The sequence below is a fragment of the Stenotrophomonas sp. CASM106 genome, from assembly GCF_049384825.1.
GTDB classification, from domain to species: domain Bacteria; phylum Pseudomonadota; class Gammaproteobacteria; order Xanthomonadales; family Xanthomonadaceae; genus Stenotrophomonas; species Stenotrophomonas muris.
Genome location: NZ_JBMRFS010000002.1, coordinates 1 through 113,235, shown reverse-complemented (window position 1 = coordinate 113,235; position 113,235 = coordinate 1). Strand labels below are relative to the sequence as shown.

The 113,235-nt window shown below is 65.8% G+C and carries 101 protein-coding genes, 2 tRNA genes, 1 other RNA gene and 4 pseudogenes (1 of these 108 only partly in view); 51 read left to right on the top strand and 57 right to left on the bottom strand.

Features of this window, described 5'->3' with window-relative positions:
• On the bottom strand, window positions 1–411 hold the 5' portion of the coding sequence (locus VG556_RS04235; RefSeq protein WP_014646224.1) for a YqgE/AlgH family protein. The gene continues 156 nt to the left of window position 1, outside the view; 411 of the gene's 567 nt are visible here — the first part of the coding sequence; it begins with the start codon at window positions 409–411; its stop codon lies off the left edge, out of view.
• A gap of 91 nt (window positions 412–502) precedes the next feature.
• On the opposite strand from VG556_RS04235, the gene VG556_RS04230 reads away from it, so the two are divergent.
• On the top strand, window positions 503–2,290 hold the full coding sequence (locus VG556_RS04230) for a DUF4153 domain-containing protein (RefSeq protein WP_100449565.1): 1,788 nt from the start codon (window positions 503–505) through the stop codon (window positions 2,288–2,290).
• Window positions 2,287–2,832 carry a DNA-3-methyladenine glycosylase I gene (locus VG556_RS04225; protein WP_069117534.1) on the top strand — a complete coding sequence of 182 codons (546 nt, stop codon included), beginning with the start codon at window positions 2,287–2,289 and terminating at the stop codon, window positions 2,830–2,832. Before VG556_RS04230 ends, VG556_RS04225 begins: the two co-directional genes overlap by 4 nt.
• 60 nt (window positions 2,833–2,892) lie before the next feature.
• On the opposite strand, the gene VG556_RS04220 is transcribed toward VG556_RS04225, so the two are convergent.
• From VG556_RS04220 to VG556_RS04210, 3 genes are all read right to left on the bottom strand, one after another.
• Window positions 2,893–3,600 (bottom strand): YitT family protein, encoded by a 708-nt coding sequence (locus tag VG556_RS04220; RefSeq protein ID WP_014036228.1) that lies wholly within the window; start codon window positions 3,598–3,600, stop codon window positions 2,893–2,895.
• 92 nt (window positions 3,601–3,692) lie between these two features.
• Window positions 3,693–4,142, bottom strand: a complete 450-nt coding sequence (locus VG556_RS04215; protein WP_032958497.1) for a GNAT family N-acetyltransferase — start codon at window positions 4,140–4,142, stop codon at window positions 3,693–3,695.
• Between the two features lie 95 nt (window positions 4,143–4,237).
• Window positions 4,238–4,450, bottom strand: coding sequence for a DUF4287 domain-containing protein (locus VG556_RS04210; RefSeq protein WP_100449564.1), 213 nt, complete (start codon window positions 4,448–4,450; stop codon window positions 4,238–4,240).
• A 298-nt stretch (window positions 4,451–4,748) separates the two neighbouring features.
• Between VG556_RS04210 and VG556_RS04205 the strand changes: the two genes are divergently transcribed.
• Window positions 4,749–5,645, top strand: a complete 897-nt coding sequence (locus tag VG556_RS04205) for a LysR family transcriptional regulator (RefSeq protein ID WP_049405028.1) — start codon at window positions 4,749–4,751, stop codon at window positions 5,643–5,645.
• 59 nt (window positions 5,646–5,704) lie between these two features.
• Here VG556_RS04205 and VG556_RS04200 read toward each other — a convergent pair whose 3' ends face one another.
• The 3 genes from VG556_RS04200 to VG556_RS04190 form a co-directional block, all read right to left on the bottom strand.
• Window positions 5,705–6,688, bottom strand: coding sequence for an aldo/keto reductase (locus VG556_RS04200; protein ID WP_049405029.1), 984 nt, complete (start codon window positions 6,686–6,688; stop codon window positions 5,705–5,707).
• Between the two features lie 121 nt (window positions 6,689–6,809).
• Complete coding sequence (locus VG556_RS04195) at window positions 6,810–7,973, bottom strand: PilT/PilU family type 4a pilus ATPase (RefSeq protein WP_042358565.1); 1,164 nt, start codon at window positions 7,971–7,973, stop codon at window positions 6,810–6,812.
• A gap of 78 nt (window positions 7,974–8,051) precedes the next feature.
• Entirely contained in the window at window positions 8,052–9,089 is a 1,038-nt protein-coding gene (locus VG556_RS04190; protein ID WP_004147099.1) for a type IV pilus twitching motility protein PilT, read from the bottom strand.
• 87 nt (window positions 9,090–9,176) lie between these two features.
• Between VG556_RS04190 and VG556_RS04185 the strand changes: the two genes are divergently transcribed.
• Together VG556_RS04185 and proC are read left to right on the top strand one after the other, a co-directional pair.
• Window positions 9,177–9,854 carry a YggS family pyridoxal phosphate-dependent enzyme gene (locus VG556_RS04185; protein WP_049405036.1) on the top strand — a complete coding sequence of 226 codons (678 nt, stop codon included), beginning with the start codon at window positions 9,177–9,179 and terminating at the stop codon, window positions 9,852–9,854.
• Between the two features lie 18 nt (window positions 9,855–9,872).
• Window positions 9,873–10,694 (top strand): pyrroline-5-carboxylate reductase, encoded by an 822-nt coding sequence (gene proC, locus VG556_RS04180; protein ID WP_049405039.1) that lies wholly within the window; start codon window positions 9,873–9,875, stop codon window positions 10,692–10,694.
• 59 nt (window positions 10,695–10,753) lie between these two features.
• On the opposite strand, the gene VG556_RS04175 is transcribed toward proC, so the two are convergent.
• A complete protein-coding gene (locus VG556_RS04175; protein WP_032958506.1) occupies window positions 10,754–11,629 on the bottom strand; it encodes a LysR family transcriptional regulator in 876 nt (291 codons plus the stop codon).
• A 71-nt stretch (window positions 11,630–11,700) separates the two neighbouring features.
• Here VG556_RS04175 and VG556_RS04170 point away from each other — a divergent pair.
• Window positions 11,701–12,330: pseudogene (locus VG556_RS04170) on the top strand (short chain dehydrogenase); the annotation flags it as partial.
• A 72-nt stretch (window positions 12,331–12,402) separates the two neighbouring features.
• On the opposite strand, the gene soxR reads toward VG556_RS04170, so the two are convergent.
• Complete coding sequence (soxR, locus tag VG556_RS04165; protein ID WP_021202603.1) at window positions 12,403–12,837, bottom strand: redox-sensitive transcriptional activator SoxR; 435 nt, start codon at window positions 12,835–12,837, stop codon at window positions 12,403–12,405.
• 29 nt (window positions 12,838–12,866) lie between these two features.
• Here soxR and VG556_RS04160 point away from each other — a divergent pair, with 29 nt between their 5' ends.
• Window positions 12,867–14,288, top strand: a complete 1,422-nt coding sequence (locus VG556_RS04160; protein WP_100449562.1) for an MFS transporter — start codon at window positions 12,867–12,869, stop codon at window positions 14,286–14,288.
• Between the two features lie 87 nt (window positions 14,289–14,375).
• On the opposite strand, the gene VG556_RS04155 is transcribed toward VG556_RS04160, so the two are convergent.
• Window positions 14,376–16,397: an esterase/lipase family protein gene (locus tag VG556_RS04155; RefSeq protein WP_014646211.1), complete on the bottom strand. Its 2,022-nt coding sequence runs from the start codon at window positions 16,395–16,397 to the stop codon at window positions 14,376–14,378.
• On the bottom strand, window positions 16,397–17,371 hold the full coding sequence (locus VG556_RS04150; RefSeq protein ID WP_014646210.1) for a DUF4105 domain-containing protein: 975 nt from the start codon (window positions 17,369–17,371) through the stop codon (window positions 16,397–16,399). The genes VG556_RS04155 and VG556_RS04150 overlap by 1 nt, the downstream gene beginning before the upstream one ends.
• Window positions 17,372–17,542: 171 nt before the next feature.
• Here VG556_RS04150 and VG556_RS04145 point away from each other — a divergent pair, with 171 nt between their 5' ends.
• Window positions 17,543–17,947, top strand: a complete 405-nt coding sequence (locus tag VG556_RS04145; RefSeq protein ID WP_014646209.1) for a GFA family protein — start codon at window positions 17,543–17,545, stop codon at window positions 17,945–17,947.
• Window positions 17,948–18,225: 278 nt separating this feature from the next.
• Here the strand turns inward: VG556_RS04145 and VG556_RS04140 are convergent, their stop codons facing one another.
• Window positions 18,226–19,743 (bottom strand): MFS transporter, encoded by a 1,518-nt coding sequence (locus VG556_RS04140; RefSeq protein WP_100449637.1) that lies wholly within the window; start codon window positions 19,741–19,743, stop codon window positions 18,226–18,228.
• Between the two features lie 106 nt (window positions 19,744–19,849).
• Between VG556_RS04140 and VG556_RS04135 the strand changes: the two genes are divergently transcribed.
• On the top strand, window positions 19,850–20,773 hold the full coding sequence (locus tag VG556_RS04135; RefSeq protein WP_049441005.1) for a LysR substrate-binding domain-containing protein: 924 nt from the start codon (window positions 19,850–19,852) through the stop codon (window positions 20,771–20,773).
• 49 nt (window positions 20,774–20,822) lie between these two features.
• Here VG556_RS04135 and VG556_RS04130 read toward each other — a convergent pair whose 3' ends face one another.
• Window positions 20,823–21,686, bottom strand: coding sequence for a DMT family transporter (locus tag VG556_RS04130; RefSeq protein ID WP_032958514.1), 864 nt, complete (start codon window positions 21,684–21,686; stop codon window positions 20,823–20,825).
• Window positions 21,687–21,819: 133 nt separating this feature from the next.
• Here VG556_RS04130 and VG556_RS04125 point away from each other — a divergent pair, with 133 nt between their 5' ends.
• Complete coding sequence (locus VG556_RS04125) at window positions 21,820–23,199, top strand: PLP-dependent aminotransferase family protein (protein ID WP_069117551.1); 1,380 nt, start codon at window positions 21,820–21,822, stop codon at window positions 23,197–23,199.
• Here VG556_RS04125 and VG556_RS04120 read toward each other — a convergent pair.
• On the bottom strand, window positions 23,138–24,082 hold the full coding sequence (locus VG556_RS04120; RefSeq protein WP_100449561.1) for a LysR substrate-binding domain-containing protein: 945 nt from the start codon (window positions 24,080–24,082) through the stop codon (window positions 23,138–23,140). The two genes, VG556_RS04125 and VG556_RS04120, sit on opposite strands and share 62 nt — an antisense overlap.
• 115 nt (window positions 24,083–24,197) lie before the next feature.
• On the opposite strand from VG556_RS04120, the gene VG556_RS04115 reads away from it, so the two are divergent.
• Entirely contained in the window at window positions 24,198–24,896 is a 699-nt protein-coding gene (locus VG556_RS04115) for a glutathione S-transferase family protein (RefSeq protein WP_100449560.1), read from the top strand.
• A gap of 87 nt (window positions 24,897–24,983) precedes the next feature.
• On the top strand, window positions 24,984–25,658 hold the full coding sequence (locus tag VG556_RS04110) for a class I SAM-dependent methyltransferase (RefSeq protein ID WP_100449559.1): 675 nt from the start codon (window positions 24,984–24,986) through the stop codon (window positions 25,656–25,658).
• 3 nt (window positions 25,659–25,661) lie between these two features.
• Here VG556_RS04110 and smqnr read toward each other — a convergent pair whose 3' ends face one another.
• From smqnr to VG556_RS04065, 9 genes are all read right to left on the bottom strand, one after another.
• Window positions 25,662–26,309, bottom strand: a complete 648-nt coding sequence (gene smqnr / locus VG556_RS04105) for a SmQnr family pentapeptide repeat protein (protein ID WP_100449558.1) — start codon at window positions 26,307–26,309, stop codon at window positions 25,662–25,664.
• A 37-nt stretch (window positions 26,310–26,346) separates the two neighbouring features.
• Window positions 26,347–27,549 carry a vWA domain-containing protein gene (locus VG556_RS04100; RefSeq protein WP_049405055.1) on the bottom strand — a complete coding sequence of 401 codons (1,203 nt, stop codon included), beginning with the start codon at window positions 27,547–27,549 and terminating at the stop codon, window positions 26,347–26,349.
• Entirely contained in the window at window positions 27,546–29,840 is a 2,295-nt protein-coding gene (locus VG556_RS04095; RefSeq protein ID WP_049419215.1) for a DUF5682 family protein, read from the bottom strand. Before VG556_RS04095 ends, VG556_RS04100 begins: the two co-directional genes overlap by 4 nt.
• A gap of 14 nt (window positions 29,841–29,854) precedes the next feature.
• A complete protein-coding gene (locus VG556_RS04090) occupies window positions 29,855–30,937 on the bottom strand; it encodes an ATP-binding protein (protein ID WP_049405058.1) in 1,083 nt (360 codons plus the stop codon).
• 26 nt (window positions 30,938–30,963) lie between these two features.
• The gene (locus tag VG556_RS04085; protein WP_100449557.1) at window positions 30,964–32,490 is read right to left on the bottom strand and encodes a DUF5691 domain-containing protein; all 1,527 of its coding nucleotides are present in this window, start codon (window positions 32,488–32,490) and stop codon (window positions 30,964–30,966) included.
• On the bottom strand, window positions 32,487–33,824 hold the full coding sequence (locus VG556_RS04080) for an SWIM zinc finger family protein (protein ID WP_049405062.1): 1,338 nt from the start codon (window positions 33,822–33,824) through the stop codon (window positions 32,487–32,489). The genes VG556_RS04085 and VG556_RS04080 overlap by 4 nt, the downstream gene beginning before the upstream one ends.
• Window positions 33,825–33,928: 104 nt before the next feature.
• Entirely contained in the window at window positions 33,929–35,443 is a 1,515-nt protein-coding gene (locus VG556_RS04075; RefSeq protein WP_100449556.1) for a PepSY domain-containing protein, read from the bottom strand.
• A gap of 9 nt (window positions 35,444–35,452) precedes the next feature.
• Window positions 35,453–37,591 (bottom strand): TonB-dependent receptor, encoded by a 2,139-nt coding sequence (locus tag VG556_RS04070; RefSeq protein WP_162292846.1) that lies wholly within the window; start codon window positions 37,589–37,591, stop codon window positions 35,453–35,455.
• A 129-nt stretch (window positions 37,592–37,720) separates the two neighbouring features.
• Complete coding sequence (locus VG556_RS04065; RefSeq protein ID WP_099475986.1) at window positions 37,721–38,116, bottom strand: DUF2946 family protein; 396 nt, start codon at window positions 38,114–38,116, stop codon at window positions 37,721–37,723.
• Between the two features lie 243 nt (window positions 38,117–38,359).
• Here VG556_RS04065 and VG556_RS04060 point away from each other — a divergent pair, with 243 nt between their 5' ends.
• Window positions 38,360–38,941 (top strand): hypothetical protein, encoded by a 582-nt coding sequence (locus VG556_RS04060; RefSeq protein WP_100449555.1) that lies wholly within the window; start codon window positions 38,360–38,362, stop codon window positions 38,939–38,941.
• A 32-nt stretch (window positions 38,942–38,973) separates the two neighbouring features.
• Complete coding sequence (locus VG556_RS04055; RefSeq protein ID WP_100449554.1) at window positions 38,974–40,071, top strand: XVIPCD domain-containing protein; 1,098 nt, start codon at window positions 38,974–38,976, stop codon at window positions 40,069–40,071.
• 34 nt (window positions 40,072–40,105) lie between these two features.
• Here the strand turns inward: VG556_RS04055 and VG556_RS04050 are convergent, their stop codons facing one another.
• Entirely contained in the window at window positions 40,106–40,486 is a 381-nt protein-coding gene (locus VG556_RS04050; protein ID WP_005415517.1) for a tautomerase family protein, read from the bottom strand.
• Window positions 40,487–41,052: 566 nt separating this feature from the next.
• Between VG556_RS04050 and VG556_RS04045 the strand changes: the two genes are divergently transcribed.
• Window positions 41,053–41,460, top strand: coding sequence for a hypothetical protein (locus VG556_RS04045; protein ID WP_049404897.1), 408 nt, complete (start codon window positions 41,053–41,055; stop codon window positions 41,458–41,460).
• 52 nt (window positions 41,461–41,512) lie between these two features.
• On the top strand, window positions 41,513–42,076 hold the full coding sequence (locus VG556_RS04040; RefSeq protein WP_049404896.1) for a hypothetical protein: 564 nt from the start codon (window positions 41,513–41,515) through the stop codon (window positions 42,074–42,076).
• An 85-nt stretch (window positions 42,077–42,161) separates the two neighbouring features.
• Here VG556_RS04040 and VG556_RS04035 read toward each other — a convergent pair.
• From VG556_RS04035 to VG556_RS03970, 14 genes are all read right to left on the bottom strand, one after another.
• Window positions 42,162–42,236 (bottom strand) — tRNA-Val (locus tag VG556_RS04035).
• Window positions 42,237–42,353: 117 nt separating this feature from the next.
• The gene (locus VG556_RS04030) at window positions 42,354–42,707 is read right to left on the bottom strand and encodes a PilZ domain-containing protein (RefSeq protein ID WP_005412452.1); all 354 of its coding nucleotides are present in this window, start codon (window positions 42,705–42,707) and stop codon (window positions 42,354–42,356) included.
• Window positions 42,704–43,660 carry a DNA polymerase III subunit delta' gene (locus tag VG556_RS04025; RefSeq protein WP_100449553.1) on the bottom strand — a complete coding sequence of 319 codons (957 nt, stop codon included), beginning with the start codon at window positions 43,658–43,660 and terminating at the stop codon, window positions 42,704–42,706. The genes VG556_RS04030 and VG556_RS04025 overlap by 4 nt, the downstream gene beginning before the upstream one ends.
• Window positions 43,657–44,322 (bottom strand): dTMP kinase, encoded by a 666-nt coding sequence (gene tmk / locus VG556_RS04020; RefSeq protein ID WP_032958538.1) that lies wholly within the window; start codon window positions 44,320–44,322, stop codon window positions 43,657–43,659. Before tmk ends, VG556_RS04025 begins: the two co-directional genes overlap by 4 nt.
• Window positions 44,319–45,380, bottom strand: coding sequence for an endolytic transglycosylase MltG (gene mltG, locus VG556_RS04015; protein ID WP_014646191.1), 1,062 nt, complete (start codon window positions 45,378–45,380; stop codon window positions 44,319–44,321). Before mltG ends, tmk begins: the two co-directional genes overlap by 4 nt.
• Before the next feature lie 192 nt (window positions 45,381–45,572).
• Complete coding sequence (locus VG556_RS04010; RefSeq protein WP_100449552.1) at window positions 45,573–46,937, bottom strand: aminodeoxychorismate synthase component I; 1,365 nt, start codon at window positions 46,935–46,937, stop codon at window positions 45,573–45,575.
• A gap of 92 nt (window positions 46,938–47,029) precedes the next feature.
• Window positions 47,030–48,292: a beta-ketoacyl-ACP synthase II gene (gene fabF / locus VG556_RS04005; RefSeq protein ID WP_010483818.1), complete on the bottom strand. Its 1,263-nt coding sequence runs from the start codon at window positions 48,290–48,292 to the stop codon at window positions 47,030–47,032.
• Between the two features lie 143 nt (window positions 48,293–48,435).
• Entirely contained in the window at window positions 48,436–48,675 is a 240-nt protein-coding gene (gene acpP / locus VG556_RS04000; protein WP_005415509.1) for an acyl carrier protein, read from the bottom strand.
• Between the two features lie 152 nt (window positions 48,676–48,827).
• Window positions 48,828–49,571 carry a 3-oxoacyl-ACP reductase FabG gene (fabG, locus tag VG556_RS03995; RefSeq protein WP_005408312.1) on the bottom strand — a complete coding sequence of 248 codons (744 nt, stop codon included), beginning with the start codon at window positions 49,569–49,571 and terminating at the stop codon, window positions 48,828–48,830.
• Window positions 49,572–49,653: 82 nt separating this feature from the next.
• Window positions 49,654–50,598, bottom strand: a complete 945-nt coding sequence (fabD, locus tag VG556_RS03990; RefSeq protein ID WP_032958546.1) for an ACP S-malonyltransferase — start codon at window positions 50,596–50,598, stop codon at window positions 49,654–49,656.
• Window positions 50,599–50,757: 159 nt separating this feature from the next.
• The gene (locus VG556_RS03985; RefSeq protein ID WP_046429200.1) at window positions 50,758–51,540 is read right to left on the bottom strand and encodes a serine/threonine protein phosphatase; all 783 of its coding nucleotides are present in this window, start codon (window positions 51,538–51,540) and stop codon (window positions 50,758–50,760) included.
• Window positions 51,541–51,617: 77 nt separating this feature from the next.
• Window positions 51,618–52,595, bottom strand: coding sequence for a beta-ketoacyl-ACP synthase III (locus VG556_RS03980; RefSeq protein ID WP_014646186.1), 978 nt, complete (start codon window positions 52,593–52,595; stop codon window positions 51,618–51,620).
• Window positions 52,596–52,686: 91 nt separating this feature from the next.
• The gene (gene rpmF / locus VG556_RS03975; protein WP_004154640.1) at window positions 52,687–52,881 is read right to left on the bottom strand and encodes a 50S ribosomal protein L32; all 195 of its coding nucleotides are present in this window, start codon (window positions 52,879–52,881) and stop codon (window positions 52,687–52,689) included.
• Between the two features lie 107 nt (window positions 52,882–52,988).
• The gene (locus tag VG556_RS03970) at window positions 52,989–53,498 is read right to left on the bottom strand and encodes a YceD family protein (protein WP_049404889.1); all 510 of its coding nucleotides are present in this window, start codon (window positions 53,496–53,498) and stop codon (window positions 52,989–52,991) included.
• A 113-nt stretch (window positions 53,499–53,611) separates the two neighbouring features.
• On the opposite strand from VG556_RS03970, the gene VG556_RS03965 reads away from it, so the two are divergent.
• Window positions 53,612–54,181 (top strand): Maf family protein, encoded by a 570-nt coding sequence (locus tag VG556_RS03965; protein ID WP_046429198.1) that lies wholly within the window; start codon window positions 53,612–53,614, stop codon window positions 54,179–54,181.
• Window positions 54,182–54,283: 102 nt separating this feature from the next.
• On the opposite strand, the gene VG556_RS03960 is transcribed toward VG556_RS03965, so the two are convergent.
• Window positions 54,284–56,119 carry a glycosyltransferase family 39 protein gene (locus VG556_RS03960; protein ID WP_100449551.1) on the bottom strand — a complete coding sequence of 612 codons (1,836 nt, stop codon included), beginning with the start codon at window positions 56,117–56,119 and terminating at the stop codon, window positions 54,284–54,286.
• A gap of 42 nt (window positions 56,120–56,161) precedes the next feature.
• On the opposite strand from VG556_RS03960, the gene VG556_RS03955 reads away from it, so the two are divergent.
• Genes VG556_RS03955 through VG556_RS03940 form a run of 4 tightly spaced genes read left to right on the top strand, consistent with a single transcriptional unit; the run spans window position 56,162 to window position 60,528 of the window.
• A complete protein-coding gene (locus VG556_RS03955; protein ID WP_032958559.1) occupies window positions 56,162–57,115 on the top strand; it encodes an AAA family ATPase in 954 nt (317 codons plus the stop codon).
• A 23-nt stretch (window positions 57,116–57,138) separates the two neighbouring features.
• Window positions 57,139–58,062 carry a DUF58 domain-containing protein gene (locus VG556_RS03950; RefSeq protein WP_162292847.1) on the top strand — a complete coding sequence of 308 codons (924 nt, stop codon included), beginning with the start codon at window positions 57,139–57,141 and terminating at the stop codon, window positions 58,060–58,062.
• Complete coding sequence (locus VG556_RS03945) at window positions 58,055–60,004, top strand: transglutaminase TgpA family protein (protein ID WP_100449549.1); 1,950 nt, start codon at window positions 58,055–58,057, stop codon at window positions 60,002–60,004. The genes VG556_RS03950 and VG556_RS03945 overlap by 8 nt, the downstream gene beginning before the upstream one ends.
• Window positions 60,001–60,528: a Slp family lipoprotein gene (locus tag VG556_RS03940; RefSeq protein WP_014036182.1), complete on the top strand. Its 528-nt coding sequence runs from the start codon at window positions 60,001–60,003 to the stop codon at window positions 60,526–60,528. Before VG556_RS03945 ends, VG556_RS03940 begins: the two co-directional genes overlap by 4 nt.
• Window positions 60,529–60,631: 103 nt before the next feature.
• Here VG556_RS03940 and VG556_RS03935 read toward each other — a convergent pair whose 3' ends face one another.
• The 4 genes from VG556_RS03935 to dnaX all read right to left on the bottom strand — a co-directional run bounded on the left by VG556_RS03935 (window position 60,632) and on the right by dnaX (window position 64,134).
• Complete coding sequence (locus tag VG556_RS03935) at window positions 60,632–60,991, bottom strand: histidine triad nucleotide-binding protein (protein WP_014646179.1); 360 nt, start codon at window positions 60,989–60,991, stop codon at window positions 60,632–60,634.
• Between the two features lie 67 nt (window positions 60,992–61,058).
• Window positions 61,059–61,658 (bottom strand): recombination mediator RecR, encoded by a 600-nt coding sequence (gene recR / locus VG556_RS03930; RefSeq protein WP_014646178.1) that lies wholly within the window; start codon window positions 61,656–61,658, stop codon window positions 61,059–61,061.
• Between the two features lie 82 nt (window positions 61,659–61,740).
• Window positions 61,741–62,061, bottom strand: a complete 321-nt coding sequence (locus tag VG556_RS03925) for a YbaB/EbfC family nucleoid-associated protein (protein WP_005408298.1) — start codon at window positions 62,059–62,061, stop codon at window positions 61,741–61,743.
• 6 nt (window positions 62,062–62,067) lie between these two features.
• Entirely contained in the window at window positions 62,068–64,134 is a 2,067-nt protein-coding gene (gene dnaX, locus VG556_RS03920; RefSeq protein WP_046429188.1) for a DNA polymerase III subunit gamma/tau, read from the bottom strand.
• A 143-nt stretch (window positions 64,135–64,277) separates the two neighbouring features.
• Between dnaX and VG556_RS03915 the strand changes: the two genes are divergently transcribed.
• From VG556_RS03915 to VG556_RS03900, 4 genes are all read left to right on the top strand, one after another.
• Window positions 64,278–64,370, top strand: a tRNA-Ser gene (locus tag VG556_RS03915).
• Between the two features lie 84 nt (window positions 64,371–64,454).
• Window positions 64,455–65,957, top strand: coding sequence for a site-specific integrase (locus tag VG556_RS03910; protein WP_100449548.1), 1,503 nt, complete (start codon window positions 64,455–64,457; stop codon window positions 65,955–65,957).
• Between the two features lie 29 nt (window positions 65,958–65,986).
• Window positions 65,987–67,615, top strand: a complete 1,629-nt coding sequence (locus tag VG556_RS03905; RefSeq protein WP_100449547.1) for a restriction endonuclease — start codon at window positions 65,987–65,989, stop codon at window positions 67,613–67,615.
• Between the two features lie 10 nt (window positions 67,616–67,625).
• The gene (locus VG556_RS03900) at window positions 67,626–68,417 is read left to right on the top strand and encodes an NYN domain-containing protein (protein WP_070490115.1); all 792 of its coding nucleotides are present in this window, start codon (window positions 67,626–67,628) and stop codon (window positions 68,415–68,417) included.
• Window positions 68,418–68,928: 511 nt separating this feature from the next.
• Here the strand turns inward: VG556_RS03900 and mobQ are convergent.
• The 4 genes from mobQ to VG556_RS03880 all read right to left on the bottom strand — a co-directional run bounded on the left by mobQ (window position 68,929) and on the right by VG556_RS03880 (window position 73,793).
• Window positions 68,929–70,470, bottom strand: coding sequence for a MobQ family relaxase (mobQ, locus tag VG556_RS03895; RefSeq protein ID WP_100449546.1), 1,542 nt, complete (start codon window positions 70,468–70,470; stop codon window positions 68,929–68,931).
• Between the two features lie 278 nt (window positions 70,471–70,748).
• Complete coding sequence (locus VG556_RS03890; RefSeq protein WP_100449545.1) at window positions 70,749–71,249, bottom strand: type III toxin-antitoxin system ToxN/AbiQ family toxin; 501 nt, start codon at window positions 71,247–71,249, stop codon at window positions 70,749–70,751.
• A 741-nt stretch (window positions 71,250–71,990) separates the two neighbouring features.
• Complete coding sequence (locus tag VG556_RS03885; RefSeq protein WP_238381417.1) at window positions 71,991–73,064, bottom strand: Shedu anti-phage system protein SduA domain-containing protein; 1,074 nt, start codon at window positions 73,062–73,064, stop codon at window positions 71,991–71,993.
• Window positions 73,065–73,100: 36 nt separating this feature from the next.
• Window positions 73,101–73,793 (bottom strand): hypothetical protein, encoded by a 693-nt coding sequence (locus tag VG556_RS03880; protein WP_100449544.1) that lies wholly within the window; start codon window positions 73,791–73,793, stop codon window positions 73,101–73,103.
• Between the two features lie 368 nt (window positions 73,794–74,161).
• Between VG556_RS03880 and VG556_RS03875 the strand changes: the two are divergent.
• The 3 genes and pseudogenes from VG556_RS03875 to VG556_RS03865 all read left to right on the top strand — a co-directional run.
• Window positions 74,162–75,552 (top strand): annotated as a pseudogene (locus tag VG556_RS03875) (site-specific integrase).
• Window positions 75,553–75,654: 102 nt separating this feature from the next.
• Entirely contained in the window at window positions 75,655–77,145 is a 1,491-nt protein-coding gene (locus VG556_RS03870) for a hypothetical protein (RefSeq protein ID WP_232092440.1), read from the top strand.
• An 8-nt stretch (window positions 77,146–77,153) separates the two neighbouring features.
• Window positions 77,154–77,434: pseudogene (locus VG556_RS03865) on the top strand (arsenical-resistance protein); the annotation flags it as partial.
• On the opposite strand, the gene VG556_RS03860 reads toward VG556_RS03865, so the two are convergent.
• From VG556_RS03860 to VG556_RS03850, 3 genes are all read right to left on the bottom strand, one after another.
• Window positions 77,431–78,441, bottom strand: a complete 1,011-nt coding sequence (locus VG556_RS03860) for a DUF3800 domain-containing protein (protein ID WP_100449543.1) — start codon at window positions 78,439–78,441, stop codon at window positions 77,431–77,433. The pseudogene VG556_RS03865 and the gene VG556_RS03860 overlap by 4 nt on opposite strands.
• Before the next feature lie 117 nt (window positions 78,442–78,558).
• Window positions 78,559–79,230 carry a hypothetical protein gene (locus VG556_RS03855; protein ID WP_232092439.1) on the bottom strand — a complete coding sequence of 224 codons (672 nt, stop codon included), beginning with the start codon at window positions 79,228–79,230 and terminating at the stop codon, window positions 78,559–78,561.
• Between the two features lie 377 nt (window positions 79,231–79,607).
• A complete protein-coding gene (locus VG556_RS03850) occupies window positions 79,608–79,922 on the bottom strand; it encodes a helix-turn-helix domain-containing protein (RefSeq protein ID WP_100449542.1) in 315 nt (104 codons plus the stop codon).
• 130 nt (window positions 79,923–80,052) lie between these two features.
• Here VG556_RS03850 and VG556_RS03845 point away from each other — a divergent pair, with 130 nt between their 5' ends.
• From VG556_RS03845 to VG556_RS03820, 6 genes and pseudogenes are all read left to right on the top strand, one after another.
• Window positions 80,053–80,805 carry a hypothetical protein gene (locus VG556_RS03845; protein ID WP_100449541.1) on the top strand — a complete coding sequence of 251 codons (753 nt, stop codon included), beginning with the start codon at window positions 80,053–80,055 and terminating at the stop codon, window positions 80,803–80,805.
• A gap of 29 nt (window positions 80,806–80,834) precedes the next feature.
• Window positions 80,835–81,155 (top strand): hypothetical protein, encoded by a 321-nt coding sequence (locus VG556_RS03840; protein WP_100449540.1) that lies wholly within the window; start codon window positions 80,835–80,837, stop codon window positions 81,153–81,155.
• Between the two features lie 7 nt (window positions 81,156–81,162).
• Window positions 81,163–81,300 (top strand): hypothetical protein, encoded by a 138-nt coding sequence (locus tag VG556_RS03835; protein WP_157806034.1) that lies wholly within the window; start codon window positions 81,163–81,165, stop codon window positions 81,298–81,300.
• 336 nt (window positions 81,301–81,636) lie between these two features.
• Window positions 81,637–81,879: pseudogene (locus VG556_RS03830) on the top strand (hypothetical protein).
• Window positions 81,880–82,057: 178 nt separating this feature from the next.
• Window positions 82,058–82,522: a hypothetical protein gene (locus VG556_RS03825; protein ID WP_100449538.1), complete on the top strand. Its 465-nt coding sequence runs from the start codon at window positions 82,058–82,060 to the stop codon at window positions 82,520–82,522.
• A gap of 969 nt (window positions 82,523–83,491) precedes the next feature.
• Complete coding sequence (locus VG556_RS03820) at window positions 83,492–83,821, top strand: hypothetical protein (protein ID WP_126411778.1); 330 nt, start codon at window positions 83,492–83,494, stop codon at window positions 83,819–83,821.
• A gap of 152 nt (window positions 83,822–83,973) precedes the next feature.
• Here the strand turns inward: VG556_RS03820 and VG556_RS03815 are convergent, their stop codons facing one another.
• Window positions 83,974–84,183, bottom strand: coding sequence for a hypothetical protein (locus tag VG556_RS03815; RefSeq protein ID WP_238381416.1), 210 nt, complete (start codon window positions 84,181–84,183; stop codon window positions 83,974–83,976).
• On the opposite strand from VG556_RS03815, the gene VG556_RS03810 reads away from it, so the two are divergent.
• The 15 genes from VG556_RS03810 (at window position 84,157) to VG556_RS03740 (ending at window position 97,240) form a co-directional block, all read left to right on the top strand.
• Window positions 84,157–84,873: an OmpA family protein gene (locus tag VG556_RS03810; protein ID WP_230374590.1), complete on the top strand. Its 717-nt coding sequence runs from the start codon at window positions 84,157–84,159 to the stop codon at window positions 84,871–84,873. The two genes, VG556_RS03815 and VG556_RS03810, sit on opposite strands and share 27 nt — an antisense overlap.
• Window positions 84,874–85,413: 540 nt before the next feature.
• Window positions 85,414–85,686 (top strand): hypothetical protein, encoded by a 273-nt coding sequence (locus VG556_RS03805; protein ID WP_014036176.1) that lies wholly within the window; start codon window positions 85,414–85,416, stop codon window positions 85,684–85,686.
• A 112-nt stretch (window positions 85,687–85,798) separates the two neighbouring features.
• Window positions 85,799–87,328 carry a pilus assembly protein TadG-related protein gene (locus VG556_RS03800; protein WP_321210539.1) on the top strand — a complete coding sequence of 510 codons (1,530 nt, stop codon included), beginning with the start codon at window positions 85,799–85,801 and terminating at the stop codon, window positions 87,326–87,328.
• Window positions 87,325–88,110: a hypothetical protein gene (locus tag VG556_RS03795; protein ID WP_014646173.1), complete on the top strand. Its 786-nt coding sequence runs from the start codon at window positions 87,325–87,327 to the stop codon at window positions 88,108–88,110. The genes VG556_RS03800 and VG556_RS03795 overlap by 4 nt, the downstream gene beginning before the upstream one ends.
• 15 nt (window positions 88,111–88,125) lie before the next feature.
• Window positions 88,126–88,941 (top strand): TadE/TadG family type IV pilus assembly protein, encoded by an 816-nt coding sequence (locus VG556_RS03790; RefSeq protein WP_100449535.1) that lies wholly within the window; start codon window positions 88,126–88,128, stop codon window positions 88,939–88,941.
• Window positions 88,925–89,593, top strand: coding sequence for a hypothetical protein (locus VG556_RS03785; protein WP_014646172.1), 669 nt, complete (start codon window positions 88,925–88,927; stop codon window positions 89,591–89,593). The genes VG556_RS03790 and VG556_RS03785 overlap by 17 nt, the downstream gene beginning before the upstream one ends.
• A gap of 10 nt (window positions 89,594–89,603) precedes the next feature.
• Complete coding sequence (locus tag VG556_RS03780) at window positions 89,604–89,789, top strand: hypothetical protein (protein ID WP_014646171.1); 186 nt, start codon at window positions 89,604–89,606, stop codon at window positions 89,787–89,789.
• Window positions 89,786–90,580 (top strand): Flp pilus assembly protein CpaB, encoded by a 795-nt coding sequence (gene cpaB, locus VG556_RS03775; RefSeq protein ID WP_014036170.1) that lies wholly within the window; start codon window positions 89,786–89,788, stop codon window positions 90,578–90,580. The genes VG556_RS03780 and cpaB overlap by 4 nt, the downstream gene beginning before the upstream one ends.
• On the top strand, window positions 90,567–92,063 hold the full coding sequence (locus tag VG556_RS03770) for a type II and III secretion system protein family protein (protein ID WP_014646170.1): 1,497 nt from the start codon (window positions 90,567–90,569) through the stop codon (window positions 92,061–92,063). Before cpaB ends, VG556_RS03770 begins: the two co-directional genes overlap by 14 nt.
• A gap of 13 nt (window positions 92,064–92,076) precedes the next feature.
• Window positions 92,077–93,801, top strand: a complete 1,725-nt coding sequence (locus VG556_RS03765) for an ATPase, T2SS/T4P/T4SS family (RefSeq protein WP_014646169.1) — start codon at window positions 92,077–92,079, stop codon at window positions 93,799–93,801.
• A complete protein-coding gene (locus VG556_RS03760; RefSeq protein WP_014646168.1) occupies window positions 93,794–94,648 on the top strand; it encodes a type II secretion system F family protein in 855 nt (284 codons plus the stop codon). Before VG556_RS03765 ends, VG556_RS03760 begins: the two co-directional genes overlap by 8 nt.
• The gene (locus tag VG556_RS03755) at window positions 94,645–95,535 is read left to right on the top strand and encodes a type II secretion system F family protein (protein WP_100449534.1); all 891 of its coding nucleotides are present in this window, start codon (window positions 94,645–94,647) and stop codon (window positions 95,533–95,535) included. Before VG556_RS03760 ends, VG556_RS03755 begins: the two co-directional genes overlap by 4 nt.
• A gap of 10 nt (window positions 95,536–95,545) precedes the next feature.
• The gene (locus VG556_RS03750; RefSeq protein ID WP_032958206.1) at window positions 95,546–95,929 is read left to right on the top strand and encodes a DUF192 domain-containing protein; all 384 of its coding nucleotides are present in this window, start codon (window positions 95,546–95,548) and stop codon (window positions 95,927–95,929) included.
• Complete coding sequence (locus tag VG556_RS03745; protein WP_032958205.1) at window positions 95,926–96,612, top strand: TadE/TadG family type IV pilus assembly protein; 687 nt, start codon at window positions 95,926–95,928, stop codon at window positions 96,610–96,612. Before VG556_RS03750 ends, VG556_RS03745 begins: the two co-directional genes overlap by 4 nt.
• Window positions 96,587–97,240 (top strand): hypothetical protein, encoded by a 654-nt coding sequence (locus VG556_RS03740; protein ID WP_238381415.1) that lies wholly within the window; start codon window positions 96,587–96,589, stop codon window positions 97,238–97,240. The genes VG556_RS03745 and VG556_RS03740 overlap by 26 nt, the downstream gene beginning before the upstream one ends.
• Before the next feature lie 99 nt (window positions 97,241–97,339).
• Here VG556_RS03740 and VG556_RS03735 read toward each other — a convergent pair whose 3' ends face one another.
• Together VG556_RS03735 and VG556_RS03730 are read right to left on the bottom strand one after the other, a co-directional pair.
• Window positions 97,340–108,232, bottom strand: a complete 10,893-nt coding sequence (locus VG556_RS03735) for an autotransporter-associated beta strand repeat-containing protein (protein WP_100449532.1) — start codon at window positions 108,230–108,232, stop codon at window positions 97,340–97,342.
• Between the two features lie 359 nt (window positions 108,233–108,591).
• A complete protein-coding gene (locus VG556_RS03730) occupies window positions 108,592–108,909 on the bottom strand; it encodes a DMT family transporter (RefSeq protein ID WP_005415486.1) in 318 nt (105 codons plus the stop codon).
• Window positions 108,910–109,210: 301 nt separating this feature from the next.
• Here VG556_RS03730 and ffs point away from each other — a divergent pair.
• Window positions 109,211–109,307, top strand: an RNA gene (gene ffs, locus VG556_RS03725) — signal recognition particle sRNA small type.
• 90 nt (window positions 109,308–109,397) lie between these two features.
• On the opposite strand, the gene VG556_RS03720 is transcribed toward ffs, so the two are convergent.
• The 3 genes from VG556_RS03720 to VG556_RS03710 are packed head-to-tail and all read right to left on the bottom strand — an operon-like array spanning window position 109,398 to window position 111,300.
• Window positions 109,398–109,787: a DUF4440 domain-containing protein gene (locus VG556_RS03720; protein ID WP_049405685.1), complete on the bottom strand. Its 390-nt coding sequence runs from the start codon at window positions 109,785–109,787 to the stop codon at window positions 109,398–109,400.
• Entirely contained in the window at window positions 109,784–110,551 is a 768-nt protein-coding gene (locus VG556_RS03715) for an MBL fold metallo-hydrolase (RefSeq protein WP_032958196.1), read from the bottom strand. Before VG556_RS03715 ends, VG556_RS03720 begins: the two co-directional genes overlap by 4 nt.
• Window positions 110,551–111,300, bottom strand: coding sequence for a 3-deoxy-D-manno-octulosonic acid kinase (locus tag VG556_RS03710; RefSeq protein WP_032958195.1), 750 nt, complete (start codon window positions 111,298–111,300; stop codon window positions 110,551–110,553). Before VG556_RS03710 ends, VG556_RS03715 begins: the two co-directional genes overlap by 1 nt.
• 20 nt (window positions 111,301–111,320) lie before the next feature.
• Here VG556_RS03710 and VG556_RS03705 point away from each other — a divergent pair, with 20 nt between their 5' ends.
• Window positions 111,321–112,367 (top strand): glycosyltransferase family 9 protein, encoded by a 1,047-nt coding sequence (locus VG556_RS03705; RefSeq protein ID WP_053495269.1) that lies wholly within the window; start codon window positions 111,321–111,323, stop codon window positions 112,365–112,367.
• An 18-nt stretch (window positions 112,368–112,385) separates the two neighbouring features.
• On the opposite strand, the gene VG556_RS03700 is transcribed toward VG556_RS03705, so the two are convergent.
• The gene (locus tag VG556_RS03700) at window positions 112,386–112,790 is read right to left on the bottom strand and encodes a DUF6165 family protein (protein ID WP_014646159.1); all 405 of its coding nucleotides are present in this window, start codon (window positions 112,788–112,790) and stop codon (window positions 112,386–112,388) included.
• Window positions 112,791–113,235: the final 445 nt, after the last annotated feature.

Below are 113,235 nucleotides of genomic sequence, written 5' to 3'. Positions count from 1 at the left end.
CCCTGCGCCCCAACCGGCACACCCGAGGGTGACCACGGCATTGGCCGGGCCTTCGCCACGCGCCATCGCTTCAAGGATGTCGCGCGAAGTGGTCAGGTACAGGCCGTCACCCACGATCAGGCTGGAATCCCACGCCCGCGCGTCGTCATGGATGACGAAGCCGCGCTCGGGATGCACCGGGCCGCCGTTGAGCACCATGCGCGCCTGCAGGTCGCCGTCACCGGTGGTGATGTCCATCTGTGCAAGCACTTCACCCAGCGTGTACTCGGAAGGCTGGTTGACCAGCACGCCCATCGCCCCGTTCTCGTCGTGCTGGCAGATCAGCGCGACGCTGCGGGCAAAGGTCGCGTCGAGCAGCGACGGCAGCGCGACGAGGAGGTGATCGGCGAGGGAGGTCGGCGTTACAGGCATGGTCCCATTCTACCTGCTGGGGGCGGGATGGTCGCGCAAAGGCGGCGAACCGCGATGGGCTAGGATGGTGCTTTGCCATGGAAGGTCATCGATGCAGTCTTCATCGCCCCTGACCCTGCCGGCACGCGGCGCCATCGTCCTGATTGCCCTGCTGCAGGGTCTGATGCTGTATGCCGCGCAGGAACTGTCCGATGCGTGGCCGTTCCGCGATATCGGCTGGCGCTACTGCTGGTACGCCTGGGTGCTGGCCATTCCCAGCGCGGTGGCGCTGAGCCTGGTCGAGCTGGGCCAGCGCCGCCTGTGGCTGCAGGCCGTGCTCGGCTCGGCGGTGGTGCTGGCGCTGGCCGCCTGGATCGGCTGGAACCTCACTGGCGAGACCGCGCTGGAGTCGAGCGCGCTGCAGTTTCCACTGACCCTGGGCATCGCCGTGGCGGTGTTCGTGGCCCTGCCCTGGTGGCAGTTCCAGCTGCAGCACGGGCATTGGCGCGCCAGCTACCCCGAGCTGTTCGAGCGCGCCTGGCAGAACGGTTTGACCCTCGCCCTGGCGGCGCTGTTCACCGGGCTGACCTGGCTGCTGCTGTGGCTGTGGGCGGCGCTGTTCCAGCTGCTGGAGGTCACCGTCTTCCGCGACCTGTTCCGACAGGATGCCTTCATTGCGCTGGCTACCGGCAGCCTGGCCGGGTTCGGCGTGCTGATCGGGCGCACCCAGCACCGCGCGATCCAGATCACCCGCCAGGTGCTGTTCGCGATCTGCCGCGGACTGCTGCCGCTGCTCTCGTTCATCGCCGTATTGTTCGTGCTGAGCCTGCCGCTTACCGGGCTGGAACCGCTGTGGAAGACCCGCTCGGCCGCCAGCCTGCTGCTGGTGCTGTCGCTGTTGCTGGTGACGTTCACCAATGCGGTCTACCAGCAGGGGGACGACACCGCGCCCTACCCCGTCGTGCTGCGCCGTCTGGTTGAAGCCAGCCTGCTGGCGCTGCCGGTCTACGCCGCACTGGCGCTGTACGCACTGGGGCTGCGCGTGGTGCAGTACGGCTGGACCGTGGACCGGTTCTGGGCGGTACTCGTCGCAGTGGCCGTGGCCGGCTATGCCGTGGGCTACGCGCTGGCGGTGCTGCGCCGGCAGCGCCGCTGGTTGCAGATGCTGGAGCCGGTCAACCGCTGGATGTGCTGGGCGGTGCTGGCACTGGCATTGCTGGGCAACTCGCCGCTGCTGGACCCGGTGCGGCTGACCCTGTCCAGCCAGCTGGCGCGCCTGCGTGCGGACCCGCCCGCGATCACCAGCAGTGACGTCAACGTGCTGCGCTTCGATCTTGGCCACCGCGGCGTGCGGGCGCTGCGCGAGCTGCAGCGTGATCCAGCCATCACCGCCGATGCCAACGCACCACAGGTGATCGCGGCCGCGCTGGCACGTACCTCGCGCTGGGATGACGGCCAGCGCCTCGACAAGGGGCCGCAGGACGTCGTCGCCCTGCAGCGTGCGTTGAAGCTGGCCAAGGGATCCAGCTCGCCACCGGACGACTGGTGGCAGGCACTGGCCACGCGCGCGATCGATGGCGAATCCTGCGCCCAGAGCGAGCGCGACTGCCTGATCGTGCATCGCGATCTGGATGGCGACGGGAACACCGACGTGCTGCTGTGCGAGCTGTACACCATCCGTGGGCCGGACTGCGTGCTGTACGCACGTGGCAGGGACACCCACTGGCGCCGGGCCGGTTCGCTGTTCGGCACCGCCAGCGGCCAGGCCGAGGCGATCAACCAGGCGCTGCGTGATGGCAAACTCACTCTTGAACCGCCGCGCTGGCCGATGCTGTCCATTGGTGGGCGCCCCGCAGTGGCCATCGATCCCGAACCCGAATCCAGCGAGTCTTCCCCATGAGCGGCTACTGCCTCATCGCCCCGGGCCATCCGGTGCACGACTACTACCACGCCAACGAGTACGGCTTCCCGCAGCGTGACGAGGGCGAACTGTTCGAGCGGCTGGTGCTGGAAATCAACCAGGCCGGGCTGAGCTGGGAGACGATCCTGAAAAAGCGCGAGGGCTTCCGCGCGGCCTATGACGGCTTCGATGTCGACCGCGTGGCGGCCTATGCCGAGCAGGACATCGAGCGCCTGCTATCGGACGCGGGCATCATCCGCAACCGGCTGAAGGTACTGGCCGCCATCCACAACGCGCAGGTGATCCAGCAGCTGCGGGCCAGTCATGGCAGCTTCGCGGCGTGGCTGGATGCGCATCACCCGCGCAGCAAGGCCGACTGGGTGAAGCTGTTCAAGAAGACCTTCCGCTTCACCGGTGGCGAGATCACCGGCGAGTTCCTGATGAGCCTGGGCTACCTGCCCGGCGCGCACGCCGAGGATTGCCCGGTGCATGCGCGGCTGCTGAAGCTGTCGCCGCCGTGGTTGCAGGCCGCCGCCCGCTGAGGGATCTCCGCGCGTGGATGCCGGTAGTGCCGGCCGCTGGCCGGCAACCCCGTTGAACGGTCACACGCCCATGTAACGGCCGGGGCGGTGGTTGAACATCAGCACCAGGCTGAGCACCACCGCGCCGATGGCCGAGTACAGCACCTTCGATGGCGACAGCACGAAGAACGCGGCTACCATCAGGCAGGCGTCGTAGGACATCTGCACCTTGCCGGCGCTCCAGCCTCGGGTGCGCTGCAGGTACACCGCCAGGATGCCGATGCCGCCAAGGCTGGCGCGGTGGCGGATGAAGAACAGGATGCCGAGGCCGGACAAGGCACCACCGACGATCGCCGAATACAGCGGGTTGATGTGCGAGAAGTCGATCCAGCGCGGCAGCAGGTCGGTCAGCACGCCACAGGCGGTGACCGCGGCGAAGGTCTTCAGGGTGAATTCCCAGCCCATGCGCCGCAGCGCCACCCAGTAGAACGGCAGGTTGACCAGCACGAACACCAGGCCGAAGTTCCAGCCCATCGCGTAGTGCAGCAGGAAGGCCATGCCCGCCATGCCGCCGATCATCAGCCCGCCCTTGGCGAAGATGGCCAGGCCCAGCGAGGCCACCATCGTGGCCAGCACCATGCCCTGCACGTCCTCGGCGATCGAGTGACGCAGCGCTTTTTCGTCGGCGGTGGTGCCAGCACTGTCGGGCGGCGGGGTCAGCGGACCGGCGGTGACCAGGTGGCCGTCAGCGTCGTCGCACGGCGCGGGGCCATGGGAAGGAAGGGACATGCGGTGGGGGAACAGCAGGTGGGGAGCGGTATTAGACACGATCTGCATGACAGTTGCAGATGAAATCGTTCAGTCAGATTCGCCCATTCAGGTTATCCCGGGACCGCTACAGGCAGCACGGCCAGCATGTCCTCTCCGTCGTCGTCCATCCCGGTCTCGACGAACCCGAAGCTGCCGTAGAAGGCGCCGGCCACCGGATTGCGCGGGTTGTAGCAGATCTCGATCTCGGCCAGACCGGGCGTGGCCCGGATCTGCGCCAGCGCGAGTTCCAGCGCGCGTCGACCGATGCCACGGCCCTGCCAGTGTTGATCGACCATGAAGCGCCAGATCGACATCCGCTGCGGCGTCTCCGGCACCCACATGAAGAACCCGACCAGCTCGCCATCGGCCTGGATGGCGCGGGTCTGGTAGCCGGGATGAAACGCCGCCTGCACCAGCGACCAGGTATTGCTGGCCACGAAGCCCTGCTGCGCATCGCTGACGTCGAGGTCGCACACCGCTTCGTAGTTGTCGGGGGTGATCGCTTCCAGCGTGACCTGCATGCGGGCGTCCTGCCTGGGGATGGACGCCCAGTCTGCCCGCCCCTGCATCCGGTGGAGCAAGGCCGCCGACAACCGTTCAGCGCGGGGTTGCCTGCTCAGCCCTTGCCGGCCAGATGGTGAGCCACCAGTGCGTTGGCATGGCCATGGCCCAAGCCATGTTCACTCTTCAGGAAGCTGACCAGTTCCATGTGTTTCAGGCCCTTCTTCCCGGCCAGCAACCCGAACCAGTGCGCCACCGGCTGCCCGTAGATCTTCTCGATGGAGGGGAAATACGAGGCCGGGCCTTGCGGCTTGGTGTCAGTGCTCATGTGCAGCTCCCGTTGAAGTCATTCATTCGACGAACCACAGACGCAGAAATCGACACACCCAAACGTCCGACCCCGCCTCGCCCGACAGGCCGCAGCCAACTGTCGAAGGCGGGGTGGGTCCGGTTGAGGGGGTGTAAGCGGCATGGATGCCGCGACCAAGCCCCCATGGATGGGTTTACGGCGTCCCCCTCAACCGGGCCCACCCCGCCATCTCACGGATAGCCAGTTTTTGAAGTTGACGTGGCCGTTGACGTTGCTTCGGCAGGTGCCGGGCGCAGCCCGGCCGTATCATTCCAGCATGCCCCGCGAAAACCTCAACGACCTGCAGGCCTTCGTCCACGTTGCCCGCGAGGGCAGCTTCACCAAGGCGGCCGCCCAGCTGGGCGTGTCCCAGTCCGCGCTCAGCCATGCCATGCGCGGCCTGGAACAGCGCCTGGGCGTGCGCCTGCTGACCCGTACCACCCGCAGCGTATCGACCACCGAAGCCGGTGCCCGCCTGCTCGACACCCTGGGCCCACGCCTGGCCGAGATCGAGGACGGGCTGGCCGCACTGGCCGAGTACCGCGAACGCCCGGCCGGCACCATCCGCATCAATGCCACCGGCCATGCCGCCGAGTACATCGCTTGGCCGCGGCTGGCGCCGTTGTTGCAGCGTTATCCGGACCTGAAGGTGGAACTGACCACCGACTACGGCCTGGCCGACATCGTCGCCGAGCGCTACGACATCGGCATCCGCCTCGGCGAGCGCCTGGCGCGCGACATGGTCGCGGTGCCGATCAGCCCGCCGCTGCGCATGCGCGTGGTCGGTGCACCCAGCTACTTCCGCCAGCACGTGGTGCCGCAGCATCCGGACGACCTGGCCAAGCACAACTGCGTGACCCTGCGCCTGCCTACGCATGGGGGACTGATGCCGTGGGATTTCGGCCAGGATGGCAACGAACTGAGTGTGCGCGTTGGCGGGCAATGGACGTTCAACACCATGGGCATGACCCGCGCCGCTGCGCTGGCCGGCAGCGGACTGGCCTGGCTGCCGGAAGACCAGGTGCAGCCGATGCTGGACGATGGCCGCCTGCAGTCGGTGCTGGACGACTGGTGCCCGCACTTCGATGGCTACTACGCGTACTACCCGTCGCGCCGCCACGTCACCGTGGCGATGCGCACGGTGCTTGATGCGCTGCGCGGGCCGCTGGGGTGAGGGGCAAGGCGTGCGGACCAACGGTGCGCACCCACCAACGGTCCGCACCCAGCAGGTGATCAGCCCTTGGCCTGGGCGGCGCGCTGCGCGTTGTAGCGCTCGCCGACGATCGACACTTCGTCCAGCGCCTGTGCGATGCGTTGCAGCTCCTCCGGCGCCAGCTGCAGGTCGGCCGCGCCCAGGTTTTCTTCCAGGCGATGGATCTTGGTGGTGCCTGGGATCGGCACGATCCACGGCGCCTGTGCCAGCAGCCAGGCCAGCGCCACCTGCGCCGGCGTCGCGCCCCGTGCTGCGGCAATCGTACTGATGCGATCCACCAGCGCCTGGTTGGCGCGGCGCGCCTCCACTTCGAAACGCGGAACGCTGTTGCGGAAATCGTTGGCATCGAAGGTGGTGTCGGCGTTGATCGTGCCGGTGAGGAAGCCGCGGCCAAGCGGGCTGAATGGCACGAAGCCGATGCCCAGCTCCTGCAGCGTCGGCAACAACTCGCGCTCCGGTTCGCGCCACCACAGCGAGTACTCACTCTGCACGGCGGCAACCGGCTGCACCGCATGCGCGCGGCGCACGGTGGCAGCGCTCGCCTCGGACAGCCCGAAGTGGCCGACCTTGCCTTCGGCGATCAGGTCGCGCACGGTGCCAGCCACATCCTCGATCGGCACGTTCGGGTCGACGCGGTGCTGGTAGAACAGGTCGATATGGTCGGTGCGCAGGCGCTTGAGGCTGGCTTCGGCAACGGCACGGATATTCTCGGGACGGCTGTCCAGGCCGTCATCGGTGCGCGCGCCCTTGAATCCGAACTTGGTGGCAATCACCAGCCTGTCGCGGTAGGGCGCCAGCGCGCGGCCGAGCAGGTCTTCGTTGGTGTACGGACCATACACCTCGGCGGTGTCGAAGAAGGTCACACCGCGCTCGACGGCGGCCTGCAGCAGGGCGATGCCCTGGCCCTGCTCCACCGGCTGACCGTAGGCATGGGTCAGGCCCATGCAGCCCAGGCCGAGGGCGGAAACCTTCAGGCCACTGCGGCCCAGTTCGCGTGTCTGCATCGTCGTGCTCCAGAGGGGGAGTGATGACGATACGCCTGTCGTGGCGCTGGATTGAGCCAGCCCGGCCGCAGTCGGTCATGACCGGAATTCATCAATCCAGCCACGACCGATGCCGGCCAGGTCAACGGATCTCGGAGATCTCCACGCCGTCCAGCCCCTGCGACAGGGTACGTGCGTCGCCGCCCTGGCTGAGCTTGATGCGCAGGCGCACCTCGTTCTGCGAATCGGCGTAGCGCAGCGCGTCCTCGTAGCTGATCTCGCCGGCCTGGTACAGCTCGAACAGGCTCTGGTCGAAGGTCTTCATGCCCAGCTGGACCGAGTCCTTCATCACTTCCTTCAGCTTGTGGATCTCGCCGTCGCGGATGTAGTCCTGCACCAGCGGCGTGCCCAGCAGGATCTCCATCGCCACCTTGCGCGAGCGGCCATCGGGCGATGGCACCAGCTGTTGCGCGACCACGCCCTTGAGATTCAGCGACAGGTCCATCAGCAGCTGGTTGCGGCGGTCTTCCGGGAAGAAGTTGACGATGCGGTCCATCGCCTGGTTGGCGTTGTTCGCATGCAGGGTGCATAGCACCAGGTGGCCGGTTTCGGCGAACGCGATGGCGTGATCCATGCCTTCGCGGGTACGCACCTCGCCGATCATGATCACGTCCGGCGCCTGGCGCAGGGTGTTCTTCAGCGCGGCTTCCCAGCTGTCGGTATCGATGCCGACTTCGCGCTGGGTGATGATGCAGCCCTCGTGCTTGTGCACGAACTCGATCGGGTCTTCGATGGTGATGATGTGGCCGGTCGAGTTCTGGTTGCGGTAACCGATCATCGCTGCCAGCGAGGTCGATTTACCGGTACCGGTGGCGCCGACGAACAGGATGATGCCGCGCTTGGTCATCGCCAGCGTCTTGATGATCGGCGGCAGGCTCAGTTCTTCCACGGTCGGAATGCGCGTCTCGATGCGACGCAGCACCATGCCGACCTGGTTGCGCTGGTAGAAGCAGCTGACGCGGAAGCGGCCGACGCCGGACAGGCCGATGGCGAAGTTGCATTCGTGCGTCTTCTCGAATTCCTCGCGCTGCGCCGGGGTCATCACGTTGAGGACCAGGTCGCGGCTCTGCTGCGGCGTGAGCGGGGTCTGGGTGATCGGCGAGATCTTGCCGTTGACCTTCATCGCCGGCGGCATGCCGGCCGTGATGAACAGGTCCGAGGCGCGCTGGTGCGCCATCAGCTTGAGGAACGAAGTGAAATCGATGGTGGTCGCGGTGCTGTTCACGGCGGGCTCCCAAGAGGGCATGTACCAGGAAACGGTCGGTGGAGGAAACGGCACGGAGACGGCGCCGCACTGGTGCACGCCGCCCGTGGTTGTCCCGCCTTACTCGAACAGGCGCTTGTCCTTGGCGTACTCGCGGGCCTGGTTGCGGGTGATCAGGCTGCGCTTGACCAGGTCCTGCAGGTGCTGGTCCAGGGTCATCATGCCGTACTGCTGGCCGGTCTGGATGGCCGAGTACATCTGCGCCACCTTGTCTTCGCGGATCAGGTTGCGGATGGCCGGGGTGCCGACCATGATTTCCCACGCTGCGGTACGACCGCCGCCAACCTTCTTCAGCAGCGCCTGCGAGATCACCGCACGCAGCGACTCGGACAGCATCGAACGCACCATCGGCTTTTCGCCGGCCGGGAACACGTCGATGATGCGGTCGATGGTCTTGGCCGCCGAGCTGGTGTGCAGGGTGCCGAACACCAGGTGGCCGGTTTCCGCGGCGGTCAGCGCCAGGCGAATGGTTTCCAGGTCGCGAAGTTCGCCGACCAGGATGATGTCCGGGTCCTCGCGCAGTGCCGAGCGCAGCGCTTCGTTGAAACCATGCGTATCGCGGTGCACTTCGCGCTGGTTGATCAGGCACTTCTGCGAGGTGTGCACGAATTCGATCGGATCCTCGACGGTGAGGATGTGGCCGTATTCGTTCTTGTTGATGTAGTCGATCATCGCCGCCAGCGTGGTCGACTTGCCCGAACCGGTCGGGCCGGTCACCAGGATCAGGCCCTGCGGCTGCTGGATCACCTCGCGGAACAGCGGCGGGCAGGCCAGGTCCTCGAGGGTGAGCACCTCGGACGGAATGGTACGGAACACCGCACCGGCGCCACGGTTCTGGTTGAACGCGTTCACACGGAAGCGCGCCAGCGACGGAATCTCGAAGGAGAAGTCCACTTCGAGGAATTCCTCGTAATCGCGGCGCTGCTTGTCGGACATGATGTCGTACACCAGCGCATGGACCTGCTTGTGGTCCAGGGCCGGGATGTTGATCCGGCGAACGTCGCCGTCCACGCGGATCATCGGCGGCAGGCCTGCGGACAGGTGCAGGTCGGACGCTTTGTTCTTTACGGAAAACGCCAGCAGTTCGGCGATATCCATGAGCGGCTACTCCCCAATAACGGCTTCGACTGGAAGGATCTTTCCCCGGGCGGCAGTATAGCCTCCTGATTCAACGGAACGCGTTACGTGGCCACTCCCTTGCCCCAGATCCTGAGCAACCTGCATGCCGCCGCCGAGGCGGCCGGCCGGCCTGATCCGCGCCTGCTGGCGGTTTCCAAGACCCAACCGGCCGAGGCCGTGGCCGCGCTGGCCGCGCAGGGCCAGCAGGCCTTCGGCGAGAACTATGTGCAGGAAGCGCTGGCGAAGATGCAGGCGCTGCAGCACCTGGCGCTGGAGTGGCACCTGATCGGGCACCTGCAGTCGAACAAGGCCGAGGCCGTGGCCAGCCATTTCGACTGGGTGCAGAGCGTGGACCGGCCCAAGCTGGTGACGGCGCTGGCGCGCCATCGCCCGGCCGCGCGCGGCCCGCTGAACGTGCTGATCCAGGTCAACATCGACGACGAATCCAGCAAGCACGGCTGTGGGCCGGAGGACGTCGAGGCATTGGCCGCCGCGATTGCCGCTGAGCCCCGCCTGCGCCTGCGTGGCCTGATGGCGATTCCCGCGCCATGGCCCGAGGCCGAGCGTCGCCGCGATGCATTCGTGCGCATGCGCACACTTTTCCAGTCGCTGGCCGCCCGGCACGCGCAGGTCGACACGCTGTCGATGGGCATGAGCAGCGACTACGCCGACGCCATCGCCGAGGGCGCCACCCTGGTGCGCATCGGCACCGCCCTGTTCGGCGCGCGCCCGCGCCCGGCCTGATCTTGCAAGGAGAGTTCCATGGCAGCTGATTCCATCACCTTCATCGGCGGCGGCAACATGGCGCGCAGCCTGATCGCCGGCCTGATCCGCCAGGGCATGCCGGCCGCGCACATCCATGTGGCCGAACCAGTGGCCGCCCTGCGCGAGTCGCTGGCTGCCGACTTCGGCGTGCAGGTGCACGACAACGCAATCGATGCGGCCGCGCAGGGCGGCACCTGGCTGCTGGCGGTGAAGCCACAGGTGCTGCGCGAGGTCTGCCAGTCGCTGCAGGCACTGGCCCAGGCAAGCCGGCCACTGGTGGTGTCGATCGCCGCCGGCATCACCAGCGCGCAGCTGGAACGCTGGCTGGGCGGCAACCTGCCGGTGGTGCGTGCAATGCCCAACACGCCGGCCCTGCTCGGCGCCGGCGTGACCGGCCTGTATGCCACGCCGTCGGTGGATGCACAGCAGCGCTCGCAGGCCGAACAGGTATTGGCCAGTGCCGGCCGTACCGTGTGGATCGAGCGCGAGGCGCTGATGGATTCGGTCACTGCCGTGTCCGGCAGCGGGCCGGCCTACGTGTTCCTGCTGGCCGAAGCGATGGAAGCGGCGGGCATTGCCCAGGGCCTGCCGGCCGACGCCGCGCGCACGCTGGTGGTGCAGACCCTGCTGGGCGCCTCGCGCATGCTCGATGAAGCCGGCGAAAGCCCGGCCGAGCTTCGCCGCCGTGTGACCTCGCCGAACGGCACCACCCAGGCCGCGATCGAGAGCTTCCAGGCCGGAGGTTTCGAAGTGCTGGTGGACAACGCGCTGCGTGCTGCGCAGGTGCGCGGGCAGGAATTGTCTGCGGCGAATGATTGATCCCGATGTGTGCCGACCAACGGTCGGCACCTACCATCATCCACGCATGGCGTGGATGCTCATTGCCCCAATGTGGTCATGACGAAATCGACGAAGCACTGCAGCCGCGGGCGCGGCCGTCGATCCGGCAGGTAGATCAGATGCATCGGTCGCGGTTCGGGCAGGTAGTCGCGCAGCAGCGGCTTCAACCGCCCGGCCGCGATCTCGCCGGCCAGCAGCGCGGTGGGCTGCAACACCAACCCGGCCCCGGCCACGGCGGCTTCGCGCAGCGCGAACCCGTCGTTGCAGGTCAGCCGCGCCTCCCAATCCACCTGTTCACCGTTGGCCAACTGCCAGCCATGGCCACCACGCCAGGCAAGATGGCTCAGGCAATCATGCCCCTGCAGGTCCGCCGGCGTGCGTGGCGTGCCGCGCCTGCGCAGGTAAGACGGCGCCGCGCACAGGCTCATCGCATACGGCGGCAGCGGCCGCGCCACCACCTCCTGCGATGGCAACGGCCCGACCCGGATCGCCACGTCGAAGCCGTCCTCGATCAGGTCCACACGGCGGTTGCTCAGATCCAGTTCGATGTTCAACTGCGGCTGCGCGCGCAGCAGGCCGGCCAGCTGCGGCGCCAGCACGCAGCTGCCCCAGGTGGTCGGCGCACTGACCCGCAGCAGGCCACGCGGCTGTACCTGCAGACCGGCCACATCGGCCTCGGCCTGCTGCACCTGCTCCAGCACTTGCCGGCAGCCGGCCAGATAGGCGCTGCCGGCTTCGGTCAGGCGCTGGCGGCGGGTGTTCCGTTGCAGCAGCGCGGTACCCAGATGCGCCTCCAGCTGCTGGATGTACTTGCCCACCATCACCGCCGAGACCTGCAGCTGTTCGGCGGCGCCGGCGAAGCTGCCACGCTCGGCCACGGCAACGAAAGCCTGCATGCATCGAAGGGTATCCATTACTAATCCTTAGTTAGGAATCTGCGAATCATACGCCGCTTACCTAACCCCATTGTGAGGGCGCAGACTGCGCTCACTCCCTTACGCAAGGAACGGCCATGAAGATCCTCCTCGTTGGTGCCAGCGGCACCCTCGGCCAGGCAGTCGCCCGCCAGCTCGGCCAACAGCATCAGATTCTCGCCGCCGGCCGCAGCAGCGGCGAACTGCGCGTGGACCTGACCGATGACGCCAGCGTCGCCGAACTGTTCGCACGTACCGGCCCGGTCGATGCGGTGATTTCCACCGCCGGCAAGCTGCACTTCGGCCCGCTGCAGCAGATGACGCCGGCGCAGTTCAACCTCGGCCTGCAGGACAAATTGCTGGGCCAGGTGAGGCTGGCACTGGCCGCGCAGCATCATCTCAACAGCGGCGGCTCGATCACCCTGACCAGCGGCATCGTCAGCGCACAACCGATCCGCGACGGCGTCAACGCCACCTCGGTGAATGCCGCACTGGAAGGCTTCGTGCGCGCAGCCGCACTGGAGCTGCTGCCGCGCGGCCTGCGCATCAACGTGGTCAGCCCGAACGTACTGATCGAATCGATGGCCGCCTACGGCCCCTACTTCCCGGGCTTCGAGGCGGTAAGCGCACAGCGCGCGGCACTGGCCTTCCAGCGCGCGGTGGAAGGCATCCAGAGCGGCGAGACGATCACGGTCTGGTAAGAAAAAGGGGACGGAGGGGATTAAGTCGCAAGTGCACAAACGACATAATCCCCTCCGTCCCCTTTTTGTCGCTCACTCCCAGCGCATCGGGCCGTCGCCGCGTTCGCCGAGGACGTCGCCGGGATTGGCCAGGCGGCAATGCTGCAGCGACAGGCAGCCACAACCGATGCAGCCGGTCAGTTCGTCGCGCAGCAGCTGCAGCATGTGGATGCGCTCTTCCAGCTCGGTGCGCCAGCGCGCGGACAACCTGGCCCAATCCGCTTTGGTCGGTGCGCGGCCGTCAGGCAGGCTTTCGAAGGCACGGCCGACTGCTTCCAGCGGCATGCCCACCCGCTGCGCCACGCGGATCACCGCCAACCGGCGCAGCACGTCCCGACTGTAACGCCGTTGGTTGCCCGAGGTGCGCAGGCTGCTGATCAGCCCCTTGCGCTCGTAGAAATGCAGTGCGGAAACGGCCACGCCACTGCGCTGGGAGACCTCGCCAACGCTGAGTTCCTGGGATGCCATTGCTTGACCTCAACTACAGTTGAGGTGGCATGCTGCTACCTTCGCCGCCCGTTGACAAGCGCGGCCTGCACCTGACCCGTATGACCCCGACCCTCTCTCCCGCCGACACCCACCTGCCGGCTGACAGCTCGATCCTGTCCGCGCGCTACCGCGCCACGACCATCGGCATGGTCGCACTGGTCGCGCTGCACGCGTTCGAAGCACTGGCCGTCGCGGCCGCGATGCCCACCGTGGCCGAAGCACTCGATGGACTGCGCCTGTACGCGCTGGCCTTTGGCGGCACCCTGGCCACCAGTGTAATCGGCATGACCCTGGCCGGGCGCTGGGCCGATCGCCACGGCCCCGCGCGGCCACTCTGGTACGGCCTGGGCTGCTTCGTGCTGGGCCTGCTGCTGGCCGGCTTTGCGACGCGCATGGGCATGCTGGTGGCCGGGCGCCTGATGCAGGGCCTGGGCGCGGGCGCGATTTCGGTCTCGCTGTACGTGATGGTCGGCCGCAGCTACCCCGAACACCTGCGGCCGAAGGTGTTCGCGGCGTTCTCCGCAGGCTGGGTGGTGCCCTCGATGGTCGGCCCGGCGTTGAGTGGCCTGATGGTGCAGCACCTGGGCTGGCGCTGGGTATTCCTGGCAGTGCCACTGCTGGCGATACCGGCCGCACTGCTGCTGCGCCCGGCACTGGCGCGCATGCAACCTCCCGTTGCGGTCTGCAACGATGGCGAACGCAGCAACGTGGTGCGCTGGGCCTCTGGCGCCTCACTGGCCGCACTACTGCTCTACGTCGGCGGCCAGCAACAGGGCATGGCCGCCCTGCTCTGCATCGGCGTGGCGATGCTGGCGCTGCTGTTCTGCGTGCATCGGCTGCTGCCGGCCGGAACCCTGATCCTGCGCCGCGGCCTGCCCAGCGTGATCGCGTTGCGCGGCATTGCTGCAGCGGCGTTCTTCGCCTGCGAGGCCTATCTGCCCCTGCTGCTGCAGCGCGAACGCGGGCTCTCGCCCAGCTGGGCAGGCGCCGTGCTCAGCCTCGGTGCGCTGGGCTGGTTCGCCGGTTCATGGCTGCAGGGCCACCAGCAGCGTGGCTGGTCACGCCAGCAGTTGCTGCGCGTTGGCACGGTGATGATGACGGTCGGCATCGCCGCAACGCTGTCGGTGCTGTTCAACCCGATGCCGCTGCCGGTCGCGCTGGTCGGCTGGGCCGTGACCGGCTTCGGCATGGGCATGATCTACGCCAGCCTGTCGGTGCTGACCCTGTCGCTGTCAGCACCGCATGAGCAGGGTGCCAATACCTCGGCGCTGCAGCTGAGCGAGGCGTTGTCGGTGACCACCGCGCTGGCGGCCTCCGGTGCACTGTTCGCCCTGTTCGTGGACAGTGCGCCGCACACCGGTTACCTGCTGTGCCTGGCCATCACCTTCGGCCTGGCGGTGATGGCCGCAGTGATCGCGCGGCGGGTGTAGCGCCGCCGGATTCCGGTAGTGCCGGCCGCTGGCCGGCAACCTCCGCGCACGCGGGAATCCCATGATGGCGACGGCCAGAGGCCGGCATTACCGTGTACCGGCCCCCACATCATCGATATCCCGATGCAGGATGCGGCGCACTTCCAGCACGGCCTGCGGGGTCTCCTGCACGCTGTGGCCGGAAATGATCACCTTCTCCGACAGCGCGCCCGGCAGATGCGCGCTCCAGTACGGCACCAGCCCGTCATCGGACTTCTCCACCGGCAGCTCCGGCTTGCGCTGGGCGATGATCGAGTGGTACTTCAGGCCCGCTTCGATCGGCAGCTGTGCGGCGGCCTTCACGAACGGATCGCTGGCCTTGAGGTTGTCGATGCTGTTGGGAATCTTCGGCTTGGCGGTGCCGTCGACCTGCTGCTCGGCCTGTGCCAGCGCCATGAACACGTCCTCGAACTTGCCGAGAATGGTCAGCGGCAGGCGTACCAGGCGCCCGATCAGCCGCCCGACCTTGTTGCCTGCGATATCCGTGCCCTGGTGCGGCGCGGCGATGAAGATCGCGCGTTCCACGTTCGGCTGCGCCTTGAAATGCAGCAGTGGCCCCAGCTTGGCCTGCACCCGCTTCAGCCGCTCGCCCTTCAGGTCATAGTTGGCCAGCAGGTCATCCCACAGCACATCACCCGAGTCGCTCACCAGCAGCCGCGCGAGCACGCCGCCCATGCTGTGGCCGATATAGACCATGTCCTTCGATGCGCGTGTGCTGCCGTTGGGGTCGAAGTGCTTGAGCGTGTCATTGAACGCGTTGGCGATCTCGTAGCGGTTCAGCGCGATCGGTGCATTGGTCGGGTAGTAGACCTGCCACACCTGGAACTGCTGGCGCAGCTCGGGGTCGCCCATGATCTCGTTGGCCAGGTTCACCCAGGCTTCCGGGCTGCTGGCCAGGCCGTGCAGCATGAAGATGATGCGGCGGTTCGGGTCCCAGGGCTGCATCAGGTAGATGTGCGGTTCGCCGATGCCCTCACTCATGCCGAACAGGGTGCGCAGTGACTGCCGGGCAAAGCCACTCTGCGCCAGCCACAGGCCGTAGGCAGCGGTGAAATTGCCGGCCAGCGGCACCTGTTCGCCGTGCAGGGTGATGCGTTCGGTGGCCTCCGGCGAATAGGCGTCCAGTTCAACCCGGCGCGTGCGCATCACGTCTTCCAGGCTGCTGCCTTCGAAACGCAGCAGCGCGGTGACGTTGATCGAGGACATCTCGCTGAATTCTGGCACCGAATCGTCATGCCGATGGCGGCGGCCACGGCGCTCGTCGTCGGCATCATCCGCCGCTGTTTCCGCCTTCGGCCCATCGCCCGCGATCACCGGCGCGACCAGCTTGGGCGGGTCCATCACCATCACCAGCTCGGCACCGAAGCCATCGCGGCGATAGGTGCTGCGCAGGCCGACGAAGCTGACCGTGCCGGCCGGCACCAACTGCGCCGGAATGCTCTTCAGGTTCAACTGCTGGTAGTTGGAGGCCAGCGACCAGCTGCCGACCGAGATCGGCTTCGTATAGTCCTCGCCGGCCAGTGCCGCTGCACGCGCGCGCACGAACAGCACCACCGCCGCCTTCTCGGCGGCGTAGTTGTAGTAGTCGCGCACCTGCGTCTGCCGGTCCTCGAAGGCGCGGTCGGACGGCGAGCGGCCGCTGTAGAACAGGTAGGCATAGGCATAGCGCGCGGCTTCCAGCCAGGCATCCAGCGCCGCATCGCTCATCGGCGGATCGCCAGCGGCGGTCTTCTTCGGCGTCAGCGCCAGCGCGGCCTTCACCCACAGTTCGGACAGCGCCGACAGCCGCTGCTCGACGTTGAGGTCATCGGTCATCAACAACGTGCTGCGGCAGACCAGGAAGTCCTTCTCGCACTGCGACTCATCCAGGCCCGCCGCACTGAGCGTCTCGCGCGCGGCCGGGCTGAGCTTGCCGGTGTTGAGCACATCGGCGCGCTTGTTCACCAGCGAATCGCTGGACTTCACCTGCTTGACAGTCACCATCGCGCAGCCGCTGCTGCCCAGCAGCAGGAAGGCGGCGAACAACACCGGCAGCGCGCGCTGCCAGCGGATCAGGAAGAGTCGGGTCATTACTGCGGGTCCTGCTCGGTGCCGGGCACGCCCTGGCGGATCACGGTGGAGAAGTGGTCGCCGCTGCCCAGGTCCAGCGCACGCTGGGTGATGCGGCCCTTGTCATGCAGTTCGGCATACGGCACGCCCGGCGTGAGCGCGCCGACCTCCTGTGCGTATTCGGCCAGGTAGCCGGACAGCAGCAGGCGGTAGTCCAGCGGCAGGCGCGGCGCGATGTGGCGGGCCAGATCGAAGACGATGGTGGTGCAGTTGCTGGTGAGCGTGTTGTAGAAGCCCGGCTTCGCATCCAGTTCGCGCGCCTGCGCGATGTACGCGGCGAACAGTTGCTTCAGTTGCGCCTGGTCCATGCCGTGCAGGCGGTACAGGTAGACATCCTCGCCACGCGCGTTGGTGCGGGTGCGGATGATGTCGGTCTCCTCCGCGGCCACCAGGGTCATCTCGAATTTGCGGAAGAAGCCGCCCAGCGCCGAGAACGATTCGCCGCGTTCCTTGCGGATCTCCAGCGAGAACACCACGTGGCGCCCATCCTCGAAACCGAACGAGATCAGGGTGTGGGCGATCGCCGGGCCCATCCAGTACGACAGCACCAGATCGGCCGAGCGGAGTTGGTCCAGGTCGTACGCGCGGCGCACCCAGTGCGCGTCGTAGTCGGTCTCGCTGCGCCAGGTGAAATCACGCACGTTGTCGAGCACCACGTGGCGCCCGTCGAAGGACACCACGTGCAGGCGCTGGGCCACGTCATCGGCCCAGACGCGGTCCTGGCGCGGGGTGAGCAGCAGCCACCACAGGCCGGCCAGCGCCAGCGACGCGCCGAACGCCATGCCCAGGCGACGATGGCCACGGCCACGCGCGACCTGCCACGACGCCCACAGCGCAACCAGCAGCCACAGCACCGCAATGCCATTGGCCAGCCAGCCCGGCCCCGGCATCTGATAGGCCAGCAGCCCGGTCACCCACAACGCTGCCAGCGCCATGGCACTTCCTGTCATCCAACGTCCTGCGGCTCTCACTGGCATCCTGTCGCGGTCCCGAAGCCGCATAGTTAGCCACAAGCGGGTTCACCGTGGCATCTACGGCCCGTTCAGGGACCGCGGCGCACCGTCTGCGGCGGTCCATGCGGCCAGGTTCACCTCACAGGAGCAACGATGGGCATCACTTCCGTGGCCGGCGTTCCGGTCCAACCCCAGCACCGCGCCACCTGCCACTGCGGCACGGTCGAGCTGTTGCTGGACCTCCCGGACGGCATCGTCGACCCGCGCCGCTGCGACTGCTCGATGTGCCGGCGCCGGGGTGCCATCGCCGCCAGCGTCCCCCGCCAGGGCCTGCAGGTGGTGCGCGGGCAGCATCACCTGCAGAAGTACCAGTTCAACACCCATGTGGCCGAGCACTACTTCTGCGGGGTGTGCGGCATCTACACCCATCACCGGCGCCGCTCCAACCCCGACCAGTACGGCTACAACGTGGCCTGCCTGGAGGGCATCGACCCGTTCGCGCTGGGGGTGATCCCGGTCAGCGATGGGGTCAACCACCCATCAGACCGCACCGGCTAGTGGCGCGTGCGCCGCGGTGGCGTGGCCACCTTCTGCCAGGGCGCCATGCCGCTGCGCCCGGCCCGCGCCGGGCGTTTCAGCCAGGGCCGGCGTGACGGTGCCTGTGGCGCGTCCTCGACCGGGGGAGGAAGGGGTCGACGGCTGGGCCAGAGATGGTCGAGCAGCCACATGGCGGGTCTCCGTGGGGGACGGGGACGATCAACACTAGGCCCGGGTGGGCATAGGCGGCGTGAGCGGGACACGACAGCGGGATGACGGCGGAGGCGGCGATGAGCCTGCTACACCATGTCCCCGACCAAGGCACCTGTGCGTTTCCGCAGCAACAGGCGCAACACGGCGGCACAGGCGGCGGTCAGCAGCGCCAGTACACGCAGCAGTGTCGCCAGCGCCTCACTACTGGCGTGCTGCAGCTGCATGCGGCTCATCGTCGGTAGCAGTGCCTGCGCCTGTTCCCGCGCCCCCGTGGCCAGATAGGCACCGGCACGCACCAGCGATGCCGGCGACGCGCCCTGCAGCTGATGGCCGATCAGCAGCGCAAGCAAGGCAGTGACTGCGGCCAACGCGATGCCTTCGCCGGCCACCCGCACGGTTCCGAATATGCCTGCGGCCATGCCGGCACGTTGCACCGGTACCACGCTCACCGACAGTCCATCCATCAGCCCCCACGGCAAAGCCGTGCCTGCGCCGACCAGCATCAGCAGCGGCACCCACTGCGCGGGCGACGGGTGCGACGCCTGCCGCGACAACAGGTACAGGCCGGCGGCGCACACCAGCAGACCCAGCGTGCACAACCGCGCACTTCCTACGCGGTCCGCCCAACGCGCGGCCAGCATCGGCAGGACCAGCATCGGCGCGGACAGCGCCAGCATCTGCAGTCCCACCAGCGTCGCGCTCTGGCCATGCACGCCCAGCAGTTGCAGAGGTAACGCGACCAGCAGCACCACGTAGCCGAAGCAGGTCGCCACCGGCAGCAGCTGGACACCGAGGAACGCCGGTTGTGAGAACAGTGAGAGGTCCAGCAACGGTGAGGGGTGCCGCCGTTCGATGAAGACGAACACCCCGCCCAACAGCAGCGTCACCAGCAGCGCCAGCCGCACGCGCGCGGCATGCAGGCCGAACTCGCCCAGCCACAGCAGCGCCAGGGTCAACGTCGCCAGCGTCAGGCTGAAACTCAGCATGCCGCCGATATCCAGTGGTCGGCGCTCGCCATGACTTTCAGGCAACGCGCGTGCCCCCAGGCCGAAGGCCACCAACGTGAGCACACCGCCCGCGGCGAACACGCTGCGCCATCCCAATGTCTGCAGCAGCAGGCCCGCGAGCAGGGGCCCCAGCGCCAGCCCCATGCCGAACGTGGTGCCCAGCAGGGCGAAGACACGGGCACGCGCCGGCCCCTGCCAGGCCTGTGCCAGCAGCGCCGTGCCGGATGCCAGCGCCGCCGCCGCGGCAACGCCCTGCAACCCGCGCGCCAGATCCAGCCATAGCAGCGTGCGAGCAAGGCAGACGGCGGCGGTGGCGGTGGTGAAGCCCGCCGTGCCCAGCAGGAACAGCCGCCGACGGCCATATCGATCGGCCAAGCCGCCCGCAGCGAGCAACAGACTGCCGAAGGTGAGCATGAAGGCGTTGGTCACCCAGGCCAGCGCGGTGGGCGATGCCGCCGCGGAACGGGCCAGCGCCGGCACCGCGACTGCACCGGCAGAGAAGGACAACGGCAACGCCAGCGCGGCCAGGCAGACCGCAAGCAGCGCCCAGCGCTGCTGCGCGCGGACAGGTACAGGGAGCATCGAATCCGGGGCCATGCGGGCCTCCATCCATCAGGGGCATTGATGATGGACAGGCCGCTATTCCAGAAAAACAGGCTCGGTGGATGTTGATTGCGGCGAGATGTTCCGCAATCATCCAAGCATGGACTCCATCTCCGCCCTGCTCGCCTTCGTCCGCACCGCGGAGTCAGGCAGCATTGTCGGTGCCGCCCGCGTACTCGGCCTGTCAGCCTCGGCCGTCGGCAAGCGCATCGCCCGGCTTGAACAGGAACTCGGCACGCGCCTGTTCCAGCGCACCACCCGCCGCGTGCATCTCACCGACGAAGGCGAACTGCTGCTGCAACGCTGCCGACGTGCGCTGGATGAGCTTTCCGAAGCGCAGGCGGACCTGGCGCAGCGACAGCACGCCCCCAGCGGACTGCTGCGCATCGGCCTGCCCACCATCGGCTACCGCTTCCTGCTGCCGGTGCTGCCCGGCTTCCAGCAACGCTATCCGCAGGTGCAGCTGGAACTGGACTTCAACGACCGCATCGTCGATGTGGTCAGCGAAGGCCTGGATGCGGTGATACGCAGTGGCGAACTGGCCGATTCCAGCCTGACCGCACGGCGGCTGGGTGGTTTTCGTTTCATCCTCTGTGCGGCGCCGGGCTATCTGCAGATGCATGGAACGCCCGGCGATGTGGGCGACCTGCGCATACATACCGCGCTGCGCTTCCGTTACCCCACCACCGGAAAGCTGCATCCGTGGCAGCTGCCCGGCATCGAAGGCGACGCCGGGGCGCGCCTTCCCACGGCGATGACCTGCAACAACATGGAGGCCGTGCTGGCCGCTGCGATCGGATGCATGGGCCTGGCCTGGATGCCTGACTTCCTCGCCGCTGACGCGCTGGCCGATGGCCGCCTGCAACAGGTGCTGCCCACACTGCCCACGCACCAGGGGCAGTTCTCGCTGCTGTGGCCCGGCGGGCGCCATCCCAGTGCACGCCTGCGGGTGTTCATCGACTATGCCGTTGCGCACCTTTTCCGCAGCACCCCGGAAAAGGGGACGGAGGGGATTAAGTCGTAATTGGCCCTGCTGTGCCTGAAACGACTTAATCCCCTCCGTCCCCTTTTTCCTAGCGGCTGAAGCGGCGCGCGCCGGCGACGCAGATCACCGCGACCAGAGTCACCAGCACCATGCTGAGGCTGACCGATTCGTGCAGCAGCAGCGCGGCCAGGGCCAGGCCGAAGAACGGCTGCAGCAGCTGCAGCTGGCCGACGGCAGCGATGCCGCCCTGGGCCAGCCCGCGGTACCAGAACAGGAAGCCGATCAGCATGCTGAACACTGCCACGTAGCCCAGTGCCCACCACGCCGAGGCACCGACCGCGGTGAACGAGGCCGGGCGCATCAGCACCGTCAGCGGCAGCATCACCGGCAACGCCAGCAGCAGTGCCCAGCTGATCACCTGCCAGCCGCCCAGATGACGGGCGAGCCGACCACCTTCCGCGTAGCCCAGCCCGCACACCACGATCGCCGCCAGCATCAGCAGGTCGGCCTGCAACGAGGCTTCGATTCCGTTGCGCGCGGCATAGCCGACCACGCAGGCACTGCCCAGCAACGAGAACAGCCAGAACGCCGGGCGCGGCCGATCGCCACCGCGCAGCACGCCGAACACCGCTGTACTCAACGGCAGCAGGCCAAGGAACACGATGGTGTGCGCCGACGACGCGTGACGCAGCGCGAGCGCGGTCAGCAGCGGGAAGCCGACCACAACACCGAGGCTGACCACCACCAGCCCCGGCAGGTCGCCGCGCCGCGGCCATGGCTGGCGCAGCAGAAGCAGCAGCCCCAGACCGAGCACCGCGGCGATGGTGGCGCGTGCGGCGGTGACGAACCCGGCATCCAGCTGCAGCACCGCCAGGCGGGTGGCCGGCAATGAGCCGGCGAAGATCACCACACCGATGAAGCCATTGATCCAACCACTCGCCGACCGTTCCACGCCTGTACTCCTGAAGGTGCCGGACGATGCCCGGCTGCACCTGTATGGAAGCATCCGGCGCGGAACGACCCCAGCTACAATCCAGTACAGCCGCAAGTAACTGTACTGCCCACACTTCCACTACGGTTCCACCATGCCGCGCCCGCTCACCCGCATCGAATCGGTCATCCAGACCGTCCGCACCCGCATCAGTGCACGGGTGGATGGCCCCGGCTCCCGCCTGCCTTCGGTACGTGCGCAGGCGGCGACCATGGGGGTTTCAGTCTCCACCGTGGTCGAGGCCTACGAGCGCCTGGCGGCCGAAGGCCTGATCAGTGCGCGCGCAGGCTCGGGCTTCTACGTCAGTGGCCCGGCCGCACCGCTGGCGCTGGCTGAAATGGAGCCGCGGCTGGATCGCGCGGTGGATCCGCTGTGGGTGTCACGGCAATCGCTGGAAACGCCCGCGGGCGATCTCAAGCCAGGGTGCGGCTGGATGCCCAGTGACTGGCTGTATCACGATGGCGTGCGCCGCGGCCTGCGCCGGCTGGCGCGTGCCGATGCCATGCAACTGGTGGACTACGCCGGCCCGCTCGGGCTGCCCGCGTTGCGCCAGCTGCTGCAAAGGCGAAGCGCCACGCTTGGCATCGATGCACCGATGGAGCAGATCCTGCTGACCGAATCCGGTACGCACGCGGTCGATCTGCTCTGCCGTTTCCTGCTCAAGCCCGGCGACTGCGTGCTGGTCGATGACCCGAGCTACTTCAATTACCACGCGCTGCTCAAGGCGCACCAGGTGCAGGCCATCGGCGTGCCGTACACGCACAGCGGCCCGGACCTGGAGGCGTTCGCGCAAGCCCTGCAGGCGCATTCGCCGCGGCTGTACATCACCAATTCCGGCCTGCACAACCCGACCGGCGCGGTGCTTTCGGCCAACACCGCGCACCGCCTGCTGGGCCTGGCCGAACGCAGCGAGTTGATCATCGTCGAGGACGACATCTTCGCCGACTTCGAACTGCAGCCGGCACCGCGGCTGGCCGCGCTCGATGGACTGTCACGGGTGATCCACGTCGGCAGTTTCTCCAAGACGCTGTCGGCAGCCTCGCGCTGCGGCTACATCGCTGCACGCCATGACTGGATAGAAGCATTGACCGACCTGAAGCTGGCGACCAGCTTTGGCGGCGGCCATCTGGCCGCGCAGTTGATGCACATCGCGCTGACCGACAGCGGTTACCGCCGCCACATGCAGTCGATACGTTCGCGCCTGGCCGATGCACGCCGGCACACACTGCGGAAACTGCAGGCGCTGGGCATCACGCCGTGGCTGCAGCCGGAAGCCGGCCTGTTCCTGTGGTGCCAGCTGCCCGACGGCCGCGACGCCGCCGCACTGGCGCGGCAATGCCTGCGCGAGGGCATCGTGCTGGCGCCGGGCAACGCGTTCAGCCAGTCGCAGCGCGCGGCCGACTATCTGCGCTTCAACGTCTCGCAGTGCCAGGACCCGAGGATCTGGCAGGTGCTGGCGCGGGCGTTGCGTTGAGCTGGTAATGCGCGACCAGCGCATCCACCACCACGCGGACGCCCGGCAACTGTCCACGACGATGCGGCAGCAGCACGCTGGTGGTCACTTCGCCGGCATGCCACGCCGGCAGGACCTGCTGCAGGCGGCCGGCCGCAATCGCTGCGGCACACAGGCTGTGCGGCAACACAGTGATGCCAAGACCCGCTTCGGCCGCCGAGACCAGAAGCTGCGACTCATTGCCGACCAGCGCCACCTGCGGTTCCACCTGCACGGTGCGCGCATCGGTGCCGTGCAGTGTCCAGCGCGTTGCGTGGCGCGCCGTCAGCAGGCCGGCATGCGCGCGTAGTTGCTCGGGCGTGTCCACTGCCGGCGCGGCTGCCAGATAGCCAGGGGACGCCACCAGCACGATGCGCTCGCTACCCAGCGAGCGCTGCACCAAACCGGAATCCGGCAGCGGACCGAAGTGGCTGCGCAAGGCAATGTCGATGCCTTCCTGCGCCAGGTCGACGAAACGATCACTCACTTCAACTTCGATGCGCAGCCGCGGATAGCGGCGGGCCAACGCGGGCAGGCACACTGCGAGCTCGCCCTGCACCACCGGAATCGAAGCGCTGATGCGCACGGTGCCACTCGGTTCGGCCTGGCGGTCACGGACAATGGCCTCGGCGGACTTCACCTCGGACAACGCCGCGCGTGCGCGATCGAAGAACGCCTGGCCGACTTCGGTCAGCGCGAAGCGCCGCGAACTGCGTTGCAGCAGCCGTACCCCGAGGTGTTCTTCCAGCAGCGCCACGCGCTTGCTCAACGTCGAGCGGGGCAGGCCCAGATGGCGTCCGCCTGCTGCAAAACCGCCCTGCTCCACTGCGGCCACGAACAGGGCCAGATCGTTGAGGTTGAGCATGCACAACGTCCACAGGTATGAACTTCAGGATGCCATTCGAACAGCTTCCGGGGCAATGTCCACGCAGGCACGCTTTCCTCACCCGCCGCATCGCGGCTTGAACCGGAAACTTGCCATGACCCCGATTCTCTTCTACGGCGTGCCCTCGGGCTGCTCGTTCGGCTCCATCGTCGCGCTGGAATGGCTGCGCCAGCCGTATCACCTGTGCCGTATCGACATGCCCGGCCAGGTGCAGGGCGAAGACTATCGCCGCCTCAATCCACTGGGCGAGACCCCCACTCTGTGCACCGCGCAGGGCGAACTGCTCAGCGAGAGCCTGGCCATCCTCAACCACCTGGCCGCCAAGGGCGTTGCGCAGGGGCTGGGCTTCGCACAGGGCACCTCCGGCTTCGACCGCCTCAACCACCGGCTGGCCTATCTCAACACCAGCTTCTTCGGTGCCTACGCCCCGCTCTGGCACGCGCTGGAACACGCCGAGGGCGATGACGGCAAGGCGCTGCGTGCCTATGGCACCACCAAGGTGCGCCAGGCCCATCAGGCGCTGGAGCAGATGCTCATCACAGGCCCGTGGCTGCTGGGCGAGCAGCGCAGCTTCGCCGACGCCTACTTCGCCGGCATCGCGCGCTGGAACGACTACCACCAGGTGGTCGATCGCCGCGAGTTCCCCAGGGTGCAGCAGCTGTTCGAGCGCTTGCAGGACGACGCCGGCGTGCAGTTCGCCCACGCCATCGAAGCACAGCGGCCGGCTACCAACAGCGGCGGCTTCCTCGGCGACGTGCGGCTGGAAGACGTGCTTGAGGCCGCGGCGGCCTGAGTCCTGCCCTGCCTGTGCGGCAGCGGCGCGCAATGCCCCTTGCGCGCCGCGCTACAGTGATATGTCCTCCGCCGCAGGAATCCGCGCATGTCTTCGTTCTCCGATCCGCAGGCCGTTGCCCGCTATGCCGAGGGCCCGCTGCGCCAGGTGCCGGGCTTCCTCGCGTTGCAGCAGATGAGTCGCCTGCTGCTGGCCGAACACGTTCCTGCGCAGGGCCGCGTGCTGGTGCTGGGCGCCGGTGGCGGGCTGGAGCTGAAGGCATTTGCCGAGGCGCAGCCGGGCTGGCAGCTGCTGGGCGTGGACCCGGCTGCACCGATGCTGGCCCTGGCCGAACAGACACTGGGCCCGCTGATGTCGCGCGTGCAGTTGCTGGAAGGCTACATCGACGATGCCCCCGACGTGCGCTTCGATGGTGCCAGCTGCCTGATGACCCTGCACTTCCTCGACGCCGCGCAGCGCCTGCACACGCTGCGCGAGCTGCACAGGCGCCTGCAGCCCGGCGCGCCGCTGGTGGTGGCCCACCACAGCGTGCCGCAGGATCCGGCCGGCAAGCTGCGCTGGTTGCAGCGCTACGCCGCGTTCGCCGAAGCCTCCGGCGTTGCCCACGCCGATGCACAGCGCGCGATCGACGCCATTGCCGAGCGGCTGCCGCTGCTGGCCCCCGAACAGGAGGTCGCCCTGCTGCAGGAGGCCGGCTTCGACGATGTGGAGCTGTTCTATGCGGGCTTCAGCTTCAAGGGCTGGGTGGCGTACGCCGGCTGATGCCTACGGCACCACCGTGATGCCGATGCGCTGCATCAACAGCGCCACCTGCTGGACATCCAGCGTGGCGCCACGCAGGTTGGTGCTGCGCAGGTCCAGCTCGCCCAGATCGGAATTGGTCAGGTCGCAGTCGGTGAAGTTGGCGCTGTTCCAGTCGATTCCCTCGAACTGGCCACCGGACAGGTCCGAGCCGGCAAAGCTGGCGCCGCTGACGTTTGCACCGTCCCAGCGGTTCTCCCACAGTTCGCATTTCTCCAGCGTGACCCGCGAGAAATTGGCATAGCGCAGGTTCGACTTCTTGATGAAGGCGCTGCAGAACCAGCTGCGCGTGGTGATCTGGTTCATGAAGCTGGCGTTGCTGAAATCCGCACCCTGCGCGCGGCACTCGCTGATCTCCAGGCCCAGCGCCTTGATGAAGTTGAAGTGGCACATGCTGATGTCGCAGCTGCGGAAGCTGGCCTCCTTCAATGTGGCGCCATTGAAGCGGCAGCCGCTGCGGCTGTCGGCATCGTAGAAGCTGCAGTTGATGAACTCGGTGGCGGTCAGGTCGGCACCGGAAAAATCGCACTCATGGAACTGCTGGTCGACCACTTTCTGGCCGGTGTACTGGTCGCCGGCAATACGCAGGCGGTGATGGACAGCGGGGGTCATGCGATGGAATCCAATCGGGTTCGGTCATTGCGCCGCGTCAGCGGCCACGGGTCGCCAGCAGGCCATTGGCGCCGGCCCACTGGTTGATGTCATCGCGTCGGATGGCAGCGGCCATCAGGCCGGGGAACGCATCGGGCGTGCAGGCGAACGAGGGTACGCCCAACGCGGCCAGCTTGCCTGCCAGCTGCTGGTCGTAGGACGGCGTACCTTCATCGCTCAGCGCCAGCAGCACGATGAACTGCACGCCCGACTCCACCAGCTCGTGCGCACGCGCCAGCAGCTTGTCCTCCACTCCACCTTCGTAAAGATCGGAAATCAGCACGAGGATCGCGCCATGTGGTTCGCGGATAAGCCCCTGGCAATAGCTCACCGCGCGATGGATGTCGGTGCCGCCGCCGAGCTGCACGCCAAACAGCAGATCGACCGGGTCATCCAGCTGCTCGCTCATGTCCACCACTTCGGTGTCGAACACCACCAGCCGCGTGGACACTGCCGGCAGCGAGGCCATCACCGCACCGAAGATGCTCGAATACACCACCGAAGCCGCCATCGAGCCGCTCTGGTCGATGCACAGCAGCACCTCGCGCTGCGGCTTGCGCGCCTTGCGCCCATAACCCACCAGTTCCTGTGGCACCACCGTGCGCAGTTCCGGCTGCCAGTGCCGCAGGTTACTGCGGATGGTGCGGTGCCAATCGATCTCGGCCAGGCGCGGCCGGCGGTTGCGGCGGGCACGGTCCAATGCACCGGTCACCGCCGAACGCATGGGCTCTTCCAGCCGCCGCAGCAGGTCGTCGACCACCGCGCGCACCACCATGCGCGCGGTGTCCTTGGTCTCCGCCGGGATGACCTGGCCCAGGCCGATCAGGTTGGCCACCAGGTGCACGTCCGGCTGCACCTGCTCCAGCATTTCCTTCTCCAGCAGCATCTGGGTCAGGTTGAGCCGCTGCAGGGCATCGCGCTGCATCACCTGCACCACCGAGGAAGGGAAGTAGCGGCGGATGTCGCCCAGCCAGCGCGCCACGTTCGGCGCCGATCCACCGCGCCCGCCGCGCCGGTTGAGGCCGCCCTGGCCCTCCGGTTCGTATAGCGCGGAGAGCGCCTGGTCGATGCCCTGCAGGGGCTTGGGCAGTGCGCCGCAGCTGCCATCGGCCTGCTGGCCCAGGATCAGCCGCCAGCGCTGTTCGCGCGTGGTGGGCAGCTGGCCCACTGTGTCATTGGACAGGTCGTCTGGCGTGCTCATCCGGCAATCCCCAACAGTTCGCGCAGCATCGGCAGCGCGCGCTCGGCGCGTGCCAGGTTCCAGTCCGGGGCTTCGCTGGCCACCGCCTTCGTCACAGTGGCCCGCGCAACCCGGGTGCCCAGGTCGCGGCGGTCAGCCGCCTCGAACGCGGCAAAGGTGCGCCGCACCAGCGGCAGCACGCGCACCAGCTGGGTTTCATCCAGGCTCACCACCCAGTCATCGATCATCCGCCACACCGCATCGTCATGCAGCAGCACGGTGGCGTTGCGGTTGAGAAAGCCATCCAGCCACTGCGCGGCCTGCAGCGGCTCGGCACCCGGCGAGAGTTGCTGCTGCAACTGGGTGTGCACGGTGCCGGCGTCCAGCGCGCCAGTATCGAACAGCAGGCGCAGGCTGACACCACGCAGCAGTGCCGTGCTGGCCTGCGACAGCGCGACCCGGCGCAGCGCCTGCCGCCACGCATCGCGGCCGTCGGCATCGTCGCGCAGGCTGATCGCCCGCTCGGCAGCCAGCACGACCTCGCGGGCCGCTTCCGCGCGTGCTTCGTCCAGTCCGGTCAGCGCCAGCGACAGGCCGATCACCGCGCGTTCCAGCATGCTGTCAAACAGGTGCGCGACCTGCACGCCCTCGGTCTGCCGCACGTTGCCATAGCGATGGATGTTGGCCAGCGGCGGCAGCGCGCCAAGCAGGGCCAGCGGATCGGCATCGGTGGCCGCGCGCGCTTCCAGTTCGGCCGCAATGGCCTGCACGGCCTGCGGCAGATCGGCCAGCAGCACCTGGTCGACCAGCTCGGACAACGCCGGCAGGTCAGCCGCTGCGCGTGCCTGGCTGACCGCCAGGTTCGACGCCGCATCCACCAGCGTCTGTCCATGGCGGCTGGCTTCCACCAGCGCCACCAGGAAATGCGGCTGCCAGGCCAGCTGCCAGAGTTCGTGGAAGGTGCCACGTGCAGCGTGGCCGGAGCGCGCCAACCGGCCCCATTCAATGCCCAGTAGGCGCAGGCGGTGCAGCAGGTGGCTGCGGGCCAGATCGTTGTCCTTGCGCAGGTCCAGGTCGAGGGTCTTTTCCAGTGCCTCGGGCTTCAGCCGCAGGCGCTTCTGCTGCGCTTCCAGGTCACGCTGCAGCGGTACCACCGGCACGCCGTCAGGCACCTGGCCCAGCGCATTGCCAATCAGCAGCTGCTCGCGGATCAACTGCATCGGCGCATCGTCGCCATTGCAGATGATGCTGCGGCTGGCCTCGCCGATCTCCTCAAGGCCAGGCGCCGGGCGCCCGCGCAGGGCCGCCAGGGTATCGGCCAGGCGTGTCGCCTCGATCAGATGCGCGGACGAACAGTCCAGGCCGTGTTCGCGCAGCAGGCGGCCCACCCGCGCATACCAGCCCACCGCACGCTGGCCATGCACCCCGGCATTGCGCCACAGGTGGTCGTACCAGCCCGGTGCATCGACACCGGCGCCGTAGCCGCTGCCTGCGCTCAGGTGGCGGTAGGTCCACGGCACCCACGTGCTCTGCGTTTTGCGCCGGCTCTGGCCCTTCAGCAGGCGGTTGTCGGCAGCCGCACTGTTGGCGCGCAGCGCCGCCGGCTGCAGCGCCGGCACGTGCCACGCGCCGCAGACCACGGCCACGCGGCTGAAGTTCTTGCTTGCCGCGCGCAGTGCCGTGCGCATGTGCGCCTCGCGCATCGCTTCCTGCTCGCCGCGGCGGCCGGGATAATCCAGGGTGTGTTCGCGCAGCGCGGTCATCGCTTCGGCAATCGCCTCGAACAGCCCCTGGCCATCGCCGCGTTCCTCCACCATGTGGTTCCACCAGGCCTCGCCATCGGCGTGGCCGGCGACCCGTGCCAGCCAGTCCAGCGGATCGGCCGGGCGCTCCTCGGCGGCCTCTTCGGCGGCGGCCTCAGCAGCATCGTCTGCCTCGGCATCCTCGGCATCCTCGTCCTGCGGCGGCGCCGGCCGCGCCTGCTCCAGCCACTCCAGCGACAACGCCGGTGGCACGTCCATGAAGCGCACCTCGACCGCATTGCGCGCGGCCCATTGCAGGGCCTGCCATTCCGGCGAGTACAGCGCGTACGGATGGAACACCGCCAGCTGCGGGTCGTCCACGCTGTAGGACAGCAGGGCCACGGGGGGCTGCATGGCCGCATCCAGCACGTGCGGCAACAGGTCCTCGGTACCGGCCGGACCCTCGATCAGCACGCAGTCCGGCTGCAACGCGTCCAGCGCGGCCAGCAGGCTGCGCGCGCAGCCCGGGCCGTGGTGACGGATGCCGAACAGGGAAGTCCCTTCACTCATCGGCGCGGGCCTGCTCAGGCGTGTTCGCGGAAGGCGCGGTACAGATCCTTCCACTCACTGCGTTCCTTCACCACCGTCTCCAGGTATTCCTTCCACACCAGCGCGTCCTGCACCGGGTCCTTGACGATGGCGCCGATCATGCCAGCGGCCATGTCCGCCGGGCGCAGCACGCCATCGCCGAAGTGGCCGGCCAGCGCCATGCCATTGTTGATGACCGAGATGGCCTCGGCGGTGGACAGCGTAGCGGTCGGGCTCTTCAGCTTCGACTTGCCATCCTCGGTGACGCCGTTGCGCAGCTCGCGGAAGATACGCACCACGCGCGCCACTTCCTGCAGCGCCGGCGGCTCGGCCGGCAGGTCCAGCGCCGTACCCAGTTCACCCACGCGCTTGAGCACGATGGCCACTTCGTCTTCCTCGCTGGACGGCACCGGCAGGATGACCGTGTTGAAGCGGCGCTTGAGTGCGCTCGACAGCTCGTTGACGCCCTTGTCGCGGTTGTTGGCCGTGGCGATCACGCTGAAGCCGCGCACGGCCTGCACTTCGCTGCCCAGCTCGGGCACCGGCAGGGTCTTTTCCGAAAGCACGGTGATCAGCGCATCCTGCACGTCGGCAGGAATGCGGGTGAGTTCCTCGATGCGGGCGATCTTGCCCAGGCGCATCGCGTTCATCATCGGGCTGGGCACCAGGGCCTTTTCGCTGGGGCCGTTGGCCAGCAGCTGCGCATAGTTCCAGCCGTAGCGGATCTGCTCTTCGCTGGTGCCAGCGGTGCCCTGCACCAGCAGGGTCGAATCACCGCTGATGGCCGCAGTCATGTGCTCGGACACCCAGGATTTGGCCGTGCCCGGCACGCCGAACAGCAGCAGCGCGCGGTCGGTGGCGATGGTGGCCACGGCGATTTCCATCAGCCGGCGGTCACCGATGTACTTGGGGCTGACCACGAAGCCGTTGTCCAGCGTGCCACCCACCAGATAGGTGACGACCGCCCACGGCGACATCGTCCAGTTGGCCGGGCGCTGGCGGTTGTCCTGGCGGCGCAGCTCCTCCAGTTCCTCGGCGTATTGGTGTTCGGCGTGCTGGCGCAGGACGGCAGTGGTCATGGTGGCTCCGTGTGTAAGGGGTTCGATCAGAAGGGGGAATACAGGGCCTGGCGCAGGGCCAGCAGCGCACGCGCCTGTTGCGCGCAGTGCAGCATCGCGTCGGTGGCCGTGGCCGGCGGCTCGGCGATCTGCACGCCGGCCAGCGTGGACGGATGCAGCACCGCCAGCAGTTCCAGCAGGCGGTCGCGCAGCAGGTAGTCGTAGCGCAGGCGTTCATCGCCGAACAGTGCGCCCACGCTGGGGGCCAGCGCCTGCGAATAGGCCGCACTCAACGACTGCGCCGCGCCGGTGCTGTCCAGCACATCATCGAGCAGGCCCTGTGCGATCAGGTCCTGCAGCTTGGCCGGCCAGTACCGCTCGCGCTGCGCCGCAGGCAGCAACGCCAGCAGCTCGCTCTTGCGCGCATGGGTTTCCTTCAGCGCGACCAGCGCTTCCACCCACTCCGGTTCGCTGGCATCCACGCGCTCCAGCCACGCGCGCAGCAACGCCTGGTACCAGTCGCCCTCGCGCGCCCAGGCCACGACCTCGGCGGCCGGCTTTTCCAGCGTCCGGCACCACCAGGCCAGCGGCAGCTGGCGCGCCAGCTGGTACAGCCACCAGGCCCGCTCGCCCAGCACTTCGCCGTTGGGCCGCTTGCCGTCGATCGCCGCTTCGGCCCAGCCCGGGTCAAGCGTGGCCGGCGCCTCCAGCGTCCACGCCAGGCGACGCAGCAGGCCGCTGCGCGACTGCTGCAGCAACGCCGCCATCTGCACCTGCAGGTATGCCGCGTGCGCCGAGTCGGGCAGTCGCGCCAGCATCGGCCCGGCCAGCGCGCGCACCTCGCGGCTGCGGTCCTTCAACAAGGCCTGCAACAGCGGCGCATCGTCCGCGCCCAGGCCCGCCTGCAGCGCGGCCACGAACGCGGCACGCTCGCGTGCGGGCAGTTCCTTCAGGCTGTCCTGCAACCGCGTACGCGCCGCCGCTACATCCTCCAGGCGCTGCTGCTGGAACACGGCCAGGCGTGCCTCGCTGCTGCCCTCTTTCCAGACCTGCTCGACCTCCTCCGCGCTGGCCTGCGCTTCCAGCGGTGCAGACGCATAGCGCCACTCCGGATTGCAGGCCGCCAGCCAGTAACCGCGCACCCCCAGCACCGCACGCAGCGCCTCGCGCAGCACGGCCAGGCGCGCGCCTGCCTCCAGCGCCTGTGGCAGCACCGCCACCGGCAGGTGCCGGCCGTGTGCGGCCAGCTGCGCGCAGGCCTGCAGCCGCAGCCGCTTGCCCCAAGGCGAGAACTGGCCGGGCTGGAACACCGTGGCCAGCAACGCAACCCACGGGTGGTCGGCCGCCAACTGCAGTGGGTCATCCGCCACTGGTGGCGGCACGCTCACCGCTGCGGCCGTGCGCACGGCGGCGCGCTCGCAGGCGGCGAGCACGCCCACTTGGCGGCTGTAGGCCAATGCCGGTTCGTCCGCATCGGCCACCGCCTGCAGCAGCACATCCAGCGCGCCACCCACGGCAATCACCTGCGGGCGGTCAATGCCCAGCAACGCCGGCTTCAACCAGGCCTGGTTCATGCGGCACTCCTTTCCCAGCGCTCGTCGCGCGCATTCCATGCCGACAGTGGCAACAGCACCTGGCCGTCCCACTCACCCATCACGCACACCGGATGACCACCGGCAAACGCCATCAACGCCCACGCCTGCAGGCCCGGCAGCTGCAGCGGCAGCGCGCCTTCGGCATGCTGCAGCCAGCACTGCGTGCCGTCATGGGCGATGTGGACGTCCTGCAGGCGCATCGGCACCTGCGGCAACCAGGGGTTGCGCGCGTACGCCTGCGAGGCCGCGTCGAAGGTATCGGTGCGGGGCGTGGTGGTTTCAGCGCGGGCCGCTTCGAATTCGCTCACCAAAGCGCGCAGCGGCACACTGCCGGCATGGAAATGCAGCCGCGCCGCATGCACGCTGCCAGTGCGCCATTGTTCCTGCCAGCCGCGACCGCCGTGGCTGAAATCCTGCACCAGCGCACTGCGCCCGCTGTCCAGCCCATGCAGCCAGACGCGGCGCTCGACCAGGTTGCCCGGCTGTTCCAGCAGCCATTGCCCCTGCACGTGCCAGCGGTCGTGCACCGCCTCGCCATCGCGCTGCACCGCCTCGCGGTCTACCGGCCAGCCCAGCGCGGCGCGCAGGTCGGCCAGTCGCGCCGGTTCGTACTGCGCACGGCGTGCCACGGCCTGGGTCAGCAGCTGCAGCAGCCCCAGCCGCGCGCCCAGTTCGCCCAGGCCAGCCAGGCCCGGTATGCCCTCGCCCAGCGCAGCCTCCAGCTGGCTGGCCAGCCCCGGCGCCTGCGCATCAATCATGCGCGCGACCATGGTCTGGCCCTGCGCGTGGAAATCGGCGGGCAGGTTGGCCAGGCCCTGGCGGAACTGATCGGCAATCCAGCGCTGCAGCTCGGCTGCACCGGCTTCGATGCGGCCCCAGCGCACCTGCTCGCGCTTGGCGGTAGCCGCAGCCTGCGCCTGCGGGTCCGGGGGCGGCGCAACAGCGGCCGCCTCCACGGCAGCCTCCTTGCGCGCGGCGCGGTCGCGGCGTCCGTTCAGCCATTCGTCCACCCACGCCGGTCGCGCCTGTGGCACGCAGCGCGGGTTGCCGGCGGCATACAACAGCAGCAGGGCCAGCCCGTGCTTGCAGGGAAATTTGCGGCTGGGGCAGGAACACCGGCTGACCAGCGCGGCCAGGTCCACCTGGGTCTGGTAGGGCTTGGAACCGCTGCCCTGGCATTCGCCCCACAGCGCCTCGTCATCGGCACCCAGCAGGCCCCATTTGCCATCGATGGCCAGGCCGCCGCCGGCCTTGGCCGACGCCGCATCCGGCGCAAGCGCGAGTACCTGCTCGCGCGTGAGTCGTACTTCCATATGCGTACCCACTTCAGATCGACCCATCATAGCGAAGGCGGATGACAATGACTGTGGCAACGATCATCACGCACGGGCGTATCACCACGCGAGACCGGCCGCCATCATCCCCTTCGCTGGCGCGGCCGGCCGAATTTCATCCGCAGGCGACGGTAGCCGATCACCACGCCAGTCGCGCACAGCCCCGTACCCGCGACGCTCAGCAGCAACAGCACGCCCAGCCGCGTGTTCTCCTGCCGTAGCATGCCCGGCAGGTCCCAGCTGTGCAGGAAGTAGAACAGCCAGCGGCCGACGCGTTCGCGATGGCCCAGGATCAGCAACGGATCGCCGGTGGCCAGATCGATGTACACCCGCGTGGCGTGTTCATCGCCGAAGTCGGCCACCGCCACCGGGAAGCGCCGCACCGCCGCACCGTTCATCGCCTCAGGCGCGCGGGGATAGAACCAGGCATCCGGTGTATGCAGGATCGTGAATGCACGCAGCGGTGCGGTGCCCAAGACCGGTGCACGCTGCTGCAGCCACGCCACCGGCAGTTGCTTCGCAAGCTGCAGCTGCCCATCTACGCGCGAGACGATGCGCGTACCGCCCTGCCCGTCCAGCAGCACCGCAAACAGCTGGCCATCGATACGCCGCCACTGGATCTCCACCGGCGCAAACCCCGCCCGTGCCGCGGAGGCCAGCAACGCCTGCGGCTGGGCCAGCGCATCATCCAGCGCCACCACCGCACCGCGATAACGCTCGGCATTCGTCGCATCCGCCGGGCTGCTGAACACCTGCAGCGGATTCATCGACATCAGGCCGCTGAAAATCCAGGTGAACACGAAGGCCGCAGCACACAATCCGATCAGATGGTGCCAGCGCATCCACGGCTCGACGTACGGCGTCTTCGCACCGGAACGATAATGCCCACGGAAACGCCAGCGCCATACGCCCACCACGATGCCGCTGATCGCCGCCACCGTGCACAGTGCGGACAGCACGATCACCCCCCACGTCCACACCGGGTCGACCGACTGCATGCGCAGGAAGTACAGCCAGTGCAGCCAGGCGCCCACATAGTTCCAGCGCTGCTGCGCATGCGGGGCGTCCAGCACCACCTCACCGGTATGCGAGGACACATACAGGTCGCCCGGCTGAGCGCCGCCCACCTCCACCCGATACAGCGGCCGATGCGCGTCCAGTGCACGCGAATGCGTCCAACGATCCTCATTCACGCGCATTGCACCCACGAAGGCCTGGCCGCCCGCGAACTGCGCGGCGGATGCTTCAGCGCGCTGTGCCGACACCGGCAGCAGGGCCTGGCCGGTCACGGCAGACCAGGCCCCCACGTTGCTGCCACTGCGCACCACATACGCCGCCTCGCCACGCAGCGTGGTCAACGCCACAGCCTCCGGCTCGGCCTGCACGGCAGCCGGCAGTACCGACAGCCCCTGCAGGTCGCGGGCCTCACCCAGCACCGGCAACGCCGCCAGCCGCTCACCGGGTGTCAGCTTCGGGTAACCAATGAACAGCATCACCATGCCGCTGACGAACCACAGCAGCATCAGCAGGCATCCGCCGATGCCCAGCCAGCGATGCACCAGGTAGGTCCAGCGCTTGGCGGTGGAACGCAACGTCATTCCGCGCCCTCAGAAGCGATGGTCGACGGTGAATTCGACGCGCCGGTCCGCACCCAGCAGCCACTGCGTGCTGGTGTAGTACGCGGTGGCGTAGTACGCCTTGTCGAACACGTTGAACAACCGCGCGGACAGTTGAGTGCGCGGTGCCGCCTGCCAGGTCAGTGCCAGGTCGGTGGTGCTGTAGCCGGGCAGTTCCAGCGTATTGGCGTTGTCGGCGTAGCGCTTGCCGACGTAGCGAACGCCACCCGCCGCACTCCAGTCCGGTGCGAACTGCCAGCCCAGCCACACACTGGCCAGGCGCTCGGCTACGTTCGGCGGCACGTTGCCATCACGCGATACCAGCACCGCCGGCGAACCCGTGGTTTCCAGGAAGTCCTCGAATTCGGCCTTCAGCACCGTCGCGTTGGCATCGAGCGACCAGCGCGGCGCGAAGTTCCAGTTCAACGACGCCTCGATACCGCGCGAGGTCTGCGCGCCCACCTGCACCCGGCGATCCGGCACCAGCGGATCGCGGCTGAGCAGCCCGGTCTTGCGGATGCGATACGCCGCCAGCGTCCACTCGCCACCGTCGAAGGCCTGCTTCAGGCCCACCTCGATCTGCCGGCCCTTGGCCAGGTCAAAGGCGCCGTTGGCCGGGCTGATCATCAGCAGGCCACTGACCGGGTCCGCCGCCTGCGAATACTGCGCATACAGGCTCAGCGTCGGCTGCAGCGCGAGTACCGTACCCGCACGCCAGCCTGTGCTGCTGTAGGTCTTCGAGAACGCGTTCTGGCCGCTGATCAGATCGGTGCGATCAATGCGCGCGCGGTCGTGGCGCAGGCCACCCAGCACCGACCAGCGCTCGCTCAGCGCCAGCCGGTCTTCCACGAACAGCGCGTACTGCTCGGCACGGTTGCGGTAGCGCGGCAGGTTCGGCGCGTCGCTGGCGAACTGGCCCGGGACAGGATCGAACGGATCGACCGGGCCCGAGCTGCCGGCATAGCTGTTGTTGGTGTGCTTGAAGTGCGCGCGGTTGGCGTCCAGGCCCACCACGAAGTTGTTCTGCAGGCCACCCGCCGTTCCCTGCACACGCAGCGTCGAGGTCAGTCCGGTCTGGTCCTGGTTGTGGGTGATCTCGGTATTGCCCGAGCGATCGATCAAGCCGGTAGCGCGGTTGTAGACATAGGCCTCGGCATTGCGCCAATCACGCTGGCTGTCGATCTGGTAGACGCGGGTTCGCCATTCCACGTTCGCGTTCGGTGTCCACAGCGCGTCGAGCTGGGTCCAGCGGTCGCGGAAGCGGATCTCGCTGTCGTCCACGTTGTAGTTGCGGTGGCGCAGCGCCTCCAGCTGGCGGCCCTCGACCAGCGGCGTGCCGAAGTAGCGCATGGGTTGCTGGTAGCCCTGCGCATGGGTGAGCATCAGCTGCAGGTCCGCACGTGGCTGCCACAGCAACGCACCGGAGAATGTCGCGTCGCTGTTGCGTCCACGATCAACCCAGCCACCGCTGTAGTTGCCGCTCACATCAACCCGATAGGCCAGCTCAGGCGTCAGCGCGCCACCACTGCCGAAGCCCAGCCGCGCGGTGTCCTCGCTGCCCACGGTCATGCTGATCTGGTTCTCGATGGCGCCGCGCGTGGGCTTCTTCGGCACGATGTTGATCACGCCGCCGATCGCCCCGTCGCCATGGATCACCGAGGCCGGGCCGCGCAGCACTTCGATGCGCTCGATCGACCAGGTATCGAACGGGAACGTGATGCCCACGCCGCCGTACTGGCGCAGCCCATCGTACAGCCGCATCACCGAGGCACCGTCGGTGAAGCCGCGGCTGGACAGCGCACTCAGGCCATTGCCCGGGTGCGGCACGGCACTGATCGCACCCGCTCGGCTGATCGCATCGTTGAGGTTGCTGTCGCCGCGCTGCTCCAGCTGCTCGCGCGAAATGACCGTCAGGCTGGCCGGTGTCTGCAACACGCTCAGGCCCAACGCAGAGCCGGCGCTGGCGGTGGAAGACAGTTCACCGCTGCGGGTATCGACCACGCGTACGGTCTCCAGCGTGGTCGGGGGTGCCGCGCCGGCGGCAAGCAGGGGCGCGGCATGCAAGAGCAGCGAGCACAGGACAGGCAGCGTCGCCCGGCGCAGGCGCGCGGGGTTGGGGTTCGTTTTCATTTTTTCACGGCATGCAAGGCCACCCCGCAATGGCAGGGCAGCAATCAGAAAGGGACAGACACGCGCGTGCGGGCACCGGCCGTGGCCGGCAACCTCATGGAAGAACGTTCAATGCAGCGCGCGTGCGGCTCAGACGGCCATCAAGGCCGGCGGCCCACGCGCTCCCAATGTGCCGCTGATCCGTTGCGGCAACGCCTGCACCGCACCGCGCAGTGCGCGGCACACCTGTGCCATCGGCGCCAACAGCAGCACGGCCGCCACCAGCAGGGTGATCAGCCGTGCAGCGATCAGGCAGTAATCGCAGTCCACGCCCATCTCATGATCGGCGTGTGGATCGGCGGGCGGCTTCTTCGTGGCCTCGCCGTGCGGCATCGCCATCGCGTGATGGTCGTGGTGCCCTTCCATCGCGTGCTGCGCATGCTCTGCGTGCATTGCGTGGTCCATGGCTGCCACCGGCGCAGCGGCAGCCACGTGACCGTGCGCCAGCCAGCGGCTCACCAGCGGGGCGAGCAGCACCAGCAGCATGGCAAGCCATGCCAGGGCCTGGAACCGACGATGGAGAGCAGAACGGCGCACGCCGCCATTCTACGGGGCCATGGCCAACCTTGGACCCCGTTCAGGGTTTGCCCCCTGCGACACGGTGACGCAGTCCCTGTTGGCTGCGACGTGTGAACGCGCCGCGTGACGCTCCCGGGCTCCCCGTGCTTGCAGGCCCGTATCGCGAACGTTAGGGTTCAGAGGCCACGGCAAGGAGCCAGAGGAACCTGCATGACCATCCCCATCAAGCCCCGCCTGCGCATCGGCCTGCTTGGTCTGTCCGGGCTGCTGCTTGTCTCCTGCGCCGACAACGGGCCGCCCCCACCGCCAGAGCCGCTGGAACTCTCACAGCCCATCGCCGTGGACGCGCCCGGCCAGCAGGTGCAGTTCGAGTTCGAAACCACGGCGCGCAATTTTGCCAGCTACCGCACTTATGCGGTGGAACTGGAGCTGCAGCGGCGAAGTCCAGCTACAACGGGCACGCCCGATATAGCAAGTATCAACATCCCATTCGAAGTATCCCTGCAGCGTCGGGAAGGCACTACCTGGCAGGAGATTGCAACACAGGACAGCTATCAGGCACGCGCGCGCAACGGTGTTGAGCCGCTCCCCTCGTGGCACCACTCTGAGAGCTGGCGCTATGCCTCGCTCGCATCAGGCAGCGACGGCAGCTACCTCCTGAACGTGACAGCGCTGCCGCTGGAGCTCGACAGCAGATACCGGCTGCAGATTCAAACGGTCCATGCCATATCAGGACTGCAAGACTATTCGGCAAGGCTAGTCGTGCACGCCTCGCGTCCTGCAGGGAAGTGACACCATTCATTCGAAGGAACGAAGGAGTTTCCATGAACAAGCCCCGCTACAGCCTGGACATTGTCATTGCCGCACCCGGCACCCCACTGCTCGATCCCGATTCGGGAAAGCAGCAGCTGACGCCCGATGGCACTCCTGATACTTCCGGGCCTGGCCACATGTTCTATGTTCTGCACGCTCCAGGTAAAGCGGCGCAGAGTTTCGGCTTCGCACCCGTCGAGCATGGCAGCATGAATGGTCCCGGGCGCATCGTCAGAGACGACGTGAAAGTCTATAAGGACCCCGCCCATGTCCGTACCATCGAAATCACCGAAGCCCAGTACAACAAGCTCAAGGCGTTCGGCGACGATCCAGTGGCGCACGGCTTCAGCAAGCACTACGCCGACGTGCGCCACAACTGCGTGGACTTCACCTGGGACGCATTGAATCATGCCGGCATCCAGCGCAAGCACAGCCTGGACGTGAACAGCATCGGCGGCCCCGTCGGCCAATTGCTGCCAGACGTCCGCATTCCGCTGGGCGTCCAGTCACAGGGCAAGGACGGTTATCGCCCCCTGCGCAACATCCATGGCGTGGACAGCATTGAACCGCCCTTCCCCAACAGCGAACTCAACCGCACGACCACCCATCCCCTGCCCGAGCGCAGCTTGAAGCAGCGTCTGCTCAGCGAAACCGATGGTATTGATGGCCCCTTGGGCGAGCGTCTGGCTGCGGACGCGCGCGCACCGGGGCACAGCCTTCATGCCTTGGACCAGAAAGTGCGTACCGCACTCGCCCAGGCCGGCGAACAGCAGGGACTGCCCCCCGGACAGGAGCACGAACGACTGGCCGGCCATCTGACCCACGCGGCGGTGCAGGCCGGCTTCAGCGAAAAGGACACGCTGCAGGTGGCATTCAGTTCAAACAGCATCGCCGAGGCACCCGGCTACGTATTCCTGCATCGCAGCGGCGACACCGCCTCGCCGGACCCTGCCGCCAATCGCCAGCGCCTGTCCCTGCTCGATACGCAGCAGGGCGACGCGGACACGCTGTATCAGCAGGCCAACGTGCAGCAGCAATCCCGCGACGCAAGCCGGCTGGCGCAGGACGAGCAACAGGCACAACAGCAGGCGTCGCCGCGCATGGCCTGACCAAACCGCGTCAGGCGCAGGCACCGTTCCCGCATCAACTCACGTACTGCGCCTGACCGTTCCCGAACGACCAGTTCTCCTTCTTCACCTCCACCAGGTTGATGAACACATCCTCGCGGCGGATGCCCACCGCCGCATGCAGTCCATCGGCGATGCCGGCGTACAGCGCCTTCTTCTGCTCCAGCGTGCGCCCTTCGTTCCAGGTGATCTGGATGCAGATGAAGTCGTCGGTGCGATCCACGCCCAAGTAGCCGGGGTCGTAGATCAATGTGCCCGGCGCGTGTTCCTGGAAGATCTGGAAGCGGTCGTTTTCCGGCACACCCACCGCGCGCATGGCCTGGTAGATGGTTTCGCCGACGCGTTGCAGGTAGTCGGCGGATTTACCTTTGCGAAGATCGATGCGGGCGAGCGGCATGGCGGCACTCCAGAGTGGATGGGCACGGCAACGGGCTGAGACTACGCCTGCCCGGGGCGGCGGGACAGCGCAGGGATGGAACCGTCTGGCTCCATGCGTGGCATGGTCCCGCCTCCGCCGCGCGGGGTGACGCGATTGCCGTGGTGGCTCCGCTGTGGAGTCGTCTCGTGCACGGTCGGCAGGTGCGGCGATGTGCGCCATCAGTGATGGGCCGCACTACTCGCGGGTGCTGGACGACACACATCGGAAAACGTCTGACCTGCCTAGGGACAGTTGAGAATTTTCCTTACAGACCGATGTGATTGCCCGGCTTGAAGATCGCCGCGCCGAGGCAAAGAGCCTTGGCCGGGATTGGCGTCTCGAATAAACGAACAAGCTACTGGAAGTTGCGATCTTGATCGCAGCAAAGAGAATGCACCCACTGCCTTCCATGGCGGGCGGTGCGTGGGGATCGGAAGATCCGCCAGGCTTTTTCTCCCAGTGAGCTTTCGTGCCTTGGTACGCCAACCCGCACCGTCCGCCACCTTCGCTTCGGAAGGTGGCTTCACGCCAGTGAGGGTTTCGCCATGACCAACTGCACCGCCATCCATCCCCGCCTGCACGCCTTGATCGGCGACATCGCCGCCGACGTGCCCGGGGACCTCGCACGCGAGATCGAGTGCGCCCTGAACGAACAGAACCTTCCGGCGCAGTCGGCCACGTTCTTCGCCCGTCTCAATGCGATCAACCATGCCGACGGTGATGACGGACAGCCGTGCATCAGCCTCACCCTCGGCGCCAGCAATCACGCTTCGTTGCGCCGCTCGCTATCCGGGCTCGGCGCATTGCTCGATCTGCTGCAGGCCGCCAACCATGCGCGCAACGAAGGCGGCCCGGACGAACAGTTGGGCGCCTTCCATACCGACGGACTGATCGTGGCCGCACGACAGTTGGTGCGCGAGGCACATCATTGCCTCTCCAGCGGCGATGCCTGACCGGCCCGGATGTGCTCCCGCTACAATCCCGCAGGGAGCGCAGGAGACAGCGATGGACGCCGAACACCTGGAGTACTTCAAGGCCGCACTGGAAGGCCGCGCAAGCGTGGGCTGGAACGTCTGGTTCGCCGCCAACCAGCAGGCGCTGGCACAACAACTGAGCCGCCCTGCACTGCTGCGCTTGAAGTTCAGCACACTGGATGAAGCCGAACGCCTGCTCGCCAAGGCCGGCATCGTGCCCCGCAGCACGGCGGGCAAGCGCTACGAAATGTACTGCGCGCAGTTCTCGCCGGACGTGGTGGACGCGAACGGTCGCCCGCTACCGGCGATCTGGCGCGCGGCGCACGGCGGTGCCATCGGCCTGCTTGCCGAGGGTGAGCAGGAGGCCGGCCAGGCGAAGCTGCTCGCGGAGTTCCGCCGCGTCCGCAAGCGCGGGCTGCAACAGGCCCACGAATGGTTGGCCGATCTGTGCTTTGAAGGCGAGATGGAACTGACCAGCGGCAATGCCGAGGTGGGCCGTAGTCTGCTGGCGGTGGTGGCGCAGGCCGGCAGCGGACACGACCTGCTGGATGCCACGGCGATGATCGCGCGCGAGCTGCTGGAGCGGCACGGCTGAAAGGGTATGCGCTTCCGGCTGATCCTGCTGGATCGCAGGCAACAAAAAAGCCCCCATTGCTGGAGGCTTTTTTCGTTCTGCAACATGGTGGGCGGTACAGGGATCGAACCTGTGACCCTTGCCGTGTGAAGGCAATGCTCTACCGCTGAGCTAACCGCCCGGTGTGTTGCTGAGCCGCTCATTATAGGGGCTTTTCAGAGGCCGTCAACAGTTTTTCACAGTCGTGTTCACGGGCATTTCGGGGCACGCAGCCGGGCATGACCCGACGCTACCGGAATCACATCGTATGGGTCGGTTTGTCCGAACCGGTCAGCCCGGCCAGCAGGGTCTCGATCTTGTGGCGCACGCCCTCGCCTTCGGCACCGTCGGCCAGCTGCACGCCGATGCCGGCGGTGCGGTTGCCCTGCGCGCCGGCCGGGGTCACCCAGATCACCTTGCCGGCCACCGGCAGGCGCTCGCTGGAATCGGGCAGCGTCAGCAGCAGGAACACCTCGTCGCCCAGGAAGTAGCGCTTGGGCGTGGGCACGAAGATGCCGCCATTCTTCACGAACGGCATGTACGCGCTGTACAGCGCGGCTTTGTCCTTCACAGCCAAGGACAGGATGCCCTGGCGGGCGTTGCTGGCACTCATCGATTTCCCCTTGCGGCAGGCCGCTCGTTCACCTTGTTCCAGGCCAGCAGCAACTCGACCACCGCAAGGTCTGCACGCACCGTGGTGCGCAGCAGGTCGCGGGTGCGGTTGGCCGCATCGAACCAGGCTGCAAGCTTGTGCAATCGCTCCGGCGTGGTCAAGGCATCGGTGCTGGCCTGGGCCAGCGCCAGGTCGGCAGCGAAGCGCAGGCGCAGCGCCGCGTTGTCATCGGCGCACCACTTCTGCGCCAGCTCCACCGCGCCGGTCTTGCCGGCGGCCAGCTGTTCCAGCTCGCGGCCTACTTCACGGCGCAGGCTCAGACCGTCTTCGCGCAGCCAGTTGTCGGCCTGGCCGGGGTGGCCGCGCGCCGCGTCCAGCGCTTCGCGCGCCGATGCTTCGCTGTGGCCCTGCTGCTGCAGCCAAGCCAGTGCTTCGTGCTGCGGCGGCAGCTTGAATTCCAGGCGCTGGCAACGGCTGCGGATGGTCTGCGGCAGGCGTGCCGGGTCGCTGCTGATCAACCACAGGTAGCGGCCGGGCTGCGGCTCTTCCAGTGTCTTCAGCAGCGCATTGGCCGCCGAGCGGTTGATCGCATCGGCCGGGTCGACGATCACCACCTGCGCCACGCCGTACTGCGGGGTCAGCGCCAGCTTTTCGGTGATCTCGCGCACCTGCTCGATGACGATCTCGGTACGCAGCTTGTCGCCGCTCTTGTTCGGAATGAAGCTGACCAGCTGCAGGTCCGGATGGGTGCCGGCGGCGATCAGCTGGCGCGTACGCGTGGCGTGCGTTGCATCACCCTGCGCCAGCACGTGGTCGGCCAGCGCCAGCGCCACCTCGCGCTTGCCCAGCCCGGCCGGGCCGCAGATCAGCAGGCCATGACCGAGGCGACCGGCGTCGAGCGCAGCCACGGTCTGGTCGAACGCGCGCTGCTGCCACGGCGAAAACGTGCTCATGCGCCCTCCCCTTCCTGCAGCCAACGCTCGACATGTGCAACCACATCGGCGGCCACGCGTTCCTGCACCTGGCCGGCGTCGATCAGCGCGAAGCGCTGCGGGTCCTGCTGTGCGCGGCTGCGGAACACGGCGCGCACGCGCTGGAAGAAATCGTCCTGCTCGCTCTCGATGCGGTCCGGCCACAGGTCGCGGCCATTGGCACGGGCGCGGCCCACGGCCACGTCCACATCCAGCAGCAGGGTCAGGCCCGGCAGCAGGCCGACCGCGCGGCGCTCCAGGTCGGCAATCCACTGCGGGTCCAAGCCACGGCCACCGCCCTGGTAGGCGTAGCTGGAATCGGTGAAGCGGTCGCTCAGCACGTAGGCACCGCGCTGCAGCGCCGGCCGGATCACCTGGCGCACATGCTGCGCGCGCGCGGCGAACACCAGCAGCAGCTCGGCTTCGGCGCTGAGCGGTTCGGCGGCGATCTCGGCATCGGGCTTCAGCACCAGGCCGCGGATGCGCTCGGCCAGCGGCGTACCGCCCGGCTCGCGGGTCAGTACCACCTCGTGGCCGTGGCGGCGCAGGCAGTCACGGATGGCATTGATGGCGGTGGTCTTGCCTGCGCCCTCGCCGCCTTCCAGGCTGACGAAACGCGGGTGGCGAAGCAGCGCGGGACTCATTGCGCCGGGGTCTCCTGGGTACGTTGCTGGCGCAGCTGCTGCAGGTAGCGGGCTACGGCGGCGTTGTGCTGGTCCAGGCTGGGCGAGAACACGTGCGCGCCGCTGCCGTCGCCCACGGCGACGAAGTACAGCGCATCACCGGCGGCCGGCTGCGCCGCGGCCATCAGCGCGTCGCGACTGGGCATGGCGATCGGGGTCGGGGTCAGGCCGGCACGGGTATAGGTGTTGTACGGCGTATCGGTGGTCAGGTCGCGGCGGCGGATGTTGCCGTCATACGCGGCACCGATGCCGTAGATCACGGTCGGGTCGGTCTGCAGGCGCATGCCGATCTTCAGGCGGCGCATGAACACGCCGGCGATCTGCGGGCGCTCGCTGGCCAGCGCGGTTTCCTTCTCGATGATCGACGCCAGCGTCAGCAGTTCGTAGGGCGTGTTGATCGGCAGGTCCGGCGCGCGGCTTTCCCAGGCTTCGTCCAGCGCCTTTTCCATTGCGGCGTGGGCGCGCTTGAGCACGTCCAGATCACTGTCGCCACGCTGGTAAACGTAGGTCTCCGGCAGGAAGCGGCCTTCCGGGTGCTGGCCACCGAAGCCAAGGCGCTGCATCAACGCGGCGTCATCCAGGTTGTCGGTGGTGTGCAGCAGCGGCTCGGCGCGCTTGAGCGCGGCACGCAGCTGGCGGATGTTCCAGCCCTCGACAATGGTGACGCGGTGCTGCAGCACCTTGCCGGCGCGCATGCGCAGCAGCAGCTCGCGCGGGGTCAGCTCGCCACCGAGCGCGTACTCGCCCACCTTCAGCTTGCCGGCCGCATCGAGCTGGCGCGCCAGCAGTTGCCACTGGGTGTCCTGGCCCTCGTCCACGCCGGCGTCGCGCAGCTTGCGCAGCACGCTGTTCATGCCATCGCCGCTGGCGATGACCACGCTCTCGGCGGTCGGGGTGATCGGGGCGTCGGCGAAGCGGGTCTGCTGGTAGAAGAACCACGCGCCCGCGCCGGCCACGACGGCGGCCAGCACCACCACCAGCGTTACCACGAACAGACACCCGCGCTTGGCTCCCGCCATGGACTACCTCTGAACTCGATTCCGTCGTGCAGGATACCGTGCCGGTGGATTGGGGTCATGACCGGGGTGGCGCCTGCGTGCCGGCCAACGGTCGATCAGTAGATCCACGCCATGCGTGGATGAACGCCCGGCGGCATGACTGCGGGGGTCAGAGCCCTCGCGCGGTGCGCAAGGGATCCGACCCCGACCGGATCAGCCCTGCTGGCCGAGCGCGCGCAGCAGGCCGCGGGCCTTGGCGCGGGTCTCGTCCAGTTCCTTGTCCGGGTCCGAATCGACCACGATGCCGGCGCCGGTGCGGAAGCTGACCTGGTGGCCATCCACTTCGGCGGTGCGGATCAGGATGTTCAGGTCCAGGTCGCCATCGCGGTTCAGCCAGCCGAACGCGCCGGTGTAGGCACCACGCGGCACCTGCTCCAGCTCGCTGATGATCTGCATGCAGCGCACCTTGGGGCAGCCGGTGATGGTGCCGCCCGGGAACGTGGCGGCGATCACCTCGCCCGGGGTCACATCGGGGCGCAGGTGGCCGCTGACGTTGCTGACGATGTGGTGCACATGCGCGTAGCTCTCCACCGTCATCAGCTCATCGACCACCACGGTGCCGGGCAGGCAGATGCGGCCCAGGTCATTGCGCTCCAGGTCGATCAGCATCACGTGCTCGGCACGCTCCTTGGGGTGGCCGACCAGCTCCTGGATGCGTGCGGCATCATCGTCCCCCTCGAAGCGCGGACGCGTACCGGCAATCGGACGGGTCTGCGCGTGGCCGGCATGCACCGACACCAGCCGCTCCGGCGAGGAACTGACCACATGGCGGCCGTGGGCGCTGAACAGGCCGGCGAACGGTGCCGGATTGGCACGGCGCAGCTGCGCGTACAGCGCCTGCGGGCTGACCGGCGCGGCAAACTGCGCGCTCCAGCGCCGCGACAGGTTCACCTGGAACACATCGCCGGCACGCAGGTACTCGATCACCCGGCGCACACCGTCGGTGAAGCGCTGCGGCGCATCCTCGCCCACCGCCTGCGGCGGCTGCCAGCCCTGCCCGGCTTCGGGCAGCGCGGCCGAGGCCAGTGCCACCAGCGCATCCAGCAACGCCTGCTCGCCGGCCTCGGCGATGACGAAGCTGGCATCGTTGTGGTGGTCGTGCAGCACCGCGGCCGGGCAGCGCAGCGCCAGCGCGGTCGGGCGGCCATCCTCGCGTGCGCGCGCCGGCAGCACCGGTTCGATCTGGCTGGCCACTTCGTAATCGAGCATCAACGCCCAGCCGCCGCGGAACGGCAGGCTGTGGCTGCCGTCATGCGGCAGGCGTTCGCGCTGCCAGGCACGGTCCAGCACCTGCAGGAAGCTGCCGGCGTGCACCGCGTCGTGCTGGTCGCGCACCTGGCCATCCGCATCCAGTCGCAGGCGATCGCCCTGCGCGGCCAGCAGCAGGCTCCAGCGGCCCTGCGCGGTGCCCGAGGCAGTGGATTCCATCAGCAGCGGAAAGCGCGCCGGGTCATGCTGCTGCAGGGCCAGCAGATCGATCGGGTGCGGCAGCGGGTGGATCAGCGGTGCGTGGGTCATGGCGGCCAGTTCGGGGGTTCAGATGCACGGAAGCCGCCTTGCGGCGGCTCCGTAGAACGCGGCGTCGAGCATGGCCCGACGCTACAACTCGGTCAGACGCGCTTGAAGACCAGCGTGCCGTTGGTGCCGCCGAAGCCGAAACCATTGGACATCACCACGTCGACCTTGGCCTGGCGTGCTTCGTTGGGCACGTAGTCCAGGTCGCAGCCTTCGCCCGGCTGCTGCAGGTTGATGGTCGGCGGGATGACGTTGTCCTGCAGTGCCATCACCGAGAAGATCGCTTCCACGCCGCCGGCAGCACCCAGCAGGTGGCCGGTCATCGACTTGGTGGAGCTGACCATCATCTTGTAGGCGTGGTCGCCGAAGGCGGTCTTCATCGCCATCGTCTCGCCCAGGTCGCCCAGCGGCGTGGAGGTGCCGTGCGCGTTGAGGTAGCCCACCTGTTCCGGGGTCACGCCCGCGTCCTTCATGGCCATGGCCATGCAGCGCGCGGCGCCTTCGCCGTTCTCGCTCGGTGCGGTCATGTGGTACGCGTCGGAGCTGGCGCCGAAGCCGGCCAGTTCACAGTAGATCTTCGCGCCACGCGCCTTGGCGTGCTCGTACTCTTCCAGGATCAGGATGCCGGCGCCGTCGCCCAGCACGAAGCCGTCACGGTCCTTGTCCCACGGGCGCGAGGCCTGTTCCGGGGCATCGTTGCGGGTGCTCATGGCCTTCATCGCGCAGAAGCCGCCCAGCGCGGTCGGCGACGAGCCACGCTCGGCACCGCCAACCACCATCACGTCGGCGTCGCCGTACTGGATCATGCGCATCGCGGTACCGATCGAATGGTTCGAGGTCGCGCAGGCCGACACCGCCGAGAACGACGGGCCCTTCAGGCCGGTGATGATGCTCAGCTGGCCCGGCAGCATGTTGATGATGGTCTTGGGCACGTAGAAGGGCGAGATCTTCTTGCCCTCGTGGAACTCGATGGTCTGCTCTTCGATACCGAGCAGGCCGCCGATGCCGGCGCCGACGATGGCGCCGATGCGCTCGGCATTGGCGTCGGTGATCTCCAGGCCCGAGTCGTGCAGGGCCATGAACGAGGCACCGAGGCCGTAATGGATGAACGGGTCCATCTTCTTGGCATCCTTGCCGCTGACCCGGAACTTGCCGAACAGTTCATTGTCGGCGGTGATGTCGAATCCCTTGACCTCACCGGCAATCTTGGTGGTGAACCGATCCAGATAGGCATCAGAAACGTTGGTCAGCGGACCGATGCCCGAACGACCGTGGGTGATGCCTTCCCAGCTGCTGGCCAGATCATTGCCCAACGGCGAGACGATACCCAGGCCGGTTACGACGACGCGACGCTTCATTGCTGATTCTCCTGGCCCGGCTGATTTCAACGGGCAACGCGGTTTGCTTCGGTGTGATGCTCAAACACACGGGGCCGCAACTGCGGCCCCATGGGGTGCGGTGCGCGGCGAGCGTGGGCCCGCGCGCGCACTGCCGTCTGACATCAGGCCTTGACGTGGGCCTTGATGTAGTCGATGGCGGCCTGCACGGTGCTGATCTTCTCGGCTTCTTCGTCCGGGATCTCGCACTCGAATTCTTCTTCCAGGGCCATCACCAGCTCGACGGTGTCCAGCGAGTCAGCGCCCAGGTCATCGACGAACGATGCGCTGTTGGTGACTTCTTCTTCCTTGACGCCAAGCTGTTCGACGACGATTTTCTTGACGCGTTCTTCGATGGTGCTCATGGGATCTCGCTCCAGATGGAGTTGTGGTTCAAAAGTGGTCGCCATCAAAGGCGATGGCCGTGGGATAGTGTAGTGGAAACCGGCGCGGCCTTGCATTGCAGCAAAAACCTCCGCAGATCAACCACTTGCGGCGCAATCCCTGCGCCCCTTGCTTACGGCATGTACATGCCGCCGTTCACATGGAGGGTTTCGCCGGTGATGTAACCGGCAGCCGGGCTGGCCAGGAAGGCCACCGCATGGGCGATGTCTTCCGGCGACCCCAGGCGTTCGAGGGCGATGTCGTTGATCAGCGCGGTGCGCGCTTCTTCCGGCAACGCCTTGGTCATGTCGGTGTCGATGAAGCCAGGTGCGACAACATTGACGGTGACGCCGCGCGAACCGATTTCCTTGGCCAGCGACTTGCTGAAGCCGATGATGCCCGCCTTGGCCGCGGCGTAGTTGGCCTGGCCGGCATTGCCGGTCACGCCCACCACCGATGCGATGTTGATGATGCGGCCCTTGCGCGCCTTCATCATGCCGCGCATCACCGCCTTGCTGGTGCGGAACACGCTGGTCAGGTTGGTGTCGATGATCGACGCCCAGTCCTCGTCCTTCATGCGCATGAGCAGGTTGTCGCGGGTGATGCCGGCATTGTTGACCAGGATCGAGATCGGGCCGAATTCCTTGGCGATGCCATCGAGCACGCTGTCCAGCGCGGCGGCATCGGTGACGTTCAGCGCGCGGCCGTGACCACCGTGGGCGGCCAGGCGTTCGCCGATCGCGGCAGCGCCGGATTCGGTGGTGGCGGTACCGATGACGGTGGCGCCCTGGGCGGCCAGCAGATCGGCGATGGCGGCACCGATGCCACGGCTGGCGCCGGTGACCAGTGCGATTTCACCCTGCAGGGGCTTGCTCATGATGTTTTCCTCAGGCTGGGGCGACCGCCGCACCCGTGCCGCTTGCCGCGGCCACCGGTACGGTCGGCAGGAACAGGGGGGATCAGGCCGACCATGCCTCGCGGGCGGCTTCGAAGTCGCCCGGCGTGGCCAGCGAACGGCCGTCGATGGCCTTGTCGATGCGCTTGACCAGGCCGGTCAGCACCTTGCCCGGGCCGCACTCGGCGATCCGGGTGACGCCACGGGCAGCCAGCGCCTGCACGCACCCGGTCCACTGTACCGGCTGGTACAGCTGCTGGACCAGCGCGGTGCGGATCGCGTCGATGCCGCTGTGCACCTGGGCGTCGACGTTCTGCACCACCGGCAGCTGCGGCGCGTGCCAGGACAGGCCGGCCATCACTTCGGCCAGGCGGTTGGCGGCTTCGCGCATGAGCGGGGTGTGCGAGGGCACGCTGACGGCCAGCTTGACCGCCTTGCGCACGCCCTTCTCGGCCAGCAGCGCCAGCGCACGGTCGACCGCGTCGGCGTCGCCACCGATCACGATCTGGCCCGGCGAATTGAAGTTGGCCGGCACCACCACCTGGCTGCCTGCCGCTTCGGCGCAGACGTCCAGCACTAGCTGGTCTTCAGCGCCGAGCACGGCGGCCATGGCGCCGACACCGGCCGGTGCGGCTTCCTGCATCAGCTGGCCGCGCAGGCGCACCAGGTGCGCACCGTCATGCAGGCTCAGTGCGCCTGCGGCAACCAGGGCGGTGTACTCGCCCAGGCTGTGGCCGGCCAATACCGACGGGCGCGGACCGCCCACGGCGTTCCAGGCGCGCCACACGCCGATGCTCGCGGCCAGCAGGGCCGGCTGGGTGTATTCGGTACGGTTGAGCATTTCCTCCGGGCCGCCCTGGGACAGCGCCCACAGGTCGACGCCGGCACCATCGGATGCCTCGGTGAAGGCTTCACGCACCTGTGGGTGCAGTTCGGCCAGCTCGGCCACCATGCCCACAGACTGCGAGCCCTGGCCGGGGAAGACAAAAGCGAGGGTGGATACGGTCACGCGGTCATCCGCTTGTTGCAATCGAAGCGGCCCATGATAAGGGGGAACATGCCGTGTCGTCTGTACGTGCGCGTATGCACGCGTATGGTGAATGGCCGGGCAAGCGCAACGGGGTCAGATCCCTTTTCCTGCGGAAAAGGGATCTGACCCCTATCAGCCTCAGCAGAACAGCTGCAGGACGTCCAGGTCGCCGTCGGCGAGGAAATCCACGCACAGGCCCACCAGCATCAACACGCCGGCGGTGCTGGCGCCGTGGGCGATGAAGATGGAATGGGCCAGCGCGCGCGCCGAACGGCCCAGCTTCATGCAGACCCGGGCCAGGCTGCGCAGGCGGCCGCTGACCGCATGCACGTGCTCGCGCACCGGCGCCTGAACGTCACCCATCGCCTCGGCCATCATCGCCTGCAGGTGCCCGGGGCGGTCGGCGTAGTACTTGGCCACGCCGTAACCGAACATCAGCCAGTCGCGGGCCTGCGCTTCGGACAGATCCATCACTTCCAGCGGATCTTCCTCGAAATCGATGAAGCCGACCTTCTCGCCATCCCATGTGAGGTTGCGCGGCAATGGCTGCCCGAAATAGGCGCCGCGGGCATGAGCTTCAGCAATGGCCAGCATCGCCGCCATCACCAGCTGATCGCGACCGGCTTCGTCGGCTTCGCGCAGGCAGGTATTGAACGAGCTGCCGTTGTCGCCGATCACCAGCGCGGCATGACCGGTGCCCAGTACGTCCGGCACGTTCACACCCTGCGCCTGCAGTTCCGCGAGGCGGCGGGCCTCGGTTTCGCGTGCGGCGTCGCCACCGCGGTGCGGCGGCGGGCGCAGCGCATCCAGATGGAAACGGCGCGCAACAAAATTGAGCAGGCCCAGGGCCATTGCCCGGCTTCCCTTGCCGTACTGCTTCAGCCAGGCACGTTGCCCTTCGATGACGATGGGCTCAACCATGACAGGTCCTCCTTAAACGCGTTACGGCCCCGGAGGGGCCGTAACGACAAGACTTCACATTGTCGTAACTTGCACTATCAATAGCGCAGCAGGGCCGAACCCCAGGTGAAGCCGCCGCCGAAGGCCTCCAGCAGCAGCAACTGGCCACGCTCGACCTTGCCCGAACGCACCGCGGCATCCAGCGCCAGCGGCACCGAGCCGGAGGAGGTGTTGCCGTGCTTGTCGACGGTCACCACGACCTGGTCCATCGACATCTCCAGCCGCTTGGCGGTGGCTTCGATGATGCGCAGGTTGGCCTGGTGCGGGATCAGCCAGTCCAGGTCGGACTTGTCCAGGCCGTTGGCGGCCAGGGTCTCGTCCACGACCGAGTCCAGCGCCTTGACGGCGTACTTGAACACGTCGTTGCCCTTCATGTTGATGGTGCCACCACCATTGGCGCCGTCCTTGAAGCCGGTCGAAACGCCGACCGGGTTCCACAGCAGTTCCTTCTTGCTGCCATCGGCATGCAGGTGGGTGCTGAGGATGCCGGTGTCTTCGTCGGCCTTGAGCACGACAGCGCCGGCGCCATCGCCGAACAGCACGCAGGTGGTGCGATCGTTCCAGTCGACCATGCGGGTCAGCGTTTCGGTGCCGATCACCAGCACGTGCTTGCAGTCGCCGGAGCGGATGAACTTGTCGGCCACACCCAGCGCGAACACGAAGCCGGAACAGGCTGCGTTGACGTCGAAGGCGGGGCACCCGGCCACACCGAGCTTGGCCTGGATCAGGCACGCGGTGGACGGGAAAATGAGATCAGGGGTGGTCGTGCCGACCACGATCATGTCGAGCTGCGAGGCATCGATGCCTGCGGCTTCAAGCGCGCGCAGGGCGGCGTTGTAGCCAAGGTCGCTGGTGGTTTCGCCTTCGGCCGCGATGTGCCGTTCACGAATACCGGTGCGCGACTGGATCCACTCATCCGAGGTTTCGACCATTTTTTCCAGGTCGGCGTTGGTCAGGACTTTTTCCGGCAAATAGCTACCGGTGCCCGCGATCCTCGAATAGATCCGCTTGCTCATCATGTTTCCTGTTGCGCGGGCCGCCGATCACCGGCACGCCCGGGAAAGAAGGCAAAGGCCGCTGCCCGGAGGCAGCGGCCTTCCCGGCACATCAATCTTCTTCGACGGCCGAGGTCTTGGTCTGGATGACCTTCTTGCCGCGGTAGAAACCGTCGGCAGTGATGTGGTGACGCAGGTGCACTTCGCCGGTGGTCGGGTCGGTCGACAGCTGCTTGGCGCTCAGGGCGTCGTGGGCACGACGCATGCCGCGGCGGGACGGGGTGACACGGGATTTCTGCACAGCCATGGGATTGCTCCAAACTCGGTTCGATTTGCTTCGTCGTATCGTCGCGCAGGACGCCAGCGCCCAGCACACTTTCGCTTTCGCCGCAGCCGCCGACGACAATCCGGCTGCTATTGTTTCTTCAGTGCTGCCAACGCCGCAAACGGGTTGGCCTTCTTCGTTTCTTCTTCGCTCGGTGCCCAGTCCTTGTCGACTGCTTCACCGTCGGGCGACAGCGGCACCACGGGCACCGCCAGCACCAATTCGTCCTCGACCAGATCCAGCGGACGCAGCTGGCCGTCTTCCGGCACCAGCAACGCCTCGTATTCCTCCGGCAGGGACGATTCCTCGTCCTCGTCGCGGATCAGGCCAAGCCTCTGGGTCACCTTCACCGGCAACAGGAATCGCTGCATGCTGCGCTGACAGGTCAGCGGCAGCGCGGTGTCGATGGTCAGTTCCACATAGGATACCCGCAAGACGTCGTCGCGACCGAATTCAAGCGAGTAGACACACTCGCCGTCGGTATCTGCGACCAACCCCTGCAGGCGGGTCAATTCAGCCAGGGAGACCTGACCGTCGAAGCGCCTTCGCGCTACAACCATCCGCCAGGCATCCAGCGTTTCGGGCACGTTCGCGGACATAAGCCGCTGAATACTAAGGATCGCACCGCCCGCTGTCAAATGCCCGCCCTGCAGCACTTGCCGCTGGCGCCGTGGAGGGGCCAGACTGCCGCGCCCTGCCCCGGTATTGTCACATGTCACTGGTCCTGGCCTCCACCTCCCGCTACCGTCGCGAACTGCTGGAACGGCTGGGCCTGCCCTTCGACTGCGCACGCCCGGACGTGGATGAAACCCCTCTGGGCGCCGAGACCCCGCTGGCCCTGGCCACGCGCCTGGCCGCCGCCAAGGCCGCCGACGTGGCCGCCCGCCATCCGGGCGCCTGGGTGATCGGCTCGGACCAGGTGGCCGACCTGAACGGTCAGCCGCTGGGCAAGCCGGGCACGGTCGAGGCGGCCTGTGCGCAGCTGGCGGCAATGTCCGGACAGACGGTGCGCTTTCACACGGCAATCAGTCTCAGGCGGGATGGAGAATCCCTCGCCACCCTGGATCTGACCGAAGTACGCTTCCGCGTGCTGGACCCGCAGGAAATCATCCGCTACGTCGCCGCCGAGCAGCCGCTGGACTGCGCCGGCAGCTTCAAGTGCGAGGGCCTGGGCATCAGCCTGTTCGAGGCAATCGACAACCGCGACCCGACCGCGCTGGTCGGCCTGCCACTGATCGCGCTGTGCGGCCTGCTGCGCAGGGCTGGATTCGCGGTGCCGTGAACGGTGGAGCCGAGCCCTTGCTCGGCCGTTTTTTTCGAGGCTGCCCGCCATCTGTAGCAGAAGCAGCCGAGCATCGGCTCGGCTCTACAGGACCAAGGGACCTCAACGAACTTCGAACGGCTGCTCCTGCCACGCCTCCACACTGCCGTCGCGGCCGTGCAGGCGCAGGCCAAGCCAATGCCGCCCCGGCGCCAGCGTGGTGGTATCCAGCGATGCGTCGAAGCCCACCGCCGGATGCTGCGGATCGGTGCTGTCCGGCCAGGTGTGGCGGATGTCGAACATGCGCCCGTAGCGCGCATCGCCAATCGAATGGCCATCGACCAGCACTTCGACGCGCGCCAACCCCACGCCATCCTTGAATGCCCAGCCCTTGATGGCGAGCGTTCCGGAGACCTTCTCACCGTTGGACGGTGCATCCAGCCAGGCCATTGCCGGCGTCACGCAGGGCCCCTGCGCGCGCTGCACCGGCAGCCGGAACAGCAGGAAGCGCTGGAAACCATGATCGCTGCTGACCACGCGCGGCGCCGGCAACGGCCCCACCTGCTCGCAGATCGCGTGATAGCGCGCCAGCAGATCGCGGTAGCGCTGGTCGCTGGGTGACAGCACCAGCAGCATCGGCGCACTGCGCGGGCCTTCGTGCAGCAGGCCCCACTGTGCCAGCTGTGCGGTCCGCCCATGCTTGTCGTTGAGCGGATGCGGCAACACCTCGATATCACCGTTGCCCAGCTGGAAGCCCAGTTCGGCACCGACCTTGAAGTTGCCCGCCAGCACACGCGTGCCCGGCGGCATCTGCCGCAGTTCGTCGCGCACCGCCACGGCCAGCGGCTGCCAGCCGGCAAAGTTGCGCGGGTAGTACTTGCTGCCGGCCATCTGCTCGCGCAGCGCCGGCGTGGACGCCATCAGGTAGTAGCCGAAAGCCAGTACGGTGCCTGCAGCTGCCAGCCACCAGCCGGTGCGGCGCAGCCAGCGTGGCCAGCCGTTGAGGACCACCGGCACGGCCACCAGCAGCGCCAGGTAGCCCGGCAACGGCCAATGGAAACTGATCCGCTCGACATCGGTGAAGAAGCCCAGCAGGAAGATGCCCAGCGTCGACACCCCGCCCACCAGGCCGAAATAGCGCCATTGCACCCGCACACCACCACCACTGCGGGTACCCGCCAGGGCGACCTTCCACATCGCGATGCACAGGATCGGCGTCACCAGCATCGGCTGGATCACCAGGAACCACAGCCCTTCCCACTCGAACGTCCACGGGTGGCGCTCGACCACCTGGAACTTCAGGCCGGCATCATGGTTGTCCGCATTCCACGCCAGCAACGGCAGCCAGGCCAGTACACCCACCGCCAGCGCCACCCATACGCGCGGGTCGGCCAGCATGCGGCGGCCCTGCGGCAGCGCCAGCAGCGCAATGAAGCCGACACCGATGACGCCAATGAAACGGTAGTGGCTGAGCGCACCGATCAGCAGGCCCAGCGCCAGCTTCATCGCCGACGACGCATCCACGTTGTGCAGAAGGCGCGCACCGGCGTGCAGGCAGATCACCGCCGCCAGCGCCATCGGCACATCCGGCACGGCCAGCAGGCCCAGCGTGGCCGACAGCGGCATCAGCAGGGTCAGGCTGCCCGCCTGCCACCCTGCGACGTTGCCAAACCAGCGCGTGGCGATGCGCACCACCAGCAACGGCAGCAACGCACCGATGGCCAGGAACGGCAGGCGCAATGCGAGCACGTGATGGCCACCGATTTCCACGCCCAGGCGTGCAAGCCATGCTGTCAACCCCGGCAGGTCGGAATAGGCGGCGGCCAGGTGCTGGCCTTCCTGCCAATAGAACGCCTCATCGACGAACAGCGGCAGGCGTGCAGCCACCACCAGCTTGGCCGCTGTGATCAGCGTCCATAACCAGAGAAATATTGCCCGCGCGCGCTGTTCGCCTTGCATTGCTCTATGGATAATCGAGTGGATTCCAGACCTGAGACGATCATGCCAGCCTCGTCCCCCAATCCCAGCATGCTAACCGATCAACTGCGCCAGGCCCTGCGGGAGGCACAGGATCAGGTGAACGCACTGGTACTGGGCAAGGTGCCGGAAGTCAGGCTGGCCTTTGTCGCCCTGCTTTCCGGCGGCCACCTGCTCATCGAAGATCTGCCCGGGCTGGGCAAGACCACGCTGGCGCATGCATTGGCCAGCAGCCTCGGCCTCAGCTTCCAGCGCGTGCAGTTCACTTCCGACCTGTTGCCGGCGGACGTACTGGGCGTATCGGTGTACGAGGCCGGCAGCCGCCAGTTCCAGTTCCACCCCGGCCCGGTGTTCACCCACGTGCTGCTGGCCGATGAGATCAACCGCGCACCGCCGCGCACGCAGAGTGCGTTGCTGGAGGCGATGGCCGAGCAGCAGGTCACCCTGGATGGACAGACGCATCCACTGCCCGATCCATTCTTCGTGATCGCCACGCAGAACCCGGTCGACCTGTCCGGCACCTTCCCGTTGCCGGATTCGCAGCTCGATCGTTTCCTGCTGCGGCTGGCGATGGGCTACCCGAGCGTGCAGGCCGAGCGCGAGCTGCTGCGTGGCAGCGATCGCCGCGACCTGATCGCCCGCGCGGTGCCGAAGCTGGATGACACCCAGGTGCGTGCGCTGCGTGAAGCCGTTGGCCAGGTACACGCCAGCGACGCGCTGATCGACTACGTGCAGGCACTGTTGACCCGCAGCCGCCAGCATGCCGGCGTACGCGTGGGCCTGTCACCGCGCGCCGGGCTGGCCCTGCTGCGTGCCGCCAGGGCGCATGCACTGCTGCTCGGCCGCGGGCATGTGGTGCCCGAAGACGTGCAGACCCTGTTCGTGGCAGTGGCCGGCCATCGCCTGGTGGCGGAGGCCGAATCCAGCTCCGGGCCGGCATTGGCGCGGGCGATCCTGCAGACCGTCGCGGTGGACTGAAGGTGGCCACACGCTGGGCACGCATGCAGCTGCTGGCACGCCCACGCAGGCCCGAAGCCCTGCCGCAGCGACTGGATCGCCGCCGCATCTATGTACTGCCGACGCGCTTCGGCCTGTTCGTCGCCACCCTGCTGTCGGCGATGCTGCTGGGCGCATTGAACTACAACAACAACCCGGCCCTGCTGCTGGCACTGTTGCTGGCCGCAGCAGCGATCGCCAGCGCCATTGCCGCGCACCTGCAGCTGTCCGGCATACAGATCGATGCAATCTCCGCCGAGCCGGTTCCGGCCGGGCACCCCCTGCGCCTGCGCGTGGACCTGTCGTTGCGCGACCCGCGCGCGCGCCACGGGCTGCACCTGCAGCTGGGCGCAAGCGAGGCGTGGGTCGCACTGCCTGCACACGGTCGCGGCGAAGTGGAGCTGGATGTCCCCAGCGAGCGCCGCGGCTGGCTGGAACTGCCGCGCATCCGCCTGTCCAGCACGCAGCCGCTGGGGCTGGTGCGGGCATGGTCGTGGGTGTGGCCGGAGCAGCCGCTGCTGGTTTATCCACTGGCCGAGGCACTGGCACCACCCCTTCCGGAAAGTGGCAGCGATCCACTGCACACCCGCGCCCATGCCAGTGGCGAAGAGCTGCACCAGCTGCGACCCTATCGTGCCGGCGACGCCCCGCGCAGCATTGCCTGGAAACACTCGGCGCGCCGCGACAGCCTGCTGGTACGCGAATACGAGAAGCCGATCGGCATCGAAGTGGTGCTGGACTGGCGCACGCTGGCGCCGCTGGGCCATGAAGCACGCATCGCGCGGTTGGCACGCTGGGTCGACATGGCCGAGCGCGAAGGCCGGCGCTACACGCTGCTGCTTCCAGCCCATCCCCCGTTCGGGCCCGGCCAGGGCGCCAGCCACCACCACCTGTGCCTGCGCGCACTGGCGCTGATGCCCCATGACTGAGCCTGCCGTCCTGCTCGATCGCAACGCCCGCAGCTGGACCCTGGCCAGCGCAGCGCTGGCGCTGCTGCCACTGCTGCTGCAGCTGCCGCCGGTGCTGGCCATCGTGATCGCGATCACCGCCGTGCTGACCGCTGCGCTTTCCTGGCGGCGGGTGCTGCCGATGCCGGTGCGCCTGCTGCTGGTGCTGGCCATGCTCGCCACCATCGTCTGGCAGATGGGCATGGTGCGGCCGGGGCGTGATACCGGCTGTGCGCTGCTGGCGGCGATGCTGGCCATCAAATCCAGCGAACTGCGCAACCTGCGTGATGCGCGCAGCCTGCTCGGTTTCGCGCTGTTCTCGCCGTTCGCGGCCTTCCTGCTCGACCAGGGCCCGCTGACCACGGGACTGGCTGCGCTGGCCGCGGTTGCCGCACTGCTGGCCCTGCAACGCCTGGCCCAGGACGAGGGCCGCAGCCCACGCCTGCCACTGCACGGTCAACTGCGCGGCGTCGGCCGCCTGCTTGGCATCGGCCTGCCGCTGGCACTGGCCTGCTTCTGGCTGTTCCCGCGCTTGTCCACGCCGTTGTGGGGCGTACCCGAACGAGCGGTGGGTACACCCGGCCTGGCTGACAGCATGGCGCCGGACCAATGGCTGGACCTGATGGCCGACGACACCCCGGCGCTGCGCGTGCAGTTCTTCGGCGCCGTGCCCGAGCCCGCGCAGCGCTATTGGCGCGGCCCGGTGCTGACTTCCTTCGATGGCCACCGCTGGAGCCGCGATCGCGCGACGGCCCGGCGCCCCGCCCCCGTGGTCGAAGCCGCCGCACGGGGATGGGACTACCAGATCGACTACGAACCCACCGACCGTCGCCTGCTGGTGGCCCTGGACCTGCCCAGCCGCGCACCGGAAGGCAGCAGTTTCGATGCGGACATGAGCCTGCGCAGCGACCGCACGCTGTCCGCGCTCAGCCGCTGGCGGTTGCATTCGGCGCCTCCGCAACGGTTCGACACCGATCTGTCGCCCTACCTGCGCCGTGCCGCGCTGCAGCTTCCCCCCGGCTTCAATCCGCGCACCGCCCAGCTGGCACGGCAATGGCGGCAGGAGGCCGGCAACGATGACGAAGCCATCGTCCGCCGAGCGCTGCAGTGGATCACCCGCGACTTCTCCTACACGCTCGATACCCCGGTGGCCGGGCGCGATCCGGTCGACGATTTCCTGTTCAACTACAAGGCCGGCTTCTGCCAGCACTTCAGCTCGGCCTTCGTGGTGCTGATGCGCAACGCCGGCATTCCGGCCCGGGTGGTGACCGGCTTCGCAGGTGGCACCCGCAACCGCATCGGGGACTACTGGGTAGTGCGGCGCATGGACGCCCACGCCTGGGCCGAAGTCTGGCTGCCCCAGCGCGGCTGGGTCCGGGTGGACCCGACTGCGGCCGTGGCACCGGAACGCATCCTGGACACGCTGGACGACCGCTTGCAGGCCGGCACGGACACCCCGCTGCAGCAGCGCTGGCTGCAGCTGGGGCAGATGGGTGACTGGCTGCGCCGTGGCTGGAACGACCTGGTGCTTTCCTTCGACGCACGCCGTCAGCAGCAGCTGCTCAGGCCGTTCGGGCTGGATGATCTCGGGCCGGCGCAGCTGGTGGCCGGCTTCGTGGTCGCCGCACTGCTGGCATTGGCATGGATGGCCTGGCTGCTGGCCCGCGGCGAGCGCGAGCGCGACCCGCTGCTGCGCGCCTGGCACCGGCTGGGGCGGCGCTATGCGCGCCTTGGCCTGGCCCGCGCCCCCCACGAGACGGCATGCGACTGGTCACGACGGGTACACGCCGTGCGCCCCGACCCCGCCCTGCTGGCACTCAGCCAGCGTTTCGCCGACGCGCGTTACGCTGGAACTTGCACCGACCTCGCTTCATTATTGCGGGACCTGCGCAGGCATCGCCCGACTTCCGGAGCCTCCCCATGAACACCAAGTTCCTCCTCACCGCTGTGGCCACGCTGGCCCTGTCGGCCTGCGCCACGGCCCCCAAGCCGCTGCAGGGACAGTTCAGCCTGGTCTCCCCGCGCGACTCGGTCGCCACCCAGCAGGTCGGCACGCCGGTCCGATGGGGTGGTCGCATCATTGAGACCAAGCCCGGCCAGGGCGAGACCTGCTTCCAGATGATCTCGCGCCCCCTCAACGCCAGTGGCCGCCCGAACACCACCTCGTCGGACGCCAGCGACGGCCGCTTCATTGCCTGCCGCGCCGGCTTCTACGACCCGGCCGTGTTTGAAGCCGGCCGCGACGTGACCTTCATCGGCAAGATCGACGGCTACCAGAACACCCGCATCGGGGAGTACGACTATCGCCTGCCGAAGCTGTCGGCCGATGTGATCTACCTGTGGCCGGAACAGCGCCAGGTCGATGTGGTGCCCTACCCCTATGGCCCGTGGGGCCCGGGCCCGTATGGCCCGTACTGGGGTGGTTACGGCCGTTGGGGCTGGTGGTGATCGCCACCGGCCATGCGTGATCGAAAAAGGCCGCCTTCGGGCGGCCTTTTTTTCATCCACGCATCGCATGGATCCACTGCGGGCAATGGTGGATGCCGGGCGCTCAGCGCCCCGGCGTACCGAAATGCCCCAGCGGCGCACCGGCCAGCAGGTGCATGTGGATGTGGAACACGGTCTGCCCGGCATCCTCGCGGCAGTTCATCACGATGCGGTAGCCGTCCTGCGCGAACCCTTCGCGGCGCGCATATTCGGCGGCAGCCAGGGCAAGCTTCCCGATCAGGTGCGCCTGCGACGGCTGCAGGTCGTCCAGGGTCGGGATGATCTCGTTCTTCGGAATGAACAGTACGTGCACCGGCGCCTGCGGTGCGATGTCCTTGAAGCCCAGCACCTCGTCGTCCTCGTAGACGATGGTGGCCGGGATCTCGCGACGGATGATCTTGCTGAAGAGGGTTTCGTTGCTCATGGTCGGCCTCGGCGGGAGTATCTTCCGCATTGTAGGCCGGCCGCGCCGGGCGATGCCCGGGTGGCGCTCAATCGCGGAATTCGCTGCGCGTTCCGAACGCGTGCGACAGCGTGCCGCGGTCAACGTATTCAAGCTCGCCACCGAGCGGCAGGCCCTGTGCCAGCCGGCTGGGCTGCACCTTGCGCGCGCGCGCCAGCTGCGCCAGGTAGTGCGCGGTGGCTTCGCCTTCGACGGTGGCACTGGTGGCGATGATCAGCTCCTGCACCTCACCGTCGGCCAGACGCTGCTCCAGCTGCTCCAGGCCCAGCTCGCGCGGGCCGATGCCATCGAGCGGCGACAGCCGGCCCTGCAGCACGAAGTAGACACCGCGGAAGCCGGTGGCGTTTTCGATGGCCAGGCGGTCGGCCGGCGATTCGACCACGCACAGCTGGCTGCGCTCGCGGCTGCTGTTGGCACAGGTCGGGCACAGCTCGGTTTCGCTGAAGTCGCGGCACTGCGCGCAGTGGCCGATGCGCTCCACCGCCAGCGCCAGGGCTTCGGCCAGTCGCTGGCCACCTTCGCGCTCGCGCTCGAGCAGGTGGTAGGCCATGCGCTGTGCGGTCTTCTGGCCCACGCCAGGCAGCACCCGCAGTGCGTCGATCAATTGTTCAAGCAGGGGTGCGGACACGGCGGCATGCTTTCATGGCGTCGAGCAGGCTCGACAGCTACAGATTCTGTGGCACCCGCTTGCACGGGTGCCACGCTGGCAATCAGAACGGCAGCTTCATGCCCGGCGGCAGCTGCATGCCGGCGGTGGCCGAACCCATCTTCGACTTCGACTCGGCGTCGATCTTGTTCGAAGCGTCGTTGAAGGCGGCGGCGATCAGGTCTTCCAGCATCTCCGGGTCGCTGGTCAGCGACGGGTCGATGCGCACCTTGCGGCATTCCTTGGCACCGGTCAGGGTCACGCTGACCATGCCGCCGCCGGCACTGCCGGTCACTTCGATCTTGGCGATTTCTTCCTGGGCCTTCTGCAGGTTTTCCTGCATCTTCTGGGCCTGCTGCATCAGTTGGGCGATGTTTCCGCGCATGGTGTCTTACTCGTCAAAAGAACGGATGGAATCGGAAACAACCCGGGCACCGTGCTGCTGGATCAGCACCTGCACTTCCGGGTCGTCCATGAAAACGGCCTCTGCCACCTGCTGCCGCTCGCCACGCTGGCGGTCGGCCCGCTGATGCAGGGTCTCGGCCGGAACGTGTTCGGTTTCCACGGTCTCGACCACGATCTTCGGCGCCTGGCCGAGGGCCTTCTGCAGCATCTCGCCCAGGGCAGCCAGCGCGCGCTCCGAGCGCAGGTATTCAAATCCGGGCGAAAGGCCCAGTTTCAAGGTCCCGTGCTGGCAGCTGATGAACGCGGCGTTGGCGGCCAGCTGCCGCGAGGGGCCGCTGAGGCCGCTGTTGGCGACCAGGTCCAGCCAGTCTTCGGCCGTGGCCAGCTCGCTGACACCTTCCTGCGGCGCGGCGGCATGCGCCGGGGCCGGCTTGGCATGTTCGGCCGGCGCAATGGCAATGCCTTCGGCGCGGAACGGGCGCTCGGGCGGCGCAGGCTCGCTGGGAGCCGCGACGGGAGCCGGCGGTTCGTGCCAGGGCGCAGCCATGGCGGCGTCCGGGCCGGACATCTCGGCCGCCAATGCCTCGTCACGCGCCTCGGCTTCGTCAGTGGCCCACGGCGGCAGGTCGTCGCCTGCCTCTGCAGTGACGGCAGGCGCCGGCACCTGTGGCTCAGCCTTCACCGGCGGCGGCGACACGGGCTCTTCCACCGGAACCGGCTCGGGCTCCGGCGTCGGATCTGGTTCCGGTTGCGGGGCCGGTTCGGGCTCGGGTTCAGGTTCGCGCGGCGCGGCCTGCACCGGCGCGGCTGCCTGCGCCGCTACCGCCGGGCTGCCCGAAGCGGCAGCGGCGGCCGGCGTCGCATCGCGGCTACCGGTACCGGCGCCACCACCGGCAGCGTTGCCACCCGGCGTGCCGCCCAACGCACCGTCGACGGCCTTCGGCACCGGCGGTACCGCTGCGGCCGGACGGAACGCCAGCATGCGCAGCACGGCCATTTCAAAGCCCGCGCGCGGGCTGGGTGCCAGCGGCAGGTCGCGGCGGCCATTCAAGGCCATCTGGTACCAGAGCTGCACCACTTCCGGGCGCAGGCGCTCGGCGAATGCGGCGACATCCAGGCCTTCCGCCGCGGCAGCGCCCGGCACCAGCTGCTGCACCTGGATGCGGTGCAGCCCTTCGGCCAGCGCTTCCAGCACACCACTCCAGTCCGGCGAGAACTCTGCCAGCGCGGCTACCACCTGCAGCAGGCGCGGGCCATCGCCGTCGGCCAGCGCATCGAGCATCGCCGCCACCTGGGTGCGGTCCACGGTACCCAGCATGGTGCGCACCACGTCCTCACGCAGCGCGCCGCCGGCATAGGCGATCGCCTGGTCCAGCAGTGACAGGCCATCGCGCAGGCTGCCGTCAGCGGCCTTGGCCAGCTGCACGATGGCGCTTCCATCGGCCTCGATCGCTTCCGCCGCCAGGATGCGGGTCATCTGGCCCTGGATCTGGTCTTCATCCAGGCGCTTGAGGTTGAACTGCAGGCAGCGGCTGAGCACGGTGACCGGCAGCTTCTGCGGATCGGTGGTGGCCAGCAGGAACTTCACATGTTCCGGCGGTTCTTCCAGCGTCTTCAGCAGCGCGTTGAACGCCGCCTTGGACAGCATGTGCACTTCGTCGATCAGGTAGACCTTGTACTTGCCGCGCGAGGGCATGTACTGCGCGTTCTCGATCACCTCGCGCACGTCATCCACACCGGTGTTGGACGCGGCGTCGATTTCCAGCAGGTCGATGTAGCGGCCGGCGTCGATGTCCAGGCAGGCCGCGCACTGGCCGCACGGGTCGGCGCTGGTGCCCTGCTCGCAGTTCAGCGACTTGGCGAAGATGCGCGCGATGGTGGTCTTGCCCACGCCACGCGTACCGGTGAACAGGAACGCATGGTGGACCCGGCCGCTGTCCAGCGCATTGCTGAGCGCACGGACCACGTGTTCCTGGCCCACCAGCTCGGCGAAACGCTTCGGACGCCACTTGCGGGCAAGGACGAGATAGGACATCAGGCCACCGTTTTCCATCGGATGTTCCATTGTGCCATGCCTGTCCAGCCCCCTCGCCAACAATGCCGCTGGATGCGCCCCTGATCGGGGTGCTTGTGTCCGGCCGCGCCGCCCGCTAGAATCTGCGCCCCTGCTGAGGCGTTTGCCGATGGCAGGGATCCGGAGAGGTGTCCGAGTGGTTGAAGGAGCACGCCTGGAAAGTGTGTAAGCGTCTAAACCGCGCTTCGGGGGTTCGAATCCCCCTCTCTCCGCCAGATTACGCAAACCCCTGTTTACGCAGGGGTTTTTGCTTTTCTGGGGTGACCTTCGGCGGGACACAAATCGGGACACATCTCTCGATGCGCATCCCCCATCACCTCACCTGCTCTCCCACCGGCCTTTGGGCTTTCCGGCAACGCGTGCCTACCGACCTCCAAGGCCTGGTTGGCCGACGCGTCTTCAAGCGCACGTTGCGCACCCGCGACCTGCCCACGGCCAGACTGCGCGCACTGGCCCTGGCTGCGGGCTATGCTCAGGCCTTCGATGTGTTGAGGGACCAACGCGTGGACAAGCTGAGCAAGCGCGAGGCCGATGAACTGATCGCCCGCCTGACCCAATCCGACAACCTGAAGGAATTGATCCTTCACCGGTCCCGCGCCGCCGATGGCACGGTCACCGAGCGCTGGCAGATCGACAACGAGGAAGACCTGCGGCTTTTCCAGAAGATGCAACGCCAGGGCGCAGACCCGTTGCTGGACGCCGTCAACGGCGCCCCCTCCCCCGCCCCGGCACCAGTCCCGAAGTCCAAACTGACCCCCATCACCCTCGAAGACGCCTGCGACGCTTGGCTGGCCACGCTCAAGGGCAACACGCTGCCCAAGACTTGGACGATCAAGCGCACGGCCATCGTTTCCCTGGTCGGCTTCCGCGGGAGCAAGACCAAGCTCCACACGCTGATGCGCACGGACTTGGCCCGCTGGTATCAGCACATGCGCGAAGAGGGCGCCTCAACCCCCACCCTGACCAACAAGCAGTCTTACATTGGCGGCAAGGGCGGCTTCTTCGAGTGGGCCATGGCCTCGGGCTACTACCCGAGGGGCGACAATGTTGCCGCTGGGCATGTCAGCTACTCCATCCGAGAGAAGCGAGCTCGGCGAAAGTTCGGCTTCAAGCCTTACGACACCCACCAAGTCCAAGCCCTCTTTGCGCCAGCCGCCTTCGAGCGACTGGCGCTTTCCGCCCGATGGGCCGCGGTCATCGGTCTTTACACCGGCGCTCGCGCCGCCGAGGTGGGCCAACTGCTTCCCAGCGATGTCACCGAGCAGGCGGGATTGCTCTGCATCCACATGTCCGACGAAGGGGAGCATCAGAAGCTCAAATCCGATGCCAGCATCCGAACCGTCCCTGTTCACCCTGATCTGCTGGCCCTCGGGTTTAAGGAATGGGTTGAGGGATTACGGGCGGCAGATGCAAAACGGTTGTTCCCGGCCGCCAAACCGGATGCCAAGAACGGCGCCGGCAATTGGATCACTAAGGCGTTCGGCCGCCACCTGGAAGCCGTGGGCAAGAACTGGACGCCCGGCAAGCGCGGCTTCCATTCGCTCCGGAAAACCGTCATTCAGTCGCTTCAAGGAGCGGGCGTACCGTCCGAGCTCCGAGCCCAGGTGGTGGGACACGAGTTGGACGACGAGCACCACGCGACGTATAGCCGCGAATTCACCGCCCACGAGAAGCTGCATGGGCCTGGAAAGAACACCCCGGGATTGGCGGTGCTGGATTTTGGCTTGAACCTGCCTGCGCTGCGCGCCCTTTTGAACGACCAAACGCCCAGAAAGCGCGTTAGAAGGACGTCGACAGGTTAGTCTTTAGATATTCGACATCAGGGGGATGTATGGGACGACGGAGCGGCCTAGAAGGGTTTCTGCGGGCAGCCGGCCGGGCAGCGGCGGCAGCGCAGCGCGAAAACAAGCGCCAGCAGCGAATGCAAGCGACGCAACTGAGGCAGTTGGAGCGCCATGAGCGTATGGCTGCTGCGCAACAGATGCGGGAGCTGCGCGCCCTGGAGAAGCAGGAGAAGGAAGCTGCGCGCTTGGCCAAAGCCGAATATCTCCAAGACCGACAGGCGGAAGCAGACGACCTCAACGCCGAGCTCAAAGACCGGCTGGAGGAACTGGAGGGCCTGCTTCTTCACACCCTGTCGGTGAACGACACCATCAGCTTCGACAGCCTGCGTCACACCGATCCCTATCCCGGCTTCAAGGTGCCCAAGGACTTGGTTCCGGGGTTGGCGCCGGTCGAGGTCGAGGTTCCGGGTCCCACCGGCTTCGCGCGCTTTTGGCCCGGGGCTGCAAAGCGGCACTTGGCAGCCCAGGCGGCGGCCCATCAAGCCCACCAGCAGGTTCTCGAACAGTTCCATCGAGCGGAAGCGCAAAAGAAGCAACGGCTGGCCGATCTACGGGCCCAACACGAGACCGAACGCACGCTCTATGAGGCTGACGTTGGTCGCCGAAACGCTGAAGTGGATGAGTTTCAGAGCGCCTACCTGGCTCACGAGCCTGATGCCGCCGTGGCCTACAACGACATGGTGCTCACGCGCTCCGAATACCCCTCCGAGGGCTTCCCTCAGGCGTTCAAGCTGGCCTATGCCGAGGCATCCAAAGAACTGGTCATTGAGTATGACCTCCCCGAGGTGGGCGTCGTTCCCACCGAAGCCGATTATCGCTACGTCAAAACACGCGATGCGATCGACTCCAAGGCGCGCAAGGCCAGCGACATCAAATCGCTCTACCAAGACATCATTGCCTCAATCGCGCTGAGGACCTTGCACGAAGCCTTTGAGGCCGATCAAGCAAACGCATTGGCGCTGGTCACCTTCAATGGCGTGGTGGACACCCACGATCCCACCACCGGCCAAGAGGTTCGGGTGCCGGTGGTGTCCGTCCGCGCAACGAAGGCCGCCTTCCTTCAGCTGCGGCTCGAACGCGTGGAGAAAGTCGCATGCCTGCGCAGCCTGGGTGCTCAAGTGTCAAACAGGCCCGATGAATTGCAGGCCATCAAACCAATCGTCGAATTCAACATGGTCGACAAGCGCTTCATCGCGCAATCGGACGTGCTCTCAGGACTTGAATCGCGCCCCAACCTTCTGGATCTGACCCCCAGCGAGTTCGAATCACTCGTCTCCAACCTGTTCAGTCGGATGGGGCTGGACACGAAACTGACCCGGAGCTCCCGCGATGGCGGAGTGGATGCGGTGGCCTTTGACACCCGGCCCGTCTTGGGCGGGAAGGTCGTCATACAGGCCAAGCGCTATCGGGACACCGTAGGGGTCAGCGCGGTTCGCGATCTTTACGGGACCATGCTCAACGAAGGCGCCAGCAAGGGCATCTTGGTTTGCACCAGCGGCTACGGCACCGAAGCCTTCAACTTTGCCAAAGACAAGCCCATTGAGCTGATCGACGGGGGTGGTCTGCTCTACTTGCTGAGGGAACACGCCGGCTTGGATGCACGCATCGCAGCTTAAGGATAAGAACATGGCTAACGGATCAGTCCCTCACGACACCAAAGTGGCCGTTTTGGTCGATTGCGACAACGTCAGTCCCGAGATCGTGGAGCACGCCCTGCTGATGGTGGCCCAGTTCGGGCGCGTGGTGCTGCGCCGCGGGTATGGAAACCACGCCACGTTGGCGAACCGCTGGCAGGAAGTGCTCGTCCAACAGGCGTTTACACCTTGCCTCCAATACCAATACGCCTCTGGAAAAAACACTTCCGACATTGCCCTGGCTCTCGATGCTCAAGAGGCGTTGTTCGATCATCGTGCCGACACCTTCTGCCTGGTGACCAGTGACTCCGACTTCGCTTACCTATGCCGAAAGCTGCGGGAGCGCGGAGCGACTGTCTGTATCGTCGGCGAGCCCAAGACGCCAGCGGCCCTGCGAAACGCTTGCGATCAGTTCTTCGAATGGGAGCGCAAAGCAGTCGCCGAGCCCTGCGAAGACCGACCCAATGCATCACCGGCCAAAGCGGAGGGCAACAAAGTTGAGCCCGCGGCAGTCGACACCAAGCCGCTTCCCAAGCGCCGTCCCAAGTTCGTGGTGGAAGCGGTCACGCTGCTGGCTGGAGACACCTCAGAAGGCGAGGTAGGACTGGGGCCGTTGGGCCAATACCTCAAACGAACAGACCCGTCCTTCTCTCCCAATGCCTATGGGCATTCGGGCCTACTCAGCATGCTGAAGACCTATGACCTGCTGACCCTACGCCGGCAGGAAGGAGGCCAGTGGACCGTCAGTCTCGCGCCGGAAAGCAGCCCAGCAAGACAAGACTGAAACGCAGCAACTCTCGACGCTTAAGGCAAGGCATACAAACAGCAAATGTGTGACGCGGTGCGTCATCATCCGCTTGCGCATTTCCGTCTGGGTGCTTCGATGTGAAGAACCTTCACCAGATGAATTACAAATGCCAGCAAACGTCGAACTTCGTATCGCCAGCCAGGTTCTTCAAGCCTTGTTGCCTGAAAACAACACCCGCAACGCTGCTGAGCGTGAGTTGGATGTTCAACATGCGCTGGATGTCGCAAGATTACTGTTGCGTCGATTCGCCGAATCGCAGGGAGGCCATGGAGGTCAGCCCCTTACCTACGCTCCTACGAGAAGCACTGTATCGCAAGCGGCGAGCGTGGACCGCAGCCAAGTGCCGATGAGCTTCCCTTCACCCGATGCTTGGCGTGCGTCTCGCGGCCTTCCGCCAGCGAAACCGCTGCCGGCTCGAAAACCATCGGTGGGCACCGGCCCCCATTGAACAATAGCCCCGCATTCGCGGGGCTTGTTTTTTACAGGGTCAGTGGAACGTTGGCCCTCGGGGGACCGACGGGACGGAACCCAAGACGCTCGAGGCCACCTGCTTCGGCTCAGCGAGCGTAGGAGCGACAGCCTGTGAGGGATGGGGCAACGCTGCAAGCAGTTCAGCCTTGGTAAGGATCTCAGCATCGATGGCATTCAGCTCTCCCTCCGATGCCCGCTCCTGAGCCGCCTTCAGCTCGGCTGTATGTTTCTCGAGAACCGAAAGCCGCCGCCCTCGGCGCAGGGTCCACTCCGACCTCGAGTATCTGGTCGACCCCGGCGGACAATCGGCGTTGAACCGTTCCCACTCCTGCTCGGCCATGTGACGCAGCCTGGTTGCACTCTTCACGTTAAGCAGCCTGCGAGCCCGGCTGATGATGAGGGACTTAAGGGCACGAACCTGGAGCGAAGCACTGGTGACCCACTGCCGAAGCTCGCTGGTTTCTCCTTGAGAGGAAAGCTGCCGCTGAGCCCACCTCAAGGCATCGCGAACCTTCTCCATGGCCAAGTCTGCCCTAGCCCAGGAAATCTCGTCCACGTCGCGCAGTGCATCGAGAATCTTTTCGACAAGGCTGATGGGCGTCGGTTCCGGCGTATGCCCGTGAGACGAGAGGAGCAGGTTCTGCAGCCGGATCCCGGATACGCCTCGCATCTCCAGCCCCCCAAGTAGCCCCGCGGTTTCTGCATTGAGCACTCGTCCAGTTCGCTTTGCGGCCTCTTGGCCAGGCACTGGGACGGGCTTTCCTTCCAGCCCTGCTTTGCGCACGAGGAAGTCATAGTGCCCCCGATTGTTTTCGGCGATCTGGTCATTCGTGCTTGCCTTGTCCGTCGCCACACCCTTCCCAGCTAGGGCCGCAGCATGCTTGCCTAGGTGCTGAGTCGGTTCACGGGAGAGCGCCGCTGCCGCCAAGTCGTCGCCTCGCTCCATCGCAGACCGTGCTTGTTCGGCCAGACTTCGGTGGTCGATGGTGCTGGTAAGGCCGGCCGCCTCCAAGTGGGCATTTGTAGTCGCCGCGACCATCTCCCGAATCCACTGCACCTGGACCTTGCCAGACGGCCCCACGTCCAGCTCCCGGGTTTTGTCCCCAAAGCCCTCAGGTCCGAGGCGGCGCGTGGTGGCCAGGATGTGGACATGGTGGTTGAGCCCATCAGGCGTCCCAGGCGAATGGATGCTGGCCTGGACAGCGAACCCGTAACGATCGACCAGCGCGTCGGCGATGACAAACGCCAAGTGCGCCCGCTGCTCTTCGGATAGCTCATGGGGTAAGGAGACTTCAAACTCCCTCGCCACAGTCGAGTCTTTCCGCCGCTCCGCGGCCTCTGCGACTGCCCAGAGCTCCCGGGGATCCAAGGCCCATTGGGGAGCGTCTGGCGGCGCAAGACAGAAGCTCTCGACGACACCACTACGGCGGCGGTAGTCATGAAGCTGCCCGGTTAGCAAGTCCGTGAGCAGCAGCCCTCCCCGGTAGGCGGCTGCCGCGACGGCTGATTGGCCTTTGCCTCGGCTGAAGGTTTTGATTGAGGTGTGGAAGATAGCCATAGAAACTCCTGAAAACAGGAGTATTTATGGATCAGCTTTTGCTTTTGGCAAGCCTCGCAGAGGCTTGGGGTCCCAGGGGCGAAGCCCTTGGCGCACGCGTTCCGCAGGAACGCCTAAGTGCGCTCTTGCTTATCGTCCAAAGAGAGCGCCTGCTACGGTCAGATTGCCAAATAGCGAATGACGACACCTTGACGCATCGCAGCCTCTAAAGGGCAGCCGGTTCGCCATAAGGACGCGAACAGACTCACTACGCATCTAAGACTACCAGGCGTCGCATTCTAGCGAACTGAATATTCCCTACTCTTATCAATGAGCGCAGAAAATTTGCAGGAAATATTGACCAAAAAAGGCACTCTCTTCACCACCACCGACTCATATAACTTCAATGCACGCTCCAATATCTCAACGTCATTAGCTTTTATGAATTCATACTGGAGATACATCATCCTCTTGTACTTCTCCTCTTGACCTTCAAGATCGAAGCGTTCCAGTGCATTTTCAGGAACAGGAAGCATGTAGTTGAGAGAGATGAGGCCAAGCTTGTTGTCAGGATTACCTCTTTCATGCAACTTAAAAGCAGTGCAAGAAGAAGATTTTATTTTTTCCTGAGATGCCTTATACGAAGTCAGTGGCGCGAAAAAGTTATGCCCTCCTATCTGCAGTACAACGCCGATGAAGGGCTTCTTACCTTTGTAGTTATCACCCGAGCTATTGGGGACCTTTGAATCCACCGCCCTAAGTAGATCGAGATACTCTTCCTTGACCGTGTAGAAATGCATCGCAAACCCTCCCTAAGTATTCAGAAATTCCATTTTTCCAAAAAAAAAGTGGCCGAAGCCACTTTTTTGTATAGCTAGGTGAGCGTATCACCTGATTTCAACTTCGCACTCAAGGTAGCGTATCACCTGATTTCAACTTCGCACTCAAGGTAGCGTATCACCTGATTTCAACTTCGCACTCAAGGTAGCGTATCACCTGATTTCAACTTCGCACTCAAGGTAGCGTATCACCTGATTTCAACTTCGCACTCAAGGTAGCGTATCACCTGATTTCAACTTCGCACTCGAGGTAGCGTATCACCTGATTTCAACTTCGCACTCGAGGTAGCGTATCACCTGATTTCAACTTCGCACTCAAGGTAGCGTATCACCTGATTTCAACTTCGCACTCAAGGTAGCGTATCACCTGATTTCAACTTCTCATTCAAGGTGGCGAATCACCTTGATGGGCACATCCTAGTAGAAGCTGGCCAACCTGTCAACAAGGACGCCCCCTTTCATTCACAATCGTGAATTTAACGCGCGCAAAGCCCAGGATGATCGAGCAGAGCATGCCGAACTGTAGTTGGCTGATGCAGCCTAACGCAACAACAGTTCCATGTATACACCACAGCCCAGCATGCTCCTACCGTGGCTGTGGGGCTGAATTCGCCTTACCATCCTGAACAGTCGAGCGTAACGGATTGGTTGAGGGCAATCCATCGCCCCAGAAGCTTGCGGGCGCCGCGTGCCAAAGACAAGCTACCACGGAGTTTCGTCGTCTGGCCGCTCAGCGAAAACTGAGGCCAGTTCGGGATGGGACTCGGGCACCATCATCTCGATCAGCCGCTCTCCTTGCGCCAATAGATGGTCGTAGGTCATGACCGTGATTCCATGCATGCGCCGATTGAGACCGTGGAGAGCGCGCTGCTGCTCGTCTGTCCACTCATGGGAGCGACCGATGACGATAGTGGCGCGCGGGTGGTAAGCCACCACTTCCTTGTGGTCGAGCAAGCCCTTGTCAGCGAAGTCGTGGAGCATGTCGAGGTAGCGGTGGCACTGACCGATGGCTTTCGATACCTCGGCGGAAAAGTAGTGGTTCTTGTGAGCTTTGTCATAGAGCAGAACTTCCATGTCGGGCCGTTTCAGCTCAACGATGTCTCGATAGCCCGCAATGACGTTAGGCAACATCAGATCGATGTTGTCCCCAGTGGTGATTGCACGCACCTCGTCCCGAACCACGTAAGCATTACCGAAGGCCCAGCAGTGCTTTTCGCACCATGACTGGTAGACCTGCTCTGCCGCCTCCCCACGCCCCAAGCTCGAGCGCAGCTCAGCGACTGCCGAGCGCATTTCGCTGAGGCGGATAGATCCGCGTAGCGCGGTGGTCAGTTCGTGAGTGAGCTCCGTGCTAGCCAAGTGCTGGACCAGGTCCGAATGCGAGAGCACCTTAGTAAGCGCGCCGACCAGGGTCTGCGGATCGTGCCCGCTTAGATCCGCCGCCCCGTTAGCCACCTTGATCAGGATGAACTCACCGGCTTCCGATTGCTGCGCCAATGGAAGATGCGTCTGAAGGTATTTGAAGAGCTTGAGCGTGGAGGCCTCGGTCAAGGTGATGCTCTTGACCGGGTCCTCCTGCCAGGGCGAAGCCTTGGTCTTCTTGAATCCCTCAAGCTTTATGGAGAACTCTGTATGGTCGCTATGAGGAATCAGCCATCCAACCACATGCAGCTTGGTCCGCGTCGTCTCATTGAGGACCACGACGGGCACATAGTCGAGCTTTCCGCTGCTCGCCGTCTTCCGAACGACTTTAGCCAAATCCCCTGCCTCGCTCATTGCATCTCTTCCTTGGGCCACGGTGCCCGGATAGTCTCAGCTCTGCTTCGCAAGCGCCATCAGGTGACGCAGCGCTCCCGCCCGGTCCTTCCATGTGTCGACGTTCCACGATGGATGGTAGACCCACGTCATCAGGGCTGACCCTCCCTCGTAGTCCAGTGACCAGACTTCCCTGGATTCGATGTAGCGTGGCTTGCTCGCTCCTCGATTCACCTGTTGGGCAATGAAGGGCTCTAAGCCAGGTTGTGGTTCACCATGACTAAAGAACCGCCAAGCGGTGCGACCCAGAACCAGCACCACATCCGGGTTTAGGACTGGCAGGATATCGTTGACCAAAACGTTGCCACCATCCCGCAGCGCCTGGCTGCGCGGCCGATGATTTGCTTTGGTGCCAGCGAAAGCCTGGGATAGGTTGATGAAGGCAATGCGCCGCCAGACCTCTGCCGCCTCCGCTATCGAATGCTGACTGTCCCCGGTAAGCACCAGGTCCAAGGCACGAAAGAATGGACCATCACTGGAATCCCGAACCCGAGTAGCCATCCCTTGAAAGATGTTCTTGGTGTATGGCCGGGTCACCTCTACGGCATCGCTGACTCCTTCCGTCCGATAGTGAGACTCCCCAAGCAGCAACAGCCGCTGCCCATCGAAGCCTTGGGAAAAGCGCTCACCCACGTAAGGGACGAAGCGGACAGATGCCGGCCAAACTTCCTCTAACATCGACTTCCTCATGCCACGCCTCCGTCAAACTGGCCCGATTTAGGATGCGAAGAACGAGAAACCAAACTCAAAACCCTAACAACGAGAAATTTTCATTTAACCAATGTTCAGCAAAAGATGGGAGCCTGAACGTGTTTTGTTAGCTTATACATATTAAACAGTACGGTAATGACTCCGAATATTGGCCACCCCTCCGGATACAAGCCATTGATTTAAATGTAAATGCCACAGGATTTCCAGGCGGTACGATTGGCCGGGCCGAGGCGCAAATCGGCACCTATCTGGCAATGCCTAAGGCCGTGAACAAGACTCCGATTTTTCGTTGACGATTTTTGGGCCCGCAATATCTGTACTTCCATCCTTCAGATGGAAGCAACGCAGTGACCTCCCCCACCTCGCAACACCTCAACTCTTACTTGGCCGACCCAACCGGCACGCTGAAACTGACAGACGTTCGCATTGGCCGTGTCCGCATCGGTGAAATGATCGTCACTGGTCGAGAAGCAGCGATCCATGCTCAAGAGATCATCAACGATGCCTGTGAGCGGACCCGTCGGGCGCACCTTGGAAAGGGCGGCACGCGCTACCCAGAGCCGCTCCCCCTGGCCGCCCCTGCCCGCCTACTGTCGATTGAGATCCGCGACTACGTGGCTGACCGGGAGCGCATGGGCCTGACACGCAACACCATCGAGGCCACAGCGCGGTCACTGAAGATGCTTCAGATGGCCTGCGGGGATATTCCGGTGTCTCGGATCGACCACGTTCACATCTACCGACTCTGGGAGCTCATGCGTTGGGCTCCTCCTCTTCTCCAGTCGGACCCGCAGTATAGGAGCTACACATACGAGCAAGCGGTAGCTCAGGGGAAGGCACTCTGTGTCCAGCCGCCCGCACCGGCCACCGTAGAGAAGCACCGACGATTCCTGGTCACCTTCTTTGGCCGACTGGAAAAAGCAAAAGCCATTGCGGGCTCTCCCATGCACTTTTTCCCTGAGGCGAAGAAGGATCTGGTCATTGACCCCGACAGGGCGGAGCGCTTGTTTGACGAAGAAGATTTGCGTCGCATTTTCGCGCCCAACACATTCATCCCCTGGGCCATGAAAGCACCTCACCGGTGGTGGGTGCCGATGATTGGACTCCATACGGGAGCGCGTATCAATGAAGTCGCTCAGCTGAAATTGAATGACATCGTCCAAGAGGCTGGCGTGTGGTGCATCCGGATTCAGAAGACCGTCGATAGCGACCTCAGTCATAAGGATCGCAACCGGAGCCGCCAAAGCCTAAAAGGCAAAGCAGCCGTCCGAACGCTCCCCATTCCCCAACCGCTGCTCGATGCTGGTTTCCTGGCGTTCGTGGAGGACATCCGAGCTTGCGGCCATCCTCGCCTCTTCCCCCACCTGTCTGCCGGTGTGCGACGCGACACTGGCGAGACCAACGCCCGTTACAGCCAAGGCATCCTCAACCAGTTCAGCAGATACATGAAGGATCTCGGCTTTCCTAAAGGCGTCGGGTTCCACGCCTTCCGGCACACCCTTGCCACGGAGCTGCATCACATGGGGGTGGCCGATGAAGACATCGCCTTGGTCACCGGCACTCCATCAGCAAGCGGGTCCCCGTGCTGCATGAGGCCTACTTCCACAAGAAGCCAGCATTAGCGAGGACGAAGCAGATTGCAGTTGTGGAGAGGTATCGGCCCGACGTGGCGCTGCCGGCCTATCAGGCGGGTCAGTTCAAGAGTGCGTTGTCGGACCCTCGAAGGTTCTACCCTTGATAGCTTCGCGCAGCAGTGGGGCCGGTCGACATGTCGGCACGGGCGTCCACCAGGCCTGCGTTAGGGTTGATAATGGTCCTCCTCATCGGAAGAGGCCTCGACGTGACCTACGAACAACTCGCAAAGATCGCTGCCAACTTTGGTTTGCGAGACTCCATCGTTCATATCTGGGCCTACAGCCTGCATATTGGCCATGGGTATGACCTGCCCATGGAATATGCCCACTCTCGCCCAGGCTTGGCCGATCAGATCAGGCCGCATGTCTTTGAGTTCTATTTGGACCTCTACGTAAGAGAAATCCTCCAACATGCGGGTCCTTCAAAAGGGGCACGCCGCTCGCTACGCAACTGGAACGACCTCGGTGCCTTGCACAATGCCATTCGAGGCTACAGCGAGTTCAAGGCAAAGTGCGACCTCGACATTTGGACAACGATGCATCGAATTGGGCACCAGCAGCTGCCGCACTTCGATCGCTTTGACGCTGCCTACTTCGGACGCTACTGGTCGCTCTACAAGCGCGGCCGCCTTTCAAACATTGTATTCAGAACTCTAGGGCTGACCTCTGAAGACTACTTCCTCGTGGCTGGGGCAACCCAAGCGCTGTTCATGCAGAACTATGAGGTGTCGCTGATGCCGCAACTGGCGACGCTTGGCCTGGATTCTTCCGCGGTGGCTGCAAGAGTGGCAGCCATCAGCGGAACGCCCAAGCTACTGCGGAACCGCTGCGCCCTGGATGCTCGTTACGACTCATCTTGGGACTACACCCCGAATCCCATCGCCGTGAAGCCCCTGATCCAGCTGCGCTCTGACGCTCCCGAACGCCTGGCATGTCCACGGCCCTCCTTACTGGGGAAGCGCCTTCTGGCTGGGCTCTTCTATGACTTAGCAGATGCCGATGGATTCGCTCAGGCGTATGGCGATGCCTTTGAGGAACTGGTAGGCGATTGCTTTAGCCACCTAACCGGTCAGACGAAAGCTGAGCGTCCTGCCCCGTATTTTGTAGGCAAGTCGCAGCACCACGGAAGCGACTGGCTGCTGAGGGACTCATCCACAAGTCTTTTTGTGGAGTGCAAGACCATGCGCATTCCCGTCCCAGCACGACTCGCAGCCGGTCCCGGCGATTTGGAGTCCGGACTGACGCGCCTGGCAAAGGCGGTTGTTCAGAACTATCGCAATATTTTGGATGCAACATCAGGACGTGCCGGCATCAAGCTGCCGGATGGGCCTATCTACTCCCTGATAGTGACCTTGGAGGACTGGATCCTCTTTAGCCATAAGTCCGTTGATGCGCTCACCAGCCTCGTGGAGAAGGAGCTGGAGGCACGAGGGATGGATACTGGCCTCCAAGAGCGTTACCCCTTTTCCATCGTCAGCTACGCTGCGCTGCCAGAAGTGGTTGACTCCATCAGTGAGCATGGCCTCCGCATCTTTACCGAAAAATCCACCCACCGATTCAAGGGCTACCTCTTTCCCCAGTTTTTGAAGGATGCCGAGCTCAGTAAAGAGGGATCGGCAGCCTCCATGTTTGACCGTGAATGCGAAGACCTGATGGCCCGGCTCAAGGCTAAGTTTCCGGCAGTGGCGGCCCACTGACGGTCTCCCCATCCTCCTTCTATTTCCTGATCCAGTTCGCGTTGAGCTTCTGGATGGGAGGTTCATTGCCAAGGACTACCCACAAACAACGGCCATTGCGTTTACCGCAGCGGGAAACAACTTCGAACTAGCCATTGCGGTTGCCATCGGAGCATTTGGACTCGCCTCCCCGGTAGCGTTTGCCGCAGTGATCGAGCCACTTGTCGAGGTCCCAGTGCTGGTTCTGCTTGTTCATGTCGCTATCCGATGGGGCAGACGACTGTTTCCTACTGACGTGCGGCTGCCTTAACGTCTGCGCAGCATGGGTCTTGCGCTATTTTTAGCAATCAAAGTTGCACGATGGACTGATCCCTCCGCCAACCGTTCTTCCCCCAATGACATGAGATGGATGGACGGGTTCGGCGTCTGCCGCTGAACTGTCAGTCGCCCAAGAAGACGCGCGATGCTGTCGTTGTCCTCGAACTCCGCTCTCAGGACCCTACGCCATGCAGATGCCAATAGGTCGGCCACTTGGACGCCAGGAACGTCATGCGATCGGACGAACTTCGAATCCCGCATGACAGCCCCCAAGTTCACCGCTGACTTTATGGCATGGCCTGCCGCCTCTTGGAGGTAGGCCGGGATGTCTTCGGGGGCACTCCTGAAGTGCTTCTCAAAGTGAGAGTAATCGAAGCCCTCGACAAAGATCCCGGGGTCTCGCAAAGACTTGGCTTGTATGAGGCCCGGTGCCATGTGGGTGAGCGTCTGCTCAAACAGGGGGCGAGCTGAGTTCTTCTCGTCCATGCGCCATTTAAAGCTGCTCAGCGCGGCAGGAACGCGCTGGGCATAGTAGAGCGTAGTCATCCGAAAGACCTGATCCAGCAGGTCTATTTGCGCCACCATCTGGATGTATAGCTGTGGAGACAGGCGCTCAAGTCTGCCCGACAGGTCATCGATGGAAGCACGCCCCTCTTCGTAAAGCATCTTTGGACGGTTGGCCCTGACGCTCGCAACCTGCTTCTTCTGATGGGATACGACCGCTTCGGGGTCTTGATGGCCGAGGTCAATCGCAGAGATGAAGAGCGTTGCTTCGAGCTTACCAAGCTCGCCTAGGAAGTCCTTCAGGTTTGCTTCTGACAGATCTTTCAGTTTGACCTCGTCCTGGATACCGCGCCCCAAGCGTCGTTTGAGCAGTCCTAGCGACAGCTCTACCCGCTTCCTGGCCACCTCTGGGACGACATACCCCGCAACGACACACCAGCTGTCGCCCCTCGTCGCAGAAACGAAGCTGCCGGACTCATCTACATAGATGAACATTCCCTCTCCCCAGTTCGAAAGCAGCGGCCATAGTCTTCACTCATGGCAATCGTCTCTGCACCGCCGCGTGCACGCCATCTCGCAGACACGGACCTTCACCCGACCGATATCCGATTCTCAGAAGGGGACAGTGTTCGGTTTCAGCACCGGAGTGTTCGAGCTACTGCTCTCAGGTGCCCCGCCTCCGAACTCCCCCGTCAGTCGATAGACGAAGCTTGGATGACCGTTGCGGTTACTCTCTGTGGGACGGTGCCTAACTAGCCCCCACTCCACCAACTGCGATATCCCTGCACTGACATGTTCGGGCCGCACGCGTGAGTAGCGCTGAAGCGTCTCATGCATCGCCAGCGCATCACCCGTTTTGCCATCACGCAAGAAAAGCAGGACAGGCAGAAGCTTCCAAGCCGCCAAGACAGTCACTCCTCTGTTGAACTTGAGCTTCAGCGCTTGGCTAGTCGCAATCCTTGGAACCTGCCTAAAGGCGTTCGGCGCGTGCAGAAGCTGCGTATAGCGGTTCCGGTAGCCGTCACGCTCTACCTGCAACACGCCAGCCTGCTCCAGGGCCGCCAGGGCTCTGCCCAACATCGGCCTAGCAAGAGCGGTGCGATCTTGCAGGAATGACATCCCCATCTCGACCTGACGAGTATGGAAGTTCACCTCTAGCGCGAGCGCCAAATAGACCTTATGAGAGGCGATGTGCGTGCCCACCTCCCCATTGGCCCCGGTGAGGGAAGCCAGCTTTCCGGAGTCCACTGCCGCTTTCGGGAAGCTTCCCCACTTGGTGCTCATTCTTTCCGCTTCCTGATTGCGGCCAAGACTACATAGAGGGACATCCCCACCAGAGAAAGAGCCATTACGACGAGGAGCATTGCCGCAGCAAAGACCGGGTCAGTCTGGGAGGCCATGCGTTCAAAGAAGTCGAGGATGGACTGGAGAAGTGCCATAACTTGCCGCTCGGAGATCGATGCTGGAAGTTTTTCCTATCCTCAACAGCAGTATCTAGATAGAGCTACACGCTATCAGAGCTAAAATTTCTCCACAAGACATTGATCTTTAAGGACTCAGCGTTAAAGAACGCGCATTCATCATGGTTCATGAGAAGGTGCATGTTGACCGCTCCCGTGAACCATGTTGGCCGCAGCCAGGGAGCTTGTTGCGCCTCTAGCTCAGTCTTGGGTTGACGGAGGGGCCGCTTCAATCAGTGCCCGCAGGGCACGCACTCGCTCCTTACGGTTCATCTGGGACAGAGCCAAAATGGCATCCGCAATGACCTCATCTTCGGCGACCAAATAAGCCATCGGCAAGCCCAGCACGTCGGCCAGCTTCCCCAGTCCATCCAGGTCAATCCCACTGACCTCCGTCTCATACCGATTAACCCGGCTGCTCGCCAGCTTCTTATCGAGCCCCATCAGAACTCCCAAAGCACGCTGACTGGCGATGCCACGGAGCTCCCGCGCCTGCTTGAGCCGCGCGGCAAACAATGATCGTGGGGAAGGATGAGGCACGTGAACCGCAGTTGAAATTTCGGGTGGACAGCATGACGTGGTCCCTCAATGCATGGCAGACTCTTCATGAAATGTAGCACCCTCCAACTCAACCGTAGGGGATTTCATGAAGAAGAACACCATGGGAGTGGCGGCCGGCCTTGCCGCGACGCTGTTTGTAACCGCTACCGCCTTGGCCCAAGCACCTGCTGAGACGAAGCCCGGCTTCTTCCGCCAGCTCGGCAAGAGCCTGAAAGACGCCGGCCAGCAAGCGCTGGGGGCCAGGTCAGCAACCAGCGGCGCATCCACCTCCGGTCCGCTTTACACCCCGATCAGTGGTGGGGGCCGCATCAACGGCCTGTTCAAGAACGAGAACCACCAGAGCGCGCAGCAGGGCCGGCTGGACTGGCCCCGGGTCGCGCTGACCTTCAAGGAATGGGGCGCTTCCCTGCCTTGCTGGACCGTCGAAGCCCGGATCTGGACCAGCGCTACCGCCTCCACCACCGAGACCTTCCAGGCATGCGCGGATGCGGCGTTGACCATCCGGGACGACCTAGGCGAAGAAGCGGAGCTCAACAGCAATGCTCGAGCCAAAGCCACCACCGACCTGATGGCGGGCCTGAGGGTTCGCGCTGGAAAGCCGAACACGGGCGACGATCGAACCACTGGCCCTACCCCACCCAGGGAACCGTTCAACGTGCGAACCACCCGCGAGGGCGTGGCGTGGCAGGCCCGAAAAGTGGCGTTGAGCACCGCTTGGGTCTCCGGTTTCCTGCGGGCGGATGACCTGTATCCCGGCCCCTCTGGAATGCTCACGCCCTTCCGCGACACCCGCATGTGGATCGCCGGCTTTGATCCGGCCGGCAACCGCGACAAGTAAGACCCCACGTCGACCAGGAAGAGACCTTCATGAACACGATCAGGACCATCGCTCTCAGTTTGACCATTGCCTCCGCGCTGACGGCCTGCGGCAGCAAACCCTCCGACGATCAGGCCAAGAAAGCCATTACCGCTGAGTTTGAGCGCGTGCTGGGAAGCCAAGTCTGGGTGAAGGAATACCGAGACTTCAGCCTGAGCGGCTGCAAGAAATCGGAAACGGCCGAGGGAGTGATTTGCGACGTGGGAGGATCGGTCGTCTTGGACATCGGCGGCGTCGCCCAGGCCCGGCCGTTCGTTCAGCCGGTCCGCTTTTCGAAAGCGTCCGGCGAGTGGACCGCCCACAAGCTTTGAGGCCGCCATGACCACGCGTTCTTACGCCCATATCGGTTGCGCGACGGTCCTGCTGGGAGGCGCCGGCCTGTTGTTCACGGCTGGCGGCCTTGAGGCCCTGCAGCAGGGCACACCGCTTGGTTGGCTCGCCATCGCGGGCGGCTAGGCCACCTGGGCCGCGCTGGGGTTTCTCTACTGGATCAACGCGCGGGCCTACCGGCGCCAGGAGGAGGCCAAACGGCAACCGTACGCCCCGTCCTTGCCCAAGCGGGGTGGGTTCTGGAAGGGCTTCTTCGTCACTTGGTCAATCGTGGTGGCTGCCCACGTGGCAGCTTTCCTGGGAATGGGTTTTGCCGACCTGCTGCCACATCCTGAGCAAGCCCGGGCGATCTTCAGCCTGCTCGTCCTGGCGCTTGTGCCGGCGCACGTGGTGGTGCCTGTCTTGGGCGGGACCGTCTACGGCCTGGTCCGGTCAACGGCATTGAGGTAGACCCTCGTCAACCTGCGCCAGCCCTTCCCAGGACCTTTCGGATTCGTCGTCGGGCCGCTCATGGCCCGACGCGCAAGCCGGAAGGCGGCACCGCGGCATCCGCCCGAGGCCCGTATGGCTCAGGCGCGAGACAAGGGATTTGCCTGGTAGCAGTGGTGGGCCATGACGGTGCTCAGCCTGATGGGCGCACTGGGGGCATTTGCCATGCTGAGCGGGTTGCCGATGCTCCTGCTTGTTCGGCATCAAAACCGATGATTTACCAACCTTGATTGATACGCCTTACCTGGCACACAAGGCCGTCCGAGAATCTGCGTTGGACCAAGCAACCAACGAGCCCCAAATTTGCCTCGCACCGGGCTGGATCCCCAGTAGGATTAGGTGAAGGCCGACTAAGCCGTCGCTCTCACCACACATCCAAGGAAAGGGATTTTGTATGACGTTCTGGCGCATGCAGTTGCACCCTTCGGATAGCACCCGAGCAGTCGCCCATACCACCCGGTCACTTGGCTTGGGATACGTGGGATTGGACTTTGCGGATCCACCAGGCGATCTGACTGATGTGAAGCAACAAGATATCGACCAGAGCCAGCGAGACTACTGGGATTTCGCGCACTGCATGGATGTTGGCGACATCATCTTGGTCGTCGCCCACCATTATCCCTGCGCATTGGCCCGGGTCACCGGACCATACAACTACATCAGAGCTCCGGAAGTAGAACTGGGTGTGTGGTTCCGCCACTTCCGAAAGATCGAAGTGCTGGGCTACTACGCGGATATCGTCACCCATCCTGCAAAGTGGGAGAAGACCACTATGACCGACACCATCTCCATCCTGAGAGATCCGGACGGTGTCTCTCACCAACTCATTTCCAAATGGCTCGCTAAATTAGGCGAGTAACACCGTGTAGGCATCAACGGCTATCACCCTTGCACAATGCTGGCCAGTAGACGGCTATGATGGGCAGGACACAACACAGGACACATGTCCGGTTTGCGATCTGCTGCAGGATCAAGAGGTTAGGTTCGAGTCGATCCGATCCCCCTCTCTCCGCCAGATAACTGAAAAAGGCTGCCTTCGGGCAGCCTTTTTCAGTTATCTGGCGGGGGATGCGAAGTGCGCTGCGCGCGCTTCGCCCCAAACGTTGCTGCGCAACGTTCGGGCCCCTCCCCTTGCCGGCCTCTCCCCGCCCCTGTCGGGGCAGCCCCTCAACAGAGGGGCTTGTTGCTCCAGATCCATCAATGGGTTTCCGCCGTGCGGGGATGCCTGGTCGGCTGTACCTCGCAGAAGCCACTGGCGGGGGATGCGAAGTGCGCTGCGTGCGCTTCGCCCCAAACGTTGCTGCGCAACGTTCGGGCCCCTCCCCTTGCAGGCCTCTCCCCGCCCCTGTCGGGGCAGCCCCCCAACAGAGGGGCTTGTTGCTCCAGAGCCATCAATGGGTTTCCGCCGTGCGGGGATGCCTGGTCGGCTGTACCTCGCAGAAGCCACTGGCGGGAGATGCGAAGTGCGCTGCGCGCGCTTCGCCCCAAACGTTGCTGCGCAACGTTCGGGCCCCTCCCCTTGCCGGCCTCTCCCCGCCCCTATCGGGGCAGCCCTCAACAGAGGGGCTTGTTGCTCCAGATCCATCAATGGGTTTCCGCCGTGCGGGGATGCCTGGTCGACCGTCCCGCTTCCACGTTCGATGGCCGTCCAACGACAGGATCTGCCCCACGTCGTGGCACCCCGCGCTTCCTGTCCACGCCCTGACCACTGGCCGTGCCGTGGCGATGCAACGACACGCTGGCACTCACTGCCTGTTGCTATGCTCGGGCCACAGGGGATTGATGCCCGCTATCGGGCCGGATGAGGAACATCAACATGCGGTATTTCATGACGAAGCTAGTGATCACCTCCGCCTTGCTGATCGGCAGCGGCACCGCAGTCGCACAGGGCGGCGGTGCGGCGCAGTTCGGCGCACTGGGAGGCACGCATGCAGGCAATGCCCTGGCGTGCGGCGCAACCCCGGAACAGGCCGCCAAGCTGCGCGCAAGCCACAAGGCACAGGCAAAAACCGTGTTCGGCGCCGAAGCAGGCTTCGACCAGGCCTATGACACGGCCGAAGCGCAGACACAGAAGAAGATCACCGATGCCTGGAAGAAGGGCCAGTACAAGCCCACCAGCGAAGTCTGCAACGAACTGATGAAGCAGGTGCGTTCATGACGCAGAAGCACGGATCGACGATGTCCGCAGTGCGCGCGAGCCTGTTGGCCGCCAGCCTGGTACTGGCACTGGGTGCCTGCAAGCGCGCTGGCGAAGCGCCTGCAGAGGGTGGCGCTTCCTCGCCCGCACCTTCCAGCACCGCAGCCGAACCATCACCGCAGGCGGCTGCGGCCACGGATGGAAGCCAGAAGGCCGCAGCGTTCAATGTTGCCGAGCTGCCCGTATCGCAGGCAACGATCGGCAGCTTCCCTTATCTCGGACTGCCGCAGGGCTACACCAGCCAGGACGTCGTAGACAGCGAATTCGATCGCGTACCGTTCTGGACCGGCGATCGCGTGGAATGGATTGAAGGCAAGGTTCATTCTTCGGTCCTGCAGAGCAGCAGCGATCACCCTTATTCGCAGCTGGAGCTCAGCCGCAATGTACAGAGCCTGGTCGAGGCCCTGGGGGGCAAGCGCATTTTCTCCGGCACCATACCGGCCGATGCATCGCGTGACATCGGCAACAGCAAGGCGGCGACCACCTATGTCGGCGGCATCGGCGACATCTACAACGAACCCGCAGAAACCTATGTCATCCATCGCGAAGATCGCGATATCTGGATTCACCTGGGCTCGGGTGGAAACTCCGGCGGCCTGCTCGTCGCAGAGACAAAACCGGTGCAGATCACGGCCAAGGTCATTGAAGCGGACACGCTGAAACAGGCACTGGACAGCAGTGGCAAGGTATCCATCCAGGTGAACTTCGCAACCGACGCTGCCGAGATCCTTCCCGATTCGGAACCGCAGATCGCACAGGTCACCCAGCTGTTGAAGGCCGACCCACAGCTTCGCCTTTCCGTTGAAGGACACACCGACAACAGCGGCAGCCAATCGCACAACCAGACGCTCTCGCAGGCGCGTGCGGAGTCGGTGCGCACGCGTCTTGTCGGCGGTGGAATCGCAGCCGAACGCCTGAGCGCGAAAGGCTATGGGCAGAGCCAGCCGGTCGCCGACAACGCAACCGAAGAAGGGCGTCGCGCCAATCGTCGCGTGGAACTGGTCAAGCGCTGATATCACCACGACGTTACTGCGTTGAAGCACTCCGGAAAAAGCACATGCCCTGCATGTGCTTTTTTTCTTTTCCGCGCCGCACGGTCATTTGTTTTGCCGCGGATGCAACGAGATAAAAACACGCGGATCTTTCATCCCGTTCGAACAAGCAGCAGGCCGTGCACGCGCCCTCTGTGGCGCGCCAATATTCCGGCACCACAAGCCGCCTGCGTGACACAAATATGTCAGTTAAGTGTTAATTTCCTTAACGAAAAGCGGTGCATCTAGCTCAAATTTGACGTGATTATGTGCAGACAATTGTTAATCTGCAATGCGCATCACATTTTCAAATATTTCATTGCATATCGGAAAAACCTGACTTGTATCGTCAATTTTCTGTCGATAGGCTTGGCCCCGTTCTCGAACAAGCGACAAATTTTCGACGAACCAGGGTGTGAGCTTCCTGTCTTTACCTCGCCCTGCCATTAATCAGGATCCCCCAGCGGACACGCCGAATATCCCGCACACCCGGGAGGATTCCTGCCATCAAGGAGGAAATACATGGAACGCAGCCGTCGTCACATCCGTTTTTCCCGTAAGCAGGCCGGTCAGGGCATGACCGAGTACATCATCATCACCGCGCTGATCGCCATCGCCGCGATCGGAGCCGTCACCTTCTTCGGAGGCACGGTTCGCAGCCAGGTGGCAGGCATGTCGAAGGAACTTTCCGGCCAGAGCGCGACGCAGTCGATCAACCGCGCCAAGAACCAGGCCAACAGCGCCCAGCAGGAAGCTGACAAGACCAAGGGCATGGACGCGTACAAGAACAAGTAATACCCCAGCCCTGGCGGCATGAAGCCGCCAGGGCCCTCCCAGCATAATCTCCCTGCGCGCACCGCACGCGGCGCGCGACGGGCAGCCATGGCCTCCGGCCCAGGAATTCGTTATGCGCAGCGCATTGGCTTTGGCACGAAGCCGTGCGGCCCGGGGCGTTTCCAGCCACCGAACGGTCGCCGGCCAAGCAATGGTTCTCGGGCTGGCACTCATTCTGGTTCTATGCATCGGGATTGTCCTGCTGTTCAACACAGGGCAGGTGGTGAACAAGAAGGTGGAGCTGGTCAATGCGGCCGACGCCGCCGCCTACAGCGTTGCGATCCAGCAGGCACGCGCACTGAACTACGCGGCCTACATGAACCGTGCCCGCGTTGCCAACGAAGTGGCCGTGGCACAGACGATCAGCCTCTATTCGTGGCTGAACCAGATGCACACCACCTCCATCGTCATCCGCACCACGCTGGATGTGCTCTCCGCCATTCCCTACATCGGCGTGGTGTTCAAGGCATTGGCAACCGCCTTCAAGGTCGCCGAACGCATTCTCAAGGTCACCCGCCAGACGTTCCAGCCTGTCGCGCAGGCGGCCATCATCGCCATCGACAAGCTCAACATGATGTTCGCCGCCTCGGTGCAGCTCGTCATCGAGGGCGTATCGCGGCTGGACAGCTACACCATCGCCAAGGATGTGCTGCAGCGGAACTCACCGCAGGCACAACTGGGCACCATCGGAACCGCGGTGCTCGGCACGCAACTGGCCACGGCCGAGAACCGGCTGCTGCAGCGCTACAGCATTCCCCGTACCGCCAACGGTGGCTCGGCCACGCAGCGCCAGGGCGCCGACCGCTTCCGCAATGTGGTGATGCAGTCGCGTGATGGCTTCAGCAAGAGCCGCAGCGATGATTTCCTCGGCTTCCTGGTGCAGTCCGGCGGCACCGACATGGTCGACTACAACCGATGGGCAGCGCTGGACACCATGGCCGTCGAGCTTCCGCTGCCATGGCCGCTTTCCGATATCGATATTCCGGTCGGCTGGGGCGGTGCGCAAGCCGTGGAAAGCTATCGCAACCAGCGCTTCCTCAACGGCTTCGGCAACGGCAACGGCTGGTACTCGGACTGGGACCGCCGCCGCTACCGCCCGTATGGCGAAGCGGTGCGCCGCAATCGCGGCGCGGCGTGGATTGTCGACCGCAGCCAGGATGCCAACGTGCGCTTCGCCAATGGCCAGCATCGCAAGGCCTTCTTCACCGGCTACAACGGCCTGCGCGACTATCACGACGTCAAGGCCGGGCAGGCACTGCAGCCTTACGCCGAGAATGATCGTGACCGCGACAAGGTCGGCCCGGTCTTCACCATCTATGCCGAGACCGCCGGCACCAGCGCGCGCACCACGTCCGGCGCCGGCATCGGCGCCCCGGCCGGCTCGCAGATGGAACTGCCGGACAGGATGGCCAACAACAAGATCGCCGCACTTTCCTCCGCGCAGGTGTTCTTCGACCGCCCGGTGCAGCTGCGCATGTTCAGCCGCGATGACCGCAAGCGTGAAACCGGAAACCTGTTCAGTCCTTACTGGCAGGCACGACTGGTCAAGACCGATGCCACCACCAAGGCTGCCCTGGCGGCAGCCGGAGCCTTGATGCCATGACGTTTGCTGTTTTCAATCGCCTGCACCTGTCGATCGCCACACTGCTGATCAGCGGCTGTGGCAGCGCGGCGGACAACGGCGAGCCCGCCGCTGCCAGGAACATGCCGGGCATCCATCTTGACCAGATTGCCGAAACCCTGGTGGATGGACGCAACGCGGCGCGCACCAGCTACCAGCAGGCACTGAGCGACTGCCAGGCGGCAGGATTGCCGACCCGCGCACTGGATGACGCCGATGTCGCCCGCCTGGGAACCGTCCGTTACGAAGCCTGGCTTTCCAGCAAAGAGGAAGTGTTCCGTACCCGCGAATGGCGCCTGCTCAACGATGGCCCTGCGACCAGCTGCCAGTTCCGGCTGGAGGCCACCGGCCTGCAGGAGACCCAGAGCGCCTCCGGCGTGGAGCAGGTCGATCTGGCAACGGGAGAGCGTAGCCAGTCCCCCGCCGACAGCGACGGGCTCACCCGCTTTGCCGCCGAAGCCGACGAAGGCAGCGCCTCGCCGGGCTTCCAGCGCGCGGGCAACCGCAGGGTCGCTGGCCAGCCGTGCAACGTGTGGAAGGACGAGAACGGACGGTTCAGCCAGTGCGTGTGGTCGGCTGGTGCCAGCTGGGGCTTCACCCCCGGTGCACTGAACGACTACCGGCCGAGCCGCTACGCCATTGTCCTGGAGCAGGAACCCCTCGACGGCAATGGCACCCGCCTGACCACGCAGCGCATGACGGTGGGCCAACCCTTTGAACGCGGCGACCTCGAGGTACCGCGCGAACCGTCCTCCCAACGATGACCTGCTGAGGTAGCCATGGACAGGGAACGCCCATTCCGCGGCGCGCGTCGCCAGCGCGGCCAGAGTCTTACCGAAGTCGCCGTGCTCTGCGCCGTGCTGGTGCCGATCTTCCTGCTGATCCCGATCCTGGCCAAGTACATCCACGCCCGCCAGGCCACCCAGCAGGCCGCGCGCGCGATCGCCTGGGAAGCCACCGTATCGCCGGACTACAAGCTGCCGGCCGGCGGCCGCCAGCGCGATCTTGCCGTCGACCGCTATTTCGGGCGTGCCAACGATCCCATCGTCAGCCAGGCGCAGACCGGCGCACGCGATGCCGCCGTCGGCGACGTCCTGATGAATACCTTCTCCAACCAGCCGCTGGTGCGGCGCGGTGACCTCGCCCTGGTCTCCTACACCAGCACGTCGGCAGGCGGCATGATGAAGAAGATCGCCGACGTGACCTCGATGTTCGGTTCGTTCCCGCCCAACCGCAACGGCCTGACCCAGGCCCAGCTGCAGTTGGATGTGCAGGATCTGAAAAGTGCCAACGGCAGTGCTGCCGCCTATCTGGAACCCTTCGATTCGCTGGGCCTGAAGCTGCAGGCCACCCATGTGGTGCTGGCCGACCCCTGGAATGCAGCCGGTTCCGGGCTCAAGGTCAACTCGTCACGCTCGGTGATCGCGCAGGTCAAGCCACTGGTGCCATCCCAGCACATGGCGGGCATCGCCAAGGCGTTTGACGGCCTCTCCGGCATCCCGATGATCGGGACGCTGAGCAGGCTTGATCCCGGTTACATCGCGCCCGACGTGGTGCCTGTCGACAAGTTGCCTGCCTATGCGCCGTCGCGTTGACCTGCTGGCGGCACTGGCCGCGCTGCTGTTCGCCTGGCCTGCGCTGGCCGCGTCCTGGCCGGACATTCCCGAGCCCGAGGGCGCGCAGAGCGAGTGGGTGGCCAAGGACATGCTCTACAACGGCCTGCCCATGCGCATCTCGCGCTTCACGTCCGCATTGCCGGTGTCGTCCATCGTCAGCTACTACAACCGCGAATGGCCCGGGCAGACCGTGATCAACGAGGTCGGCGGCAAGACCGTGATCGGCCACGCACACGGCGAGTACTACGTGACCATCGAGGTATCGGCCAAGGGCAGTGGCAGCCAGTCACAGATCGGCATTACACGCCTGCTCAAGCGCAAGCCCGATGCCGCGGCCGGCGCCGATTTCCCGAAACCGTCCGGGACGCAGGTGATCAATGACATCACCTACCTGGACACGCCCGGGCGCAGCCTGTCCATGGAAAGCACGCTGTCTCCGTTCCAGACCGATGCCTTCTATGCCAGCCGCCTCCCTGCGGACGGCTGGAGCCGAAGTTCCGGCCCTGCGGGGTGTTCGATGATCGCGCTGCAGTGCGTTGTCCGCTACAGCAAGGGCAGCCAGGAAATGACCATGACCTTCAACCGGCACGAGCAGGGAACCTCGATTGTCGTCAACCAGTCGCAGCACTGAGACCACCGCCATGAGAAAACGCATTCCCCCGTCCCTACGCCGCCAGCGCGGGGCCGCACTGATCGAGTACGCCGTGGTCGCTTCCGTCGGTGTCCTGGTCCTGGTCGCCGAGCCGAACATCGTGCTCGAGCTGATCGATTCACTGCGCAAGGCGTACCAGGGGTTCACCTATATGCTGTCGATGGGAGTCGTATGAAGGCGCTCCCGCTGAAAGCCAACCGCAACGTCGTCTTCATCATCATCGCCCTCGCGCTCGGCCTGTTCGCGGCCCTGGTCGCCGTGCGCTACGTGCAGAAGGCAGTGAACGAGCGTGCCGCTCCGCCGGTGGAAATGGTGCCGGTAGCCGTGCCCAAGACCGACATGGAGCCGGGCAGCATTGTCACCGTTGCCGACCTTGCAGTGCGCGAAGTCCCCGCCGACCTGCCGCCTGCCGATGCGATCACGCCGGACAATGTGTCCGAATACAGCGGCCGCATGCTGCGCGCGCCGATCCGCGAAGGTGCACCGCTGGGTGCCAGTGCACTGGTACCGCTGTACGACCAGTTCTCGCGCGTGATTGCCAAGGGCAACGTGGGCTACACCCTCCAGGTGGACGAGACGAACTCGATCTCCGGCATGATTGCCCCCGGGGATCACGTCGACATCCTGCTCACCGTCGAGCAGGAACAGACCGGTGCCCGGGTGCTGCCGCTGCTTGAGGACATCAACGTTCTGGCAACCGGCAACCGCGTCGGCGAAACGCCGGCCTCGGAAGACCAGCAGGGCTATTCGAACATCACTCTGGAACTGACACCGGCACAGGCGCAGCGACTCACGGTCGCCGCCAAGGCCGGTTCGATGCGGGTGATGCTTCGCCAGGTGGAGGATCGTGGTGCGTTCGGCCTCAGTGGCATGACGCAGAGGGAACTGCTCGGCAACGGCACGCAGGGTCGTGCTGGCGTGCAATTCATCATTGGGGGCAAAGGGTCGACGAATGCGCAGCAATAATGGAATCCGCAGCCTCATTGCCGCCACTGCGGCCATCGCTGTTGTCACCTCGCCACTGCTGGCCGTGGCACAGACCACCGGCACCCAGCTGACCCCGGTACCGGTCATGGCCGCACCGCGCCCTGCTGTCCAGGCGCAACCGCAGCCCAACACCAACCATGCACCGGTACCCGGTGGGCAGAGCGCCTTCCCGGCGCCGGTTCCCGATCCCGCCTATCGCACCAGCGCGTCGGCCATGCCCGCGGTGCCACTGCCCACCCGCGCCCGGATCTATGCCGGCCAGGCCGCCGTCTACACGCTGCCCAGCGGGCTCAAGCGCGTGGCCGTCGGTAGTGGCGAGATGCTCGAGGTCACCAACGTCGGCCCGCGCGACCTGATCATGATGGGCATGAAGCCCGGCTCCACCACGGTTCACCTGTGGCTGCAGAACGGCAAGCAGCTGCAGGTGCAGGTGGACATCTCCGAGAACGATGCCGTCAGCCTGGCCGAGACCATCCGTACCCTGCTGGCCGACGTGGAAAAGATCAATGTGCATGCGGTCGCCGACCGTGTGGTCATTACCGGCCAGGACATCAACCCGGGCATCGGCAGCCGCATTGATGCGATCCAGAAGATCTACCCGACGGTGTTGAATTTCACTACTGCCGACCCGGTGGGCATGCGCCCGATGGTGCAGATGGACGTGAAGATCATGGAATTCGACACCAATGCGCTGGAAGAACTCGGCATCCAGTGGGACAACGTCATCCGTGGCCCGGTGGCGGGCATCGTCAAGGATTTCACCAACAACAACTACTACCGCATCAACCCCGAGCAGAGCCCGGCCAACGGCGTGCTGCTGCCGAACAAGCTGCAGGGAACCCAGGCCTTCTTTGGCATCGCCACGCAGATCGGCTCGGCGATCAACCTGATGATGAACAAGGGCAAGGCGTTCCTGCTGGCCTCGCCCCAACTCAGCGCCCGCAGCGGCGGGCAGGCCAAGTTCCTGGCCGGCGGCGAAGTGCCGATCCCGGTTCCGCAGGGCTTCGGCCAGGTCACCGTCGACTACAAGGAATACGGCATCAAGCTCGACATCGAGCCCCTGGTCAACTTCAACCAGGACATCTCCACCCGCATCCTGGCTGAGGTCAGCCGCGTCGATCCGACGGTGACCGTGCAGGGCGTGCCTGGCTTCACCACCCGCCGCACCGAGTCGGAAATCAACGTCCACGCAGGGGAAACCATCGTCATCTCCGGGCTGATCGACTCCAGCGCGCAGCAGGATGCCAAGCGCCTGCCGCTGCTGGGCGATATCCCGATCCTCGGAAAGCTGTTCCGCTCCGATGGCTTCCGTGGCAACCGTACCGAGCTGGTGATGTTCGTTACTCCGCGCGTGGTGACGCCGGGCTCGCAGGAAAACCTCGATGGCCTGGAGCGTGCGCGACAGATCCAGGAGCGCGGCCAGCAGGCCATGCCGCGCCGGAACAAAGATTTCGTGCAGTGACCGGAGCCGTCGCATGTTCAACATCCTCATCGACACACCCAACCGCGACCAGCGACGTGTCCGCTGCCTGCACCGTGAATGCGGGATCGGCCGTGGCGACGGCAACCTGGTGGTGCTGCAGGGCTGGAGCATCGCCCAACGCCATGCGGCGCTGAAGCGCGAGGACCAGGGCATCTTCATCGAGAGCCTGGGAGGCCGCTCGCCGGTACTGGTGAATGGCGAACAGGTCAAAGGCAGCCGTGGCCCGCTCACCAGCCGTGACCGGGTGCAGATCGGCGATTACCTGCTGCAGGTGGTGGACGACGACCCGCCAGCCGAACCCACCGCCGATGCTGGAAGTTTCAATGCGGGCGCGGCCAACGATGTGCCGGTGGACGCCACGCCCGCACCGGCACCCGCACCGGCGCAGCCATCCAGCGAACGCCAGCTGGCGCGGCCGGAGCAGCTGCCACCGGACATGGCGGTCTATCGTGCAAAGCTGCATGCCTCGCTGGTCAAGCAGATGGACCTGCGCCGGCTCGACGTGCGCAGCATGGACGATGAGTCGCTGCGCAACGCCACGATCAAGCTGATCGATGAAGTGATGCAACGGGAGTTCTCCGAGCTGCCCAAGACGATCAACCCACGCAGGCTGGCCAAGGAGGTGCTCGATGAGGCCATCGGCCTGGGCCCGCTGGAAGACCTGATCGACGATGCGACGGTGACGGAAATCATGGTCAACGCGCACGACCAGATCTTCATTGAACGTGCGGGCCGGATCGAACGGTCCCCCATTGTCTTCACCAGTGACCGCGCGGTGCTGTCAGCCATCGAGCGCATCGTGACGCCCCTCGGTCGCCGCATCGACGAAAGCTCGCCGATGGTCGACGCGCGGCTGAAGGATGGCTCCCGCGTCAACGCCATCATTCCGCCGGTGGCGCTGCGCGGCCCGAGCATCAGCATCCGAAAGTTCGCCAAGCGCAAGCTGGAAGGAAAGGACCTGCTCACCTTCGGTTCGCTCAGCCAGCCGATGCTGGAATTCCTGATCGTTGCGGTGCGCGAACGGCGCAACATCGTCGTCACCGGCGGCACCGGCTCCGGCAAGACCACCCTGCTCAACATCCTTTCCAACTTCATTCCCGATACCGATCGCATCGTCACCATCGAGGACGCGGCCGAACTGAAGCTCGTCCAGCCCAACCTGGTTGCCCTGGAAGCGCGTCCTCCCAACATGGAAGGCAAGGGCCATATTTCCATCCGCGACCTGGTGCGCAACGCGCTGCGCATGCGCCCGGACCGCATCGTGGTCGGCGAGTGCCGCGGCGGCGAAGCACTTGACATGCTGCAGGCCATGAACACCGGCCACGAAGGATCGCTGACAACCGCCCATGCCAACAATCCGCGCGAGGCGCTGTCGCGCCTGGAAGTGATGGTCATGATGTCCGGCATGGAGCTGCCGATGACGGTGGTGCGCGAACAGATCTCGTCGGCAGTGGACCTGATCGTGCACCAGAAGCGCTTCCCCTGCGGTTCGCGCAAGGTCAGCCACATCACTGAGTTGACGGGCATGGAAAGCGGAACCATCCAGCTGCAGGATGTGTTCCTGTTCAAGGCACGCTCCACTGCCGGACGCGATGGCAAGGTGGTGGGCGAGTTCGTCGCGACCGGTGCAGTGCCGGAGTTCTATGAAGAGCTTGCCGAGCGCGGCGTCGCCGTTGACCTGGACATTTTCCGTACCGGGGGACGGCGGAATGAGTGACATCCTGCTGATCGCCCTGCTGTGTTTTGCCTGCGTGACGGGCTCGGTGCTGTTGCTGGCGCGTGCCAGCTCCGGCTTCATGGACCGTTACCGCGCCAACTTCATGGACCAGGCGCGGGTCAATCTGGCCGACATGTTCCTGTTCGTCGACCCGCGCGTGCTGTTCAGGACCAATGTCCTGATGCTGCTGGCGATTCCCGTGCTGCTGTGGATCGTCACCGGCGGCAACCTGCTGCTGCCGATCCTGGCCCTGATCCTGCTGGCCATAGCGCCACGCAAGATCTACCTGTGGCTGAAGCAGCGCCGCCTCGACCAGATCCAGCAGCAGTTGCCCGACGGGCTGCTGATGCTGGCCGGCAGCCTCAAGGCCGGCGTCGGCTTCAATCCTGCGCTGGAAGCACTGGCCCATGACGGCCTGCCTCCGCTGGCCCAGGAGCTGGCACTGGTACTGCGCGAGCAGCACATGGGCGTGCGCACGGAGGAGGCGCTGGACAACTTCGCCGCCCGCGTGCCCATTGCCGACGTGAAGCTGTTCGTGGCCGCCGTCAGCATTTCGCGCGAGGTTGGTGGCAATCTCGCCGAGAGCCTCTCCACGCTCGCCGAAACGCTGCGGCGCAAGCTCATCATGGAAGGCAAGGTCAAGGCACTTACCGCGCAGGGGCGCCTGCAGGGCATCGTCATGGCGATGCTGCCAGCCGGCCTTGTCGGCTTCCTCGTGCTGTTCTATCCAGAAACGATGAACCCCATGTTCCACACCTTCATCGGCTGGTGCGTCATGGCCCTGATCGGGGTACTGGAATACCTCGGCTACCGCATGTGCCGCAAAATCATGACGATCGATATATGAACGCCCTGCTCATCCTGGTCGCACTGCTTGCCGCTGCCGCTGTTGGGCTGCTTGCATTCGCGCTGCGCGGACTGGTGCAGTCGGTCGAGGTGGACCAGCGCAACTACCAGGATCCGCTGCCGCTGCTGCTGCGCATCCTGTGGCCGCTGATTACGGTCGCTACGCGCCTGGCCGGGCCGCGCCTGTCCTCGGCACAGCTGGAGCGCGCGCATCGCAGCCTGCAGTCGGCCGGCCAGGACTTCGTGCTGTCACCGGAAGAACTGTATGGCGCACGCATCGTCTCCGCCGCCGTGGCCAGTAGCTTCCTGTTGCTCACCATCATCCTGCTGGGCCGGTTCGGAGTCGGCTCCGTGCTGATGGCCCTGGCATTCGGCGCACCGTTCGGGTGGATGTATCCCACGCTGTGGCTGGGCGAACGGCGGAAAGCGCGCTCCAAGCATGTGATCCGCGACCTGCCTATCTTCCTCGACTTCATCACCATGGCCGTCGAAGCGGGCCTGAACATCACCGGTGCGATCGAACAGTCCGTCGACAAGGGTCCACCCGGTCCGCTGTCACAGGAGTTCTCGCGCATGTTGCGTGATCTGCGCGCCGGCCTTCCGCGTGCCGAAGCGCTGCGGCGCATGTCCGATCGCGCCGACATTTCCCAGGTGACCAGCTTCACCAGCGCTTTGATCCAGGCGGACCGGGTGGGTGCCAGCCTGAGTGACACACTGCGCTCGCAGGCCATGCAGCGCCGCGAAGAGCGCTTCCTTCGCGCCGAGAAGCTGGCCCTGGAAGCGCCGGTGAAGATGATGCTGCCGCTGGTGCTGTTCTTCTTCCCGCTGATCTTCGTCGTCCTGGCCTACTTCATCTTCCTGCAGATGAAGCAGCAGGGCATCCTGTGAGTCCCCGCACATGAGAACCGGCGCCCTGATCCGCGACCACCAGCAGTTGCTCAGCTGCGTCTGGCATGCCGATCGCTGGCACCAGCGGCTGCGCGGCCTGCTGTTGCGCGCGCCACTCCAGCCTGGGCAAGGCCTGCTGATAACCCCCTGCTCGAGCGTGCACACCCTGGCCATGGGGTATCCACTCGACCTGTTGTTCCTGGACCGCGATCAGCGCGCCGTTGGCTGGCGCGAGGCCGTGCGCCCATGGCGCGGCGCCTGGTGCCGCGGCGCCTACTCGACGCTGGAAATGCCGGTGGACAGCCTCAGGCATATTGCTCCGGTGCTGGGCGAGACGTTCCAATGGTGCCCTTCTCCGCCTGCGGCACCGCCATCCACGAGGGCGTTGCAATGAAGCACATCCGCACATCCATCCGCCAGCAGCGGGGGCAATCGCTGATTGAATTCTGCATCGTGGTTCCGGCCTTCGTCTTCCTCATCCTGGTCATCTTCCAGTTCGTCCTGATCTATCGCGCCAAGTCGCTGCTGGATTTCGCCACGCTGCAGGCCGCGCGTGCCGGCGCGGTCAGTGGCGTCAATCATTCCGAGATGCGCAGCGCACTGGAAATGGCGATGGCTCCCCTGTACGCGACCTCGCCGGATGCCGCCGGTGCCGTCGCCGCCCGCGCCAAGGTCGCCCTGCTGTGGAAGAACCCGTTGCTGTCACCGAAGATCGAGGTCATTTCACCCAGCCGCGCGGCGTACAACGAGTTCCGCGAGCGCCAGTTCGATGGGCGCTATGCGCTGCCGAACGACAATCTTGCCTTCCGCGATGCACGTGTCGGCAGCAGCCGCGTCAGCGTGCAGGACGCCAACATCCTCAAGATCAAGGTCACCTATCCGATGCCCCTGATCGTTCCCTTTGCCGACCGGGTGATTGCTGGTCTTTCAGACCTGGTCAGCGAAGGCGACAGCTTCCGCCCGGCCTCGATGCTGATCGAGGACCCGATCACCGGCCATCGCCGCATGCCGATCGAGTCCTACGCGATCGTCCGCATGCAGAGCCCCGTGCATGACAGCAACAACCTGGCGCGCTGACATGCAGGTGCTGCTGGCCAGCCTGTTGATGGCAGCAACCTGGGCCGCCGCCGCGCAATCCACGGACGCTGCTGACAACGAACCTCCACAGGCGCGATTGCTGGCACGCGCCTATGGCCTGGGCCCACTCGGTCCAAGCTCGCCTGGTGGTGAGGTCGAGGTCGAGATCCGTTTGCGCGGGCCTGCCATCCGTATTGATTTCCGCGGCGACAATGCGCCCGATGCATGGCTGACCACCCAGGGCCAGCGCGGCCGGGCATGGCTGGTGAGCGAGCGCGGCAACTACACGCTGCCGGTCGCCGACGCCAGTGGTCCCTACTGGTACGATCCTGCCGCCCCATGCCACACGATCGGAGGGCGCTGCTCTCCCGCACCCGGCGAGTTCATCCTGGGTCGCCTCGCTGCCGGCTGGCGCTATGACAGTGCGCATGGCCCTGATGGCACCACCTCCGGCACGTTGTGGATCGATACCCGCACGGGCCTGCTGCTGGGTTACCGCGGACGCACCGGCAACCAGCGTACCGAACGCGGCTTGCGGGTTACCGAGGTCACTTTCGATGAGGTGCCGTCGAGCCTGTTCGACCCGCCCGCCGGATTGCGTCGACGCACGCAGGATGCGGCGAACTGAGCGAGGTGGTTGCAGCGCCGACACCGTGGCGCGGGGGTCTCACTCCCTCCGCGCCGGTAGATCCACGCAGCGCGTGGATCTACCGCTGGCCCGCCCCCCTTAGAAGCCTACCCGCAGGTTGATCTGCCCGCCGACATCGCGGCGGCCATCACCGTGCTGGCCCTGCACGAACATCGACAGCTGGCTGTTGCGACCCAGGCCGACCGCCACGCCGAGCTGGCTGACCAGCGCATTGCGTGCCATCACCGCGCTGTAGACATCGAAGGCATCGCCACCGACCGCGAAGCGGTTGCGGCTGGCCACATCGGTGTCACCCGATGCATGCTGCCAGCCCAGGCCGACGGTCAGCTGCGCCGGGAAGCGCGCGCCGCTACCCACGTCCCAGCGACCCCGCACGCCCACCGTGCTGACGTTGAGCGTGTCCTTGCCGCCTTCCAGCACCAGTGCGGCACTGCCACCCTGCTCCAGCGCACGATCACTGTCGACCCAGTGCCGGGTGAACTGCACGTACGGCTGCAGTTGGGTCCTGCCATGGGTCCAGGTCCAGCTGCCTTCGACCTGGGCGATGGTCACGTCCGAATCCTGGCGGCTGTACAGGGTCTGGCCCAGCAGAGGCACTTCACGCGTGGTGCGCGTGCGGTAGTCACCGCGCGACACGCTGCCACCGACCGCAAAGCCGTTGTTCCACTGTCCCTGTGCATACAGGCCGAACGTGTTGCCGCGCAGGCGGGCGCGCGAACTGCGATCGTACAGGCGCGTATCCAGCCGTTCGTTGCCGGCCGCCGCACCCAGCACCACGTGTTCACCCAGCTGCCAGTCCACACCCGCCATCACCGCATTGCGGTTGGAACGGATCTCATCGCCATTGCCATCGCCATCCTGCTTGAACACCTTGCCGCTACCGGCCAGCCAGGCCGAGGCACGCTCACCACGCACGGTCGGCAGCTCACTGCCCAGGCGCTGGCGGATGCCCTCTTCCAGGTAGTTGTCGTACAGCAGCACCGCGCGGCTGGCCGCGTGCACTTCGCCGGAGAGCTGGTCGAATGCGCTGCGCGCAGTGCTGGCGTCATACAGCAGCACCGTGTTGTACAGGCCCAGCGCCGCGCCACTCTGCGGCAGGCTGTCCAGCGCCGCAGCGGTGTTGTACTGGTTGCGCGTGTTGGCCACGGTGGTGAACGCCGCCGTCTGCGCCACGTCGATCTGCAGGTTGGCGGTGTTGGCGGTGTAGACCGGGGTGATGGTCAGGAAGGCCGACGGCGAGTTCGCCGAGGCGAACTGCCCGCTCACCCCACCGCCCGCATTGATCACCGTGTACTGCTGGCCCTGCTGGTAGCTGGTGCTCGGCGAGATGGTGTTCACCTTTACGGTGCTGCCACCCACGTTGGCGCTGCCGCCCACCTGTACCGTATCGCTGCCGCTGGCACCCAGATCGATGCCCAGCGTGCTGCCCGGCGACAGGGTCAGGTTGCCACCCACAGTGATCGTGCCGGTGCCATTGCCTGTGCCGCTGCCGTTGCCCGGGCCATTGCCCGGCGACAGCACGCCACCACTGGACACCGTCACGCCACCGCCGGTGCCACCGATGGTGCCGGTGCCGGACAGCGTGGTGCCGCTGCCGATGGTCCACTGGCCGCCGATGGTGCCGGTGACATTCAGGCCGCCGCCGGTGACCTGGCCGGTACCGTTGAAGCCACCACTGTTGCCGCCGAGGTTCAGGCCACCGGGGCCGGCCTGCACGATGCTGCCGCCGCCGCTGATGCTGCCGCCCAGCGTGGTGGTGCCACCGGTGTTGATCACCAGGCCACCGTTGTTGGTGATGTTGCCGGTGATCGCGCCGCTGGCCCCACCGTTGCCGACCTGCACCGTGCCACCGGCGTTGATGGTGGTGCCACCGGTATAGGTGTTGTTGCCGGTCAGGATCACGGTGCCGGTGCCGGCCTGGGTCAGGCCGCCGCTGCCGCTGATGGTGCCGCCGACGGTGGTGTTGCCGCCCACGTTGAACACCAGGCTGCCGTTGTTGCTGACGTTGCCGGTGATCGCACCGCTCGCGCCACCGTTGCCGACCTGCAGCGTGCCGCCGGTGTTGATGGTGGTGCCGCCGGTATAGGTGTTGTTGCCGGCCAGGACCACGGTGCCGGTGCCGGCCTGGGTCAGGCCGCCGCTGCCGCTGATGGCCCCGCCGACGGTGGTGTTGCCACCCACGTTGAACACCAGGCTGCCGTTGTTGACGACACTGCCGCCGATCGCACCGGTCGCACCGCCATTGCCAACCTGCAGCGTGCCACCGGCGTTGATGGTGGTCGGGCCGGTATAGGTGTTGTTGCCGGTCAGGGTCAGCGTGCCGCTGCCGGCCTGGGTCAGGCCGCCACTGCCGCTGATGGTGCCGCCCAGCGTGGTGTTGCCGGCCACGTTGGACAGCAGCGTGCCATTGTTGGTGACATCACCGACGATCGAACCGGTCGCACCGCCATTGCCCAGCTGCAGCGTGCCACCGGCATTGATGGTGGTACCGCCGGTGTAGGTGTTGGTGCCTGTCAGCAGCAGCGTACCGCTGCCGGCCTGGGTCAGGCCGCCACTGCCGCTGATGGTGCCGCCCAGCGCGGTGTTGCCGGCAACGTTGGAGATCAACGCACCGTTGTTGGTGATGTCGCCGGCGATGGCGCCGGTTGTACCGCCATTGCCCACCTGCAGCGTGCCGCCGGCATTGATGGTGGTACCGCCGCTGTAGGTGTTGTTGCCGACCAGGGTCAGCACCCCGCTGCCGGCCTGGGTCAGGCCACCACTGCCACTGATCGCGCCGCCGACGGTGGTGTTGCCCGCGACGTCGAAGACCAGGCTGCCGTTGTTGGCGACATTGCCGGTGATCGCACCGGTGGCACCGCCATTGCCCACCTGCAGCGTGCCACCGGCATTGATGGTGGTACCGCCGGTATAGGTGTTGTTGCCGGTCAGGGTCAGCGTACCGGCACCGGCCTGGGTCAGGCCACCGGTGCCGCTGATGGTGCCGCCCAGCAAGGTGTTGCCGGCCACGTTGGACACCAGCGCACCGTTGTTGGTGATGTCACCGACGATCGCGCCGGTCGCACCGCCATTGCCCACCTGCAGCGTGCCGCCGGCATTGATGGTGGTACCGCCGGTGTAGGTGTTGTTGCCGGTCAGCACCAGCGTGCCACTACCGGCCTGGGTCAGGCCGCCGCTGCCACTGACCACCGCGCCCACGGTTGCCGTCGTGCCCAGGTTGTAGACCAGGCTGCCATTGTTGGTGATGTCGCCCAGCACCGAGCCGGTGCTGCCGCCGTTGCCGATCTGCAGCGTGCTGCCACCATTGATGGTGGTGCCGCCGGTATAGACGTTGTCGCCGCTCAAGGTCAGCGTGCCGGTGCCGCTCTGCACCAGGCCACCAGTGCCACTGAGCACACCGCCGAAGGTGGTGCTGCCGTTGTTGCCGCCGGTGGTCAGGGTCGCACCGCCCAGCACCACGCTGGATCCGGTCACGCCGGCCAGGCCACCGATGCTCTGGCTGCCACCGGCACTGATGTCCAACGTGCCGGCACCGGACAGGTTCACCGTGCTGGCACCGGACAGGCTGCCACCGGCCGCCACCGCCAGCGTGCCGCTGTTGATGGTGGTGGTACCGGTGTAGGTGCTGGCGCCGCCCAGGGTGACGGGTGCCGCGCCATCTTTCAGCAGGCCGCCAGCGCCGCTGATCGGGCCATTCAAGGTCAGCGCGTTGCTGCCCGCCAGGGTCAGCGTGCCATTGGCCAGCTGCACGGTGTTGGCCAGGGTCAGCGCGCTGGTGCCGTCCAGGCTGGCGTTGCCGCCCACGGTCAGCGCGCCGGTGCCCAGCGAACCGTCGTTGCCCAGCAGCAGGCCACCGGCATTGAGGGTCACGCCGCCCGTGAAGACGTTGACGCCAGTCAAGCCCTGGATGCCTGCGCCGTTCTTTACCAGGCCACCGGCCCCTCCGATGGTGCCGGCGAACGTGGTATTGCCCACGCCATTGAGGGTCAGCGTGCTGCCGCCCAGCGCAACGGTCGAACCCGCCACGCCTGCCAGCGAACCGATCGCCTGCGCACCACCCGCGCTGATGTCGAAGGTGGTACCGGCATTGGCCAGGTTCACCGCACCGGTCGCCGCCAGGCTGCCACCGGCGCCGATCGCCAGCGTGCCGGCGTTGATGGTGGTACCCCCGGTGAAGGTGTTGGTGCCGGTCAGCGTCTGGGTCCCCGAGCCTTCCTTGATCAGGCCACCCGAGCCGGCCAACGAACCACTGAACGTGCCATTGCTGGCATCACCGATCGTCAGCGTGTTGGCCCCCAGGTTCACCGTACCGTTGCCGACCAGTGTGCCGAACTGCTGCGTGCCGCTGCCCGCCGACAGATCGAAGGTCGCACCCGAGGCCAGGTTGACGATGCCACTGGCGTGCAGGCTCGCGCCAGCACCCAGTGCCAATGTACCGGCGTTGATGTTGGTGCCACCGGTGTAGGTGTTGGTGCCGTTCAGGGTCAGCGTTGCGGCTCCCTCCTTGGTCAGGCTGCCGGTGCCGCTCAGGTTGCCGTTGAGGGTGAGGTTGTTGCTGCCGAGGACGGTCAACGCGTTGTTGAGGGTGAAGTTGTTGGCGAGGGTGACCGCTGTGTTCGAATCGAGCGTCGCAGCGCCTGCGACCGTCACCGCACCGGTGCCCAGCGCAGCATTGTTGCCGACCACCAGGCCGCCGGCGTTGAGCGTTACGCCGCCGCTGAAGGTGCTGCCGCCGTTGAGCGTCTGCACGCCTGCGCCGTTCTTGACCAGGCCGCCGTTGCCACTGATCGCACCGCTGAAGGTGCTGTCCACGGTGCCGCCCAGGGTCAGCGTGCTGCCACCCAGCGCCACCGTACTGCCGGCGACGCCGGCCAGCGAGCCGATGGCCTGGTTGCCCGCCGAAATGTCGAACGTGCCGGCACCGGCCAGGTTCACCGCGCCGGTCGCGGCGAGGCTGCCACCCGCGCCGATCGCCAGCGTGCCGTTGTTGATGGTGGTACCACCGGTGTAGGTGTTGGCACCGCTCAGGGTCACGGTGGCCGCACCGTCCTTGACCAGGCCGCCGGTACCGGAAATCACACCGCCCAGTGTCAGCGCCTGGCTGCCAAGCAGGTCGAGGTTCGCGCCCGCTGCGAGCCCGATGTTGTTGGCCAGGTTGACGCCTGTCGATGCATCCAGCGTCGCGTTGCCGCCCACTGCCAGCGCACCGCTGCCGAGCGCAGCGTTGTTGCCGACCACCAGGCCACCACCGTTGAGTGCGACGCCACCACTGAACAGATTGGCGCCTCCCAGTATGAGGACGCCGGCGCCATTCTTGACCAGGCCACCGGTGCCGGAAATCGCGCCATCGAAGAGGCTGTTGCCCACACCACCGAGTGTCAGCGTCTGTGCACCCAGGCTCACCGTCGAGCCCGCCACGCCGTTCAACGAGCCGATGCTCTGGTTGGCCCCTGCGGTGGAGATATCGAAGCCGGTGCCTGCAGCGCTCAGCGTCACCGCGCCGGTGGCTGCAAGGCTGCCGCCCGGACCAATCGCCAGCGTACCGGCAGTGATGAAGGTGCCGCCGGTGTAGGTGTTGGCACCGGTCAGCGTCTCGATGCCCGTACCGACCTTGGTCAGGCCACCCGTGCCTGCGATCGAGCCACTGAAGGTGCCATTGGTGGCGCCGCCGACTTCGATCGAGTTGGCGCCGAGGTTCACCGTACCGTTGCCGACCAGGGTTCCGAACACCTGCGTGCCGCTGCCGGCAGACAGATCCAGCGTGGCACCTGTGGCGAGGTTCACGGTACCGCTCGCCGCCAGGCTGGCACCGGCCCCCAGCGCCAGCGTGCCGGCGTTGATGTTGGTGCCACCGGTATAGGTGTTGATGCCATTCAAGGTCAGCGTCGCGCTGCCGTTCTTGGTCAGGCTGCCGGCACCGGAAAGGACGCCGTTGAGCGTCAGTGCGTTGGTCCCGAGCACGGTCAGCCCGGCGTTGAGCGCGATGTTGTTGGCCAGCGTTGCCAGGCCGGTGGTATCCAGCGTGGCAGCACCGCCGACCGTCAATGCACCGGTGCCCAGCGCCGCGTCATTGCCGAGTACCAGCCCGCCTGCATTGAGGGTCACGCCGCCGCCAAAGGTGTTGGCACCGGACAGCGTCTGTACGCCCGCGCCCACCTTGATCAGCCCCCCGCCGCCACTGATCACGCCGTCGAACGCGGCGTTGCCGGCCGTACCGAACGTCAATGAGTTTCCGCCCAGCGCCAGCGTGCTGCCGCCCAGACCATTGAGTGCGCCGATGGTCTGGCTGCTGCCGGCACCGGAGATATCGAAGCCGGCGCCCGCCCCCAACGTGACGTCACCCGCCGCGGCCAGGCTGCCGCCCGTGCCCAGCGCCAGCGTGCCGGCATTGATGGTGGTACCGCCGGTGTAGGTGTTGGCACCGGACAGCGTCAGCGTGGTAGCGCCGTTCTTGATCAGGCTGCCATTGCCGCCGACCACGCCCGACAGCGTCAGCGCATTGCTGCCCGGCACCGTCAGTGCAACGCCCGAGCCCAGCGTGACCGCATTGCCGAGCGTCACTGCCGCGCCCGCATCCAGCGTGGTGCTGGTATTCACCGCCAGCGCGCCGGTACCAAGCGCACCATCCGCACCGACGACCAGGCCACCACCGTTCAGGGTCAGGCCGCCAGCGAAGGTGTTGGTGTTGTTGAGGGTCAGCAGGCCCGTACCGTTCTTGACCAGGCTGCCATTGCCGGCCACCACGCCACCGAGCGTGACATCGTTGCTGCCGCTCAGCGTCAGCTGCGTGCCCGCACCGAAGTTCACTGCATTGGCCAGGTTCAACGCCACCGTGCTGTCCAGCGTGGTGGTGCCACCGATGCCCAGCGCACCGGTGCCGAGCGCGCTGGCATTGCCGAGGATCAGGCCACCCGCGTTGAGTGCAACACCGCCACTGAAGGTGTTGGCACCGGACAGCGTCTGCACGCCGGTACCCGTCTTGACCAGGCCGCCAGTGCCACCGATCACGCCGGCAAAGCTGCCGTTGCCGGCGCCGCCAAAGGTCAGCGACTGCGCGCCCAGCGCCAGCTGGCTGCCTGCGACGCCGTTGAGTGCGCCAATGGTCTGCGCGGCACCGGCTGCGGAGATGTCCAGCGTCGCACCGGCACCGGCAAGATCCACCGCACCGGCCGCGGCAAGGCTGCCACCGGCCCCCAGCGCCAGCGTGCCGGCGTTGACGGTGGTGCCACCCCCGAACGTGTTGGCGCCAGACAGCGTGAGGCGCGCCGCGCCATCCTTGATCAGCCCGCCGGCGCCGAACACCGGACCGGTCAGCGTCAGGTCATTGCTGCCCAGCACGGTGAGGTTGGCGCCGGCGGCGAGGCCGAGGGTGTTGCCCACCGAAAGCGCCGCAGTGGCATCCAGCGAAGCGTTGCCGCCCACGTCCAGCTGGCCGGTACCCAGCGCCTGTGCGTTGCCAAGCTGCAGTACGCCCGCGTTGAGCCCGACGCCCCCGCTGAACGTATTGGCGCCGTTCAACGCCAGTGTCGCCGCACCGTTCTTGACCAGCCCGCCGGTGCCGCTGATGACGCCCCCCAGCGACACGTTCTGGCTGCCCAGCAGATCCAGCACCGCACCGGCGCCGAGGTTGACGCTGTTGGCCAGGTCCAGCGCCACCGAACTGTCCAGCGTGGTGTTGGCCCCCACCGACAATGCACCGGTGCCCAGCGCGCCGGCATTGCCCAGCAGCAGGCCGCCGCCGTTGACGGTCAGCCCGCCACCGAAGCTGTTGGCGCCATTGAGGGTCAAGGTGGTGGCACCGTTCTTCACCAGCCTGCCCGCACCGGACACCACCCCACCCAGCGTGATCGACTGCGAACCCGGCAGCGACAACGCGGCGCCTGCACCCAGTGCCACGTTGTTGCCCAGGTTCAGCGGCGCACTGCCGTCGAGCGAGACGTTGCCACCGATGCCCAGCGTCCCGGTGCCGAGTGCGCCGCTGTTGCCCAGCAGCAGGGCGCCAGCGTTTGCGTTCAGTCCACCACTGAAGGTGTTGGTACCGTTCAAGGTCAGTGTCGCCGCGCCGTTCTTGACCAGGCTGCCGGTGCCCGTGATGTTGCCGGCCAGGGCCAGGTTCTGGCTGCCCGGCAGGGTCAGGGCCGCGCCGAGGTTGATCGCATTGCCCAGGTTCAACGCTGCCGTGGTATCCAGCGAACCGTTGCCGCTGACCGTCAGCGCGCCGCTTCCCAGCGCACCGGCATTGCCCAGCACCAGGCCACCGGCCGTAAGGTCCAGGCCACCACTGAAGGTATTGGCGCCGGTCAGCGTCTGCACGCCGGTGCCCTGCTTGACCAGGCCGCCGGTACCACCGATCACGCCCGCGAACGTCTGGTTGGTGGCATCACCGAAGGTGAGCGTGCTGCTGCCCAGCGTCACCGTGCTGCCGGCAATACCGGACAGCGCGCCGATGGTCTGGTTGCCGCCGAGCGAGATGTCCAGGTCCGCGCCAACGCCGGTCAGGCTGACCGCACCGCCGGCAGCCAAGCTTCCGCCGCTGCCCACCGCAACCTTGCCGGCATTGATCGCCAGGCCGCCGGTGAAGGTATTCGCGCCACCCAGCGTAAGCGTGGCTGCACCGTTCTTGACCAGGCTGCCGGTGCCACCGATGGCGCCGCCCAGCGTCAATGCGTTCGAGCCCAGCACATTGAGCGAGCCACCCGCGCCCAGCGTGATGCCATTGCCGACCGCAAGCGTCGCGCTGGTGTCGAGCGACACCACGCCACCAACATTCAGCGCACCGGTTCCCAGTGCTCCACCGTTGCCCAGCACCAGGCTGCCGGCATTGAACGCCACGCCGCCGCCGAAGGTGTTGGCGCCATTGAGCGTCAGCGACGACGCACCGCTCTTGACCAGGCCACCGGTGCCACCGATCACGCCGTTGAACGTCAACGCCTGGTTGCCGAGCAGATTGAGGCTGGCACCCGAACCGAGGTTGACCGCGTTGGCCAGTGCAAGCGCCCCCGTGGTTCCATCGAGCGTCACGTTGCCGCCGACACTGAGTGCACCGCTGCCCAGCGCAGCAGCATTGCCCAGCAGCAGGCCACCGCCGTTGAGTGCCACGCCGCCACTGAGGTTGTTCACGCCCGACAAGGTCTGCACGCCGGTGCCCAGCTTGACCAGGCCACCCGTGCCTGCGGCGAACGTACCGCTGTAGCTGGTATCGCCCAGCCCCGCGAGGGTGAGCGTGTGGCTGCCCAGGTTGACCGAACCGCCGAGGCCCGCCAGCGAACCGATGGTCTGGTTGGCGGCCGCCGACAGGTCCAGGGTGGTACCGACGCCGACCGTGATCGCGCCGGTGGGTGACAGGCTGCCGCCCGCGCCCAGCGCCAACGCGCCTCCGGCCAGGTTGAAACTGCCGGTCAGCGCATTGGCGCCGTTCAAGGTGAGGGTGCCGGCGCCGCTCTTGGTCAGGTTGCCGGCACCGGAGATCGAACCGTTCAATGACAACGCATTGCTGCCCAGCAGGTTCAGCGAGCCCCCGCCATTGATCACTAGATTGTTGCCCAGGGTGAAGCCCGCCGTCGTATCCAGTGAAGCGCTGCCACCCACGGTCAGGTTGCCGCTGCCCAGTGCACCGGCATTGCCCAGTACCAGGCCGCCGGCATTGAGGTTGACGCCGCCGGAGAACAGGTTTGCGCCGCCGAGAGTAACGATGCCGGTGTTGTTGACCGTCAGCCCGCCAGTACCGGACAGCAAGCCCCCCAGGCTGAACGCATTGGTCCCTGCCAGGGACAGATTTCCACCAAGGCTGAAAGCGTTGGCCAGGTTCAGACCGGCCGTGGCGGAGGCGATGGCACCGCCGTTGGCGGTGAACAGCCCTGTGCCGAAGGAACCGGCATTGTTGAAATTGACCAGGCCATCATTGAGCGTGGTCGTACCCGCACCCGCCCACGCACCCTGCAGGTTCCAGGTGCCGCTGTTGACGGTGAGCTTCTGGAAGTTGAGGTACTGGTTCCAGCCCAGCGTGGTCACCGCTCCGCCGGTGCCGGACCCCGGACCGCTGACGACGTTCTGCAACACCAGCGTGTTGTTGGCCGCACCACTGCCGGTACCGGCGTCGACCGATCCCGCAGCCGCAACCTTTACCCCGGTGACACCGGTAATCACGCCGGCAAGAGCGCTGCCGCCGCCGCTCACAACGCTGGAACCCGACACTGCGGTGAAGGTGTTGCCACCGGTTGAATCACCCAGGTGAACGCTGCCACTGACCGCCCCCGCATTGAGGAACGTGTTACCGCCAGAAGCACCCAGGCCGACGCGTCCGTCGATGGTGCCTGTGTTGGTCACATTGGCGGCTGCACCACCATAGGTCACTACCGTGGTCGCGTCGGAAACGCTGCCTGCACCGATCAGCGACGTGCTGATCAGGCCGGCGTTGTTGATGGTGGTGGTGCCGTTGACATTCTGTGCCACCAGCGCCTGTCCACCGAAGCCCAGCAGCGTTGCGATGTTGACGACACCCTTGATCTGTCCGCTGGCGTTGTTGTTGACGACGATCGCGCTGTTGTTGGCAGAACCATTGCCGATGACCAGGCCGGGCGAGGCGAGGATGATCGAGCTCGGATCGATCGTGCCATTGTTGTTGACCGTCACGTTGTCGCCGGTCAGCGTTGCTGCGTTGCCGCCGCCTACGATCGGCGGCGTACGCAGCAATGCACCCGCGTCGATGTTCAGCGTGAGGCCGTTGGTCGCGTTGGAGTAGTTGTTGATGCTGGTGGTGCTGTCGCAGTTTACGGTTGTGGTGCCGGTGCACGCTGCGAATGCCGATCCGCTGGCCAGTGTGGCGGCCAAAGCCGCCGCCAGCTGGTGCGCCCGCAATCGCGGCACCCGCCCTGCGCTGACCGCGCTTCCGCCGGGGTTCTGGGCGACCTCCGAAGCAACCTGCATTACCCCAAGGGCACGATTGAAAACCAGACGGTAAATGCGGTTCATCGGTAAATCTCCATGAAAAGACCGGATGGCACAGCTGGCAGGTTTTTTGGAGACAATGCGGCCCACCCCGGCTCCCCGAACGGGAACAAGGCCTGAAGGCATTAACTCCTGAAAATCTTCACATCTTCACGCGATCGCACCCGGGGACAGGTGCGCCAGCGCGTCCGTCAAGCCGAAAACTCCCCGATTTCGCCCGACGAATGGCGGCACTGTGCGACCGACGGTGCCAGCGGCATGTGAATCACGCGCGCTATTTTTATGACGTGCGTCAAATAACAGGGGCGGACAAAATGGTTTTGCCGAAAATGCATATTGCTGCATGTGGCGGAGAATCCATTCCCCGCCATGAGTAAATAAATTCAGCTGCTGGAGAGTTTCATCAGCACCAGGCCGGAAACGATCAACACCGCCGCACCGATCCGCATCGGGCTGACCTGCTCGCCCAGGAACACAATGCCAACCACGAACGCCCCGACCGCGCCGATGCCGGTCCAGATCGTATAGGCGGTTCCCAGCGGCAGGCTGCGCATGGCCACCGCCAGCAACCAGAAGCTGGCGATCATGCCGATGATGGTGACCACGGTGGGGGTGAGCCGGGTGAAGCCTTCGGACTGCTTCATGGACACGGCCCAGACGATTTCCAGCAGGCCGGCAAACAACAGATAGATCCAGGCCATGACGGCCCTCCTCTTGGTAGGGCCAGGCCGTCCTGGTCTTTGATTCCCGATGTGGGGGAGGTCGTTCCTCCTGGCCGGCATTCTAGCAACGGCGGCAGCCCCAGGCCGCCGCCGCCGGGAGCGGGTTACAGCCGATTCAGTGCATGAAGCTGGCGTCGATGGGCCTGCCTGCGCTAGAATGCGCGTCTGCCATCGGCCAGCCCGATGTGCAGTCCGGCTGTGGTCTCCGGCGCGCCGCGCGCTGTTTCCCCTGATCCGTGAACTGGCCGCCCATCGGGCGGCCAACGTCTCTATGGTGGCCCCGTCGGCCCCTCGCGACGCTAGGTCGAAAACCCCGCCAGGGCCGGAAGGCAGCAACGGTATCGATCGACGCGGGCGCCGAGGTCAGCCGGCGGGGCCACCGCCTTTTCCGCACTGGGGTCAGTTCCCTTTGCATGGCAAAGGGATCTGACCCCGGCTTCGCATTCTTGGCCCGGCATGGCGCCGCGCTACCCTGCCTCGGGCGTGCCCTGGTGGAACACCATGCGCCATCTGTCCCCGTGCCGGCGCCACAGCGAACTGCGCAGCACCCAGTGCTGCAGCTGCCCATCAAGGTGATGGCGGCTGCGGTAGCGCACCTGGGCCAGGTCCTGCGACAGCAGCCAGACGGCGTACTGCTCCGATTCGATCTGCACCTGGGCACGCTCCAGCGGAATCTCCACCAGCGCGGCCGCACGGTCGTAGCACTGGCCGGAGCTGCCGATCTCGCTGAAATCCTCATCCAGCAATGCGGCCAGTTGCTCGCGGTCGGCACGCACCTGCGGCGCATGCAGTGCACGCTCCAGCGCCTCCAGCCCGGCAGCCAACGCCGCACCTGCGGGCTGGCCGGTACCGCTCACGGCGGGTCCTGCGCCAGCACGTGCGGGGCGGTCGGGCTCGCCAGCGGCACGCACTGCCCCGGCTGCGCCACGCGGTGCCCACGCGCAGCCAGCGCCAGACCATCGGCCGCGCTGGCGTAGTGGTACAGCATCATCCGCGCCTGCAGTTCGGCGCTGTACTCACGCTCCAGATCGTCCACGCCGGTATGGGAGGGATTGCCGTGCAGGCCGCAATCGTGAGCGATCAGTTCGTTGTCACTGGCAAAGCGTGCCAGCATCTCCGGAATCGGCCGGGTATCGCCGCTCCAGGTCAGCGCGCCCTGCAGGCGCAGGCCATAGGCCGTCTCCGGCCAGTGGTGGCGCACCGGAAACACTTCCAGGCGCACGCCCTCGTGCCAGAACGCCTCGCCCACCACGATCAGCTGGAAGGCATCCCAGAAGTTCGCACCGCCCTCGGCCAGCACGTTCGGGTAATCCCCGATGCGCTTGTGCAGCAGCGGCACCACCGTGGCGGGCACGTACAGGCGCACCTTGCCGCGCCGGTGCGCATTGAAGAAGGTATCCACGAACAGGCGCTCGAAGCCGGCCACGTGGTCCAGGTGCACATGGGTGACGAACAGCGCCTGCGGCATCTGCCCGTAGTGCGCCTTGAACGCGGTCAGGCCTTCGCCACCACAATCGATGGTCAGCCATGGGCGCCCCTCCCGTTCAATCACCGACATCGGCGACCCCAGCTCGACCGCCGACGCATTGCCGACGCCGAGGAAACGCAGCGACCAGTCCATCAGGTGCCCCGGTTCCAGGCCATGTCATAGGCACGGCGCAGCCGCGCGTAGTCCTTCTGCACGTCTTCCACGCTGCGCTCGCCGCGCAGCTTGATCAGCGAGCGCAGCAGGCGCTTGAGGTTGCGCTCGCGCCAGGCGGTCGCCGGGATGCGGATCACGCCGCGGTCGAAATCGATCAGCCAGCCATGGCCGCTGCCATCGAACAGGATGTTGTGCGCGTTGAGATCGGCATGGTCCAGGCCGGCACGATGGAAACGGGCAATCAGGCGCCCGGTCTCCTCCCAGGGTGCCCCCCGGCCGGCCACCAGTGCGCGGTCGGCCAGCGAGCGCACGCCCTCGATCCGCTCCATCAGGATCGCCGCCCGGTAGCGCAGGCCCTCGCGCATGTAGAACGCGGCGATCGGCCGTGGCACCGGCAGCTTTTTCTCGCGCAGGGCGCGCATCAGCCGGAATTCGGCGAAGCTGCGGGTCCGGTCCGAGCCGCGCCAGAGGTACTGGTCATGGCTGATACGGGCCGCCATGCCGCCGCGCAGGTAGTGGCGCAGCACGCTGGCACCGAACGGCGCATCGACGAACCAGGCGCTGCCGCGGCCGCCCTCGCCCACCGGCCGGGCCCTGCTGCCCCAGTGCTGGGGCGAGAACAGGCCGATCTCGGCTTGCCGCAGCCGCTCGCGGTCGAACAGAATGGCCCCGATGCCGCGACCCTCGCGGCATGGCGTCAGCGCTTCATTGGCGTCGAATGCGACCATTTCATTGAGTCTAACAACACATGGCATCAGCGTCCTCCTCCTTGTGCCTCCTGCGCCTGTCCGCACTTGGCGATGTCACCCACGTGGTGCCCCTGGTGCGTACCCTGCAGGCCGCGCGCCCGGACACGCCGATCCACTGGATCATCGACAAGGTCGGCCACAAGCTGCTCGACGGCCTGCCCGGCGTCACCTTCCATGCCTACGACAAGAAGAGCGGCATGGCCGGGGTCAAGGAACTGCGCAGGCAGCTGCCGCCGGGGCGCTTCGAAGCGCTGCTGCAGATGCAGGTCGCGTTCCGCGCCAACCTGCTGTCGGCCTTCATTCCGGCCGAGCGCCGCATCGGCTACGACCGCAGCCGCTCGAAGGACCTGCATGGGCTTTTCATCAACGAACGCATTCCCGACCGTCCCGGCATCCATGTGCTCGATGCCATCGGCAGCTTCTGCGAACCGCTGGGCCTGCGCCAGACCGAGGTCAGCTGGGACCTGGCCGTGCCGCAGTCCGCATATGAGTGGGCCGCCGCGCAGTGGCGCGACGATGGTCGCCCGGTGCTGATGATCTCGCCCTGCTCCAGCCACGTGCGCCGCAACTGGTACGCCGACCGCTACGCCGCCGTGGCCAACCACGCGGTCACGCGCGGCTGGCAGGTGGTGCTGTGCGGCGGCCGCAGCGAACTTGAGCGCAGCATGGCCGACGCCATCCAGGCACAGCTGCACACGCCGGCGCTGGACCTGGTAGGCAAGGACACGCTGAAGCAGCTGCCCGCCCTGCTGGCCCGCGCCAACCTGGTGATGACGCCCGATTCCGGCCCGATGCACATCGCCAACGCGATGGGCGCCAAGGTGCTGGGCCTGCATGCGGCCAGCAATCCGAACCGCAGCGGCCCGTACTCGGATCGTCGCTATTGCGTGGACCGCTACGACGATGCGGCACGCAAGTACCTCGCCAAGCAGGCCACCGATCTGAAGTGGGGCACCAAGATCGAGTTCGACGATGTGATGGAACTGATCACCGTGGAAGACGGTATCGCTGCCTTCGAACGCTACGTCGCCGACCACCTGGGGTGAGCGGCAGGCCGCCCGGGATTACACGCGCTGCGCGTAATCCTGATAGGACTTCTCCTCCACGTACGCCGAGCCCAGCGCCAGGTTGATCGCCTTCTTGATGCGCGCGCGTTCGTCATTGCGCAGGTACACGCTGCGCGCCAGGTCGATGAAGCCCTGGTCGAACGCCTGCGCCTTCTCCTTCAGCCGGATGTCGTCCTCGATTTCCCACAGCTGCTCGTTGACCACCTTCAGCTCGGCACGCAGCCTGGCGATGTCCTTCACGGCCGCCGGGTGTGCCATCCAGGTCTGCTCCAGCGCCGACAGCTCCCTGCGCACGTTGGCCAGCTTGCCCTCGTCGCTGATGCGCTCGGACTTGATCTGCAGGATCGAAATCTTGTCCAGCAGCTCGCCGAAAGAAACGGGAACGAGGATTTCAGCGGTCATGGGGAAAAGCTCCAGCAGGTGATGCGTACATGGTAACCCGCAGCGTCCGCACGGATATCCCCGGTAGATCCACGCCATGCGTGGATGAGCCTGCCAGCAGGAACAGCGTCCACGCACCGCGCGGATCTCAGTGATGCATCTGGAGGACCAAGCCCCTCTGTTGAGGGGCTGCCCCGACAGGGGCGGGGAGAGGCCGGCAAAGGGAGGGGCCCACGCGTTGCGCAGCAACGTGTGGGGCGACGCGCAGAGCGCGTCGCGTCCCGCGCCAGATCAGTACAGGGTCACTACGGCGTGATTCCCGCCGCGCATCCACGCACCGCGCGGATCTCAGTGATGCATCTGGAGGACCAAGCCCCTCTGTTGAGGGGCTGCCCCGACAGGGGCGGGGAGAGGCCGGCAAAGGGAGGGGCCCACGCGTTGCGCAGCAACGTGTGGGGCGACGCGC

Coding starts and splice junctions, on each gene's coding strand:
- VG556_RS03750 (WP_032958206.1), top strand. CDS start 95,546: ATGAGAACCGGCGCCCTGATCCGCGACCACCAGCAGTTGCTCAGCTGC.
- VG556_RS04075 (WP_100449556.1), bottom strand. CDS start 35,443: ATGACGTTGCGTTCCACCGCCAAGCGCTGGACCTACCTGGTGCATCGC.
- VG556_RS03805 (WP_014036176.1), top strand. CDS start 85,414: ATGGAACGCAGCCGTCGTCACATCCGTTTTTCCCGTAAGCAGGCCGGT.
- VG556_RS04150 (WP_014646210.1), bottom strand. CDS start 17,371: ATGGCGCTGGCAGCGTTGTGGGTGACCGGGCTGCTGGCCTATCAGATG.
- VG556_RS03910 (WP_100449548.1), top strand. CDS start 64,455: ATGCGCATCCCCCATCACCTCACCTGCTCTCCCACCGGCCTTTGGGCT.
- tmk (WP_032958538.1), bottom strand. CDS start 44,322: ATGAGTCCCGCGCTGCTTCGCCACCCGCGTTTCGTCAGCCTGGAAGGC.
- VG556_RS04120 (WP_100449561.1), bottom strand. CDS start 24,082: ATGCTCAACCTCAACGATCTGGCCCTGTTCGTGGCCGCAGTGGAGCAG.
- VG556_RS03905 (WP_100449547.1), top strand. CDS start 65,987: ATGGGACGACGGAGCGGCCTAGAAGGGTTTCTGCGGGCAGCCGGCCGG.
- VG556_RS03735 (WP_100449532.1), bottom strand. CDS start 108,232: ATGAACCGCATTTACCGTCTGGTTTTCAATCGTGCCCTTGGGGTAATG.
- VG556_RS03940 (WP_014036182.1), top strand. CDS start 60,001: ATGAACACCAAGTTCCTCCTCACCGCTGTGGCCACGCTGGCCCTGTCG.
- fabF (WP_010483818.1), bottom strand. CDS start 48,292: ATGAAGCGTCGCGTCGTCGTAACCGGCCTGGGTATCGTCTCGCCGTTG.
- VG556_RS03770 (WP_014646170.1), top strand. CDS start 90,567: ATGCGCAGCAATAATGGAATCCGCAGCCTCATTGCCGCCACTGCGGCC.
- VG556_RS04190 (WP_004147099.1), bottom strand. CDS start 9,089: ATGGATATCGCCGAACTGCTGGCGTTTTCCGTAAAGAACAAAGCGTCC.
- VG556_RS04060 (WP_100449555.1), top strand. CDS start 38,360: ATGACCATCCCCATCAAGCCCCGCCTGCGCATCGGCCTGCTTGGTCTG.
- VG556_RS04110 (WP_100449559.1), top strand. CDS start 24,984: ATGTCTTCGTTCTCCGATCCGCAGGCCGTTGCCCGCTATGCCGAGGGC.
- VG556_RS03845 (WP_100449541.1), top strand. CDS start 80,053: ATGAAGAAGAACACCATGGGAGTGGCGGCCGGCCTTGCCGCGACGCTG.
- VG556_RS03795 (WP_014646173.1), top strand. CDS start 87,325: ATGACGTTTGCTGTTTTCAATCGCCTGCACCTGTCGATCGCCACACTG.
- dnaX (WP_046429188.1), bottom strand. CDS start 64,134: ATGGAAAACGGTGGCCTGATGTCCTATCTCGTCCTTGCCCGCAAGTGG.
- VG556_RS03700 (WP_014646159.1), bottom strand. CDS start 112,790: ATGACCGCTGAAATCCTCGTTCCCGTTTCTTTCGGCGAGCTGCTGGAC.
- VG556_RS03800 (WP_321210539.1), top strand. CDS start 85,799: ATGCGCAGCGCATTGGCTTTGGCACGAAGCCGTGCGGCCCGGGGCGTT.
- proC (WP_049405039.1), top strand. CDS start 9,873: ATGGCAGCTGATTCCATCACCTTCATCGGCGGCGGCAACATGGCGCGC.
- VG556_RS03780 (WP_014646171.1), top strand. CDS start 89,604: ATGAGAAAACGCATTCCCCCGTCCCTACGCCGCCAGCGCGGGGCCGCA.
- VG556_RS04090 (WP_049405058.1), bottom strand. CDS start 30,937: ATGACCACTGCCGTCCTGCGCCAGCACGCCGAACACCAATACGCCGAG.
- VG556_RS03985 (WP_046429200.1), bottom strand. CDS start 51,540: ATGGTTGAGCCCATCGTCATCGAAGGGCAACGTGCCTGGCTGAAGCAG.
- VG556_RS03925 (WP_005408298.1), bottom strand. CDS start 62,061: ATGCGCGGAAACATCGCCCAACTGATGCAGCAGGCCCAGAAGATGCAG.
- VG556_RS04045 (WP_049404897.1), top strand. CDS start 41,053: ATGACCAACTGCACCGCCATCCATCCCCGCCTGCACGCCTTGATCGGC.
- VG556_RS04225 (WP_069117534.1), top strand. CDS start 2,287: ATGAGCGGCTACTGCCTCATCGCCCCGGGCCATCCGGTGCACGACTAC.
- VG556_RS03710 (WP_032958195.1), bottom strand. CDS start 111,300: ATGGTCGCATTCGACGCCAATGAAGCGCTGACGCCATGCCGCGAGGGT.
- VG556_RS04140 (WP_100449637.1), bottom strand. CDS start 19,743: ATGGCCCCGGATTCGATGCTCCCTGTACCTGTCCGCGCGCAGCAGCGC.
- VG556_RS04215 (WP_032958497.1), bottom strand. CDS start 4,142: ATGCAGGTCACGCTGGAAGCGATCACCCCCGACAACTACGAAGCGGTG.
- VG556_RS03950 (WP_162292847.1), top strand. CDS start 57,139: ATGCAGCTGCTGGCACGCCCACGCAGGCCCGAAGCCCTGCCGCAGCGA.
- fabG (WP_005408312.1), bottom strand. CDS start 49,571: ATGAGCAAGCCCCTGCAGGGTGAAATCGCACTGGTCACCGGCGCCAGC.
- VG556_RS04145 (WP_014646209.1), top strand. CDS start 17,543: ATGGGCATCACTTCCGTGGCCGGCGTTCCGGTCCAACCCCAGCACCGC.
- VG556_RS03840 (WP_100449540.1), top strand. CDS start 80,835: ATGAACACGATCAGGACCATCGCTCTCAGTTTGACCATTGCCTCCGCG.
- VG556_RS03740 (WP_238381415.1), top strand. CDS start 96,587: ATGACAGCAACAACCTGGCGCGCTGACATGCAGGTGCTGCTGGCCAGC.
- smqnr (WP_100449558.1), bottom strand. CDS start 26,309: ATGACCCCCGCTGTCCATCACCGCCTGCGTATTGCCGGCGACCAGTAC.
- VG556_RS04210 (WP_100449564.1), bottom strand. CDS start 4,450: ATGAGCACTGACACCAAGCCGCAAGGCCCGGCCTCGTATTTCCCCTCC.
- VG556_RS03880 (WP_100449544.1), bottom strand. CDS start 73,793: ATGAGGAAGTCGATGTTAGAGGAAGTTTGGCCGGCATCTGTCCGCTTC.
- VG556_RS03820 (WP_126411778.1), top strand. CDS start 83,492: ATGACGAAGCTAGTGATCACCTCCGCCTTGCTGATCGGCAGCGGCACC.
- VG556_RS04055 (WP_100449554.1), top strand. CDS start 38,974: ATGAACAAGCCCCGCTACAGCCTGGACATTGTCATTGCCGCACCCGGC.
- VG556_RS03785 (WP_014646172.1), top strand. CDS start 88,925: ATGCGCCGTCGCGTTGACCTGCTGGCGGCACTGGCCGCGCTGCTGTTC.
- cpaB (WP_014036170.1), top strand. CDS start 89,786: ATGAAGGCGCTCCCGCTGAAAGCCAACCGCAACGTCGTCTTCATCATC.
- VG556_RS04030 (WP_005412452.1), bottom strand. CDS start 42,707: ATGAGTGCCAGCAACGCCCGCCAGGGCATCCTGTCCTTGGCTGTGAAG.
- VG556_RS03790 (WP_100449535.1), top strand. CDS start 88,126: ATGGACAGGGAACGCCCATTCCGCGGCGCGCGTCGCCAGCGCGGCCAG.
- VG556_RS03980 (WP_014646186.1), bottom strand. CDS start 52,595: ATGAGCAAGCGGATCTATTCGAGGATCGCGGGCACCGGTAGCTATTTG.
- VG556_RS04010 (WP_100449552.1), bottom strand. CDS start 46,937: ATGACCCACGCACCGCTGATCCACCCGCTGCCGCACCCGATCGATCTG.
- VG556_RS04065 (WP_099475986.1), bottom strand. CDS start 38,116: ATGCTGCTGGTGCTGCTCGCCCCGCTGGTGAGCCGCTGGCTGGCGCAC.
- VG556_RS03855 (WP_232092439.1), bottom strand. CDS start 79,230: ATGAGCACCAAGTGGGGAAGCTTCCCGAAAGCGGCAGTGGACTCCGGA.
- VG556_RS04220 (WP_014036228.1), bottom strand. CDS start 3,600: ATGTCCCTTCCTTCCCATGGCCCCGCGCCGTGCGACGACGCTGACGGC.
- VG556_RS03815 (WP_238381416.1), bottom strand. CDS start 84,183: ATGAACCTTGCCTTCAATCCATTCCACGCGATCGCCGGTCCAGAACGG.
- VG556_RS03885 (WP_238381417.1), bottom strand. CDS start 73,064: ATGAGCGAGGCAGGGGATTTGGCTAAAGTCGTTCGGAAGACGGCGAGC.
- VG556_RS04155 (WP_014646211.1), bottom strand. CDS start 16,397: ATGACCCGACTCTTCCTGATCCGCTGGCAGCGCGCGCTGCCGGTGTTG.
- VG556_RS04160 (WP_100449562.1), top strand. CDS start 12,867: ATGCTGCTACCTTCGCCGCCCGTTGACAAGCGCGGCCTGCACCTGACC.
- VG556_RS04135 (WP_049441005.1), top strand. CDS start 19,850: ATGGACTCCATCTCCGCCCTGCTCGCCTTCGTCCGCACCGCGGAGTCA.
- VG556_RS04095 (WP_049419215.1), bottom strand. CDS start 29,840: ATGAGTGAAGGGACTTCCCTGTTCGGCATCCGTCACCACGGCCCGGGC.
- VG556_RS04200 (WP_049405029.1), bottom strand. CDS start 6,688: ATGCAGACACGCGAACTGGGCCGCAGTGGCCTGAAGGTTTCCGCCCTC.
- VG556_RS04175 (WP_032958506.1), bottom strand. CDS start 11,629: ATGGATACCCTTCGATGCATGCAGGCTTTCGTTGCCGTGGCCGAGCGT.
- VG556_RS03825 (WP_100449538.1), top strand. CDS start 82,058: ATGACGTTCTGGCGCATGCAGTTGCACCCTTCGGATAGCACCCGAGCA.
- soxR (WP_021202603.1), bottom strand. CDS start 12,837: ATGGCATCCCAGGAACTCAGCGTTGGCGAGGTCTCCCAGCGCAGTGGC.
- VG556_RS04115 (WP_100449560.1), top strand. CDS start 24,198: ATGACCCCGATTCTCTTCTACGGCGTGCCCTCGGGCTGCTCGTTCGGC.
- VG556_RS03755 (WP_100449534.1), top strand. CDS start 94,645: ATGAACGCCCTGCTCATCCTGGTCGCACTGCTTGCCGCTGCCGCTGTT.
- VG556_RS03860 (WP_100449543.1), bottom strand. CDS start 78,441: ATGTTCATCTATGTAGATGAGTCCGGCAGCTTCGTTTCTGCGACGAGG.
- VG556_RS03935 (WP_014646179.1), bottom strand. CDS start 60,991: ATGAGCAACGAAACCCTCTTCAGCAAGATCATCCGTCGCGAGATCCCG.
- VG556_RS03965 (WP_046429198.1), top strand. CDS start 53,612: ATGTCACTGGTCCTGGCCTCCACCTCCCGCTACCGTCGCGAACTGCTG.
- VG556_RS04050 (WP_005415517.1), bottom strand. CDS start 40,486: ATGCCGCTCGCCCGCATCGATCTTCGCAAAGGTAAATCCGCCGACTAC.
- VG556_RS04070 (WP_162292846.1), bottom strand. CDS start 37,591: ATGAAAACGAACCCCAACCCCGCGCGCCTGCGCCGGGCGACGCTGCCT.
- VG556_RS04125 (WP_069117551.1), top strand. CDS start 21,820: ATGCCGCGCCCGCTCACCCGCATCGAATCGGTCATCCAGACCGTCCGC.
- VG556_RS04205 (WP_049405028.1), top strand. CDS start 4,749: ATGCCCCGCGAAAACCTCAACGACCTGCAGGCCTTCGTCCACGTTGCC.
- rpmF (WP_004154640.1), bottom strand. CDS start 52,881: ATGGCTGTGCAGAAATCCCGTGTCACCCCGTCCCGCCGCGGCATGCGT.
- VG556_RS03900 (WP_070490115.1), top strand. CDS start 67,626: ATGGCTAACGGATCAGTCCCTCACGACACCAAAGTGGCCGTTTTGGTC.
- VG556_RS04080 (WP_049405062.1), bottom strand. CDS start 33,824: ATGGAAGTACGACTCACGCGCGAGCAGGTACTCGCGCTTGCGCCGGAT.
- VG556_RS03730 (WP_005415486.1), bottom strand. CDS start 108,909: ATGGCCTGGATCTATCTGTTGTTTGCCGGCCTGCTGGAAATCGTCTGG.
- VG556_RS04040 (WP_049404896.1), top strand. CDS start 41,513: ATGGACGCCGAACACCTGGAGTACTTCAAGGCCGCACTGGAAGGCCGC.
- VG556_RS03890 (WP_100449545.1), bottom strand. CDS start 71,249: ATGCATTTCTACACGGTCAAGGAAGAGTATCTCGATCTACTTAGGGCG.
- acpP (WP_005415509.1), bottom strand. CDS start 48,675: ATGAGCACCATCGAAGAACGCGTCAAGAAAATCGTCGTCGAACAGCTT.
- VG556_RS03765 (WP_014646169.1), top strand. CDS start 92,077: ATGTTCAACATCCTCATCGACACACCCAACCGCGACCAGCGACGTGTC.
- VG556_RS03960 (WP_100449551.1), bottom strand. CDS start 56,119: ATGCAAGGCGAACAGCGCGCGCGGGCAATATTTCTCTGGTTATGGACG.
- VG556_RS03955 (WP_032958559.1), top strand. CDS start 56,162: ATGCCAGCCTCGTCCCCCAATCCCAGCATGCTAACCGATCAACTGCGC.
- VG556_RS03760 (WP_014646168.1), top strand. CDS start 93,794: ATGAGTGACATCCTGCTGATCGCCCTGCTGTGTTTTGCCTGCGTGACG.
- VG556_RS04230 (WP_100449565.1), top strand. CDS start 503: ATGCAGTCTTCATCGCCCCTGACCCTGCCGGCACGCGGCGCCATCGTC.
- VG556_RS03970 (WP_049404889.1), bottom strand. CDS start 53,498: ATGTCCGCGAACGTGCCCGAAACGCTGGATGCCTGGCGGATGGTTGTA.
- VG556_RS03705 (WP_053495269.1), top strand. CDS start 111,321: ATGGCATCAGCGTCCTCCTCCTTGTGCCTCCTGCGCCTGTCCGCACTT.
- VG556_RS03745 (WP_032958205.1), top strand. CDS start 95,926: ATGAAGCACATCCGCACATCCATCCGCCAGCAGCGGGGGCAATCGCTG.
- VG556_RS04195 (WP_042358565.1), bottom strand. CDS start 7,973: ATGCCCTCTTGGGAGCCCGCCGTGAACAGCACCGCGACCACCATCGAT.
- VG556_RS04025 (WP_100449553.1), bottom strand. CDS start 43,660: ATGAGCACGTTTTCGCCGTGGCAGCAGCGCGCGTTCGACCAGACCGTG.
- VG556_RS03945 (WP_100449549.1), top strand. CDS start 58,055: ATGACTGAGCCTGCCGTCCTGCTCGATCGCAACGCCCGCAGCTGGACC.
- VG556_RS03835 (WP_157806034.1), top strand. CDS start 81,163: ATGACCACGCGTTCTTACGCCCATATCGGTTGCGCGACGGTCCTGCTG.
- VG556_RS04085 (WP_100449557.1), bottom strand. CDS start 32,490: ATGAACCAGGCCTGGTTGAAGCCGGCGTTGCTGGGCATTGACCGCCCG.
- VG556_RS04100 (WP_049405055.1), bottom strand. CDS start 27,549: ATGAGCACGCCAGACGACCTGTCCAATGACACAGTGGGCCAGCTGCCC.
- VG556_RS03715 (WP_032958196.1), bottom strand. CDS start 110,551: ATGGACTGGTCGCTGCGTTTCCTCGGCGTCGGCAATGCGTCGGCGGTC.
- mltG (WP_014646191.1), bottom strand. CDS start 45,380: ATGGCGGGAGCCAAGCGCGGGTGTCTGTTCGTGGTAACGCTGGTGGTG.
- mobQ (WP_100449546.1), bottom strand. CDS start 70,470: ATGGCTATCTTCCACACCTCAATCAAAACCTTCAGCCGAGGCAAAGGC.